Origin of the sequence: Citrobacter sp. Cf088, from assembly GCF_030334295.1 — a bacterium.
Classification (GTDB): Bacteria; Pseudomonadota; Gammaproteobacteria; order Enterobacterales; family Enterobacteriaceae; genus Citrobacter; species Citrobacter freundii.
The window spans coordinates 115,343-230,685 of sequence record NZ_JAOWEE010000040.1; the positions used below are offsets into that span (position 1 = coordinate 115,343).

Genomic DNA, 115,343 nt, shown 5'->3' on the forward strand with positions numbered 1-115,343 from the left:
CCGATAAATTTATTTTTTCGCCCGGAGGTAAAGGATGCAATCAGGCATTAGCTGCAAGCTATGCCGATTCTGATGTGCATTTTATTACTAAAGTAGGGTCAGACCATTTCAGTGATTACGCCATTAATTTTATAAACTCATCAAAAATCCATAAAAGCGTTATCTATCAGACCAAAGAAACACAAACAGGTACAGCTACTATTATGGTGAATGGAGATACCGGGGATAACGTCATCGCTATCTACCCCGGTGCTAACATGACAATTTCCCCTGATGAAATCACCATACAAAAAGAAGCCATCGTTCATTCAGATATTGTTCTCGTACAACTGGAGACAAATTACGAAGCGCTTCACCAAACCATTCGTCTCGCACAGAAAAATGATATCCCTGTCATTATAAATCCAGCACCATACAATGAAATGGTCAATACCATTATTGATAATATTGATTATATCACGCCAAATGAAACCGAAGCGGGTCTGTTGGCAAACATGTCCGTCAATGATATTGAGTCGGCAAAAAGTGCGGCAAAGATTATTCATCAGAAAGGCGTCAAAAATACCATTATCACCCTAGGGAGCAAAGGCTCCCTCGCTTATGACGGAACACAATTCATCTATTCTCCGGCATTCCCGGCAGTTGTAAAAAATACCGCAGGAGCGGGTGATGCCTTCAATGGTGCACTCGCATCTGGCCTTGCTAAAGGAAAATCACTGGCATCTGCATTGTGCTACGCCAGTGCATTCGCCTCGCTTGCTGTTGAAACACCCAATGCCTCTGACATGCCAGAAAACGAATCCGTTCTTCATCGCATTCAAGGTTCGCATTACAAACAAACTATCTCGACTCACTAAATCAAGGAGCAGACTATGAATAATACACAGAAAAAACTAAAGGTGCTCTTTATTGGAGAATCCTGGCATATTCACATGATCCATTCAAAAGGCTATGACAGTTTTACCTCCAGTAAATATGAAGAGGGTGCCACATGGTTACTGGAATGCTTAAAGAAAGGCGGAGTAGAAGTTGATTACATGCCTGCTCACACCGTGCAAATCGCATTTCCAGAAAGCATTGATGACCTAAACCGTTACGATGTCATTGTCATTAGCGATATCGGCAGCAATACGTTCCTGTTGCAAAACGAGACGTTCTATCAGCTAAAAATAAAGCCCAATGCTCTGGAATCAATTAAAGAGTATGTCAAAAATGGTGGTGGACTGCTCATGATTGGCGGCTATCTGTCATTTATGGGTATTGAGGCAAAAGCTAATTACAAGAACACCATTCTTGCCGAGGTTTTGCCAGTTATTATGCTTGACGGCGATGACCGGGTAGAAAAACCAGAGGGTATCTACGCTGAGGCTATTTCCCCTGAACATCCTGTCGTTAACGGATTCACCGACTACCCGGCATTTCTTGGATATAACCAGGTTGTCTCCAGAGAAGATGCCGATGTTGTCTTAACAATAAATAATGACCCGCTGTTAGTGTTTGGTGAATACCAACAGGGTAAAACCGCCTGCTTCATGAGCGACTGTTCGCCGCACTGGGGAACACAGCAATTTATGTCCTGGTCGTTTTATACCGACCTGTGGGTTAACACGCTTCAATTCATCGCCAGAAAATAAAAAACAATGGAGTAACGAAAGTTACTCCTTTTATAAAATATAAGGATTGATGTATGAACAAGAATAAGTACTCAACCCCCTTACTGATGCTTGCAACTATCTTAGCCGGTATGCTTTCCCCTATGCAGTCTGCCGTTAATGGGCAATTGGGACACTGGTTGCAAGATGGAAATGCTTGCGCAGTAATCTCGTTCGCCAGTGGTCTGGTCGTCATGTTTTTTATTATTATTGCGCGCAAAGAAACACGCCAGCAATTCGCGTCGATCCCAGCTCTGATAAAAACGCGGAAAATCCCTTTGTGGAATTGGTTTGCCGGATTATGCGGGGCGATGGTTGTATTTTCGGAAGGGGCATCAGCCAGCGCGTTGGGCGTTGCCACGTTTCAAACTGCATTAATTTCCGCCCTCCTCCTTTCCGGCCTGCTGTGCGACCGTTTTGGTGTCGGTGTGGACGAGAAGAAATACTTCACGCCATGGCGCGTTACTGGCGCATTGTTCGCTGTTATTGCCACGATTTTTGTCGTGTCACCACAGTGGCATTCAACCTCCTTTATCCTGCTCGCTATCCTTCCATTTTTGGCAGGATTACTCGCTGGCTGGCAGCCCGCTGGAAATGCCAAAGTTGCCGAGGCAACGGGCTCTATGCTGGTTTCCATTACCTGGAACTTCATCGTCGGCTTTTGTGTGCTGGGCGCTGCGCTGGCGATACGTGTCGCATTAGGTCATGTCACCGTCCAGTTACCCGATACGTGGTGGATGTATCTCGGTGGCCCGCTGGGTCTGCTGTCCATCGGGCTGATGGCGATTCTGGTCAGAGGCTTAGGGCTGTTGATGCTCGGTGTTGCTTCTACCGCGGGTCAATTGCTTGGCTCAGTGTTGATTGATGAACTTATCCCGTCACTGGGTAATACGGTCTATCTGGTCACGATCATTGGGACGCTGTTTGCGCTAATAGGCGCAATTGTTACCACCATCCCCGAATACAGAGCATCCAAAATGGCGCAAAAAATGGAGGTGTCAGGATGAAAGGTTTCCTGCAAACCGTAACAGGCCCCATTGCGCACACGGATATGGGGCTAACGCTCCCACATGAGCATCTGTTTAACGATCTGTCATCCGTTGTTGATGAACCACATTATGCTTTTTCACAGCAACTGGTAGGAAAAAAAGTCAGTGCTGACCTACAGTGGGGACTGAAACACGATCCCTACTGCTGCGCCGATAACATGGACAGAAAGGAGATTGATGATGTTATCTTTGAAATCAACAACTTTATGTCCTTAGGAGGCAGGACGATTGTCGACGCGACAGGTTCTGAATCTATCGGTCGAGATGTCTTGTCATTGCGAGAAGTGGCATTAAAAACCGGTTTGAACATCGTAGCTTCATCAGGACCTTATCTGGAGAAGTTTGAAAGTGCCAGGATCCACAAACCTGTCGAGTTGTTAGCCTCACTTATTGATAAGGAACTGAATCAGGGGATAGGCGAGACGGATATTCGCGCCGGCATGATAGGTGAAATTGGCGTATCACCCGCTTTTACGCAGGCGGAACGCAACAGTCTGCGAGCGGCTTCTCTGGCACAACGTAATAATCCTCATACTGCGATGAATATCCATATGCCAGGGTGGCTGCGGCTGGGTGATGAGGTGCTGGATATTGTCCTTGAAGAGATGAACGTCTCTCCGGCAAAAGTCTCGCTGGCGCATTCAGATCCTTCGGGAAAAGATGTTGCCTATCAACGAAAAATGCTCGATCGCGGCGTATGGCTTGAATTTGACATGATTGGCCTGGACATCACTTTCCCAAAAGAAGGTATCGCCCCAGGCGTTCAGGAAACCGCAGATGCGGTAGCACATCTGATTGAATTGGGTTACGCCGATCAGATAGTTTTAAGCCATGATGTTTTTCTCAAACAGATGTGGGCAAAAAATGGGGGGAACGGTTGGGGATTTGTCCCGAATGTTTTCCTCGCCTATCTGGCCGCCCGTGGAGTAGACAACGATACTCTACGCAGGCTCTGTATTGATAACCCAGCGCGGTTGCTCACGGCATAGCCAACAAAACGCCCGGTGCCTGACACCGGGCTATTAATCAAAAATCAGTATCCCGCCGTTAAATCATCCACGGAACGCGGGTCGGATGCGCCATACAGTGCGCCATCCGGTCCTACCATAATGCTCTGCGTGCTGCCCATCGCTTCCTTCAGTGCGACTTTCTGCCCTTTCTGCTCCAGCAGCTTAATGGTGTCCGGGCTAAACCCTTTCTCAACGCGCAGTTCATCGGGCAACCACTGATGATGGAAGCGCGGCGCGTTGGTCGCTTCGGCGACGTTCATTCCAAAATCAATGCTGTTGACTACCATTTGCAGCACGGTGGTGATGATTCGGCTCCCGCCAGGGCTGCCGGTAACCAGCCAGGTTTTCCCGTCTTTTACCACGATAGTCGGCGACATTGATGACAGCGGACGCTTCTTCGGCCCAACCGCGTTAGCATCGCCGCCCACCAGCCCATAAACGTTCGGCACGCCCGGCTTGGCGGAGAAATCGTCCATTTCGTTATTAAGCAGAATGCCGGTGTTACCCGCCACAATGCCGGTGCCGAAGGTGGTGTTCAGGGTATACGTCACCGCCACGGCATTACCGTCTTTATCCACCACCGAGAAATGGGTGGTCTGATTGCTTTCATACGGCGCGAGCTTGCCAGGTTTGATCTGGCTGGAAGGCTTAGCCTTGTTGATATCAATTTGATCGGCAAGCGATTTGGCATAGGCTTTGTTGGTCAGCGCCTGCCACGGTACTTTCACAAAATCCGGGTCGCCCAGATACTCCGAGCGGTCGGCGTAGGCATATTTCTCCGCTTCAGCCATTACCTGCATGGCATCAGCGCTGCCAAACCCGTACTTCTTCATATCGAAGTTTTCGAGAATATTGAGGATCTGCACAATGTGAATACCGCCAGAGGACGGCGGTGGCATGGAGAAGACCTGATATCCGCGATAGTCGCCGCTAATCGGCGTACGCTCCACGGCTTTATAGCTGGCTAAATCCTCTTTGGTCATCAACCCGCCGTTTTTCTGCATTTCCTCCGCAATCTGATCGGCAATTGCCCCTTTATAAAACGCATCCGGACCGTTCTCGGCAATCATCTCCAGGCTTTTCGCCAGGTTCGTTTGCACCAGCTTGTCACCCTTTTTCAGCGGCTCGCCGTCTTTCCAGAAAATGGCTTTGCTGTTCTCGTGATTAGGGAGCACTTCGCTGCCATAGGTTTTCAGATCGTCAGCCAGCGCGTCGTTAACCACAAAGCCTTCTTCCGCTAGCTTCATTGCTGGGCGCACGACTTTGTTCAGCGGCATCGTGCCGTATTTCTCCAGCGCCAGCGAGAAACCCGCCACGGTACCCGGCGTACCGGATGCCAGATGCGACGTTAGTGACTTTTTCGCATCGGCGTTGCCCTGTTCATCAAGGAACATATCACGGGTCGCGCCAGCGGGAGCCATTTCACGAAAATCGATCGCCGTGGTGTTACCGTCTTTGGTACGCAGCAGCATAAACCCGCCGCCGCCCAGATTGCCCGCCTGCGGATGCGTCACCGCCAGCGCGTAGCCAACGGCTACAGCGGCATCAACGGCATTCCCGCCCTGTTTCAGAATATCCACCCCAACCTGGGTGGCTAAAGCATCTACGGAAGCCACCATCCCCTGTTGCGCGCGAACGGGATGGAACACATCTTCCTCGACACCGTAGGATACCGGCGGTGGCGCAGCCGGCGCGGCAGCAACGCTAAAACAACTTCCTGAGAGCAGAGCAGCAATGGCTACCCGGCGTAAAAACGTCGGTTTTATCATCGTTATTCTCCAGATGTACGGGGGTCGGCCCCCACTAAGCCTGGTGCATAACTCTGAAATAATCATCGTAACGGCGAGAAAGGAGTAAACTTAAACGATCCCCGAGAGGAGAAAAGCGATGAAACGACTCTTACTTTTAGCCATGCTGTTGCCGTTTACAGGCTTTGCACAGCCCATCAACACCATGAATAACCCGAATCAACCCGGTTATCAGATCCCGAGTCAGCAGCGTATGCAAACCCAAATGCAATCACAGCAGATTCAGCAGAAAGGGATGCTCAACCAGCAGTTGCAAACGCAGACGCGCATGCAGCAACAGCATATGGAAAACCAAATCAACACCAACACCCAGCGCGTGCTGCAGTCTCAGCCGGGCGAGTTGAATCCTGGACAGCAGCAAATGCTGCCTAACAGCAACGGAGGGATGTTGAGTGGAACCCGTAATCCGGACAGCTCGCTGAATAAGCAACATATGCTGTCGGAGAAAAAGAACGGCGACATGCTGAAGCCCTCCAGCACGCCGCAACCTAACGTTCCGTTAAAAACGATTGGGCCTTAACTGGGCTGGAAATCCGGACCAATGGTATCAATGGCATCGGTACAGATGCTGTCTACGCCCCAGCGCAGCAGTTCTGCCGCGCGCTGGGGTCGGTTGACGGTATAAACCAGAATACGTAGCCCAGCATCGCGCAGCGCATCCACGCGCGCCTCATCCAGCAGCTTATGATTAAGATGAATAGAGACGCAGCCAAGCCGCGTGGTCAGCTCACGCCAGTCCTCGCGCCATTCATCCAGCAGCAAACCTCTCGGCAGTTCAGGCACCGCCTGCTGCGCAGCTTCTAGCGCATCAATTTCAAAGGATGACAACAGTGGTGACGTCATTCCCGCCCACAATTCACGTGCGGCCAGCGCCACGACCTTCCCGGTGAGCGCCCCCGTCCCGGTGGTGGGTTTAATCTCAATATTTGCCATCATGCCGTGCTGGCGACAGCGCTCAGCAACTTGCGAGAGCAGCGGCAACGGTTCGCCTTTAAACTCACCGCTAAACCAGCTGCCGGCGTCCACGCGCAATAGATCCTGCCAGTTCAATTCGCCAGCCACGCCCCAGCCGTTGCTGGTGCGTTCCAGGTTGTCGTCATGCAGTAAGAAGATCTCACCGTCTTTCGACAATTTAGCGTCAAACTCGATCATGGTATGCCCATATCGCGCCCCCACGTCGATCGCCGCCAGGGTGTTTTCCGGGGCTAACTTACCGCCGCCGCGATGGGCGACAATATGAGGGTAAGGCCAGTTATTCATACGCGTTGTCCTGTTTCGCCATCAAAAAGATGCAGATGATGTTCTGGCAGATGCAGCCACAGCGTGCTGCCTGCCGTCGGGCGATGCTGATGCGCCAACCGCACCACCAGCTTTTGCTCACCCCAACGTCCATGTGCCAGATTATCCGCACCCAGCATTTCCAGCGTGTCGACGACCAGCGGCACGCCGCCTTCGGCCTGCGAGCTTAGCGCAATATGCTCCGGGCGGATACCCAACGTCATGTTACGCCCAATACACTCCCTGGCGCTTCTGCCGATGGGCAACGTCATGCCGCCCTCCAGCTCAAAATGGGTACCCGTAGCGCTGATGCGCCCATCGAGCAGATTCATCGCCGGGCTGCCGATAAAGCTTGCCACAAAGCGACTGGCAGGCTTTTCATACACCTCAACCGGCGTCCCTACCTGCTCGGCAATGCCTTTGTTCATCACCATAACCCGCTGGGCGAGGGTCATCGCTTCAACCTGATCGTGCGTCACGTACAGCGAGGTGGTTTTCAGTCGGCGATGCAGATGTTGTAACTCCAGACGCATCTGTACGCGCAGCTTGGCATCAAGGTTAGAAAGCGGCTCATCGAACAGGAATACCGCCGGGTCACGTACAATCGCTCGTCCCATCGCTACGCGCTGGCGCTGGCCGCCGGAAAGTTCGCGCGGACGACGTTTGAGCAGCTCACCCAGCTCGAGAATACGCGCCGCCTCTTTCACCCGCTCAGCAATATGCTCCTTGCCCATCCCGCGGATTTTCAGCCCCCAGGCCATGTTTTCTTCCACGCTCATATGCGGGTAGAGAGCATAGTTTTGAAAGACCATCGCAATGCCGCGATCCTTCGGCTCCATCTCGGTGACGCGTTTATTATCAATCCAGATATCGCCGCCGCTTACCCGTTCAAGCCCGGCCACCATCCGCAACAGCGTAGACTTTCCGCAGCCGGATGGGCCAACCATCACGATAAATTCCCCGTCCGCGACGTCCAGCGTCAGCGGTTTAATCACCTGGGTTTTGCCGTCCCAGCTTTTGGTTACTGCCTGTAGTTTTAAACCAGCCATTTTTATTTCTCACTATCCACTAAACCACGCACAAACGCGCGCTGCATGGCTAACACGATGATTACCGGAGGGATGAGCGTCAGCAGCATGGCGGCCATTACCTGGTTCCACTGCGTGGTGCCTTCACCGGTGGCAATCATGCCTTTGATGCCCGCCACCGCAGTGCCCAAATTGACGTCGGTAATAATTAACAACGGCCACAGATACTGGTTCCAGCCGTAGATAAAGGTGATGACGAACAGCGCCGCCAGATTGGTTTTTGACAGCGGTAGTACGATATCGCGGAAAAAACGCATTGGTGACGCGCCGTCAATACGCGCCGCCTCAACCAGTTCATCCGGCAGGGTCATAAAGAACTGACGGAACAGGAAAGTCGCTGTCGCAGATGCCATCAACGGCAGCGTCAGACCCGCATAGCTGTCGAGCATCTTCAGGTTGGCGATCACTTCTACCGTCGGGAAAATACGCACCTCAACCGGCAGCATCAGGGTGATAAAAATCATCCAGAAGAACAGGTTGCGCAGCGGAAAGCGAAACCAGACGATGGCAAATGCGGAAAGCATAGAGACAGTAATTTTCCCTACCGTAATGCTGAACGCCATGATGAAACTGTTGAGCATCATCAGCCAGAACGGCGCGCTGTTGACGCCCACGCCGTTGACCCAGATGTATTTCATGTTTTCCAGCAGCTGCGAGCCGGGAACCAGCGTCATCGGCGTCTCAAACACCGCTTTGTTGTCCAGCGTCGCCGCGACAAACGCGACGTACAACGGAAACAGGATCACCATGATCCCCATAATCAACATGGCATGGCTGAATATTGTCAGCCCACGACGGTTCTCAATCATTGGTAACGCACCTTACTTTCCACATAGCGGAACTGCACCACCGTCAAAATAATGACCAGGAACATCAGCACCACCGATTGTGCAGCGGAAGAAGCCAGATCCAGCCCGACAAAACCTTCGCGATAGATCTTATAAATCAGCGTCGTGGTCGCCTGTACCGGCCCGCCTGCAGTGGCAGCATCAATCACCGGGAAGGTGTCAAAGAAGGCATACACCAGATTCACCACCAGCAGGAAGAAGCTCACCGGGGCAATGAGCGGCAGCGCCAGTTTAAAGAAGCGGCGAACCGGCCCCGCACCGTCAATCGCGGCGGCTTCGATCAGCGAGCGAGGAATAGACTGCAGTGCGGCAAAGAAGAACAGGAAGTTGTAACTAATCTGCTTCCAGACCGACGCAAACACCACCAGGAACATTGCCTGACCGCTGTTTTGCGCATGGTTCCAGTCATAGCCAAACTCACCGAGAAAATGGGTAATCAGCCCGCGCCCTGGGTTAAACAGGAAGATCCACAATACGGCGGCAACGGCGGGCGCAACGGCGTAAGGCAACAGCATTAACGTTTGGTAAAAACGGCTGCCGCGCACCACGTAATTCACCAACGCCGCAAAAAATAACGACACCAGCAGACCGCTTAGCGTGACTAACGTACTGAACTTAATGGTGGTCCAGAATGAGTCGAGGTAGTACGGGTCATGAAACAGCGCGACAAAGTTTTCCAGTCCGACAAACTGGCTGGAAAGACCAAACGGATCAACGGATTGTAGCGAGTACCACAGCGCTTCACCGGCAGGCCAGATAAAGAAAATAACGGTGATAACCAGCTGCGGAGCCACCAGTAAATAGGGAAGCCAGCGCGAACGGAACACCGGACGGGATGAGGACATGGAAGTTTGATTCCTGAACAGCGCCGGATGGCGCTACGCTTATCCGGCCTACGCGCATTTGTAGGCCGGGTAAGGCGCAGCCGCCACCCGGCATTTCACATTACGATTTGGTCGATTGCTCAAAGCGGCGCAGTAACTGATTGCCACGCTCAACGGCGGCATCCAGCGCCTGCTGCGGGTTTTTCTTCCCGGTCCAGACGCTTTCTAGCTCTTCATCCACAATGGTACGGATCTGCGGCATGTTGCCCAGACGCAGCCCTTTGGTGAACGGCAACGGCGGCTTGTTCAGCATCTGGCGGGTGGCGATATCAGCCCCAGGGTTCTTATCATAGAAGCCCTGCTCACGGGTCAGGTCGTAGGCAGCTGTGGTGATCGGCAGATAGCCGGTCTTCTGATGCCATTCGGCAGCAATTTCAGGCTTCGCCAGGAAGTTGAGGAACTTCGCCACGCCTTCGTAGGTGGCTTTGTCTTTGCCCTGCATCACCCAAAGACTGGCCCCACCGATAATTGCGTTCTGCGGCGCGCCCTTCACATCGGCATCGTACGGCATCATTCCGACGCCATAGTTGAATTTCGCGTAATGGCGGATATCAGCCAGCGAACCGGAAGAGGCGGTGGTAATGGCACAATCCCCGTTATAGAACTTCTCAGTGGATTCGTCCTTACGCCCGAAGTAGCTGAAATCGCCTTTTTTGTTCAGCTCTTCCAGCAGAGCGATATGTTTTACCTGTTCCGGTTTATTGAACTCCAGCACCGCGTCAGTACCGTCAAAACCGTTGTTTTTGGTAGCGACCGGCAGACCGTTCCAGGCACTGAAGTTTTCAATCTGAATCCACCCCTGCCAGCCGCTGGCGTAACCGCACTTCATGCCTGCCGCTTTCAGCTTCGCGGTGTACTCCGCCAGGTCCTGCCAGGTTTTCGGCGGCTGCTCAGGGTCTAAACCAGCTTTTTTAAAGGCATCTTTGTTGTAGTACAGCACCGGAGTGGAGCTGTTAAACGGTTGAGAAAGCAAATGTCCGCTTTTAGAGTCGGTGTAATAACCAGAAACCGTCGGTACGAACTGAGACTCATCGAAGTTGATGCCAGCCTCTTTGAATACTTCATAGACCGGTTTAATGGCTTTCGAAGCCATCATCGTTGCCGTACCCACTTCATAAACCTGTAGCAGCGCAGGCGCGTTTCCGGTACGGAAAGCGGCAATTCCTGCACTCAGGCTCTGCTCGTAGTTGCCTTTGTACTGCGGAACAATTTTGTAGTCGGGATTGGCGGCATTAAAACGTTGCGCCAGAGAATCAACTTCTTTACCCAGTTCGCCTTCCATTGAGTGCCAGAATGGGATGGTGGTGACCGCCAGTGCCTGACCTGCAAACGCCAGGCTAAGTGCCAGTCCTAAAGCTGTATGTCGTAACGATATCATCGGTTATCTCTCTTGTTGTGCCGGATGCGCGATATCACGCGTTTTATGCTCGCGGGGGTAACATGACATGCTCGAATGACAGAAAAATAACTTTTTTATTACAAAAAAAAGATAGTAAGGCGACAAACAGATGGCAAGGCGGTGAAAGCGTAGTGACAGGAAAATGCGGAGTGGTGCACAACAAAGCCGGGTAGCGGTATGCCTTACCCGGCCAGGATGGCGTTATCTGTTGCTGCAGGAGAAAGATTAATCTCTGCGCCAGCGTCGTTCGTACTCATTCTGTAAACGCTGCTGCTCTCGTCGCTCACGTTCACGTTGGATATCTGATTTATCATCTTCCCAGCCCGGGCATACCGAGCTGGTAAACACTTCGCAGGGCGAGTCGGATTGCGCTAACGGGTTGTCCGATTTCTCTTCCCAGATTGCGGGATCGCGCGGGTCAAACGCTGGCGGTGTCGAGGCCAGGGTAGTTAAAGAAAGCGTCAAAAACAAACTGCCAATCATCATGCAGGTACCTGAACGAATCATCCTTTCTCCATGTTCATTTTTTATTATTGATAACTATTCTCAATAATAACATAGCGCAATAAAAAGGGGCCACAGCGGGCCCCTTGTCTATTCAGAGAATGATTAACCGCCCAGATACGCACTGCGCACCGCTTCGTTAGCCAGTAGCGCATCGCCAGTGTCTTCCAGCACCACATGACCGTTTTCCAGCACGTAGCCGCGATCGGCGAGCTTCAGCGCCTGGTTAGCGTTCTGTTCGACAAGGAAGATGGTCATCCCCTGCTCGCGCAGTTGCTCAATGGTGTTAAAGATCTGCTGGATGATAATCGGCGCCAGACCCAGCGATGGTTCATCAAGCAGTAGCAGCCTCGGCTGGCTCATCAGCGCACGGCCTATCGCCAGCATCTGCTGTTCACCGCCGGACATCGTTCCCGCACGTTGAATACGACGCTCATGCAGGCGAGGAAACAGGTCATACACCCACTTGATGCGTTCCTGAAACTGGTCTTTCTCGGCAAAGAAACCGCCCATCGCCAGGTTCTCTTCCACCGTCATACGGGAAAACACGCGACGCCCTTCCGGCACAATCGCTACCGCTTCGCGCATGATTTTCGCCGTCTGCCAGTCGGTAATGTCTTTACCATCAAAGACGATTCGCCCGCTGGTCGCTCGCGGGTCACCACACAATGTGCCGAGCAGCGTGGTTTTTCCCGCGCCGTTGGCACCAATCAGAGTAACGATTTCACCCTGGTTGATATACAAGCTGACGTCATGCAGCGCCTGTATCTTGCCGTAGTGGGCGTTGACTTTGTCGAACGATAACATCGCCTTATCCATATTAATCCTCGCCCCCATTATGCTTCACCTAAATAGGCGCGGATAACATCCGGGTTATTACGAATCTGTTCCGGCGTCCCATTCGCCAGCGGCGTGCCCTGGTTCACCACGTAAATACGATCGGAAATCCCCATCACCAGCTTCATGTCGTGCTCAATCAACAAAATGGTGGTGTTGTGATGGTTACGCAGTTCAGCAATCAGCTCGTCCAGCTCTTTGGTCTCTTTCGGGTTGAGTCCCGCAGCGGGTTCGTCGAGCATCAGAATTTCCGGCTGGGTCACCATGCAACGGGCAATCTCCAGACGACGTTGATCGCCATAGGCCAGGTTACTCGCTTGACGGTTGGCGTGCTCCAGCAAACCAATACGCTCCAGCCAGGTGGCGGCGCGATCCAACGCTTCACTCTGCGCGCGACGGAACGACGGAGTTTTCAACAGGCCGGAGAAGACGCCGGTTTTCAGTTGCTGATGTTGCGCCACCAGCAGGTTTTCAATCACTGTCATTTCGCGAAACAGACGTACGTGCTGGAAAGTACGCACCACGCCCATACGCGCGATTTGCTGACCCGGTAGTCCTTCCAGGTGCTGGTCGCGCAGCTTAATCGTCCCGCCGGTCGGCTTATAAAAACCGGTCAGGCAGTTAAAGACCGTGGTTTTTCCCGCACCGTTTGGCCCGATTAACGAGACAATTTCCTGCGGTCTCAGTTCCAGTTCGACGTTGTTTACCGCCAGCAGACCGCCGAAGCGCATCATCAGGCCGTTAACGGATAATAATGGCTGACTCATGCCTGCTCTCCTTTTGCTTCCCCGTTTTTCAGCTTCAACTGTGGACGGGTCATCGGCAACAAGCCCTGCGGACGCCAGATCATCATCAGCACCATCAAACCACCCAGCATTAACATGCTGTATTCATTGAAATCACGCATCAGCTCGCGTGACACTACCAGCAGGATGGCCGCGAGGATCACCGCAAACTGTGAGCCCATTCCGCCCAATACCACAATTGCCAGCACAAAGGCCGACTCGGCAAAGGTGAAGGATTCCGGGCTGACAAACCCCTGGCGCGCGGCAAACAGCGTACCGGCAAAACCGGCAAACGCGGCGCTGATGGTAAAAGCGGTCAGTTTGATGCGCGTAGGGTTTAAGCCCAGCGAGCGACAGGCAATTTCATCTTCACGTAGCGCTTCCCACGCACGGCCCAACGGCATACGCAGCAGACGGTTAATCACAAACAGCGAGAAGACCACCAGCAGCAGCGCCACCAGATAGAGGAAAATGACGCGGTCAGAGGGATCGTACTTGACGTTAAAGAAGTTGCTGAAGGTATCCCAGCCGCCTTCACGGGCGGTACGGCTAAACTCCAGACCGAAAAAGGTCGGTTTCGGGATCTGGCTGATACCGTTCGGGCCACCGGTCACTTCGGTGTTGTTGAGCAGCAGGATACGGACGATTTCACCGAAGCCTAAGGTCACAATAGCCAGATAATCACCGCGCAGGCGCAGTACCGGGAAGCCGAGCAGGAAGCCCGCAGCAGCGGAAACCAGCCCCGCCAGCGGCAGACAGGTCCAGAAGCCGAGTCCGTAATAGTGGTTCAGCAGCGCGAAGGTGTAAGCGCCAATGGCATAAAAGCCGCCGTAGCCCAGCACCAGCAGGCCGGAAAGCCCCACCACCACGTTTAAGCCGAGGCCGAGGATGATATAAATCATCGTCAGCGTGGCGATATCCACCGTACCGCGCGAGACCATAAACGGCCACGCCACGGCAATCACCAGCAACGCCACCAGGAACAGCTTCTGTTTAACGGTGGAGCCGTCAATCGCTGGCAGAATAAACTTCGGTCCGGAGACGCTCTTCAGGCCCTTCTGGAAAGCTGGACGCAGCAACTGAAAGAGGAAGACCACGCCAGTACCAATAAACACCCACTGCCAGCGAATATCCGCCGCGGAATCCACCACCAGTTTGGTGCCGTCAAGCTCTAACTGAACGCCCATAAAGACGCCCGCCAGGACGAAGAACATGGCGGCAGAGAGCAGCGCCATTGCAAAATGCATCGGTTTCATACTTTCTCTACCTCCGGGCGACCCAGAATACCGGTCGGCATCACCAGCAGCACCAGAATCAGCAGCGCGAATGAAACGACGTCTTTGTATTCAGTACTCAGATAAGCAGAGGAGAGCGCTTCCGCGACGCCCAGAATCAGGCCGCCGATCATCGCCCCAGGAATGCTGCCGATGCCGCCAAGCACCGCTGCGGTAAAGGCCTTCATCCCGGCCATAAAGCCGATGTACGGGTTAATTACGCCATAGAATTGACCAAGCAGCACGCCCGCGACCGCCGCCATTGCCGCGCCAATCACAAAGGTCAGCGCAATCACGCGATCGGTGTTGATGCCGAGCAGGCTGGCCATTTTCAGGTCTTCCGCGCAGGCACGGCAGGCGCGCCCCATACGGGAGTAACGGATAAACAGCGTCAGCGCCAGCATCGCCAGGAAGGTTACAATCCAGATAACCAACTGCATGGTGGTGATGGAAGCAGAGAAGTTTTCGCTACTGCCAACGGTCCACTGCCCATTAAACAGGCTGGGCAGTGCCACATCGCGCGAACCTTCCGTCAGGCTGACGTAGTTTTGCAGGAAGATGGACATCCCGATAGCGGAAATCAGCGCGATCAGGCGCTTAGAGCTGCGCACGGGTCGATACGCCACGCGTTCAATGCTCCAGCCGTAGGCGCTGGCAATCACAATCGCGCCAACGAAGCCCGCCGCGACCAGTAGCCAACTGGAATCAATGCCCATCATCATTAGCGCAGCGATGATCATAAAGGAGACATAGCTGCCGATCATATACACCTCGCCATGGGCGAAGTTGATCATGCCGATAATGCCGTACACCATCGTGTAACCGATGGCGATCAGCGCGTAGGTGCTTCCCAGCGTGACGCCGTTAAACATCTGCTGCAAGAAATAGAGGAACTGCTCGGACATAAGGTAACCTTTTTATACCCGCCCATTTTACACGGGCGGTGGGATAACTCGTCTTCAGGTATTACTTCGCGACGGTCGATGAACCGTCCGCATGCCACTGGAAGACACCAAACTCAAATCCCTTCAAATCGCCTTTTTCGTCCCATTTCAGCGGCCCAATCACGGTATCAGCCCCGTGTGCTTTCAGATCTTTCACCAGGTCCAGCGGCTCTTTGCTACCGCTGCGATCCATTGCTGTCGCCAATGACTGGACGGCTGCATAAGTGATCCACACGTACGGTCCAGTTGGATCTTTCTTGTCAGCTTTGAGCGCATCGACGATAGCTTTATTCGCCGGATCCTGGTCATAGCGTTTTGGCATGGTCACCAGCATGCCCTCAGCGGCATCACCAGCAATGTTAGACAGCGACGCATTGCCGACGCCCTCTGGTCCCATAAACTGGGTTTTCAGCCCGACAGAACGTGCCTGGCGCAGCATTTGCCCCATTTCCGGGTAGTAGCCGCCGTAATAAACAAAGTCGATATTTTCTTTTTTCAGGCGAGCGATCAGCGCAGAAAAATCTTTTTCCCCGGCGGTGATACCGTCAAAGAAAACGATGTTGGCTTTGCCCGCTTTCAGGCTGTCCTGCACTGAACGCGCCAGGCCTTCACCGTATTGCTGTTTATCGTGAATGATGGCAATGCGCTGCGGCTTCACCTTCTCCAGAATGTATTTCGCGGCGGTCGGCCCTTGAGAGGAGTCCAGGCCCGCTGTACGCATAATGTGAGCGTAACCGCGCTGGGTCAGTTCCGGGTTTGTGGCGCCCGGAGAAATCATCAGAATGCCTTCATCTTCATAGATATCTGATGCGGGCTGCGTGGAAGATGAGCACAGATGTCCAATAACATACTGAATGCCGTCATTGACGATTTTGTTCGCTACCGCAACGGCCTGTTTCGGATCGCAGGCGTCGTCATATTCCACAGCGACCAGTTTGTCGCCTTTGACCCCGCCTTTGGCATTGATATCTTTAATGGCCTGACGTGCGCCATTAAATTCCATATCACCCCACTGCGCGACCGGACCTGACATCGCGCCGACAACAGCGACCTTGATATCTTCCGCCATGACCGCGTGTGACATTGCCAGTGCTATCACCCCTGCGATGATTGTTTTCGCATTCCGTTTCATTACCTGAATCCCCATTCGTGACGTAATTAATATTTTGTATTTATGTGGTTAAAAAGCAGTCTGTGCTTTTTTTGAACTGCACTATTTTTACCAGTCTCATTAATGGTTTAGCGCAGTCATTTAAGCAAAATCAGGCTAAAATCTCTATTTTTCAGTCGATTAAGAAAAGATAATATTCTGCTTTTCACTATAGATAAACAAAAAAAAGCACGTTTGTCAGCATAAAATAACGGTACAAAGAGCCGAATAAAATGCTGCATTCCAGGGTATTATTCTGCCTGTTTTTCAATCTCTACGGTTTCAAACTGTCATTACTGTTGTTACAAAATTATTAATCTGGTTATTCACATAAAAAAGAGAAAGCATCCGGGCGAATTATTTCGGTACACTCATTCCATCTTTTGTGATTTGGACATGCTGTTAATGAAGCTGACCATCGTTCGTTTAGATAACTTTAGCGACCAGGACCAGATTGATCTGGGCAAAATCTGGCCGGAATATTCCGCCTCATCATTAAGCGTAGATGAAACGCACCGGATCTACGCCGCGCGCTTTAACGAGCGTCTGTTAGGCGCAGTTCGCGTAACCCTGAGCGGCACGCAAGGCGCATTGGATTCCTTGCGCGTACGCGATATCACCCGCCGCCGCGGCGTCGGGCAGTATTTGATCGAAGAAGTGATCCGGGAAAACTCTGACGTGAGTTCATGGTGGATGGCCGACGTCGGCGTTGAAGACCGCAGCGTGATGGCCGCGTTTATGCAGGCGTTAGGGTTTACGGCCCAGGAAAATGGCTGGGAAAAAAGATAAAAAAGCCGGATGGCGCTGACGCTTATCCGGCCTACATGCTGGGAGAAAAAATAAAAAACCACCTCGCAATTTTCCAAGAATTTCGCGCTGCAGGAAGGCGGCAAGTTATGAAGTCCCCGGGAGCTTACAGAAGTAAGTGACCGGGGTTGAATAACGTAGCCAACGCACCTGCAGCGCGAAAGGCGCCAGGAAAATTACTTAGCGTCTGTCGCCGTACCATTCGCATGCCAGTCAAACACGCCGAATTCGAAGCCCTTCAGATCGCCCTTCGCATCCCATGACAGCGGCCCCATTACGGTTTCCACTGAGTTTGCTTTCAGGTATTTGGCAATTTCAGCCGGGTCGTCAGACTGGTTCAGACCGGCCTGCAAGGATTGCAGCGCGGCGTAGGTGGTCCATACGAATGCACCGCTCGGATCCTGTTTCTTGGCTTTGATCGCGTCCACAATCGGTTTGTTCGCCGGAACCTGATCGTAGTTCTTCGGTTTCGTTACCAGTAAGCCTTCTGCAGACTCACCCGCGATGTTAGACAACGACACGTTCGCTACCCCTTCTGGTCCCATAAACTGGGTTTTCAGACCCGCAGCGCGTGCCTGGCGCAGAATCTGCCCCATTTCCGGGTGGTAACCACCGTAGTAAACGAAATCGATATTCTCTTTCTTCAGACGCGCCACCAGAGTAGAGAAATCTTTCTCGCCAGCGGTGATCCCATCGAAGAACACCACGTCAGCGTTGGCTTTCTTGAGGTTGTCCTGCACGGAACGCGCCAGGCCTTCACCATACTGTTGTTTGTCGTGAACGATCGCAATGCGCTTCGGCTTCACTTTTTCAACGATATATTTGGCAGCAGTCGGGCCCTGATCGGAATCCAGACCGGTGGTACGTAACACCAGGTTATAGCCGCGCGCGGTCAGCTCCGGCGCCGTTGCCGCTGGGGTAATCATCAGAATGCCTTCGTCTTCATAGATATCTGACGCAGGCTGAGTGGAAGATGAGCACAGGTGGCCGATAACATATTTAATCCCGTCGTTGACCACTTTGTTAGCTACCGCTACCGCTTGTTTCGGGTCACAGGCATCGTCATATTTCACCATGACCAGTTTGTCGCCTTTCACGCCGCCTTTGGCATTGATATCTGCAATCGCCTGCTCTGCGCCAGTAAATTCCTGATCGCCATACTGCGCTACCGGACCGGACATCGCGCCGACGACAGCAACTTTAATATCCTTAGCAAACGCCATATTGCTCAAAGACAGGGCGATACATCCTGCCAATAACGCTTTACCCTTCATATTCATCCTGACAATCCCCATTATTGTGGTTATTACGTGTGTTGTGATGTTGTTGTTCAGCACTTTATTTCGATTATTGGATAGCCACCCGTGCTTTAGCAGCATACTCTGCTAAAACATACCCGATTTTTATTATTTTGGAATAGCTAAATTTGACATGCAGATAACAACTTGATGACAAAAAGCATAAACGTCAGGAGAGAGGGGGAGAGATAAAAACAAAAAACCCCGGATTTTCATCCAGGGTTTATCAGCATTTCCAGATCGGCTGAAGATTATGCTTCGATCGCCGCGCGCAATTTTTTCATGGCGTTCTTTTCAAGCTGACGAACACGTTCAGCGGAAACGCCGTAGCGATCGGCCAGTTCCTGCAACGTCGACTTGTTGTCTTCGTCCAGCCAACGAGCACGAATGATGTCCTGGCTACGCTCGTCCAGACCTTCCATTGCGTGGGTCAGTTTGTTCGCGGCCTGATCTTCCCAGTTATCTTCTTCAATGCCGTCGGCAAAGTTAGAAGATTTATCCTGCAGATACAGCACCGGGGCCATCGGCTGGCTGTCAGACTCATCGTCTGAAGACATGTCAAACGTCATGTCCTGCGCCGCCATACGGGATTCCATTTCGCGCACGTCTTTGCTGGAAACACCCAGCTCGCGAGCAACCATTTCAACTTCATCCTGGTTAAACCAGCCCAGACGCTGCTTGGTTTTACGCAGGTTAAAGAACAGCTTACGCTGCGCTTTAGTGGTCGCGACTTTAACGATACGCCAGTTACGCAGAACGTATTCGTGGATCTCAGCTTTGATCCAATGCACAGCGAAGGAAACCAGGCGCACACCCACTTCCGGGTTGAAACGGCGCACGGCTTTCATCAGGCCGATATTACCTTCCTGAATCAAATCCGCCTGCGGCAGGCCATAGCCCGCATAATTACGAGCAACATGAACAACAAAGCGCAGGTGAGACAGGATCAGCGTTTTAGCTGCTTCCAGATCGCCCTGGTAATGCAGCTTTTCAGCCAGTGCCCGCTCCTCGTCAGCCGACAACATCGGCCACGCGTTCGCAGCCCGGATGTAAGACTCCAGGTTACCAACAGGGGCTAAAGCTAAATTTTGCATTTCTTTGGTCATTCAAATCCTCTCAATCTTTTCATCTGGCGCATTGGCTAAAACCAATAGCAACAACCATGCCAGAGCTTATGAGCAACGAGAATATCATTCAATCTTTTATCAGACAGTGATTTTATCCACAAGTTCCATGTCGTAATGTGTATAGATTACGCACAAAATGTGACATCACAATGAATACGCCGGGAAGAGATCACAGGGACTCTTTCCCTGCAGAGCGAACTACTCAGTGCAGGGAAAGATTATACCAGAGATTTTTTAATCGGGGGTAAAGTGGCGTAAATGTTGAACCGTGGCAAGCCAGGCTGCCACCCAGCCAATCATCGAGCACACCAGCAGCAATAACAGACATTCATCGAATGATAAACCATTGATATCAAACTTGGTTCCAAATACCTGTGCCACTTCAGTTACCGCTGACGACAGACGCATCACCAAAATTTCTGACAAAATCAGTGAAAGAAATGCACCGGAAAAACCGAGCAGTGCCCCGCCGTAGAGGAACGGACGCAGGATAAATCCATCCGTCGCGCCAATCAGTTTTTGCACGTTAATGGTATCGCGACGCGCAAAAATACTCAGACGCACGCTGTTACCGATGACGAGGAAGACCGCCGCCACCATCAGCACGCCAATCATCGCGGAAACGCGTCCGACAAGGCCCGTCAGCGCCGCCAGGCGAGCGAACCAGCTGTCATCCATCCGCACTTCATCAATACCGTTGATTTGTGCGATGCGGTCACGCAACGTGTTTAGCGACTCCGTACCCTGGAAGTCCAGTTTCGGGATCACCACCGCCACGGCCGGCAGCGGGTTCTCTTCCAGCATATCCAGCGCACCGCCAAATCCAGACCAGTTACGGAATTCGCCCAGCGCGTCGTCACGGGAAAGATAATTCACTTTCTCCACGCCCTGCTCGGCCTGCAACTGACCAACCACCCGCGCCGCCGCATCATCATCCAACGTTTTTTGCAGGTAAACGGTGATCTGCGGGGACGGATAATACTGACTTGCTGCATGGTTTACGTTCTTATAAACCATGTAGCACACGCTTGGCAGCGTCAGGGAGATGGCAATAACCATCACCGTCAGGAACGTCGCCAGCGGCTTGCTTTTCAGGTCCTGTAACGCGCCCTGGAACGCATAACGTACCTGCTCATTAAAGACATTGGTTTTACGCGAGTTCGGCTTTGGCGCGGCCTTCGCACGCTTAGGCGCGTTGCGACCGCCATCACCCGGCGCACCGCCCGATTTACGAAAGCGATCCAGTCGGCCACCGAACTGTTTGATTTGGTTAATAGCGTCACGTCTATTCATGCGCCAGGCCTCCATGCAGATGTCCATCGCTCAGAACCATTTGGCGATAGGAGCGACGGGAGATCAGGCCAATATCGTGCGTGGCCATTAATACCGTGACCCCGACGCGGTTAAACTCTTCGAACAGGCGCAGGATCCCTTCCGACAGCGCGTCATCCAGGTTCCCCGTTGGTTCATCCGCCAGCAACACCGCTGGTTTATTCACCACCGCACGGGCAATGCCGACGCGCTGTTGTTCACCGCCGGAGAGCTGAATCGGGAAGTTTTTCGCTTTGTCCAACAGCCCGACCTTATCCAGCGCCGCTGACACGCGACGACGAATATCGTCCCCGCTGGCGCCCGCGATGATCAGCGGGATTGCCACGTTATCAAACACGGTTCTATCCATTAGCAGGTGGTGATCCTGAAAAATCATGCCAATCTGACGACGCAGAAACGGCACTTCGCGGTTTTTCAAACGGCTGATGTCATGCCCGCTAAAGTAGATTTTCCCGGCGCTGGGCCGTTCAATTCCACAAATCAGCTTCAGCAGGGTACTTTTCCCCGCGCCGGAGTGGCCGGTCAGAAACGCCATCTCGCCAGGCTGCATATGGAAGGTCACTCCCTGCAGCGCTTGTCTCCCACCGAGATAGGCCTTGCTGACATGTTCAAAGCGAATCATTGTTAATCCTCTCGGGCAAAAAGTGCCTCTATAAAATCGTCCGCTTTAAACGGACGTAAATCCTCGATACGTTCGCCCACACCGATATAGCGGATAGGGATGCCAAACTGATCGGCAACCGAGAAGATAACCCCGCCCTTCGCCGTACCATCCAGCTTGGTCAGAGTGATACCGGTTAAGCCCACCGCTTCATGGAACAGTTTGGCCTGGCTTATCGCATTCTGCCCGGTGCTGGCGTCGATAGTCAGCATAACTTCATGCGGCGCATCTTCGTCCAGCTTCTTCATGACGCGAACGATTTTTTTCAATTCTTCCATCAGGTGCGATTTATTCTGCAAACGCCCTGCGGTATCAGCGATCAGCACGTCTACGTTACGCGCCTTCGCCGCCTGGATGGCATCAAAGATAACGGACGCGGAATCCGCACCGGTATGCTGAGCAATCACCGGGATATTATTACGCTGACCCCAGACCTGCAGCTGTTCTACCGCCGCCGCACGGAAAGTATCGCCCGCCGCCAGCATTACTGATTTACCCTGCTGCTCAAACTGACGCGCCAGCTTACCAATAGTGGTGGTTTTGCCCACACCGTTGACGCCAACCATTAAGATAACAAATGGTGTTTTGCCCTCAACATTCAGCGGTTCGTCAACCTTCGCCAGAATCTCGCCCATCTCTTCTTTCAGCAGGCCGTACAGCGCTTCCGCATCTTTAAGCTGCTTGCGGCTGGCACCTTCTGTCAGATTCGCAATGATCTTACGGGTCGTTTCTACGCCCACATCGGCGATCAGCAGCTGCTCTTCCAGCTCTTCAAACAGATCATCGTCGATCTTTTTACCACGGAACAGACTGATAAATCCGGAACCGAGGTTTTCTTTTGTTTTCAGCAGGCTGCGTTTCAGACGCGCAAAGAAACCTTCTTTGGTTGGTTTTTCCTGCTCCTGGACCACCTCTTCTTCTACCGGTTCTTCTACAGCAGGTTCTTCTACCGGCGCCACCATAACCGCTTCTTCAGCAGCCTCAGCGGCCAGCGCCTGGGCTTCCAGCTCTTCGTCGGTCAGTTGCGGCTCGTTTTCAGCTTCTTCTTCAGCCGCCTCAACGATTTCCACGGTTTCCGCTTCGGCCTGCCACTCTTCGGCAGAAACTTCTTCGGTTTTCACCTCTTCCGGCAGCGGCAATTCTTCGCGTTCGATAACCACCGCCGCTGGCGTTTCCACTACAGTTTCAGCAACGGGTTCAGCAACCGGCTCAATTTCCGGCTGCGCTTGTTTGGCGACAGGTTCTTCTTCCGGCTGCAGTTTCTCAATTTCCGCAACCTGTTCAGTTACTTCAACGACTTCAGCAGCAAAGGCTTGCGTTTCCGCCTCGCTACGGGTTTCCTCGGCGCGCGGCTGTTCGTCAACGACGGTAGTTTCTTCAGCAACCGGTTGTTGTTCTTCGTTTTTTACTTCTGTCTCGTTTTCCGGTGCCTGCTCTTTTTGACCAAAGCCCAGCCAGGAAAAAAAGCCACGTTTTTTCTCTTTCGCCATTTGCGACTACACTCCCCCGCTGTTGCTTCATGGCACAGCGTCAACGCTATGTACATAGCAGCTAAAAAAATGATGAAATAGTCTATCACTTATACCCAATGAATTTCGAGTTACGTCAAGGCGGCAAGCGCACGAATCCCGATGAGCTTACTTTTAGTAAGTGATTCGGGTGAGTAAGTGCAGCCAACGAAGAGGTAACTTGAAAAGCGACGGGTTAACTTAACTCACATCACCGCCTGGAATGACATGCTATAGGCGGATTGAGCAATAATAGAAATGAAAAAACCGAATCACTCTGGTAGCGGCCAGATCCGCATTATTGGCGGGCAATGGCGTGGCCGTAAACTCCCGGTTCCGGACAGCCCCGGCCTGCGTCCGACCACCGACCGTGTGCGCGAAACGTTGTTTAACTGGCTGGCCCCGGTAATGGTCGATGCTCACTGTCTGGACTGCTTCGCCGGCAGCGGCGCGCTGGGGCTGGAAGCCCTCTCTCGCTATGCGGCAAATGCGACGCTTCTGGAGATGGATCGCGCGGTATCTCAGCAGCTACAAAAGAATCTCGCCACGCTGAAAGCCTCCCATGCCCGCGTCGTCAATACCAATACGCTGACATTTTTGGCTCAGACGGGTACGCCGCATAACGTGGTATTTGTGGATCCGCCGTTTCGCAAAGGGTTACTGGAAGAAACATTAACACTTCTGGAAACTCATGGCTGGCTGGCAAATGAAGCGTATATTTACGTTGAAAGCGAAGTAGAAAACGGTTTGCCGCCGGTTCCGGTGAACTGGTCGCTATACCGTGAGAAAGTTGCCGGACAGGTCGCCTATCGCCTGTACCAACGTGAAGCACGAGGAGAACACGATGTTGATTAACCTGGGACGCCTGCTGATGCTGTGCGTCTGGGCATTTTTACTACTGAATATTTTCCAACCCTTTCCACGCCCGCTTAACATCTTCGTTAACGTCGCACTGATATTTATGGTGCTGATGCATGGCATGCAGCTGGCGCTGCTAAAAAGCACCATGCCTAAAGATGGCCCGCAGATGACCAACGGAGAGAAAATCCGTATTTTTCTGTTCGGCGTCTTTGAGCTACTGGTGTGGCAGAAAAAGATTAAAGATCAGTTGAAGAAGTAACTGCGATCTTTTCGCCCGGCGGCACGTTGCGAGCCGGGGCGAAAAAATCTGTAGGCCGGATAAGGCGTAAGCCGCCATCCGGCATCAGTCAGATGACACCTTAGCGTTCAAGCGTAAAATCAACAAAACGCGAACCTTTGTAACTTAGCGTGCCTTTATCCCCGACCGTTAGCGCATGGTACTGCTGAGCATCCAGACGAAACGTCTGCTCCAGGCCGCCGTTTTGTGGCTTAAAGCTGGCTTCATAGCGCATGCTGGTTCCCGCCGGGCTCACTTCCTGTTGACGGGATCGTCGATCGTTAAGCGGTTTTTCCCGTTTGTTACTCACCACCACCTGCTTTTGCACCAGCGGCGCCGCATCATTATCGGCTTTTTCACGCCGCTGCTGAACAAAGCGAAACGACGCGGCGACAACAATTAAGATAATGATAACAATGAAAAAAAGTGGTGGTTTGCTCATAGTATTAACCCATCAGAAAATGCGGAAATAAGCATACATTGCCCGTTATGGTGTTGTCATCTGGCAGTGTCGACCTCTACACTGGACAGTAGAGCCGTAAGCACCCCGCTTACGAAAAAATAACGAATTCAAGGAACTAAGATGCTTTGGTCGTTTATCGCTGTCTGCCTTTCCGCATGGTTGTTCGTGGATGCTTCCTATCGTGGGCCCGCCTGGCAACGCTGGGTCTTTAAACCCCTGACGTTACTCCTGCTGGCGCTGCTGGCCTGGCAGGCGCCAATGTTTAACGCTATCAGTTACCTGGTGCTGGCTGGTCTGCTGGCCTCGCTGCTGGGCGATGCGCTGACGCTATTGCCGCGCCAACGCCTGCTGTACGCAGTGGGGGCATTCTTCCTGTCGCATCTGCTGTATACCATTTACTTCGCCAGCCAAATGACGCTGTCGTTCTTCTGGCCTTTGCCGTTGGTGCTGGTAGTACTGGGGGCGTTGCTGATCGCCGTGATCTGGACGCGTCTGGAAGAGTTGCGTGTCGCTATCTGCACCTTTATTGGCATCACGCTGATGATGGTCTGGATGGCTGGCGAACTGTGGTTCTTCCGCCCGACCGCTCCGGCGCTGTCGGCATTTATGGGCGCATCGCTCCTGTTCATTGGCAATATTGTTTGGCTGGGTAGCCATTACCGTCGTCGCTTTCGCGCCGATAACGCCATTGCCGCCGCCTGCTACTTCGCCGGACATTTCCTGATTGTTCGTTCGTTGTATCTTTAAAACGCTTGACTCTGGAGTCGACTCCAGAGTGTATCCTCCGGTTAATACGAAATGATTATCAACCGGAGGATGCCATGTCGACACCTGATACCAGTGGCAAAAAGGCCCCACAATTTTCTTCTTTCAAACCAGCGCCTGCGCCACAAAAGGCGGATGACTGCTGCTGCGAAGGAAGCTGCTCCACTACACCGCCCGTATCCGATACCGTACTAGGTACCCGCTATTCCTGGAAAGTGGCAGGCATGGACTGCGCAGCCTGCGCCCGCAAAGTAGAGAATGCGGTCCGCCAGGTCAGCGGCGTCAACCAGGTCCAGGTTCTGTTCGCCACTGAAAAACTGGTGGTCGATGCCGGTTCCGATATCCGCCAGCAAGTTGAAAACGCGGTGCAAAAAGCAGGCTATACCCTGCGCGATGAGCACGCGACGGACGCCGCCCCCGAGTCACGTTTTAAAGAAAACCTACCGCTGATTTCGCTGATTATCATGATGGCGATTAGCTGGGGGCTGGAGCAGTTCAATCATCCCTTCGGTCAGATAGCGTTTATCGCCACCACGCTGGTCGGTCTGTATCCCATTGCCCGTCAGGCCCTGCGTCTAATGAAAACCGGCAGCTACTTTGCCATTGAAACATTGATGAGCGTGGCCGCCATTGGTGCACTGTTTATCGGCGCGACGGCGGAAGCCGCCATGGTGCTGCTGCTGTTTTTAATTGGCGAACGCCTGGAAGGATGGGCCGCCAGCCGTGCCCGTAAAGGGGTCAGCGCACTGATGGCGCTCAAACCGGAAACCGCCACGCGCCTGCGTAACGGCGAGCGCGAAGAGGTGGCTATCAATACCCTCCGGCCTGGCGATGTTATTGAAGTTGCCGCGGGTGGGCGTTTACCTGCCGACGGCAAACTGGTTTCCGGTTTTGCCAGCTTTGATGAAAGCGCCCTGACCGGCGAATCGATCCCGGTTGAACGCGCCACCGGCGAGAAAGTCCCGGCAGGTGCCACCAGCGTGGACCGTCTGGTTACGCTGGAAGTGCTCTCCGAACCGGGCGCCAGCGCCATTGATCGTATTCTGAAGCTGATTGAAGAAGCGGAAGAACGTCGCGCCCCCATTGAGCGCTTTATTGACCGTTTCAGTCGAATTTACACTCCAGCCATTATGGCGGTTGCGCTGCTGGTCACCCTCGTACCGCCGCTGCTGTTTGCCGCATCCTGGCAGGAGTGGATTTATAAAGGACTGACGCTGCTGTTGATTGGCTGTCCTTGCGCACTGGTGATTTCAACCCCCGCAGCCATTACCTCTGGCCTTGCCGCCGCGGCGCGTCGTGGAGCGTTAATCAAAGGCGGTGCCGCGCTGGAACAGTTGGGTAGAGTCACACAGGTGGCGTTTGATAAAACCGGCACCCTGACCATCGGTAAACCGCGCGTCACAGCGATTCATCCGGCAAGCGGTATTGGTGAAGCTGAACTGCTGGCACTGGCGGCAGCAGTAGAGCAAGGTGCGACACACCCGCTGGCACAAGCGATTGTCCGGGAAGCACAAACACGCGAACTGACTATTCCTGTCGCAAGAGAGCAACGGGCTCTGGTTGGCTCTGGAATTGAAGCGCTGGTCGACGGCGAGCGCGTGCTGATTTGCGCCGCCGGTAAGCAGCCTGCTGATGCCTTTGCCGGGCAGATAAGCGAGCTGGAAAGCGCGGGCCAAACGGTGGTGCTGGTGCTGCGTAACGATACTGTACTCGGCGTGCTGGCCCTACAGGACACGCTGCGCGACGACGCTCGCAACGCTATCGCCGAGCTTGATCAGATTGGCGTGAAAGGCGTGATCCTGACCGGTGATAACCCGCGTGCAGCGGCCGCCATTGCCGGTGAACTGGGTCTCGAATTTAAAGCAGGACTCTTGCCGGAAGATAAGGTGCAGGCCGTTACCCATCTCAACCGACAATCGCCGCTGGCGATGGTTGGCGACGGTATCAACGATGCTCCGGCAATGAAAGCGGCTACCATCGGCATTGCGATGGGAAGCGGTACCGACGTCGCGCTGGAAACCGCCGATGCCGCCCTGACCCACAACCGCCTGCGCGGTCTGGTGCAAATGATTCAACTGGCGCGGGCCACCCACGCCAATATTCGCCAGAACATTGCGATTGCGTTGGGCCTGAAGGGGATTTTCCTCGTCACCACGCTGCTCGGGATAACCGGATTGTGGCTGGCAGTGCTGGCCGATACGGGGGCAACGGTACTGGTGACCGCTAACGCGCTGCGGTTGTTACGTAAAGGATAGTTTTTTGCCGGATGACGGCGTGGCCTTATCCGGCCTACGGGTTACACATTCTTTGTAGGCCGGATAAGCGTTAGCGCCATCCAGCAAACAAAACTAGTGACCTTTACGCAGCAGATAGCGGTACGGCAGCGAGTCGGTCTCTTTGGCCACCAGCTCATGCTCCATAAAGGTACAGAAGCCAGGAATATCGCGGGTTGTTGCCGGATCGTCGGCGACAATCAGCAGTGTTTCACCGGCCTGCATGCCACGTACGGTTTTACGCACCATCATCACCGGTTCCGGGCAGCGCAGTCCCTGGGCATCAAGAGTATGGTCGGGGGAAGTAAACAGGTCGCTCATCGTCGTCTCATTCATACAAAAACGGCGTTATTTTACGCTCTGTTGTGGCGTAAGCCAATCAGGTTAACGATTGCGTGAAAAACAACCATTGCAATGTGCTCTTAAAGCAGTATCATGCGACGGTTTTTTATTGGGTTCCCTCACCCCATCCAACAAAAAGGTCACAATATGACTCCGTTTACACAAACTCAGCGCCTAAAAGCGTTGTTCTGGCTATCGCTATTTCATCTGCTGGTGATCACCTCCAGCAACTATCTGGTGCAGCTTCCAATCTCCATTTTTGGTTTCCATACCACATGGGGCGCGTTTAGCTTTCCGTTTATTTTCCTCGCGACCGACCTGACCGTGCGTATTTTTGGCGCGCCGCTGGCTCGACGTATCATCTTTGCGGTGATGATCCCCGCGTTGCTGATCTCCTATGTCGTTTCGTCCCTGTTTTATATGGGATCGTGGCAGGGATTTGGCGCACTGCTGCACTTTAACCTGTTTGTTGCCCGTATCGCCGCCGCCAGCTTTATGGCTTACGCGCTGGGACAAATTCTGGATGTGCATGTCTTTAACCGCCTGCGCCAGAACCGTCGTTGGTGGCTGGCACCGACAGCGTCCACGCTATTTGGCAATATCAGCGATACGTTGGCCTTCTTCTTTATCGCTTTCTGGCGTAGCCCGGATGCCTTCATGGCCGAGCACTGGATGGAAATCGCGCTGGTCGATTACTGTTTCAAGGTGCTGATCAGCATTATTTTCTTCCTGCCGATGTACGGCGTGCTGCTGAATATGTTGCTGAAAAGGCTGGCAGATAAATCCGAAATCGCTGCATTGCAGACGAGTTAAAGGTTCATTTTCCGAGTTGTGATAAGATGGACGAATGAGCCGTTATGGCCGTTTATCGAAAGGAAGAAGTCAATGCGCAATCTGGTTAAATATGTCGGTATTGGCCTGCTGGTTATGGGGCTTGCAGCCTGTGATAATAGCGATACAAAAGCGCCAGCCGAGGGTGCTGCCGCAGAAAGTAGCGCCAGCGGACAACCGGTCAGCCTGCTGGACGGCAAACTCAGTTTTTCCCTGCCAGCGGATATGACCGATCAGAGCGGCAAGCTGGGCACCCAGGCGAACAATATGCACGTCTATTCTGACGCAACCGGCCAGAAAGCGGTGATTGTGATTGTTGGCGACAACACCAACGAAGACCTGGCTGTGCTGGCAAAACGTCTGGAAGATCAGCAGCGTAGCCGCGACCCACAGCTGCAGGTCGTCACCAATAAATCTATTGAGCTGAAAGGCCACACGTTGCAGCAGTTAGACAGCATCATCTCAGCCAAAGGCCAGACCGCTTACTCTTCCGTAGTGCTGGGTAAAGTGGACAATCAACTGCTGACCCTGCAAATCACGCTGCCTGCTGACGATCAGCAAAAAGCGCAGACTACCGCAGAAAACATCATTAACACGCTGGTTATCCAGTAACGGTTAAGACGATGACGCGGCCTCCGGTGACACCACCTGAGGCCGTTTTTTTAACCGCCAGGTCAGCAATAACGCCACCGCCACCAGCCCTGCCGCCGCCAGATAGATAACCGGCACGCCCGCCCACGTCATTACCAACCCAGCCAGCGGCCCGGTAACCCCCAACGATAAATCCATAAACACCGTATAGGTCGCCAGCGCAGCGCCCTGATTTTGCTGCGGGACGGCTTTTACCGCTACCACGCCCAGCGCCGGGAAAACCAGTGAGAACCCAGCCCCAGCCAGCAGAACGCCGATTTTCGCCATCCACGGCATGGAAGCCATCCCGACCAGCAGCAGCCCGACAATCTCGACGCTAAAGCAAATCATCGCCACATTCAGCCCGCCTAAACGGTTGATACCATTTGGGAACAACAGTCGAGTGCCGACAAATGTGCAGCTAAAAAGCGTCAGCGCGAAAGCTGCGCCGTCCCAGCCTTTGGCATCATAAAACAGGGTAATAAACGTGGCGATCACCCCAAATCCAGCGGAGGCCAGGGCCAGCGCCATACCGTACAACCAGACGCGCCCGAGCACCGCGCGAAACGGCAACGGTTTGCCTTTGCTGGCCTTCACCGCAGGACGAGGGAGCGCCAGCAGTATCGCCACCAGCGCCACGCCCATCACGGTCAGCGCCAGCCCCTGTAAGCCCCCCCAGGCATAAAACAGAACGCCCAGCGGCGCACCTATCGCCATCGCGCCATAGGTCACGATGCCATTCCAGGAAATCACCCGTCCGATGTGCATTGAGCCAACCACCCCCACGCCCCACAGCGTAGAGCCAGTTCCGGCAAAGCTCTGCCCAATCCCGAGAATCACCCGCCCCAGACACAGCAGCAGCAGACTAGCCAACGGCCAGCCGTTCGTTGATCCTGCCAGCAAATAGCCCAGACCACTTAAAAAGCAGCCACACAGCCCGAATACCACAATCTTCTTTGGCCCCAGCAGATCGGCATAGCGACCGGCATGCGGACGGCTCAGCAGCGTAGCGAAATATTGCAGGCTGATAACCAACCCAGCCCAGAAGGCGCTGAACCCCATCACATCGTGGACGTAGCCCGGCAATACCGCGAGCGGCAGGCCGATGGTCAGATAGCTGGCGAAGTTGAACATCACCACAGAGACAATGCGCAGGTTAAGGCGTAAACCGTTCAGCGTCGGTTCAGCGACGGGTTCGGGCATGGAGGGTCACCACGTTTTCACAACAGTGTTTCATTTCTACCATGTTGCAGACTATAAATCAGCAGCCAGTTTAGGAATATCAGTCACAAGCCAGCCGCTACACTTAGAGCCAACCCCATTAGGGCTATTTTGCTTGCCATTTCGAACCTGGGCAGTGCTCAGAATCCTCACGTACTGCGTGTACGCTCCGGTTCTTCCGCGCTGACCGTGTTCAAACTGTCTGCGCCAATAACGCCTACTGGGATGAGCTCTTAATGCAAAAACGCAAACAGGAAGAAAATATGACAACCGCTCAGCCCGATAAAACGGGTTTGCACATTTTACTCAAACTGGCTGCTTTGGTGGTGATCCTCGCCGGTGTTCATGCCGCGGCGGATATCATTGTGCAACTGCTGCTGGCCCTCTTTTTTGCCATTGTATTGAATCCGCTGGTCGCCTGGTTTATTCGCCGGGGAGTACGTCGCCCGGTTGCCATTACGCTCGTAGTGGTGGTGATGCTGTTCGTCCTCACGGCACTGATCGGCGTCCTCGCGTCTTCGATTACGGAATTCATGGCCATGCTACCCAAATACAACAAGGAGCTGACACGTAAGGTCCTGCATTTACAAGAGATGGTTCCCTTTTTAAATCTGCATATGTCCCCGGAGCGCATGCTACAACGCATGGACTCCGACAAAATAATGACCTTCACCACCACGCTGATGACAAGTCTTTCCGGCGCCATGGCCAGCGTCGTTCTGCTGGTGATGACGGTCGTCTTTATGCTGTTTGAGGTACGTCATGTTCCTTATAAGCTGCGCTTTTCGCTGAACAACCCACAAATCCATATTGCGGGGCTGCATCGGGCGCTCAAGGGCGTATCTCACTATCTGGCACTGAAAACGTTGCTCAGCTTATGGACCGGTGCCATCATCTGGCTGGGTCTGGCACTGATGGGGATTCAGTTTGCTCTGATGTGGGGCGTGCTGGCCTTCCTGCTAAACTACGTGCCCAACATTGGCTCGGTCATTTCCGCCGTCCCGCCCATGATCCAGGCGCTGCTGTTCAACGGCATTTACGAATGCGTACTGGTTGGTGCGCTGTTCCTGGTGGTGCATATGGTTATTGGCAATATCCTCGAACCCCGCATGATGGGGCATCGGCTGGGATTATCGACGCTTATCGTCTTCCTCTCTTTGCTGGTATGGGGATGGCTGCTCGGCCCGGTAGGCATGCTGCTCTCTGTGCCGCTAACCAGCGTGTGTAAAATCTGGATGGAAACGACCACCGGCGGCAGCAAACTGGCAATTTTGCTGGGACCCGGCAGGCCCAAAAGCCGATTACCGGGATAAACTTGCAAACAGCATATGAAGAGTGGTACACAACCCCATTATTACTAAAGGTTAGCCCTGATATGTACCGGATCGTTCTTGGGAAAGTTTCTGTTTTAAGCACTGACGCGCTGCCCGACGCACTGAGTGAACAGGCTCCACAAGGAGCCCACCGTGCGCGCTGGATTGCAGGCCGGGTGCTGCTTTCCCATGTTCTTTCGCCATTACCGGACATTATCTACGGTGAGCAAGGAAAACCCGCCTTTTCTGCCGACACGCCGCTGTGGTTCAATCTCAGCCATAGCGGCGATGACATCGTCCTGCTGCTCAGCGACGAAGGGGAAGTCGGCTGCGATATTGAAGTCGTTCGCCCGCGCGATAACTGGCAAACGCTGGCAAATACGGTATTCAGTCTTGGGGAACACGCTGAAGTTGAAGCCGAACACCCGGAGCAACAGCTGGCGGCGTTCTGGCGCATCTGGACGCGTAAAGAAGCTATCGTGAAACAGCGCGGCGGCAGTGCCTGGCAAATCGTCAGCGTCGACAGTACCGCGCTGACCTCCTCACTCTCCGTCAGCCAGTGCCAGATCGATACCCTGAGCCTGGCGGTGTGCACCCCCACGCCGTTTACCCTGACCGCCGACGCCGTACAGCGTCTGTAATGCCCTCATTCCCGTGCGCCACCGCGCCATATCGTAAGGTTGAAATCGGATGCAACGTATCACCATTACCCTCGATGATGATTTACTGGAAACGCTCGACGGCCTGAGTCAGCGCCGTGGCTACAACAACCGTTCCGAAGCGATCCGCGATATTCTGCGCGGCGCACTGGCGCAGGAAACCACTCAGGAACACGGCACTCAGGGCTTCGCGGTGCTCTCGTATGTTTATGAGCATGAGAAGCGTGACCTGGCGAGCCGCATTGTTTCTACCCAACACCACCACCACGATTTATCGGTCGCCACGCTGCACGTGCACATCAACCATGACGACTGCCTGGAAATCGCCGTGCTTAAAGGCGACATGGGCGATGTGCAGCATTTTGCCGATGACGTGATTTCCCAGCGCGGCGTGCGCCACGGTCATTTGCAGTGCCTGCCAAAAGAAGAGTAATTGCCTGTTTCGTTGCCGGATGGCGGCTACGCCTTATCCGGCCTACTCCGTTACCGTCTGTAGGCCAGGCAAGCGAAGCGCCCCTGGCAATAATGAGCAAACCAACTAGCAACTATGCCTGTTTGAGACTTTTGCTGAGCGTTTCGATGATCCATGTATTGACTGATACCTGTTCTTCCGCTGCCGCAAAACTTAAACGTTCTCCGAAAGACTCTGGATAGCGCAGAGTAAACGTCTTCAGCTTTTCCGGGTTTGCGTAAGGTTCTATCCCTGCGGCAGAGCAATCATCAAGATACTCTCGTAAGGAGATCTCCCCCTCTTTTTGCAGCCCCTGAATGCTGTCAGAGACAAAATCACAATAGCCTGACAATCCCAGGAACTTACCGCGAAACGCATTAAGCTCAGGGACATAATTAATCACCGCAGGTTGACCGGCGATTTCCATTGAGTTTGGCGTTTTGGGTTTGATCATGGTTTTACCCCTATACTTGTTAACCAGTCACGTACGTTTTCGACCGCGCCTTTATCTGTATCCGGAGAAGGATGTGGTCTATGAAAACTCGCAATGCTCTTATTTAAAAGAAATTTACATCGCGAGCCTCGTCCTTCTTTGATTTCGCCACCTAACGCCTTGATCAGTGACTCAATTTCCGACCACTTGATTCCCTGCGGCGTCGGTGCTTTAAAAAGCTGATCCAGCGTGTTCTTTTGCTTTTTGCGTAAAGACAACACTTTTTCCTTCATCGCATGTCCTTATGACTTCATCCTTTGAAGTCATATTATAACAGCATACAATGCAGTCAAGATATGAAGCCAACCAATTACGCCATCGTGCCAATCGTCTTTCTAAAGCGCAGCAGCGCTATCAGGAAGAACGCGCTGCCAATCGCCAACAGCGTCAGGAACTGCGGCCAGACGATGCCAAACCCTGCGCCGCGGTAAAGTATCGCCTGCGCGAGGCTGACAAAATGGGTAGTTGGCATAGTCAGCATTATGTCCTGCACCGCCTGCGGCATGCTTTCACGCGGTGTAGAACCACCAGAGAGCATCTGTAGCGGCAGCAGTACCAGAATCATCAGTAACCCCAGTTGCGGCATAGAGCGCGCCAGCGTGCCCATAAAAATACCGATCGAGGTGGTGGCGAACAGGCTCAGCGCCACGCCCAGCATAAACAGCGGTATCGAACCTTCAATCGGTACGCCGAGCACGCCTTTTACCATCAGCATCAGCGATAAACCGGAAACCACCAGCACCACCAGACCCATCGACCAGATTTTTGCCATCATGATCTCAAACGGCGTCACCGGCATCACCAGCAGATGCTCAATGGTCCCGTGCTCGCGCTCGCGAATTAGCGCCGACCCGGTAAGCACGATCGCCAGCATGGTGATGTTGTTGATAATCGCCATCACCGCGCCAAAGCGGGCAGGCTCCAGATTAGGGTTAAAGCGCATACGCATTTCCAACGCCACCGGCGGCTCACTATTGTCACGGTAACGCGCCACAAAGCTGTTCACCTCGCCGCTGATGATATTCTGGATATAGCTGTTGCCGGTAAAGGCCTGGCTCATCCGCGTGGCATCGACGTTAACCTGAATATCCGGCTGCCGCCCGGCCAGCACATCACGCTGAAAATCAGGTGGAATGTTCACGGCGAAGGTGTAGCGCCCGGCGTCCAGTCCGGCATCCATCTCATCAGCGGTGATCATCTCCGGCGGTAAAAACCATGGGCGATAAAAGCTGTTCACAATCCGGTTCGACAACTGCGACTGGTCCATATCGGCAATAGCAATCGGCGCCAGATGCAGCGAACCCGGCAGGACGGTCGCGGAAGAATAAACCGAAATCGTGAAGGCAAAGACGATCAGCGTCAGCATCGCTTTGTCACCCAGCAGGCTGCGCAACTCTTTGATGCCGAGGTTATAAATATTGCGTAATCGGCGCATCACCCCTCCTGTTTTTTCAGCAGTAATACGCTCAGACCAATCACCACCGGAATGGCTACCATCAGCGGAATAAACAGCTGCCAGAGTTCGGTCAGATCCAACGCTTTAGAGAACGTCCCACGCGCGATGGTCAGAAAATGGCTGGTCGGGTAAATTTCACCAATCCAGCGTCCAGGCCCTTCGAGCGAGGCGACCGGATCGATCATCCCAGAAAACTGCGTCGCCGGGATCAGCGTAATAATCGCCGTACCAAAAATGGCCGCGATCTGGCTTTTCATAAACGTGGAAATTAACAGACCCAGCCCGGTGGCAATGGTGACGTACAACAGCGCGGCCAGCGTCAGGGTTAAAAAACTCCCCTTATGCGGCACGCCGAACACAAACACCGACAGCGCGCACAGCAGCAGGAAGTTCAGCATCCCCAGCACGATGTACGGCAACTGTTTGCCGAGTAAAAACTCGCTGCGGGTCGTGGGCGTAACGTACAGGTTGATAATCGACCCCAGCTCTTTCTCACGCACTACGCTGAGGGCGCTGAGCATCGAGGGGATCATCATCAGCAGCAGCGGGATCACCGCCGGAACAATCGCCGGCAGACTCTTTACATCCGGGTTGTAACGATAGCGAGTTTCAATGGTCATCAGCCCGTTTTGCCCACTGGAATTGGGTTGACGCGCCATCACATCCTGCAGCCAGGTCTGATGCATCGCCTGTACGTAGCCTCTGACCGTTTCAGCGCGGCTCGGCATTGCGCCATCGACCCAGACGCCAATCTTCACCGGCGTGCCACGCGCGATATCGCGGCCAAAGTTTGGCGGGATCTCTATTGCTACCGCCACTTCGCCCGAACGCATCCGTTTGTCCAGCTCGTCATAACTGGTGAGCGGCGGCTGTTCGATAAAATAGCGCGATCCCGCCAGATTCAGCGTCCACGCCTGGCTGCTGACGGTCTGATCACGATCGAGCACCGAAAAACGCAGGTTCTCCACATCCATGCTGATGCCGTAGCCCATGATCAGCATCAGGATCACTGTGCCCATCAGCGCCAGCGTTGAACGTACCGGATCGCGTCGTAGTTCCAGCGCTTCACGGCGGCTGTAGCTGAACAACCGCTGCAGGCTAAAGCCCTGCCGCGGCGGCTGACTATTTTCATGCGCTATCGGAACATTGGCTGGCGGTAACTGAGCTTCCGGTGCCGGGCCTGCCGCTTCCTGTAACCAGGAGATAAACGCCTCTTCCAGACTGGCGGCGCCACGCTGTTTCACCAGTTCCTGCGGCGTGCCGCTGGCCAGTACTTTTCCGGCGTGCATCAGCGACATCCGGTCGCAGCGCTCCGCTTCGTTCATAAAGTGGGTGGAGATAAAAATGGTCACTTTGTCCTGCCGCGACAGATCGACCATCAGTTGCCAGAACATGTCCCTCGCCACCGGATCGACCCCGGAGGTCGGCTCATCAAGAATGAGCATTTCCGGGCGATGGATCACCGCCACCGCCAGCGACAGACGTTGACGGATCCCCAACGGCAGCGCGCCGGGCAACGCGTCTTCGACATCGGTCAGCGAAAAGCGCTCGCTCATCTCTTGTACCCGCCCGGGGATTTCTGCTTCGGGGATATGGAACAACCGCGCATGTAGTTCGAGGTTTTGCCGGACAGTTAGCTCGCTGTAGAGCGAAAACGCCTGCGACATATAGCCCACCCGGCGGCGGGTATCGATATTCTTCGGGTCAACCGCTTGCCCAAACAACCACGCCTCACCTTCGCTTGCGGGTAGCAGACCGGTGAGCATCTTCATGGTGGTGGATTTACCGCAGCCATTGGAGCCGAGAAAACCGAAGATTTCCCCGCGCGGAATACGAAAGTTAACGTGGTCAACGGCGACAAACTTACCGAAGCGCATAGTCAGGTCTTTCGCCTCGATGGCAATCTCTTCCTGCTCAGCGTGATACGGCGGGATCACCACCGGCTTATGCGCCTGGCGCTGGGCTTCAGGTAGCAGCGCGATAAACGCCTGCTCCAGCGTGTTGCTGTTGGTTTGTTCGCGTAACTGCTGGGCGCTCCCGGTGGCTAACACCTCCCCGGCGTTCATCGCTACCAGCCAGTCAAAGCGCTCGGCTTCTTCCATGTAAGCGGTCGCAACCAGCACGCTCATGTTGGTCTGCCGCTGGCGAATGCTGTTAATTAGATCCCAGAACTGGGCACGGGACAGCGGATCGACACCGGTGGTGGGTTCATCGAGAATTAACAGTTCCGGGTCGTGGATTAACGCGCAGCACAATCCCAGTTTTTGCTTCATCCCGCCCGAGAGTTTCCCGGCGGGACGGTCGCGAAACGGTGCCAGGCCGGTGCTGTTCAGCAGCTCGGTAATCCGCGCTTCGCGTTCCGCTTTATCATGACCAAACAGCCGGGCAAAGAAATCGACGTTCTCATACACCGACAGCGTATGGTACAGGTTTTTCCCTAACCCCTGCGGCATCCAGGCAATGCGCGGGCAGACATCCCGTCGATGTTTTGGGTCGCGCATATCGCCGCCCAGCACCATCACGTTGCCGTGTTCAATGACCCGCGCGCCGGAGATGAGCGACAGCAGACTCGATTTTCCGACGCCATCCGGGCCAATAAGCCCCACCATACAGCGGGCAGGGATATCCAGCGTGATGTTGTTCAGCGCGACCGTTTTCCCGTAATGCTGACTCACGCCGTCAAGGTTCGCCACGGGAGGAACGGGAACCAGCGCCAGATGCGTCATTGCGGCAACCTCACCACCAGGTCGTCAGGCCAGGGGCGATTTTCATCAACACGCACCCACGCCATGCCCGGCAGACCGGTTTTCACGTACTCCAGATGCTGCTGCAACAGCTCTGGCGGGATACGCGCTTTAACGCGGAACATTAGCTTCAGCCGTTCATCACTGGTTTCGACCGTTTTCGGTGTGAACTGCGCGACACTAGCCACAAAGCTAATGGTCGCCGGAATACGCAGATCCGGCGCGGCGTCCAGCACCAGGCGAGCTTCACCGCCAATCTTCAATAAACCAGCCTGTTCGGTAGGTAAGAAGAACGTCATGTAGACATCGCTGAGATCGACCATGTTCAGTACGCGACCGCCCGCGGAAAGCACCTCGCCCGGTTCGGCGACACGGTACTGCACGCGACCATCGCGCGGGGCTTTCAGCTCGCTGTCATCAATATCAGCGGCAATACGACGTTCGGTGGCCTGCGCGGCTTCTACGCGGGTTTGCGCCTGAATGATGCTGGTACGGGCGGCTTCAATTGCGGCTTTTGCCGCAGAGACCTGCGCCTTGGCGGATTCCAGTGCCGCGCGAGCACTTTCAGCCGCGGCCCTGTCGTCATCCAGCTGTTGCTCGGATACAGCCCCACGCAGGGATAGAGAACGGGAGCGAACGTGACGTTTAGAGACCGACTGCAGTTCCGCCTCGCGCTGTTTTACCACCGACTGCGCGGCGCGCATTTCACTTTGCCGCTGTTCCAGCAGCGCTCGTGCCGCAGCCACCGCGCTTTCGGCTTCTTTGATTTGCGCGACAGCTTCCAGCCGCTGCTCCTGCAGCACGCGGGTATCCATTTTCGCCAGCACCTCGCCCTGACGAACGAACTGCCCTTCCGATACGAGGATTGTGTCAATTCGTCCGGCAATCTTGGTGGCAATATCCACTTCGGTAGCTTCTATTCTGCCGTTGCTGGCCGCGAAACCTTCCGGAATCCCCGCAGGACGCAACATCCACCATGCTATTGCAGCAACCACCACCACAATACCCGCGCCCCACCACACCAGATGACGCTTAATCTTTTCCATATCCGACCCGCCGTAATCCCTGTTATCAAACGATGCGTGTCACAAAGCCCACTGAACAGCTATTCAGCAGGAGATTCCATCCGGGATGAGAAGGAATGAGAAATAATGGCCAGAGTGCGGACAGGCGTTATAGCAACGCACACCGCGAAGGAAGTGAGTGACGAAAATGCTGCGAAATCGGGTAGTAATGTTGTCATCATCAGCGTTCCTGGCCGGAAATGAAACACGCATACTCATAACTGCTGTCTATTGAATACTAACACCTGGATTCAATATGTCTATTCGGTTGTCGTTTCCAGTTCAGCCCTGGCACAAGAAATATTTCGTATATCAACGATTGATAAACAATCGCAACTATAAACATAATCAATGATTAGGCATCCTTATAATAGCGGCTCATTTACCGATCTCGTTATGGCGAGGCTCCTGTACAAATACAAGTTATCGCCCTGCTGGTATCGAGAGAGACCACTCAGGGAAATACAGGCATCCATCGAATCAAGGTGTTGCCAAGGTAACTTCTGACGATTTCACCATCGGGCAGATACGTTGTTCAGTGCTAAAACCAGGACGTAGGGATCTGCCTGCGCTAACCCTGTCTTGTTCGCCCCTATGAGAGATTTTTATAGGGAATTACACCATGTCATCTATGCCACTCTGCGCCGCTCATCATCCTATGCCGGATTTCAACGGCGACGCTATCGCCCAATATATGCGCACCGATTTTATTACTCTGCCGGACCATCTCAGCGTGAACGGCGCTCGCGAGTACTTTGTCTCCCAACTCACAACGGATGACATCCCAGGCCAGGTCTTTGTTGTGGCCGGAAAAGCGCTGCGCGGGGTGTTATCCATCAAGCGCTTATTGCAGGAAAAAGATACGTCGCTGAACATCAACCATCTTACGGACAGCTGTTTATTTCATGTAAAGCCTGATGATGAACGGGCGCAGGTCGTTGCCGAGTTAGCCGAACGCGAAGTCGATCTGGTTGCTGTCGTTGAGAGAGGTGAGCTGGTCGGTTGTCTGATGGAAAAAGAGATCGCTCATCTACAGGAAGATGATGTTACTGAAGACGTTCAGCTTCAGGGCGCCACGCTACCGCTGGAAAAACCCTATCTGGAAATTAGTCCGTGGACATTGTGGAAAAAACGTTCGGTCTGGCTCCTGCTGCTGTTTGTCGCAGAAGCCTATACCAGCAGCGTGCTTCAGCATTTTGAAGAGGCGCTGGAATCCGCAATTGCCCTGGCCTTTTTTATTCCGCTATTAATTGGTACTGGCGGCAACAGCGGTACGCAGATCACTTCGACGCTGGTACGTTCAATGGCGCTGGGAGAAGTGCGGCTGCGCGATATGGGCCGGGTGATCCGCAAAGAAGTTTCAACTTCGCTGCTGATCGCTCTGACGCTGGGCCTGGCAGGGTGCTTACGCGCGTGGATGATGGGCATCGGCATGGAAATCACGCTGATCGTCAGCCTGACGCTGGTTTGCATTACGCTGTGGAGCGCCGTGGTGTCATCAGTGATCCCCATGGTGCTCAAGCGTATCGGCATTGATCCCGCCGTGGTTTCGGCCCCGTTTATCGCCACGCTTATCGACGGTACCGGGTTAATTATCTACTTTAAAATCGCCCAGCACTTTCTTGGTCTGAACTAATGATAACGCCCGGCAGCTCAGGTTGTCGGGCGTCACAGTCAGGCTGGCGCTAAATCTTGCGCACACGCCCAGGCACTCGACCATGCCCACTGGAAGTTATAGCCTCCCAACCAGCCGGTAACGTCCATCACTTCGCCGATAAAATAGAGTCCCGGCACTTTACGTGCTTCCATCGTGCGCGATGAAAGCTCATTGGTATCAACGCCGCCCAGCGTGACTTCAGCGGTACGATACCCTTCCGTACCGTTCGGCTGCACCCGCCAATCGGTCAGCGTCTCAACCAGCGTTTGTTGATCGCGCACGTTAAGCTGTTTCAGCGAGACGTCCGGGATTTGCCCTAACTGCTGTAAACATTCCACCAGACGTTTTGGCAACTGCATAGCAAGCGTATTCTTTAAGCTCTGATTAGGGTGGGCGCTGCGTTGGTCATCGAGGAAGCTCGCAAGGTCAACATCCGGCAACAAATTAATGCTGACAAATTCGCCTGGCTGCCAAAAACTGGAAATCTGCAGTACGGCCGGACCAGAAAGCCCGCGGTGTGTAAAGAGCAGATTTTCACGAAAGACGGTGCCGTCCTCGGCGGTGATAACAGAGGAGACCGACACGCCAGAGAGCACCTGAAGCTGCTCCAGCAGTGGCTTATGCAACGTAAAGGGCACCAGCCCTGCGCGCGTTGGCAATACGTTCAGACCGAACTGTTCGGCAATTTTATAACCAAACGGCGTTGCCCCCAGACCCGGCATAGAGAGACCACCGGAGGCAATAACCAGCTTTTTCGTGCCCACGGTCATCCCGTTCAATTCGAGAATGAAATCATCACCCTCTCGCTCGACGCTCAGGACTTCGCTACGTAACCGCATAGTTACGTTACCTTTTTCACACTCGGCCACCAGCATATCGACAATTTGTTGGGCGGAATCATCGCAGAACAGCTGACCCAACGTTTTTTCGTGCCAGGCAATACCGTGTTTGCCCACCAGGTCGATAAAATCCCACTGCGTGTAACGCGCCAGCGCCGATTTGCAAAAATGGGGGTTTTGGCTCAAATAGGCGGCAGGCTCGACATAAAGATTGGTAAAGTTGCAGCGTCCCCCGCCAGACATGAGAATCTTACGCCCTGGCTTTTTACCATTATCAATCAGCAGTACGCGACTACCTGCTTGTCCTGCCTGCGCGGCACAAAACATACCCGCTGCGCCAGCGCCTATAATAACGGTATCAAACCTTTCCACGTTGCGATCCTCTCTAAAAAGCGGGTGTGAATTGTAAAGATTCCTCAGTGGTCGCACCAGCACCAAACTACCGATAAAGGGTATTTATCTGAAATATATAGGATAATTCTTTAGTGGTGTAAAACAAAGCAGGAGACAAATCAAAAAAACTCTATATTTCACTTTGCCCGCGCCGCCAAAGTCACTGATAATGCGCCGCGTTCATGTCCTCAAAATGGCGTAACGTCCTATGCTACATTTGTTTGCTGGCCTGGATTTACATACCGGGCTTTTACTATTGCTTGCTCTGGCTTTTGTGCTGTTCTACGAAGCGATTAACGGCTTTCATGATACAGCCAATGCTGTCGCAACCGTGATCTATACCCGTGCAATGCGTTCGCAATTGGCGGTGGTCATGGCTGCGGTGTTCAACTTCTTTGGTGTTTTGCTGGGCGGTCTCAGCGTGGCGTATGCCATCGTGCATATGCTGCCAACGGATCTGCTGCTCAATATGGGATCGTCACATGGCCTCGCCATGGTGTTCTCCATGCTGCTGGCGGCAATTATCTGGAACCTGGGTACCTGGTACTTTGGTTTGCCTGCATCCAGCTCCCACACGCTGATTGGCGCCATTATCGGTATTGGTTTAACCAATGCGCTGATGACCGGCACTTCTGTGGTAGATGCACTTAACATTCCGAAAGTAATGGGTATTTTTGCCTCGCTTATCATCTCGCCGATTGTCGGCCTGGTGGTTGCAGGTGGTCTTATTTTCATTCTGCGTCGCTACTGGAGCGGTACGAAAAAACGTGCCCGTATCCACCTGACGCCAGCAGAACGTGAAAAGAAAGATGGCAAGAAAAAGCCGCCGTTCTGGACGCGTATTGCCCTAATCCTCTCCGCTATCGGCGTGGCGTTCTCTCATGGCGCTAACGACGGGCAGAAAGGCATTGGTCTGGTGATGCTGGTGCTGATTGGCGTAGCGCCTGCGGGCTTCGTGGTGAATATGAATGCTTCCGGTTACGAGATTACCCGTACCCGTGATGCCATCAATAACGTCGAAGTCTTCTTCCAGCAGCGTCCTGACCTGCTTAAACAGGCCACAGGCGTAGACCAGTTGATTCCGTCCCCGACGGACGCGGCTCCAGCGACGACGACAGAGTTCCATTGCCACCCGGCGAATACCATCAACGCGCTGGAACGTGCGAAAGGTATGCTGGCGAACCTGGAAACCTACGACAAGTTAAGCGTCGAACAGCGTGGTCAGCTGCGCCGTATTATGCTGTGCATTTCTGATACCACGGATAAAGTGGTTAAGCTGCCTGGCGTAAGCACTGACGATCAGCGTCTGCTGAAAAAACTGAAAGCTGACATGCTGAGCACCATTGAGTATGCGCCTATCTGGATCATTATGGCCGTCGCACTGGCGCTGGGCATTGGTACCATGATCGGCTGGCGTCGCGTAGCCACCACCATTGGTGAGAAAATCGGTAAGAAAGGCATGACCTATGCCCAGGGGATGTCGGCACAGATGACTGCCGCAGTCTCTATCGGTCTCGCCAGTTACACCGGTATGCCCGTTTCCACCACCCACGTTCTCTCTTCTTCCGTTGCGGGGACGATGGTTGTTGATGGCGGCGGTTTACAGCGTAAAACAGTGACCAGCATTCTGATGGCCTGGGTCTTCACCCTGCCAGCCGCAATTCTTCTTTCCGGCGGGCTTTACTGGCTCTCTCTGAAGCTTATCTAAGCGAATGCACGGTAAAAAAGCGGGTCAGTTTTCTGACCCGCTTTTTTTGTATCTGTCGTTGGCATCAGTGCCAGATAATCAGCGCAACCATGCTGATTAGCACCAGGCCACATAGCGCGCTGGTGAGGATGAACTGACCGCGAACCCGCTCACAGCGGCGAATAAACTCATCATCATGATGATCGCGGTAACGCTGAGCGTAGATATACCACACCAGACGCATCTGCTTGTTCGGTTGCCCATGCGAGGTAAAAAAGCCCCCACCATCTACATACTGGTAAAGCAATGGATCGCAACCACGAAGTACCACTAACAGTGCGCGTAACGAAGAAAAATAGCGCGCCATATTAACAATGCAAACGACACATAAAGCCCAGAACAATGCAATGGTGCTTATCATACCTCCTCCCCGGCGACCCGCCCACGGAACTCCTTTCCGGGACTACCGCTCCCCGATACCCTGCCAAACCATTCAGTGAAGAGTACAGCCGAACCGTTCGTATTAGTATCACGCATCCGAACGCCTCTCTAGATAGTGTAGGAGATTAGTTAATTTTTTTGCCAGAAGGTTAATCGCTATCAATGCAATTAACTAAAAAATTTGTTTAACTGCTTGGCAAGCAAGGCGGATTGACGGATTATCCTGGTCGCTATAATGTAAGGATAGTCCTTATATGGTACGTTTTTACGACTGGGCTAGCCCCGCGCGCAAGGTTCGCAGGATGCGGATGACGCGGCGGCAGGTAAACGCCAGCAGGCTAGTCATCGACAACTTATGGAAGGAGTAACACTATGGCTTATAAACACATTCTTATCGCGGTTGATCTTTCTCCGGAAAGCAAAGTTCTGGTTGAAAAAGCGGTCTCTATGGCGCGGCCTTACAATGCTAAAGTCTCCCTTATCCACGTTGACGTAAACTATTCCGACCTGTACACCGGGCTTATCGACGTGAATCTGGGCGACATGCAGAAACGCATTTCTGAAGAAACCCACCACGCGCTAACCGAGCTTTCCACCAACGCAGGCTACCCTATCACCGAAACCCTGAGCGGTAGCGGCGACCTGGGTCAGGTTCTGGTTGATGCCATCAAAAAATACGACATGGATCTGGTCGTTTGTGGTCATCACCAGGATTTCTGGAGCAAGCTAATGTCCTCCGCGCGCCAACTGATCAACACTGTCCACGTCGACATGTTGATTGTTCCGCTGCGTGACGACGAAGAAGCATAAAACGCTGGCCGTCGGGAGATTACCCGACGCGCTACAAGTCGTTAAGCCTGTAAACGCCCGCCTTTGCGGGCGTTTTTGTTTTTATCATTCAGACACAATTAGTACATCAATCCAACAAATAAATCATAATTAGTGTGATCAACTAATTGGATCGAAAACCATCTCTATAATACTCTACTCCTGCGGCCAATAACCGCAGTCTATAACAAAATAAGACTTTTTCGGCGCGTTTAAGCATACGCGTTCATACTTTTCGGGATGGCTTTGAAAGGCGATGGAATATGAATAAAACTGCACCTACGGGCTTGCTGCAGCAACCTCGTCCGTTCTTCATGATCTTCTTTGTGGAATTATGGGAACGATTTGGCTATTACGGCGTTCAGGGCATCCTGGCGGTATTTTTTGTTAAGCAGCTCGGTTTTTCGCAGGAACAGGCATTTGTCACCTTTGGTGCATTTGCCGCGCTGGTCTACGGCCTGATCTCGATCGGCGGCTACGTCGGCGACCATCTGTTAGGCACTAAGCGTACGCTGGTACTCGGCGCCATTGTGCTGGCGATCGGCTACTTCATGACCGGGATGTCACTGCTTAAGCCCGACCTGATTTTTATTGCTTTGGGTACCATTGCCGTCGGTAACGGGCTGTTTAAAGCCAACCCGGCAAGCCTGCTGTCAAAATGCTATCCACCGAAAGACGCCCGTCTGGACGGTGCTTTCACCCTGTTTTATATGTCGATTAACATCGGTTCACTGCTGTCGTTGTCGCTGGCACCGGTGATTGCCGATAAGTTTGGCTATGCGGTGACCTATAATCTGTGCGGGGCCGGGCTTATTGTCGCGCTGTTGGTCTACTTTGCCTGCCGTGGAATGGTGAAGAATATCGGTTCAGAGCCAGACCATAAGCCGCTGAATTTCCGTAATCTATTCTGCGTGCTGGCCGGAACGGTAGTGATGGTATTTATCTGCGCCTGGCTAATGCACAACGTGCAGATTGCCAACCTGGTGCTGATCGTCCTGTCGATTGCCGTGACGATCATCTTCTTCCGTCAGGCCTTCAAACTGGATAAAACCGGGCGCAACAAAATGTTTGTGGCCTTTATCCTGATGCTGGAAGCGGTGGTGTTCTACGTGCTGTACGCGCAGATGCCAACTTCGCTGAACTTCTTTGCTATCAATAACGTGCACCATGAAATTCTTGGTTTCGCCATCAACCCGGTAAGCTTCCAGGCGCTGAACCCGTTCTGGGTGGTACTGGCGAGTCCGGTACTAGCTGCAATCTATACCCGTCTGGGCAACAAAGGTAAAGACCTGACCATGCCGATGAAGTTTACGCTCGGTATGTTCCTGTGCTCGCTGGGTTTCCTGACCGCCGCTGCAGCCGGAATGTGGTTTGCCGATGCGCAGGGGCTGACGTCGCCGTGGTTTATCGTGCTGGTGTATCTGTTCCAGAGCCTGGGTGAACTGCTGATTAGCGCCCTGGGGCTGGCTATGGTCGCCGCTCTCGTGCCACAACACCTGATGGGCTTTATTCTCGGGATGTGGTTCCTGACCCAGGCAGCAGCCTTCCTGATGGGGGGTTATGTCGCGACGTTCACCGCCGTACCAGAGAACATCACCGACCCGCTGCAAACGCTGCCTATCTATACCAACGTCTTCAGTAAGATTGGTCTGGTGACCCTGGCCGTAACGGTTGTGATGGCGATTATGGTGCCATGGCTGAACCGCATGATTAATACGCCGAGCACCGAGCAATAACCTTCAGTGCCGGATGGCGGCTATTGCCCTATCCGGCATTTTCACTCACTATCCTTTACGCGCGTCTATCCACTCCTGCACTTCCACCACAAAGGTGTCCGGCGCTTTGCGGTACATTTTGCGCGCCAGGTCCAGAATCGTATGCTGACCGAGCGCTTCTTCCATCCGCTGCTGGGCCATGTCCATTACCGAACGCACACCACAAATGCCTTCACAGGCCCACTCTGGTGGATGCTCCTCAAATACCGCCAACCGCTGGCGAATTTCACGACATTCAAAGATGCGCTTATCACCATCAATAGCATTCACCACATCCAGCACAGTGATGTGTTCAGCAGGTTTAGCTAACTGGAAACCACCGCCCTTGCCTTCAATGCTGCGCACCAGACCCGCTTTGGACAGACGGGTGAAAATTTTTGCCAGATAGTCATATGGCACACTTTGCAGTTCGGCAATTTCCCGCACGCTCATATCCCGCGCGTCGCCCTTACTGTCGACCATACACATCAGGCTATGAATGCCGTACTCAACCCCAGAACTGTAGAATGCCATTCTCTTATCTCAGTCAAAATTAATCTGAGTTTATTGTAGCTTTTTCGTTTCACTCATTCCAGACAGCAAAGTAACCCCTCTTCACAATAAAAATTTAAATACATATTTATCAAATAGATAATAAAAAATCCTCACCCTTTGAGGCAAAAAGGATCTCAATCGCATTGCAATTCATAACTACGACAAATAAAATCCGAGTAAATAATTCGTAGTCACCAGTGAGAAAACTCCAATGCGTAAACAAATTCTGATCGTGGGCGCCGGCTTTGCCGGTATGTGGGCAGCATTAAGCGCCGCACGACTGGCGGATAAACATCAGCAGGCCATTGATATTACAGTAATTGCGCCACAGCCAGAGCTGCGTGTCCGCCCACGTTTTTATGAAAGCGCCGTTCATACGCTGGTCGCACCACTGCAACCGCTGTTTGACGTTACCGGCGTCAACTTCCTGCAAGGTCACGTCGAGCAAATCCTCCCGGACTCTAAAGAGGTGAGCTGGAAAGATGCCAACGGTGACATTCATCTGCGCCGCTACGACCGCCTGGTGCTTGCCAGCGGAAGTCACGTAAACCGCGACGCCGTCACCGGTGCCGCCGAGCACGCGTTTGACCTCGACTAACTTGAGAGCGCCGCCGTACTGGAGCAGCACATTAACGATCTGGCATTACAACCGGAAAGTGAGGCTCGCAATACGGTAGTGGTCTGCGGCGGCGGCTTTACCGGCATTGAAATGGCGCTGGAATTACCAGGTCGTTTGCGCGAAATATTGGGCGCTGATGCTAAGACCAGAGTTGTCGTAGTTGAACGCGGCGCTCAGCCGGGCGGACGCTGGAGCGAGGAATTACGTGACGTGATTATCGAAGCCTCTGCTGAACTGGGTGTCGAGTGGCTGGTCAATGCGGAAGTAGAGTGCGTGGATGCCTCTGGCGTCACGCTGAAAGATGGACAGGTGATTTCTTCCCAGACAGTTATCTGGACCGTCGGCGTACAGGCTAATAGCCTGACAGCACAGATTAACGCCCCGCGCGATCGCCAGGGCCGTCTGCATGTAAATGCCAATCTGCAGGTTGTGGGTCACGATGATATCTACGCCACTGGCGATGTAGCCTATGCCGCCACCGACGACAAAGGCAATCATGCGCTGATGACCTGCCAGCACGCCATCTTGCTGGGTAAATTCGCCGGTAATAATGCCGCGGCAGACCTGTTAAACATAACACCACTGCCATATCGTCAGGAAAACTACGTCACCTGCCTGGATCTCGGTGCCTGGGGTGCGGTGTATAGCGAAGGATGGGATCAGCAGGTGAAACTGACGCGTGCAGAAGCGAAGAAGCTGAAGGTGTCGATTGTCAGCGAGCTGATTTACCCGCCGAAGGCGGACCGCGCGGTAGCGTTTGAGATTGCCGATCCGCTGGCACCGTTTGTTTAACCCGTGATGCCGGATGCGGCTACCGCCTTATCCGGCCTACTAACGGCACTGAGCTGTAGACCCGATAAGCGTAGCGCCATCGGGCACTATTGCTAACCATCTGGCCTATGCCGTTCCCGCATAAATATCGAATCGATGCCCTTTAGTAACTACCGCGTTTGGCGTAGCGACATCCGCCAGCGGCGGCGCGTAGTCCGGACGCTTCACCACCACACGTTTGGTGGCTAACTGACGAGCAGGCTCCAGCAACCCATCCGCATCCAGATCCGGCCCCACCAGCGACTGAAACACGCGCATCTCTTTTTTCACCAGCGCGCTTTTCTGCTTATGTGGGAACATCGGGTCGAGGTACACCACCTGCGGGCGCGGCGTGATATCGGTTAACGCCGTCAGGCTCGACGCGTGAATCAACTGCAAACGCTCCTGCAGCCACGGACCGATTTCCGGGTCGGCATACCCGCGCGCCAGGCCATCGTCAAGCAGCGCAGCAACCACCGGATTACGTTCCAGCATTCGTACGCGACAGCCTACCGAGGCCAGTACAAACGCATCGCGCCCCAGCCCTGCGGTTGCATCGACCACATCCGGCAGGTAATCGCCTTTAATGCCGACCGCCTTCGCCACCGCTTCACCGCGGCCACCGCCAAACTTGCGCCGATGGGCCATCGCACCGCCGACAAAATCCACGAAGATACCGCCGAGCTTAGGTTCATCGCGTTTGCGCAGTTCCAGATGTGCTGTCGTCATCACCAGCGCCATCAGGTTATCTTCATCGTGTTCCAGTCCCCAGCGGGCGGCCAGAACAGATAAGGCGCCGTCTCCGGCGCCTGTTTCATCGACTAAGCAGATTTTCACGTGAATAATCAGCCTTTAATCCCGTAATGCTCCAGCATTGCATCCAGCTGTGGCTCGCGGCCACGGAAGCGCTTGAACAGTTCCATAGGCTCTTCAGAACCGCCACGGGTGAGGATATTATCGAGGAACGATTGTCCGGTTTGACGGTTGAAAATCCCTTCATCTTCGAAGCGAGAGAAGGCATCCGCCGCCAGTACGTCGGCCCACAGATAGCTGTAGTAACCCGCCGCGTAGCCACCAGCAAAAATGTGGCTGAAGGCATGCGGGAAGCGGCCCCAGGTTGGGCCCGGCACCACTGCGACCTGTTTTTTAATTTCCGCCAGCGTGTCGAGGATTTTAGCCCCTTGCTGCGGGTTAAATTCCGCGTGCAGACGGAAATCAAACAGACCGAACTCCAGTTGACGCAGAATAAACAGCGCCGCCTGGTAGTTTTTCGCCGCCAGCATTTTATCCAGCAGTTCCTTCGGCAGCGGTTCGCCAGTTTCATAATGGCCGGAGATAAACGCCAACGCTTCCGGCTCCCAACACCAGTTTTCCATAAACTGGCTCGGCAGTTCGACCGCATCCCATGGCACACCGTTGATACCGGAAACGCCCGCGGTTTCGATACGGGTCAGCATATGGTGCAGACCGTGGCCGAACTCGTGGAACAGGGTAATCACTTCATCGTGGGTAAACAGCGCGGGTTTGCCGTTCACCGGACGGTTAAAGTTACAGGTCAGGTAGGCAACCGGTTTTTGCAACGTGCCGTCACTTTTACGCATCTGGCCGACGCAGTCGTCCATCCACGCCCCGCCGCGTTTATGTTCACGGGCGTATAGATCGAGGTAGAAGCTGCCGCGCAGCTCGTTATTTTCGTCATACAGCTCGAAGAAACGAACTTCCGGATGCCAGACGTCAACATCGGTGCGCTCTTTGGCAATGATGCCATAAATACGTTTAACCACTTCAAACAGACCGTTAACGGCTTTGTTCTCCGGGAAATAAGGACGCAGTTGCTCGTCGCTGATACTGTAGAGATGCTGTTTTTGTTTCTCGCTGTAGTAAGCGATATCCCACGGCTGCAACTCATCAACACCAAATTCCGCTTTCGCGAAGGCGCGCAGTTGAGCCAGCTCTTTCTCCCCCTGCGGACGGGCGCGTTTCGCCAGATCGGTCAGGAAGTCGAGGACCTGCTGCGGGTTTTCCGCCATTTTGGTGGCCAGAGATTTAAAGGCGTAGCTTTCAAAGCCCAGCAGCTGTGCCAGTTCGTGGCGCAGCGCGAGGATCTCTTCCATTATCGGGCTGTTATCCCATTTGCCAGCGTTCGGCCCCTGGTCAGACGCGCGGGTGGAGTAAGCGCGATACATCTCTTCACGCAGTCCCTGGTTGTCACAGTAGGTCATCACCGGCAAGTAGCTTGGGATATCCAGCGTTAACAGATAGCCTTCCTGCTCTTTGGCTTCCGCCTGGGCCTTCGCCGCAGCCAGCGCGCTTTCCGGCATACCAGCCAGCTCGGCTTCATCGGTGACTAACTTCGTCCAGCCCATCGTGGCATCAAGGACGTTATTGCTGTACAAGTTGCCGAGTTCAGACAGACGGGTGGCGATTTCACCATAGCGCTGCTGTTTTTCCTTCGGCAGACCAATACCAGAAAGCTCAAAATCGCGCAGCGCGTTATCGACCGCTTTTTTCTGCGCGGTACTCAGGGTGGCGTAATGATCGCCATCACGCAGGTCGCGGTACGCTTTGTACAGGCCTTCATGTTGTCCAACCCAGGTGCTGTATTCAGACAGCAGCGGTAGCGTTTGTTCGTAGGCTTCGCGCAGTTCCGGGCTGTTTTTCACCGAGTTCAGGTGGCTAACAGGAGAGAAAATACGCCCCAGCACATCGTCAACTTCCGCCAACGGCTGGCAGAGATTTTCCCAGGTGTACGGCGCGCCCTGCGCAACCACGCGTTCAACGTTTTCGCGGCAATCGTTCAGCGCCTTAGTGACGGCAGGCACGACATGCTCAGGCTGAATTTTAGAAAACGGCGGCAGTTCGAAGGGAGTCAGCAATGGATTGGTCATTAGCGCGGTCCTGTTGAAAAGAGTGAATGAAGCGCGTATCCGGCGCTGTGCATATTAATTTGTACAATGGGGTTAAGTGTAGAGGATTTCAATGCTAACCGTGACGGAAAGACGCCCGGTGGTGCTGCGCTTACCGGGCCTACGGGTAATCTGTGCCGATCTGCTGTAAACTGTGGCAAATCGTCATTTCAGCGGAATTTCATTACCCATGCTCAGTTATCGCCACAGTTATCACGCAGGCAACCACGCCGACGTCCTGAAACACACCGTCCAGAGCCTGATCATTGAATCGCTCAAAGAGAAAGAAAAACCGTTTCTCTATCTGGACACCCATGCTGGTGCTGGCCGTTATCAGCTGAGCAGTGAGCATGCCGAACGTACCGGTGAATATCTGGAAGGGATCGCCCGTATCTGGCAGCAGGACGATTTGCCTGCCGAACTGGAACCCTACATTGGCGTGGTGCAACACTTCAACCGTAGCGGTCAGTTGCGCTACTACCCGGGCTCTCCGTTAATTGCTCGCCAGCTGCTGCGCGAACAGGATAGCCTGCAATTAACTGAACTGCACCCGAGTGATTTTCCTCTGCTGCGCGGCGAATTCCAGAAAGATGAGCGCGCACGCGTGGCCAAAGCCGATGGTTATCAGCAGCTGAAAGCAAAATTGCCACCGGTTTCACGTCGTGGGCTGATCCTTATCGATCCACCCTACGAAATCAAAAGCGACTACCAGGCGGTGGTCACCGGTATTAACGAAGGCTACAAGCGTTTCGCGACCGGCACCTATGCGCTGTGGTATCCGGTGGTTCTGCGCCAACAAATCAAGCGCATGATCCACGATCTCGAAGACACCGGCATCCGCAAAATTCTGCAAATTGAACTGGCAGTGCGCCCGGACAGCGATCAGCGCGGTATGACAGCGTCTGGCATGATTGTGATTAACCCGCCGTGGAAGCTGGAGCAGCAGATGAACAACGTTCTGCCGTGGTTGCACAGCAAACTGGTTCCGGCAGGAACCGGTCATACCTCGGTAAGCTGGATCGTGCCGGAGTAATCGCAGCCATCGGTGGAACCTTTTAATATCAGGTATACAATCGCGAATATTTTGGCGGATGGCGTAACGCTTCTCCGCCCTACAATGAACATGAAGGAGCGGTCATGACCAAGCACTATGATTACATCGCTATTGGCGGCGGCAGCGGCGGTATTGCCTCCATTAACCGTGCAGCAATGTACGGCCAGAAATGCGCACTCATTGAAGCCAAAGAGTTAGGCGGAACCTGCGTTAACGTGGGCTGCGTACCAAAGAAAGTGATGTGGCATGCCGCCCAGGTTCGTGAAGCGATCCACATGTACGGGCCGGATTACGGTTTCGACACCACCATCAATAAGTTCGACTGGGATAAACTGATCGCCACGCGTACCGCTTATATCGATCGTATTCATACCTCGTACGACAATGTGCTGGGCAAAAATAATGTCGATGTGATTAAAGGCTTTGCCCGCTTTGTGGATGCCAAAACCATTGAAGTGAACGGTGAAACCATTACTGCCGATCATATTTTGATTGCTACCGGTGGTCGCCCGAGCCATCCGAACATTCCGGGTGTGGAATACGGGATCGACTCCGATGGCTTCTTTGAGCTGCCCGCGCTGCCGAAGCGCGTTGCGGTCGTCGGCGCAGGTTACATCGCCGTTGAGCTGGCAGGCGTGATTAACGGCCTGGGTGCCCAAACGCATCTGTTCGTGCGTAAACACGCGCCGCTACGCAGCTTCGACCCGATGATCGTCGACACGCTGGTCGAGGTAATGAACGCCGAAGGCCCGACTCTGCATACTCACGCGATTCCGAAAGCGGTCGTTAAAAACGCTGACGGCAGCCTGACCCTGCAACTGGAAGATGGTCGTAGCGAAACGGTAGATTGCCTGATTTGGGCAATTGGTCGTGAACCAGCCACCGATAACTTCAACCTGGCAGTTACTGGCGTGAAAACCAACGAAAAAGGCTACATCGTCGTTGATAAATATCAGAACACCAGCGTGCCGGGAATTTATGCCGTCGGCGATAACACCGGTGCCGTTGAGCTGACGCCGGTTGCCGTTGCCGCGGGCCGTCGCCTGTCTGAGCGTCTGTTTAACAACAAACCGGACGAACATCTGGACTACAGCAATATCCCGACCGTGGTCTTCAGCCATCCGCCAATTGGCACCGTGGGCCTGACCGAGCAGCAGGCTCGTGAACAGCACGGCGATGACCAGGTGAAAGTGTATAAATCATCATTTACCGCGATGTATACCGCTGTCACTTCACATCGTCAGCCGTGCCGCATGAAGCTGGTTTGCGTCGGTCCGGAAGAGAAGATTGTCGGTATTCACGGTATTGGTTTTGGAATGGATGAAATGCTGCAAGGCTTCGCGGTCGCACTGAAAATGGGCGCAACCAAGAAAGACTTTGATAACACCGTTGCGATTCACCCAACGGCAGCAGAAGAGTTCGTTACCATGCGTTAATCAATAAAATACCGGATGGCGCTTTGCCATCCGGTTTTCTCTTATTTACCCTGCATATACGGCGTATACACCCCGTTCAGACTCTCAAGAAACGCCACGATATCGTCGATATCTTCCTGCGGCAGTTCTTTACCCACCTGATAGCGCAGCATCAGTTTGACCGCGCCATCAAGCGTTGGCACATCACCGCGATGGAAATAAGGTGCCGTCAGCGCAACATTACGCAAGCCAGGGACTTTTTGACGCAGCTTGTCACGTAGTTCATTAGTGACGTTCATGCGGCCAATATCTGCGGCAGTGACCTCGCCGAAATTAAAGTCCTTTTTCAAACCCAATGGCTCAAATGAACGCCCGCCTAAAATAATACCGCCATGACAGGTCGCGCACTTATTATCTTTAAACAACTGATAGCCATGTTTCTGCTGGGCGGTTAACGCCGCTTCATCACCGCGTAGCCATTTATCAAACGGCGAATTTGGCGTAATTAGCGTTTTCTCAAACTCAGCAATCGCATCGGTAATATTATCTCCGCTGAATCCCTGCGGATAAACCGCGATAAACTCTTGTTTGAGTTGCGGATCCTTATCCAGTTTCTGGATAATTTCATCCCAGGATTTAGACGCCATCTCGATAGGGTTCAACGGCGGGCCGCCTGCCTGCGCCTGCAATGTTGGTGCTCGACCATCCCAGAATTGTTCCACGTTGAAGACAGAGTTAAATACCGTCGGCGCGTTGATAGGACCAACCGCGCCGCCTACGCCGATTGACGTTTTGCGACCATCTACGCCCCCCGCATTCAGGGCATGGCAGTGCGCGCAAGAAATCGTGCTGTCACCGGAAATACGCGGGTCGTGGTAAAGCGTAAAGCCCAGCGCCACTTTACGGGCATCGGTCGGAATGCTTTCCGGTATCGGCTGCACAGGCTCGTTACGATGCTGCGCGGCGGTATCGTTACTGGCATAATACTGCTCGCGCTGTTTCGCAATCCAGCCCAGGATCTCTGCTCGCTCTGTATCGCTTACCTTGCCAGCCCAGTGCAGTGCGGTATAACGCGTCGGCGGCATGGTGTCGTACTGCATCACCCATTCAATTTTATTCAGATCGCTTTGCGAAACGGGTTTATTTGCGACCAGCGCCGCACGAACGGCCTCAAGATTGAATGATTTGTATCCCAGTTGAATATCGTAATTCATCAACTGCTTAGCGACAGGAAAAGAAGAATAGAAAGGTAATTCAGCTGAAGGCGTGTGACAATAATCGCATCCTTTTTCGCGTAAAAAACCTAATACTTTATTATTTTCTTCCAGCGTAGAGGCCCGAACATCTGCCTGTTTACTACGTTGATTATCGTGATACCACACATAACCGGATAATCCAAAATAACAAATCACGACGCCAGCTATGGCTATCGCGGTAAGACGGGTAATGATTTTCATTATTTTACCCTCACCGTTGTGAGTTATTGTGACCCAGAAAAATTAGAATAATGAGTGCATAGTCTTTATCAGACTTAACCATCATAGAAAGTAAGGGATTTATTATTTTGATAAGTATCAAGCAATTACATGGGGGATAACTATCGATAGAATAGCCTGTGCCTATTACGGAGATAAGCCGTTATGGTTTTCCGTTCACAACTCGTTGCAATCGAATGTTCTGAAAATGAAATATCTTCAGGTCACGCAGAATTATGAATTCTTCATTATATTCATTGGGATAGTCTTATTTTCTAAATAATATGCAGCACTAAAATGTGATCAACCGCACGCTTTACTCACCAGACACCGAAGCGAATGTCTACGCTTAACTGACGACCGGGCAATAGCCTTAATCTTTCAACGTCCATCGGAGGTCTTTCTCATTATGCTCAACCAGAAACTACCCCACGCCCCTTCAGAAGAAATGACGATCGATATCGATCTGCTTTATGAAATGGATCCGTGCGAGTTAAAGCTGGATGAAATGATTGAGGCAGAGCCAGAGCCGGAGATGATTGCAGGGTTACCCGCGTCAGATGCGTTAACCCCCGCCGATCGTTACCTCGAGCTGTTTGAACACGTCCAGTCATCCAAACTATTTGCTGATAGCAAAACCTTCCCTGATTGTGCGCCCAAAATGGACCCACTGGACATTTTGATCCGCTATCGCAAAGTTAAACGCCACCGCGACTTTGATCTGCGACGTTTCGTCGAGAACCATTTCTGGCTACCGGAAACGCCCTCCAGTGAATATGTGTCCGATCCGGCAAGCTCGCTGAAAGAGCATATCGATCAACTGTGGCCTGTGCTGACGCGCGAGCCGCAGGATCATATTCCCTGGTCCTCGCTGCTGGCGTTACCGCAATCATATATTGTGCCCGGCGGACGTTTTAGCGAAACCTACTACTGGGATTCCTACTTTACCATGCTGGGTCTGGCAGAGAGCGGTCGCGAAGATCTGCTGAAATGTATGGCGGATAACTTTGCCTGGATGATTGAAAACTATGGTCATATCCCCAACGGTAACCGTACCTACTACCTGAGCCGTTCGCAGCCACCGGTCTTTGCGCTGATGGTGGAACTGTTTGAAGAGGATGGCGTGCGCGGCGCGCGTCGCTACCTTGAACATCTAAAAATGGAATACGCATTCTGGATGGATGGCGCCGATTCCCTGGTGCTCAACCAGGCCTACCGTCACGTGATCAGAATGTCGGACGGCTCTCTGCTCAACCGCTATTGGGACGATCGTGATACGCCGCGCGATGAGTCATGGCTTGAAGACGTTGAGACCGCCAAGCATTCAGGTCGCCCGCCCAATGAGGTGTATCGGGATTTGCGCGCGGGTGCAGCCTCTGGTTGGGATTATTCCTCGCGCTGGCTACGCGATGCAGGCCGCCTTGCCAGCATACGCACCACGCAGTTCATCCCGATTGATCTGAATGCCTTCCTCTACAAGCTGGAAAGCACTATCGCCAATATTTCCGCGCTGAAAGGCGACAAAGAAACGGAAGCGCTGTTTCGCCAGAAAGCCAGTGACCGTCGCGATGCGGTAAACCGCTATCTGTGGGACGATGAAAACGGCTGCTATCGCGATTACGACTGGCGGCGCGAACAAATGGCCCTGTTCTCTGCCGCCAGTATTGTGCCGCTGTATGTCGGTATGGCAACACATGAACAAGCCGACCGGCTTGCTAACGCGGTTCGCAGTCGCCTGCTCACGCCCGGTGGGATTTTAGCAACCGAGCATGAAACTGGGGAACAGTGGGATAAACCCAACGGCTGGGCGCCGCTGCAGTGGATGGCGATTCAGGGCTTCAAACTGTACGGTGACGACCATCTCGGGGATGAAATCGCCCGTAACTGGTTGAAAACGGTGAATCTCTTTTATCAGGAACACCACAAACTGATCGAAAAATACCATATAGCCGACGCAGCGCCGCGCGAAGGCGGCGGCGGGGAATATCCGTTGCAGGACGGCTTTGGCTGGACCAATGGCGTGGTGCGCCGACTCATCGGTTTGTATGGCGAACCCTAGCGGTTAACAGTCTGAATCATCAGGTTGTCAGTTAATCGCATCGTACAGCTCGGCGTGAATTTTCTGCCATTTCTTGTTCTCAGGGCTTGGCTGGGCGCGAACACGCAGCTCGGCCTGCTCAAGATCATATTGCTGACGCGCAACGACCGCAGGCACCGAACAAAAACTTTGCAGATAACTTTTATGTAGCGATGTGAGCGACGCTCCATTTGACATCGCATGGCTGAGCGTAGTCATAAACTGTCGGCATGGTTTGCTTTCATCCATCTGCGAAGGGTAACGCAGCAGCAGTCTCAACACCTCGGTATTGCCCGCTGAGAACGCCTGCTCCGTCCACGCCAGCTTCCAGTCCATCCCACCCTGCAGGAACAGTGACGTCACGCGGGTGTCATTGCGATCGATAGCCGCCCGCATGTTAAAGGCATCCCAGGTGATACCCATTCGGGTCACCGCCTCCCGTGCGCTGGGGGCGTCACGTCGCGGATCCTCTTGCACAATTTCAACGGATTGTCCGGATGACGCCTGTGGCGCTGGCGAAGTGAATAACCAGAACGCACCCAGCGAAATCGCCAGCACCATCACGCCGACCGCTACCCACAACATGCCGGAAATCAGCTGTTCACGTTCTTCCGCCGAGCGTTTGGCCCGCTTCTCCGGCGGATCAATACTGTCTGCAATTTCATGCTTATCGCCTCCCGCTTGCTCGTCTTTTTGCTTTGCCGTTTCCCAAAACTGGCGGACCATGGACTCATCAGATTCCAGATACGACGCAGGATTAATGCGCGTACGCCGTTCTTCAAATGCCCGTTGCACAGGATGAGTTATCTGCCGGTACTGGTAGTCCAGCAACAGCAATTGTACTGACGTCAGCGGCTGCTGCGCGATAACGCAGTTACGAGCCAGGCGGCAATCATCCAAAAACATGCGTAGCGTGATGCGCGGCTCAACAAACGACATCAGCACCGAGGTATCGTTAAAAATCTGCGTAAAGTGGCGAACGAATAATTTCTTATCGACGACCATCAGTGCCAGCTCGCTAAACATCATACCGTCCAGCGCATCTCGTCCTTCGCCTAACTTTAGCCAGCGACGCAGACGTTCACCGCCAAAGTGCTGTTTCAGGAAGCTGTTGAGAGGATGCTGATCCGGCCATACCCGCGCAATCAGGGATTTGAGGGTTAATTCTATTGCGCGAAGTTGACGCTGCGCCCGCATCTGAGCATCCGGCTCTACAGGTGCAATTTCGGTTTGATACTTCAGGATGGGCTGTTGCTGGCGCAATTGTTCCAGAGAGGCCACAAAGCGCAGCGCTGAAATCAGCTGGTTTTCACTGACATCCTGGCCATTTTCATATTGGGGTACACTCTGTTGAAGATGGCGTAGCCGCAGAGTGAACTGGCTCAATTGCGCATCATTCATCTGCAACCGTCTGGCGACAGCCCCCCAGCCGCCCAGATTCAGTCGTGCCTGATCCAGTTGTTCGAGAAACCACCGAGGGTCTTTGCCTTCTGTGACATGTACGCCTAACAGCAGTAATATTTCTGTCGACGCCTGACGGATAATCCCCAGACAATGTTCAAAGGGTGTACACGTCGCTTGTAACGCGCTATTGGTCATCATCTTCCCTAAAAGGACCCAAAACGTGCGGCCTCATCATGGTATGTAATTATCTTTTTTAAACGCAACGTTGTGCCGATGTAGACTAAAACACATTCATATAGCAAATAAATAAGTTTTACAGTGACTTCCGCACAATCATTGAAAATTATTCTGGAGATAAGCCTGTGCCTGTATTGCAAACATCACGTCTACTCTGCCGCCCACTGACAGAAAATGACTGGACGTTCTTCTTAACGCTACAGCAGAATCCAGATGTGATGCGCTTTGTCACTGACGCGCGTACTGAAGAGGAGATACGGACAGCCTTCAACTCCCGCCTGCCTGAATGGTCTCCCGGCAGCCCGCACTGGCTATGTCTGGTCCTGTGCGATAAGGCATCGGGAGCACCGCTTGGGGTGACTGGGTATATTCATGAAAACAATGAATGTGCCGAGGTCGGTTTTCTGCTCGCCCCTGAAGCGCAGGGGAAAGGTTATGGTACTGAATCCCTGCATGCAGTTTGCGATTTTGCATTTACCACCGGAGGGCTACGCCGGCTTACGGCCCGCGTCACCGCAGGAAACGACGCTTCGCGGCGTCTACTGGAAAAGGTCGGGTTCATTCACGAAGGCACTCTACGGGAAAGCTACTGGCTGCATCAAACCTGGAATGATGACTGGATTTTCGGCCTGTTAAAACACGACTATCAGCCACCCGCAGCATAAGACGTTTTGCTGAAAAAACTGGCTGTATGGCAACTGGCGTAACGAGGGTGGTTTCTTAAAATAGGTCTCTTTGTACAGAGATGAATATGCCACTCCATTCAACGTATTTCACGCCCGCCTGTGTTGCATTTATTAAACAATGGCAAGGCCTGTCACTGGAAAAGTATCAGGACAAAAATGGTGTCTGGGTGATTGGCTACGGGCACGAAATCACATCCGATGAAAGCTTTCCTGCGCCTGTTTCGGTAACGCAGGCAGAAACACTACTGCTCGCGGATCTGGAAATCTGCGAGGAATTCATACACCAAAAAATGCCGCAAATAAAAGAAAGGTTTCAACAGGAAGTGTTAATTGCGTGGATGCTCAGCGTGGGGATAAGCCGGTTTTGTGCTGCAGAATTCTGCTCGGGGGTTATTTCACAGCCAGAAACGTTCTGACTGTGAAATATTCGCCCGTTAAATAGCGTCGTTTAACATCATTGCCGCCTGCGTACGGTTTTTTACCTCGAGGCGCTGATACAGCGATTCAAGATGGGCTTTGACCGTTCCGGTGCTGATATTTAACAATCGACCAATTTGTTTATTTGATTCTCCGGCGGCAAGCATAGTCAGAATCTCTCGCTGACGCGCACTAAGCGATCTGATATTTTGCCCGCTGTACTCGGGGGTTGCCATGCAATCTCTGGGGATAAATACCATTCCCATCGCAATGCTATTGAGAGCCAGCGTGAAGGTTTCCGCGTCAGAGTCGCGTGGAACAATGGCCAGCACATTCAATTGCGTAACCTCCTGCAGCCATTTTTTACGGCAGTCCGTTGCTGTTACCAGCACTTTTACTGTCGAAAAGCGTTGCGCTATCTGCTGTAGCAAGTTACGGCAGAACTCAGCGTCCTGGTCGCCATCCAGCATTATCAGTGCATCAGGGGTGTCTTCCAGTTTCTGCCAAAGGTCATCTGCCTGACTGACACCCTGAACATCCACTCCTGGAATACGCTCTTGTAAACTTACATTCATTCCATGAATAAATATCGACTGCCTGTCAAACATTATTACCTGCATTACTTATCTCCGTCTGAATAAGATACTAGCCTTAACACGCGGAAGGGTATTACCCGAGGGGTAAAATAAGAAGTCACCATTTGGCAGGGGCCATTTTACCGATAGACGGAGAAGAAAAAAGTAGAAATCGAAAATAGTTACAGCTCAAACCAAATAATCACACAAAGGGACAAAAGTGGCGCTAAACATTAAGGAAATCCTTAATATCCAATACTCAAAATCAGCTTATTAATATTAATTTTTTGGAGTCTATATTTTCTAATAAAAATAAGGAACTCACAGTAACAGACAAATATGTTACAAAATAAAATGTCGCATCAATTGATCATCACCTGTGGTTTCCCCAGGCAGTATTGCTGTATCAATCGACACTAAAGGTTGCGGGCGATTGCATCACTCCGATCAGATCTTCAAGTGGAACGGGTCTACATAAATAATACCCTTGTAAAAAATCACAGCGTTTCATGCGCAGATAATCGGCCTGAGCCTGAGTCTCAACGCCCTCGGCAATCATTCGCAGACCCATCTTCTGCGCCAGCTCAATAAGCGTATCGACAATGCGGGTATCGCCCCCCTCACCAATCTGGCTGACAAACAGTTTATCTATCTTAATAAACTCCGGTTCCAGCGCGTGGAGGTAACACAGATTCGAGTATCCCGTCCCGAAATCATCTAACGCTACGGCGATATTGGATTTTCTCAACGCGGCAAACCACTCGCTTAGCTGAGGGGTAAAGTGCAGAGGGCGTCTTTCGGTAATTTCGATAACCAGTTGAACCTGAACCGGGGCAAGCTTTTGCATGAGCGCCACGGCGTCCGACTTAAAACGCGGATCGAGGCAGTTTTCGGGGCTCAGATTTAGGTTAAGATAAAGTCCATTAGGGAAAAGGGGGAGCCGCGACTGCAGGTCGGCAATGACTTGCTGAATAAGTTGATGCGTCAGCGAGGCGATAAGACCATGCTCTTCCGCAAGGGGAATAAATATATCAGGGGGAATAGCGCCATACTGGGGATGCGTCCATCTGGCAAGCACCTCAATACCTGCAATTTCACCCGTCTGGCTGTTAAAAATGGGTTGATACACCGGTCTGAACTGGCGCTGAATAATGGCTGCATTCAGCGTTTTTACCGGTGCACAGGTGAGGAAACGGGCCAGTAATTCGCTGGCGTCAGAGAATAATATCGGGAGTTGCCTGGTTGTGGTAATCATCACGAGCCTCAAGCGTGCGGTGGCCTATTGAGGACAACCGCACAGCAATCATCAGAACCTGACCCAATCGCCCTGGCCGTTATTGGTATCTATTGAACAATAACGCTATTTAGCGAACATTCATTGAAAATAGAAAGCAAAGATAACGATAAAAAAAGCCCCTCGCGCTGCATGCTCGGGGCAAATACCTGGGTTGACATCACTCACTCAGGTTATCTATTTTCTCCCTTTTTTTGACAGCATGAGTTGGGAGTTCGCTCACTTTGTAATAAACGGGAATGACATCAGGATAATTGATGACATAACCCTGACCTCTTATATTAAGGATAAAATCCCTGGGTAACCCCAGCAGGCCAAGTTTATTATTAAGATTGTGCAGGACTTGCCATAATCTTTGTGCAGAGGGGCTCAGATTATGCGCTTCCCAGATTTTCTCAAATAACTCTTCTTTCGGTACCGGCTGGCTCCTGGCATTTATTAATAAATACAGGAAAAGCCTGAGCATTGTTTCATTAAAGTAAATTGACGCAAAAACGATGTTTTTCTCGGTATGGCTACCCGTAAGCCGATACAGTCGGCGATTAGAAATGTCAAAATGAATTTCAGCACCAATCATAAATCCATATAGACGATAGCCCATATCTTATACCCACGTTAAATGAAGACGAACATGCACCTCTACATATAAGCGTTGAGATAATCCATACCGTTTGTATGGTGGATTATATGACTGCTATAAATGCTTTCCAATCTTCATCCCAATCTACTATGAGGAAGCGGTCGTTTAGTATTCGTTTATGGTAGATTTGAGGTTATAAATGAAATTCACGATTTATTATTCTTCCTATGCGAAATTTTTAGCACATAGGCCATGTTTTCACATACGCGATCGAACGCTCAATTTTTAATGTCGAATTTTTAACATTTCAAAGAATTAAATTCTGAATCTGTGGAGGATGGGGAAGTGATCATGGTTTCTTCTGAGACAAATCCGCTGTCGAAGAAAAATGAGTTATTCAGAAAGTTTATCCCGGATTTCTTTCGGCACCGCGATCGCTGAATTAGATTGCAGATAATACCGGTAAACGCCACCAGCTATATTTTTACCTGGAGTGGCGCACCGGTTTTCTATTGCTCAAAAGCTGCATAAGATACGAGCGATTTACAGAAACATTCCGCCCGATACTTCGATACGCTGCGCTGTCATCCAGGCCAGCTCATCGCTGAGCAACGCGGCAATCGCGTCGCCAATATCATCCGGCAAGCCCGCGCGTCCCAGCGCCGTTTGCGATGCCACATATGCATTCAGCTCTTTATTATCCCGCAGTCGACCGCCGCCAAAATCGGTTTCAATCGCCCCAGGCGCGATGATATTTACTGAAATACCCCGCTCTCCCAGTTCTTTCGCCTGATAACGCGTCAGTACTTCCATCGCCCCTTTCATTGAGGCATAGGCGGCATACCCTGGCAGTGCAAAGCGCGCCAGTCCCGATGAAACATTCAGGATCCTGCCGCCATTCTGGATCAACGGCAACAGACGTTGGGTCAGGAAGAAGGGGCCCTTAAAGTGAATGTTCACTAATTGATCAAACATCGCTTCGGAGGTATCGGCAAAAGCGCCATACAGACCAATTCCGGCATTGTTCACTAAATAATCAAACGCCTCACGATTCCACATGCTTTTCAGTTGCGCTTGTAACTCATGGGTAAAGGACTCAAAGCCAGCCACATCGCTGACATTCAGTTGTATTGCCGCAGCTTTTCTGCCTTTTTGCTCAATTTCAGCAACCACATCCAGCGCCGCCTGCTGCTGGCTGTTGTAGGTAAAGATAATGTCCGTTCCTCTGTCAGCCAGCTTAAGTGCGGCGTTTTTACCGAGCCCACGACTACCACCAGTCACTAATGCGATACGTTGCGTCATAAGAAACCTCATTTCCGACGTTGTGATGATTGAGATAAAGCTTATTAGGTGATAGAAAAACAATAAATGTCGTCTGTTGCGCATTACTGTTTCATTTGGAACAACAATAGGGCATGAGAATGGATAAAATTCACGCAATGCAGTTGTTCATCCGCGTCGCAGAACTGGAGAGCTTTTCGCGTGCGGCAGACACCCTTGGTCTTCCTAAAGGTAGCGTATCGCGCCAAATCCAGGCCCTGGAAAATCATCTGGGCACGCAGTTGTTGCACCGCACTACCCGCCGCGTTCAGCTCACACAAGACGGTATGATCTATTACGAACGCGCAAAAGATTTGTTGAGCAATCTGGATGAACTGGATGGGCTATTTCATCACGATCCATCCAGCATCAGCGGCAAGCTGCGCGTCGATATGCCGGTTGGCGTGGCGAGAAACCTAGTGATGCCCCGCTTACCCACTTTCTTGCATCAGTATCCAGGCCTTGAGCTCGAACTCAGCAGCAGCGACCGCCTGGTGGATCTGGTCCGCGAAGGTTTCGACTGTGTGGTACGCGTAGGTACGCTGAAAGATTCAGGGCTGATTGCGCGCCCAGTGGGGAAACTCACGCAGATTAACTGCGCCAGCCCACAGTACCTCGCCCGCTTTGGTTATCCGGAAAGCCTGGAGGATTTAGCTTCACATGCAGTGGTGCACTACTCGGTCAATTTGGGAACGCGTGCGCAAGGTTTCGAAGTGGCGACAGAAAACGGCACGCAATGGGTTAAAACCGGCGGTATGCTAACGGTAAACAGTACCGAAACCTATCACGCGGCATGCCTTGCCGGTCTGGGCATTATTCAGGTGCCGCGCGTTGGCGTGCGTGATGCCCTGCGCGCCGGCACGCTGGTCGAAGTGTTGCCGCAATATCGCGCCGAGCCAATGCCGGTCTCTTTGTTATATCCGCATCGACGCAACCTCTCTCGCCGGGTACATCTGTTTATGGAATGGCTGACTGGCGTGATGAAAGACTATGTGGATTAGTCCATTTTTCAGGATGCGCTCCTGAGCAGGCTATAATGTCATGAGTGAACAAAATAAGGACAACCGATCGGATGACGCAGGAACAAGACGCAAAACACCCTACGCCAGAACATAAACCAGCCTCCGCCGCGCCGGAGAAAAACGCTAAAGCGAACCAGGCGCTGAAAACGGCTCTGACCTTCGCCGATAAAATTCAACGTCAGCCCATCATCGCCCATCTTATTCGTGCCGCAGAGCGGTTTAACGATCGTATGGGAAATCAGTTTGGCGCCGCCATTACCTACTTCTCGTTTCTCTCGATGATCCCGATCCTGATGGTGTCGTTTGCCGCCGCGGGTTTTATTCTCGCTTCGCACCCTACACTGTTGCAGGATATCTTCAGCAAGATTTTGTTGAACGTCAGCGATCCGACGCTCGCCTCTACGCTGAAAAACACCATTAATACCGCCGTACAGCAACGTACCACTGTAGGTCTGGTAGGGCTTGGCATCGCGCTCTATTCCGGCATTAACTGGATGGGAAACCTGCGCGAAGCGATTCGTGCTCAGTCGCGGGATGTCTGGGAGCGTACCCCACAGGATCAGGAAAAAATTTGGGTCAAATATCTGCGTGATTTTATCTCATTGATTGGCTTACTGATTGCGCTGATTGTTACCCTGTCCATTACCTCCATTGCCGGCTCCGCCCAGCAGATGATTATCTCTGCGTTGTATCTCGACGGTATCGAATGGCTGAAGCCCGCCTGGCGGCTGATCGGCCTGACCATCTCTATTTTCGCCAACTACTTGCTGTTCTTCTGGATTTTCTGGCGGCTACCGCGTCACCGACCGCGTAAGAAAGCGCTCATACGTGGCACATTTATCGCGGCTCTGGGGTTTGAAGTCATCAAAATGATCATGACATATACCCTGCCGTCACTGGTGCAATCGCCGTCAGGCGCGGCGTTTGGTTCCGTGCTTGGATTGATGGCGTTCTTCTACTTCTTCGCTCGTCTGACTCTGTTTTGCGCTGCCTGGATTGCCACCGCAGAATACAAAGACGACCCGCGTATGCCGGGGAAAACGCAGTAGCCACCGCCGGATTAGTTGTGAATTACCGGATGGCGTCGCACGCGTCTTATCCGGCCTACGGGTGAGTTTTGTAGGCCGGATAAGCGCAGCGCCATCCGGCAATTATAATGCCGCCCGATCTCACCGATTTAGTGAATAAATCCAACCCGTAACTTTTATTTAACCAAAAACTAGTTTTATCATCTAAGTTTTAAATTATGTGAAGCATTTCATGGAAGTGAAATCTCAAGCCTAAAAATTATCCCCTTTTTGCTCCATTTTTGACCGATCTCAAAGTTTGTTACAGATTGAAATGTCTCTTTTGCTGTGCGTAATATGGCCTTTCGTTCGGCCAAAAATAAGAAAATATTATGCAAGCAACAGCCACAACACTCGACAACGAACAGGAACACACCCCGGTCAACTCGCGCAATAAAGTCGTCGTCGCCTCGCTCATTGGCACCGCCATTGAGTTCTTCGACTTCTATATTTACGCCACCGCCGCAGTGATCGTGTTCCCGCATATCTTCTTCCCGCAGGGGGATCCGACTGCCGCGACGCTACAGTCCCTGGCGACTTTTGCTATCGCCTTTGTGGCACGACCGATCGGTTCTGCGGTATTCGGGCATTTCGGCGATCGCGTCGGCCGTAAAGTCACGCTGGTTGCCTCACTGCTCACCATGGGGATCTCGACGGTTGTGATTGGCCTGCTGCCGGGCTATGAAACTATCGGCATTTTCGCCCCACTGCTGCTGGCGCTGGCGCGTTTTGGCCAGGGGTTAGGTCTGGGCGGTGAATGGGGCGGTGCTGCGCTGCTGGCGACGGAAAACGCGCCACCGCGCAAACGCGCGCTGTACGGATCATTTCCGCAGTTGGGCGCACCTATCGGCTTCTTCTTCGCCAATGGTACCTTTCTGCTGCTCTCCTGGCTGCTGACCGACGAGCAGTTCATGAACTGGGGTTGGCGCGTACCGTTCATCTTCTCTGCGGTACTGGTGATTATCGGGCTGTACGTTCGCGTTTCGCTGCATGAATCCCCGGTCTTCGCCAAAGTAGCCGCGGCGAAAAAGCAGGTGAAAATCCCGCTGGGTACCCTGCTGACCAAACATGTTCGCGTGACGATCCTCGGCACGTTCATCATGCTGGCAACCTATACGCTGTTCTATATCATGACCGTCTATTCGATGACGTTCAGCACCGCAGCCGCGCCTGTAGGACTTGGCCTGCCGCGTAATGAAGTGTTGTGGATGCTGATGATGGCGGTGATTGGCTTTGGCGTCATGGTGCCGGTGGCGGGCCTGCTGGCCGACGCATTTGGTCGTCGCAAGAGCATGCTCATCATCACCACGCTTATCATTCTGTTTGCGCTGTTTGCCTTTAAACCACTGCTCGGCTCTGGCAATCCGGTGCTGGTTTTCGCCTTCCTGTTGCTGGGCTTAAGCCTGATGGGGCTGACATTTGGTCCGATGGGCGCGCTGCTGCCGGAGCTGTTCCCGACCGAAGTGCGCTACACAGGGGCGTCGTTCTCGTACAACGTTTCGTCGATTCTTGGTGCTTCCGTTGCCCCATACATCGCTGCATGGTTGCAGGCGAACTATGGTCTGGCGGCAGTCGGTACGTATCTGGCATCAATGGCGGCGTTAACGCTGATTGCGCTGCTGTTAACCCATGAGACACGGCATCAATCGCTGTAATTTGATTGCCTGATGGCGCTATGCTTATCAGGCCTACAAACTGCAATCCCCCGTAGGCCGGATAAGGTGTTTACACCTCATCCGGCGCTCTCATCACTTCTTCATCTGCGACAGGATTGTCCGGCACTGATTAGCATCCCCTTCAGAAGGTGAAATCAGCGCCAGCAGGGCCGCCGCTGGCGTCACCAGCGTTGCCAGCGCAGCAGCAACCGCACCGCGCGCAATCAGCGGTCCGGCCTTCACGCCTGCCTGCGGATTCTTAAAGGTGCCGCGAACATACAACGGCGAACGCAGAGTAATAATACGAATCCCTTTGCTCTCCGGATCGATGGTTAAATCCAGTTGCTCCGACGCAAAGCTTGCCGTACCGGTGACATTAATGACTGCGTTTTCCGTATCAAAAGCAAAAATCTGCGGACGCGCCACGCCGTTAACAATATCCAGATTCGCCGCCGCGCAGTTCACCCGCACTTCGTCATCGCCAAATATCTGCCCGACAAGATAGTTCCCCAGATTCAAGCCCACAATTTCCATCAGATTCCGGCTGATCAAACCGTCATTCATCAGCAGTTTCAGGTTGCCATTGCTGTTACCCAACAGCGCCGCCACCGAGTTTCCGCTCCCACTAAACCTGGCGTCACCGTTCATTTCACCAAGCGTTTTTTGCATCAGTTCCACATCCGGCATCAGTGCTTTAAGCTTCAGGCGGCGAGCCTGGATATCCGCCTGCCCCCGCATCGGCTTTTTATCCCCTTCCAGATGGATGCTGGAAACAATGCTGCCTCCCGCAAGACCAAATTTCAGCGGTTGCAGGCGCAGGTCGGCATTTTTCAGGATGATATGAGTGGAGAGATCGCTGATCGGTAGGCTACTGCCATGCTCAATACGCCGTCCTTTGAAACGCACGTCAGCGTCCATTACGTTCCATTTGTCAGTTTCAAAACGGTCATACGGCAACACCTTGTCCGCAGGCTGAACGCTCTTCTCACCTTTGCGCTGTTCAGATTGTTTTGCCCGTTCCGCGCCTTTGCCTGAATCCACCCCGATCAGCGGCCCCAAATCGGCCAGCCTCAGCTGGCGTGATTCCACATCGCCCTTCAGCATGGGTCGCGGCTTGCCGGTGGTGTAGGCTAGCGTTCCGTGAATATCGCTGTCGCCAATGCGACCATTGAAATCGCGATAATCAAAAACAGAGGATTTTTCCGGGTCAATTTTCGCTACCAGACGTCCGTCGGTTTCAAACGGCGGCGTATCCGGGAGCAGCACGCCGGTCAAATCGTATAAATCCCCTAGCGAATCTCCCGAGAATTTAAGTCGTAGATCCGCCCCACCCATGTTCATCGGATCGTTTATCGTGCCGATAAACGCTACGCGCGTATTGCCCGAACGGAAATCAGCCTGAATCGGGAAAGGCGTATCTTCACCACGCAGCGCCAGCATTCCGCCAATTTTTCCGCTACCGTTTAGCGGTTCGCCGTTATATCGCCCTTGCGCTTTCAGACCAAACACGTAGTCCTCGACGTGGGCGTTGCTCTCTTTACCTTTTGCGCCGGTCACTTCGCTAAAGGGCAACGGTTTACCCAGCGGATCGACCAGGATCTCAATCTCCGAATTCGTCACCTTATCGTTAATGGCGATGCGTCCCTGGTCAAACAGAATGTTATCCAGCCGGAACGACCACGCGGATGGCGGCGCATTAGGATCGCGGTTTTCGTCCCCAGCTAAGTTAAAGGTCCAGTTATTGTTTTTCTCCGACAGGCGGATCAGCCGCGCATCGGGTTTGACCAGCTTGACCCACGGGAGCCAGACGGTTTTTGTCAGCAGTGCCAGTGGGGCGAGCGTAGCTTCAACACGCGGGAGATGCACCATGGTAACGTCAGGAATGTCTGGCGGGTTGCCGAGGATGATATCTTCAGCATGAACATGCGGCCACGGAACCCAGCTACGCCAGCCGCTTTCCTGCTTCTGGCGTTCCCAAACCACGCCCAGGTCACCCCGTATAGCAAAGGGCCGGTTGAGTTCTGTAGAGACTTTCTGGTTGATGGTCGGTTTGAGCCGGTTCCAGTCAAATGTCGCAATCACAATGATGAGTACGACGATCAACAACAAGAAAACCCCTATTACTGAAGTGGTTATTTTACCTGTTTTCGTCATGTCTAACCTCTCTACTTCCTTCCTTGCCTGTCCTAAAGATAGTCCAGCAGGATGAAAAGGAGGTGTTCTACGTCCTCATCAAAGCGACAGAATCACCTCTTCAAGCGTGTCCAGAGGTACTGGACGAGAGAGAAAATAGCCTTGCGCGGCAAAAGCTGGTGAGTTTTGCACATCACGCCACTCTTCCAGCGTTTCAACGCCTTCGACAATCACGCCGCGGCAATAGCGGTTCATCAGCTGTAATAGTAGTGTGAAGAGATTACGTCCCTCCGGCGTCTTACGCAGCATGACGAACAGGTCTCGCGCCACTTTGATATAGTCATAATTCACTTCACTAAGCGCCGAGAAGTTCGCCATTCCGGTACCAAAATCATCCAGCCAGAGCGGGCCAAACTCGCACATTGAGGCGAAGGACGACCCCTTCGGTAAGCGGATATGTTCCACTAACTCAAAACGCAGCCACGGCAGGCCTTCAATGATTTTCAGGATTTCGGGATCCTGGCGCATCGCAATGAGCGTTGGTCCGTCGACGTTCACGGAAGCCAGCAGGTTGTTGGCTCTGAAAAAGTCCCCTTTCAGCTCAAGTTGAAGAAGTTGCTCTATCACCACATCAACACGATGTCGGACGGTTACTTCGGCAAAATAGCGGTCTGGCGCAATACGTTGGGATGGATTATCAGGATGGCTCACGACAGTCAGCAGTTCAACGGCCATCAGTCGTCCGTTGGTCTGGTAAATTGGCTGGTAGGTGTAAGCACGCTCGCACTGCAGCCAATAGCGTCTCTCCTGCAAGTTTTCAATACTCGCATCGAGCGTAATGAGCTGCTGGGTAACCTGCTTTATCATCTGAGATGTCCTGTAAATAAGAGTGTGACTGACCGGACTCGTCAAAGGTTATCGGCGCTCAGACGCAGAACTTTACGTTCAGCTGTGCGCAAAAATAAAAACTAAGCGGCAAAAACAACGCAGAACACGTGCTGGCTCAAAAAAATAATGGAACGATGTTTTAATATAGTTGACCGCTTAACACCCACAGCGCACACTAACGCTAATTTTTTTCAGAGCAGGTTACGACTATGTCCAGAAAGATTGCCGTGATTGGCGAATGCATGATTGAGCTGTCACAGAAAGGCGCTGACGTTCAGCGCGGATTCGGTGGCGACACGTTGAATACATCCGTTTATATCGCCCGTCAGGTCGATGCTACGGCACTTTCCGTACACTATGTGACTGCACTGGGTACCGACAGTTTTAGCCAACAAATGCTGGAGTCCTGGCAGGGTGAAAACGTGGATACCTCATTAACCCAGCGCATGGAAAACCGCCTGCCGGGTCTCTACTACATTGAGACCGACAGCACTGGCGAGCGCACCTTTTATTACTGGCGTAATGAAGCCGCCGCAAAATTCTGGCTGGAGAGCGAGCAGTCTGCCGCGATTTGCGAAGAGCTGGCGACATTTGATTACTTGTATCTGAGCGGAATCAGCCTGGCGATTTTAAGCCCGGCAAGTCGTGACAAGCTGCTGTCGTTGCTGCGTGAATGCCGTGCCAACGGTGGAAAGGTCATTTTTGATAATAACTACCGCCCGCGTCTGTGGAGCAGCAAAGAAGAAACCCAGCAGGTGTATCAGCAGATGCTGGAATGCACCAATATCGCATTCCTGACGCTGGACGATGAAGACGCGCTGTGGGGTGAAAAACCCGTTGCTGAGGTGATTGCCCGTACTCACGCAGCTGGTGTACAGGAAGTGGTTGTGAAGCGTGGCGCAGACTCTTGCCTGGTTTCCATCGCGGGCGAAGCGCTCATCGATGTTCCGGCCGTTAAATTGCCGAAAGAGAAGGTGATCGATACCACTGCGGCCGGAGACTCCTTCAGCGCCGGATATCTGGCGGTACGTCTGACCGGTGGCAATGCCGCTGATGCCGCAAAACGCGGCCACCTGACGGCAAGCACCGTGATTCAGCACCGCGGGGCGATTATCCCACGCGACGCTATGCCGCAATAACGTCGATTATCCGGTCTGCATACCGTAGGCCGGGCAAGCGAAGCGCCCCCGGCATCTCCAATGCCGGATGGCGGCGTAACCGTCTTATCCGGCTTACAGGTTATTGTACCGGCGGGATATCTGTCACTTCAGGGTGTGATTCATCCGTTTCAACAGATGTTGCCGCTGCGGTAACGGGCGCCATAATGCTATCCCACGTCGCCTGCAGATCCTTCATATTGAATTCAGGTTCACCCTTCGGCTGCAGCAGAATTAACGCCATATCTTGCGACAGCTGCTGTCGCAGGTCCTGATTCAGCATCTCAACACTCAGGCTGTTGAGGAAGCTCTGGCGTAAACGCTGATACTGTTCAGGCGCAATATCCACCACCTGATTTTGCAGCGAGCGCAAACGCTGGCTGATCAAAATATCGGTATCGGTACGACCATAGGTGGCAAACAGCTTCTGCAGTTCCAGATTCTTTTGCGCGACCAGCGCATTGAACTCTTCTTCCGGAAGTCCTTTATCACGCACTTTCGCCAGCTCACGCGCAACCGTACCCAGATTGGCGTTCAGTTTATCGTTTGGCGACTCAACGTTAATCGCACACTGCGCGCGCAGGAACAGCACCCGGCAGTCAAATCCGAGGCCAATATCTTTGGCATTGTTTTTGGTTAGCTCTTGCTGAATGTGCCAGAATAGCGCCTCACGAGCTAAATCAGCGCGCCAGTAACGTAACAACGCGGCAGATTCACGGATCGGTTGCCACGGCATATCCCACATAATAGACAGGCGATCCTGGCGTACCGCATCAGTCATAATGCTTACGGCTTCTGCTCGCAGCGGAGAGAGCGTGGGTACCGGTGCAGGCGTTTCGCGTTTTCCTTTTAACTCGCCAAAGGTTTTATTGATTTGCTCAGCTACGCTGCGTGCATCAACGTTACCGACGATGATCAGCGTCATCGCGTCCGGGGTATACCATTTCTGGTAGAAAGACTGAATTTTCGCCGCATCTATAGGCGTCTTCAGCGGATCGGCTGGATCGTGGCCCAGCAACGTTGATCCCTTCAGGCGATAGCGCCACCATCCCTCTTTGGTATCTGACGGCCAGGTTGCAACCATATCTTCGCTGCTCAGCGCATGATTGACCGTTTCAGAGGTGATGCTCAGATTGCCGGAGATATTCGCCAGGTAAGAAAGTGACTCTTTCAGTAGATCGTTACGGCTGTTTGGCAGACTGAGGTTGTACAACGTGGAATCATAGGAAACGATAACCGGCGGCATGGGACGTTTGGGATCGAACCCCTGCTGCCACAATGAACGGGCTTGCGTGGCATCGAGGCCACCGCTTTGCGTCAGCGCGATACGTGGGATCGCATGGCTGAAACCACTCTGTTGCGTACTTTCGGTGAGTGAACCGGTATTAACCAGCAGGCGGACCTCAATACGGTCGCTGGGGCGCTGGGGAGTGGCTAACACTTGCCACTGTAGACCATTTGCCAGCGTGCCCTGTTGCCACGCCGGGTCAGGCTGGAGCGCATCTGCCTGCACATAGCCGGCAGTGGCCATCATCAGCAAGCCGCCCGCTAAAAGTCGAATTTTTGTGCCCTGCATGTGAACCCCTGATCAACTATCCTGGAAATAAAAAGACAGCCCTCGAAAGGACTCTCTGAATATGACGTTAAAAACACTTCGTGTTAGACCGCGAGAACATAAAAATGTCACGGAAGAAGTGAAAAAATCCCGAGCCGCCGAATCGACGGTTTCAGGCACAGGGGGTAATTATGCGCAAACGCCCGCAGTCCTGGAAGGGACTACGGGCATAAGTGACGAGATTAAGAGGATAAATCGTGCGTTTTGCCATCCGGCGCACGATTATTCAGCACATCGTCCAGCTTTTTATGGTCCAGTTCTTTGACCCATTTAGCGACGACGACAGTTGCCACACCATTACCGACCAGGTTAGTCAGCGCACGTGCTTCAGACATAAAGCGGTCAATACCAAGAATCAGTGCCAGACCCGCAACCGGCAAGTGACCCACCGCAGAGATCGTCGCGGCCAGAACAATGAAGCCACTCCCGGTCACACCCGCTGCACCTTTTGAGGAGAGCAGGAGCACCACCAACAGGGTTATCTGATGGAAGATATCCATATGGCTGTTGGTTGCCTGAGCGATAAACACCGCCGCCATCGTCAGATAGATTGATGTCCCATCAAGGTTAAACGAGTAGCCCGTGGGTATAACCAACCCGACAACCGACTTCCGGCAGCCCAGTTTTTCCATCTTATCGAGCATACGCGGCAGCGCGGATTCAGAAGAAGACGTACCCAGTACGATCAGCAGTTCTTCACGGATATAGCGGATGAATTTGAAAATGCTGAAGCCGGTTGCGCGAGCAATGGAGCCCAGAACCACAACCACAAACAGAATACAGGTGATGTAGAAGCAGATTATCAGCTGACCCAGTTGCACCAGCGTTCCGACGCCATATTTACCGATGGTAAAGGCCATGGCCCCGAAAGCACCGATCGGCGCCAGGCGCATGATCATATTGATGATGCCGAAAATAACCTGCGAGAAGCTTTCAATCACGTTGAAAATCATCTGGCCTTTGCTGCCCAAACGGTGCAGCGCAAAACCAAACATTACCGCAAACAGTAATACCTGCAGGATGTTACCGCTGGCGAACGCGCCAATCACGCTACCCGGGATAATATCCATCAGGAAGCCTACGATCCCCTGGTCTTTTGCCTGTTCAGCGTAAATGGCAACCGCTTTAGCGTCCAGCGTCGCCGGATCGACGTTCATTCCGGCACCGGGTTGCACCACGTTGACGATGATAAGGCCGATGATCAGCGCAATCGTACTGACAATTTCAAAATAGAGCAGTGCAACCGCACCGGTGCGGCCTACTGCTTTCATACTTTCCATGCCTGCAATGCCGGTCACGACAGTACAGAAGATGACAGGTGCGATGACCATCTTGATGAGCTTAACGAAAGCATCACCAAGCGGCTTCATTTGGGCGCCTAATTCAGGGTAGTAATGGCCAAGGAGAATACCAATGGCAATTGCTGTCAGGACCTGAAAGTAAAGGCTTTTGAATATAGAGGTCTTCATAGGGTGTCCTTAAAGTAAAAACCACAGGTCTTGTAAGGTTTTGTTTAACCTGCGGCCTTAAAGTAACACCCACTCAACATGACAGAAATGCACCTGGATCATAATTGATACAAAAATGTTAAAAATTTTGAGCTGGCTCGCACAAGCGAGACCTTTTTTAACTTTTGTAATCAGCGCTTTCCGGTGCCAGATAACGTTCTTCAAAGATATTTGCCGGAACGGGTCGGGCAAACAGGAATCCTTGCGCCACTTCCACCCCGGCTTTTGATAACCATTCGCGTTGCGCTTCGGTTTCAACGCCTTCGGCGATCATCTGCAAGTTGAGGCTATGTGCCAGCTGAATGATGGCGGAGATCATGCTGCAATCTTCGGGCACGCCATCGACAAACATCTTATCGATTTTGAGTACATCCACCGGCAGCGACTTCATATGCTGTAGCTGTCGCAGGCCCGCATACCCCATGCCAAAGTCGTCCAGGGCGATGCGCACGCCCGCGTTGCGCAGCGGTCGCAAAATGGCCACTGCGGCGTGGGGATCGTCAATATGCCGGCTTTCAGTCACTTCCAGAATTAATGTGCCTGGCTTAATGCGATAGCGCGTCAACAGCTCCAGCAGATCAGACACCATACTTGGGTGCATCAACTGGAGAGCGGATAAATTCACCGAGAGCGGCAGCATGAGACCGCGTTCTTGCCAGGCTGACAGCTGGCGGCATGTTTCTTCCAGCACCCAATAACCGACGGTCACCATCAGACCACAAGACTCAATTCTGTCGATTAACCCTTCCGGCAGCTCCCAGCTACCGTCCGGCTGCTGCATCCGCAATAATGCTTCTGCGCTCAATACCTTGCCGCTGGACATCTCTACCTGGGGCTGCATCCAGAGCGCAAATTGCTGGTTATCCATGGCGGTTAAAATATCGTTCTCTTGGGTTAAACGCTGCTGCGCCTCTTCCATCTGCAACGGATCAAAGAACTGAATTTGGTTTTTACCTTTATGACGCGACGTTAACACGGCTGACAGGGCGCGGCGGTAGAGCTGCTCTGCGGTTAAATCACCATAAAACATCGCCACCCCAATGTTGCAGGTAGGACGTAGTTGAATACCCTGAATCGGTAACCGCTCATTAACGATAGTGAGTACTTGCTGACCTAGCGTAATAGCGTGCCAGGGTTCTTTTACACCATGGGCGATAATGGCAAAGTCATAGCCACTCACCTGGGTAAGCACCATCCTGGGAGCCAATACCGACTTCAGTTTTTCGACCAGCGTAAGTAACAGGATTTCTCGCTGGGTTTCGGTTAACACCCCCGCGGTGTCACGTAGGGTTTCGCAAGTGACAATCATCAGCGCCGTCGTCTGTTGGCGGGTAACAACCTGCTCCAGCAGCCCCATTAAAAACGACTTATTGGGCAGTTCGGAAACCGGGAAACGCATTGCAAAGTCGCTTTGCTCTTCGCTATGTCGCTGAATCAACTGCTGATTAAGATTGTAGCTACGTACCAACATACCAATCTCATCATCCTGATGTAGACGCGGCAATGCCAGTTGATAACCAATCAGGTCCTGCTGCTGAATGTCGTTCAGCTCACGGGCAATTTTACGTAAGGGGTGCACAATCAAGCGGTTAATGCACCAGGAGATGGCGACGGTCAGTATTAGCGACAAAAGTAAGTAAATGGTCACTAACGTCGAGAGCGTACTCATCACGAATTTGTACATGCGGTACGAATCCGCCTGCAGCACCAGATACGCCAGCGGTTGTGGGTTAGCGGAACGTTCAAGAGAATAGATCGGCAGCGAAATTTGTACCGGAAGCTCAAACAGGCGGGTCACCGTAACCGGAACCGGACGTTCGGGTATAAAGCTCATCCGCAGCGCCTGAAACTGATTAGGCAGCACCACATCGGCGCGACTTACCACGCCTGCTGGCCGAATACTTCTTAAAATAGCTTCCGCTTCGGGAATATCCCCTTTCAGGATAGTGTTCGACAGAGGTTCACGAACAGAGCGAGCGATACTTTCCAGTTGCGTAGCCGTGTTATAGCGGTTTTGCTGGACCAGATGGAACAACAAAACGGTGCAAAAAATAAAAACGAACACCATAACAACGGCCGCAACCATTGCCATCTGCTTAATTGTTAACGAGCGACTGACACGCAAACTGACTCTCCACGGATAGACGAAACTGCCGTCAGAGTATACCCGATCGTAGCGGTATTAAGAGAGGCGGTATCTGAAAACTTCCCAGCGTGCATTATCGCGACAGGATAGGCACCTGGCGACGAGATTTATCTGCATTTAAGCCGAAAAAGGCCGCAAGGTTAGTCCCTGCGGCCTGGTTCGGGCGCATGTTGCCAATACGGCAGGCAGACGCCCGCAAAGTGCATTACTTCCTGTTACGCAGCCAGTTCACAATCAAGCTGGCAATAATGCCAGCGATAATTGGAGCCGCTAAATCGTGCCAGAAAGCCACGCCTAACTGTGCGAGCGTCATATAGCCGCCTGTGTTGCAATGGCAACTGTTCGCGGCTATTCTTAACTTGTCTGGAGTCAAGTTAGCCCCCGTTTAGTTGCCTGGTTTATACCGAACAACGTGCGGGGGTTTTCTCTTTCCAGCAACCGATGCCGCCGGGGATCAAGCCCCCGCAACATTGCGCCTCACCGGGAACTCCCGGCTTGCCGCTGATTCTACGGTAGCCCACTCGCCATATCACTGCGCAATATTGCGCTCTGCGTAGCGCTTCGCATTTCACCGGTTTTCTCGCCAGTACGCTGGAAAGATTCTTGCCAGCTGGCAACATTCCTGCCGACAATTAATGCCAGCAGATACATAACCTATTGATATCTATCAGTTCACTTTCTGGCACAGCGATTGCTATTTGACTGTGAGCTGTTCTGTTCCGAATCAAAGGAGATATCATGTCTGACTGTCGTACTTACGGATTCAACACCCAGATCGTTCACGCGGGGCAACAACCCGACCCTTCAACTGGCGCGCTCAGTACGCCTATTTTCCAGACTTCAACGTTTGTTTTTGACAGCGCCGAACAAGGTGCCGCCCGCTTTGCGCTCGAAGAGTCCGGGTACATTTACACCCGCTTGGGTAACCCTACCACTGATGCGCTGGAGAAAAAGCTGGCGGTACTGGAACGAGGTGAAGCCGGGCTGGCAACCGCGTCCGGTATTTCTGCTATCACCACAACGCTGTTGACGCTTTGTCAGCAGGGTGACCATATCGTTTCCGCCAGCGCGATTTACGGTTGTACCCACGCGTTTTTGTCGCACAGCATGCCGAAGTTTGGGATTAACGTCAGCTTTGTCGACGCGGCAAAGCCTGAAGAAATCCGCGCCGCCATGCGCCCGGAAACCAAAGTTGTATATATCGAAACGCCCGCTAACCCGACGTTGTCGCTGGTCGACATTGAAACGGTAGCCGGTATCGCCCATCAGCAAGGCGCATTGCTGGTGGTGGATAACACCTTTATGTCGCCGTACTGTCAGCAGCCTTTGCAACTGGGCGCGGATATTGTGGTGCACAGCGTCACCAAATATATCAACGGTCACGGGGATGTGATTGGCGGCATCATTGTTGGTAAGCAGGAGTTTATCGACCAGGCGCGGTTTGTTGGCCTGAAAGATATCACCGGCGGCTGCATGAGTCCTTTCAATGCGTGGTTGACGCTGCGCGGCGTTAAAACGCTGGGCATTCGTATGGAGCGTCACTGTGAAAATGCGCTGAAAATCGCCCGCTTCCTCGAAGGGCATCCGTCCATTACCCGGGTGTATTATCCAGGCCTGTCATCGCATCCGCAGTATGAGCTGGGCCAGCGACAAATGAGCCTGCCAGGTGGAATTATCAGCTTCGAAATCGCCGGCGGCCTCGAGGCTGGCAGACGGATGATCAATTCTGTAGAATTATGCCTCCTCGCGGTCAGTCTCGGTGATACCGAAACCCTCATTCAGCACCCAGCGTCTATGACACATTCGCCCGTTGCGCCAGAGGAACGGCTTAAAGCAGGTATTACCGACGGGCTTATCCGTCTTTCTGTGGGTCTTGAAGATCCAGAAGATATTATTAACGACCTTGAACACGCCATCAGAAAGGCAACATTCTGACCAATATGGCCTGAACCGACGCCGTTCGGTTCAGGTTGTTGAGAATCAAGGCACAACAGTCTGGCAATACGCGCAATCCTCTTTCGGGGAGAACGTGTATTTTGGGCAGGGGGTTCTATGCAGGACAACACATTACAATTAAGCAACAATACAGCAACCGCCGTACCATTCTCAAAAAAAATACCATTTACGAAATACGATTTTGGCTGGGTATTACTGTGCATAGGCATGGCCATTGGTGCCGGAACGGTACTGATGCCGGTACAAATTGGCTTAACCGGCATTTGGGTATTTATCGTCGCCTTTATTATTGCTTATCCGGCAACTTATATTGTGCAGGATATTTATTTAAAAACATTATCAGAAAGTGAAACCTGTAATGACTACACGGATATTATCAGTCATTATCTGGGAAAAAACTGGGGCGTATTTCTTGGCGTCATCTATTTTCTGATGATTATTCACGGCATATTTATTTATTCCTTATCCGTGGTTTTTGACAGCGCCTCATATATCAAAACCTTCGGCTTGACCGAGTCCGATCTTTCACAGTCGATAATCTACAAAGTGGCCATTTTTGCCGTGCTGGTCGCCATTGCTTCCGGGGGAGAAAAACTGCTATTCAAAATCTCCGGCCCGATGGTAGTGGTCAAAGTGGGTATCATCATCGTATTTGGTTTTGCGATGGTTCCGCACTGGAACTTCGCTAATATCAGCGCCTTCCCTGAAGCCTCGGTGTTCTTTCGCGATGTGCTGCTGACTATCCCGTTCTGCTTCTTCTCCGCGGTGTTTATTCAGGTGTTGAACCATATGAACATCGCCTACCGCAAACGGGTGGCGGACCGGGTACTGGCCACGCGTATGGCTATACGCACGCATCGGATCAGTTACATTACGCTGATAGCGGTCATCCTGTTTTTCTCTTTTTCTTTTACCTTTTCCATTAGCCATGAAGAAGCCGTTTCGGCCTTCGAACAAAATATTTCCGCACTGGCGCTGGCGGCACAGGTCATTCCGGGACAGATTATTCATATCACCTCAACGGTATTAAATATCTTCGCCGTATTAACCGCGTTCTTTGGTATTTATTTGGGATTCCACGAGGCGATCAAAGGAATTATTCTTAACGTACTGAGCCGCGTTATTGACGTGGAAAAAATTAATCCTCTGGTGCTTACGCTGGGTATTTGTACCTTTATTGTTATCACCCTGGTGATTTGGGTATCATTTCGCGTGTCAGTACTGGTGTTCTTCCAGTTAGGCAGCCCGCTGTACGGGATTGTGTCGTGTATTATTCCGTTTTTCCTGATCTATAAAGTCACACAGCTGGAAAAACTACGCGGGCTGAAAACCTGGCTAATCCTGTTGTACGGGATCCTGCTGTGCCTGTCGCCATTACTGAAGCTGATTGAATAACCCGCGTAAACTGCGCCGTCAGCTCCTGGCGGCGCTTAGCTCACACTCTCCAGTTGATAGCTGCGAATTTTATTCAGTACCGTGGTATGTGATACCCCCAGCGCTTTGGCGATATGCCGCGACGACACATTCTCTTCCATCATCTGTTCAATAAGCTGGCGTTCCGCATACAAAACCTGCTCTTTAAAAGGACGTTCTGTCGGGCCTTGCTCAGCGGCGGGCAAATTCACCATCCCTAATTCTTCGGGCGTAATGACATCGGATTCCGCCATTAGCATCAGACGAATAATGGTATTTTCCAGTTCGCGCACATTTCCCGGCCAGCTGTGATGGTGCAAGGCATCAAAACAAGCTTTATCCAGAATGATCCGCCGCTGGAATTCCTTTGCGTATTTCTGCACAAAGTGGCGAATCAACAGACTGATATCCTGAGGACGCTCCCGCAAGGGCGGAATAGTCAGGGAAAGTACATTGATGCGGTAATAGAGATCGGCGCGCAGCAGACGTTGTTCCACCATATCTTCCAGATTGGCGTTGGTTGCCACAATAATGCGTACATTAACCGGAATAATTTGCGCCCCGCCAACGCGACGGATCCCGCCATCCTGCAGGACGCGCAATAATTTAGCCTGTAAGCCCAGCGACATTTCACCAAATTCATCGAGAAAAAGGGTGCCTTTATCGGCCATTTCAAACAGCCCTTTTTTGCCTTTACAATCCGCGCCGCTAAAAGCCCCTTTCTCATAACCAAAGAATTCACTCTCCATAAGCGACTCAGGTAGTGCAGAGCAGTTGACCGGAATAAACGGATAAAAACGTCGCTGCCCGGAATTATGGATAGCCCGGGCCAGCAGCTCTTTGCCGGTACCCGTATCGCCACGGATCAGAACGGTATATTTGCTGTCAGCAATTTTTATCGCCTTTTCGATAAGCGCGTGCATGCTCTGGCTGCTGCAAATAATGTCAGAGAAATAACGCGGGCGTTCCGGCTCCGGCGTTGACAGCTCGCTTATCTCTTCACAGAGGTAGGCGACATTAATAATATCGGCGCGCTGGCTTAAACAGGATTGCACACAGGAAATATCCTGTAGCTGGCGGCACCAGGATTTAATCAGGATCCGTCCAGGTGTGACTTTCATGGAGATGATATTGATATCGCAGCAGGAAAATTCCTTCAGGACATCCTCAACCATCGACAGACGATCAATTGTTTTAATATCCCAGCGTATCGTGACCACATTTGCTCCTGATAGTTAGCAACTGCGAAATAGATATTTCTGTGACGAGAGGAAACCTGACTACATTTTAGACGCTGTGGAATAATGTTCTGCCAGAGGACTCACATTGTGGACGGAAAAACAAAATATAAAAAAACCGGAGCACAAGGCTCCGGTTATCGGGTCATAACCCACGTTTATTGCTGTGGGTTTTCGTCCTGGTCAACGGCGAAACAGGCCACCAACTGACCGCCATAGTCTTTTAACTGTGGCTGAAGCTGAGTACACGGACCAAAGCGACGGCGGCAACGGGCGTTGAATGCGCAGCCTGGTGGTGGATTCAGCGGGCTTGGCAGCTCACCGGTCAGCTTGATACGCTCGCGGCGATCGTCCGGGTTCAGGCGCGGCGTTGCGGAGAGCAGCGCCTGAGTGTACGGATGCCGTGGATTATTGAAGATCTGATCCTTGGTTCCTTTTTCCACACAGCGGCCTAAATACATCACCATCACTTCATCGGCAATGTGCTCTACCACCGACAGGTCGTGCGAGATAAAGACGTATGACAGCCCCAGTTCCTGTTGCAAGTCCATCATCAGGTTCAGCACCTGCGCACGTACGGAAACGTCCAGCGCCGAGACAGGTTCGTCGGCAATCACCACATCCGGGTCAAGCATCAGACCGCGGGCAATGGCGATACGCTGACGCTGGCCGCCGGAGAACATATGCGGATAGCGGTCGTAGTGCTCGGTTTTCAGCCCCACTTTCGCCATCATCGCCAGCGCTTTTTCACGACGCTCCTCTTTGCTAAGCGTGGAGTTGATCAGCAACGGCTCTTCCAGAATCTGCCCTACTTTTTTACGCGGGTTCAGGGAACCATAGGGGTTCTGGAACACTATCTGGATTTTCTGCCGACGCAGCTTCTGCGCCTGCGGGTCATGCTTGAGTAAATCCTGACCCTGGTAATACAGCTCACCGCCAGTCGGGATTTCAATCATCGTCAGCAGACGGCCAAGGGTGGATTTCCCACAGCCCGACTCACCTACTACCGCCAGCGTTTTACCGCGCTCCAGAGTAAAGGAAACGCCATCCAGCGCTTTCACCAGGCGTTCCGGGGCGAACATGCCCTTCTTCACCGGGTAGTGTTTTTTCAGGTCAATTGCCTGCAACAGCGGCTGTTGCGCGGCGGCCTTTTGCGTACTCATAGCCCAGGCCTCCCGGCATCATCAAGTGGGTAGTGGCATTTTGACTGACGACCGCCTTCCAGCAGGTTCAGTTCAGGTTCTTCAGCGCGGCATTTGTCGGTCGCATAGGGGCAGCGTGGATTCAGCAAACAGCCGCTCGGGCGGTCATATTTACCGGGAACCACGCCCGGCAGTGAGGCCAGACGCGCTTTGTCCTGAGCAAACTCCGGCAGCGCGCGCAGCAGCGCCTGGGTGTAAGGATGACGCGGCGCGCGGAAGATATCCTGCGCGGCCCCGGTTTCCACTACCTGCCCAGCATACATCACGATGATTTTGTGTGCCGCTTCAGCCACCAGCGCCAGATCGTGCGTGATTAAGACCAGCGCCATGTTCTCTTTTTGCTGCAATTCCAGCAGTAGCTCGATGATCTGCGCCTGAATGGTCACATCCAGCGCCGTTGTCGGTTCATCGGCAATCAGCAGCTTCGGACGACAGGCAATCGCCATCGCGATCATCACGCGCTGACTCATCCCACCGGACAACTGGTGCGGATAGACATCCAGACGCGAGGCCGGATCGGGGATCCCCACCAGCGTCAGCAGGTCAATTGCCCGCTGAATACGCGTTTTTTTGTTGCCGCCCTGGTGCACCTTGATGGCTTCCATAATCTGGTAGCCGACGGTGTAGCAGGGGTTAAGACTGGTCATCGGGTCCTGGAAGATCATTGCCACTTCCGCACCCACCAGTTGGCGACGCTCTTTCTCAGAGATGCGCTTCAAGTCGCGACCATTAAACTCCAGATTTTCGGCCATAACGCGGCCAGGGTAGTCAATCAGTCCCATAATCGCCAGCGAGCTGACGGACTTACCAGAACCAGACTCCCCAACAATGCCAACCACTTCACCCTGATTCACACTGTAGCTAATGCGGTCTACGGCGCGGAATTCGGAACCTACGTCGCCGAAATGCACCGATAATTTATCTACATTTAATAACGCCATCTCGAACCTCTTACTGCTTCAGTTTGGGATCGAGCGCGTCACGCAGACCGTCACCCATCAGGTTAAATGCCAGCACCGTCAACAGGATCGCCAGCCCCGGGAAGGTCACAACCCACCAGGCGCTTTGGGCAAACTGCAGAACGTCAGAGAGCATGGTGCCCCATTCCGGCGTAGGCGGCTGTGCGCCCATCCCCAGGAAGCCGAGGGCAGCCATATCGAGAATGGCGTTAGAGAAGCCAAGCGACGCCTGAACAATCAGCGGCGCAAGACAGTTAGGCAGAATATTGACGAACATTTGGCGCATCGCGCCGGCTCCCGCCACGCGGGATGCGGTGACGTAGTCGCGGTTAACTTCCACCAGCACAGCGGCGCGCGTCAGACGCACATAGTGCGGCAATGCTACAAACGTCAGCGCCAGCGCAGCGTTGCCTATCGAGGGACCAAATACTGCCACCAGCACCAGCGCCAGTAACAGGCTCGGCAATGCCAGCATGATATCGACCACACGCATGATGACGTTATCGACAATTCCACCAAAGTAGCCAGCGATCAGCCCAAGAACCACGCCCATCAGCAGGGAGAGTACAACCACCAGACAGCCAACCAACAGCGACAGACGCGCACCGTACATCAGGCGGGACAGCACGTCGCGGCCCACATCATCAGTACCAAACAGATGCGCCATGGTACCGCCTTCCTGCCACGCAGGCGGAGCTAGTAGCGTATCGCGGAACTGGTCTGCCGGGTTGTAGGGTGCAAGGACGTTGGCAAAGACCGCAATCAGGATCATCACCACAACGTACACCAGCCCAACAACCGCACCTTTGTTGCGTTTAAAATAGTGCCAGAACTCCTGCAGCGGCGTCATCGGCACCGGTGCGGCAATAACTTTATTTTCAGTAACCTGTGACATGATGGCCCCTTACTTCTTATGCCGAATACGCGGGTTCACCACGCCGTACAGCAGGTCTACCAGCAGGTTGACGAGGATAATCATCGTCGCGACCAGCAGTACCCCCCCCTGCACTACCGGATAATCACGGCGTTGTAGCGCATCGATCAGCCAACGTCCCAGCCCCGGCCACGAGAAGATAGTCTCGGTCAGGATTGCCCCTGCCAGCAACGTACCAACCTGCAGGCCGATAACGGTGACAACGGGCAGCATCGCGTTACGCAGAGCGTGAATGATGATGACGCGCATACGGGTCAAACCTTTAGCGCGCGCGGTGCGGATGTAATCCTCACCCAGCACTTCCAGCATCGATGAACGGGTCATACGCACAATGACCGCCAGAGGTATAGTGCCCAGCACCATTGCTGGTAGGACCATATGCGCCAACGCATCGATAAAGTTGCCCTCTTCACCCCAGATGGCGGTGTCGATCAGCATAAAACCGGTCAGCGGATTGGAATCATCAAGGAACACCATGTCGCTCACCCGCCCAGAAACTGGCGTCAGGTTCCACTGCACGGAAACCAGCATGATCAGCATCATGCCCCACCAGAAAATCGGCATGGAGTAACCGGTCAGCGCCAGGCCAACGGCGGTATGATCGAAAATGGAGCCGCGCTTAACGGCAGCAAGTACACCCACCGGGATACCCACTGAGACGGCGAAAATCATCGCGCAGACGCCGAGTTCCAGCGTGGCTTTGAATCGAGGTACGAACTCTTCCCACACCGGTAAGCGGCTTTTCAGTGAGATACCTAAATCGCCATGCATAACCCCCCAGATATAGTGGAGGTACTGCTGCCACATCGGCTTATCCAGACCGAGTTCAGCCAACAGTTGAGCATGACGCTCAGGGGAGATCCCACGTTCACCTGCCATGATCATAACCGGATCGCCGGGGATCATATGGACGAAGGCAAAGGTGAGAAGAGTGATACCGATAAACGTGGGGATGACGAGTCCCAAACGTCGGAGAATGAACTGCAACATAACCCGGATTCTCTCTAATGACGCACGGCCTGGAACCGTGAGTCTGTATTGCTCACAAATCTTATCCCACGCAAACTGCATCGCGGGTAAAGCATTACGCCGGAGGGCGCTGCGCTTATCCGGCCTACACAATACCGGGGCGCAGCGCTTCCTTAATTGCTTTTAATTATTCGACAGAGACGTTTTCGAAGTGGTGTTTGCCTAATGGATCAACCACATAGCCTTTCACTTCTTTACGCACTGGTTCGTACACGGTGGAGTGAGCAACAATCAGAGCCGGGGCCTGATCGTGCATAACAACCTGAGCTTGCTTGTACAGTTCAATACGTTTGTTGTGATCGTCGGTCGCACGCGCCGGTTGGATCAGGTCTTCAAACGGTTTGTAGCACCAGCGAGAGTAGTTGGAGCCGTCTTTCGCTGCCGCACAACTGAACAGGGTGGCGAAGAAGTTGTCCGGATCCCCGTTGTCACCGGTCCAACCCATCATCACCGCCTGATGTTCACCCGCTTTGGCGCGTTTCAGATACTCGCCCCACTCGTAGGTCACAATCTTGGCCTGAACGCCAATTTTCGCCCAGTCAGCCTGAACCATTTCTGCCATACGACGTGCATTCGGGTTATATGGACGCTGTACCGGCATAGCCCACAGCTCAACGGTAAAGCCTTTGTCCTGACCGGCTTCCTTCAACAGCGCTTTGGCTTTCTCAGGATCGTAGGTGTAGTCTTTAACGTCGTCGTTATAGCCCCACATGGTCGGTGGGATCAGGTTTTTCGCGGCAACGCCAGCACCCTGATAAACCGCTTTGATGATCGCTTCTTTGTTTACCGCGTAGGTCAGCGCCTGACGGACTTTCACATCATCAAACGGTTTCTTCTCGGTGTTGAAAGAGAGGTAGCCAACGTTCAGACCGGCCTGCTCCATCAGGTTGATATTTTTATCCTGCTTCATGCGCGCGATGTCAGCCGGGTTCGGGTACGGCATCACCTGGCACTCGTTCTTCTGCAGTTTGGCGTAACGCACAGAAGCGTCTGGCGTAATGGAGAAGACCAGACGGTCGATCTGCGGCTTAGTGCCCCAGTAACCTTCGAATGCTTTATACAAAATACGAGAGTCTTTCTGGTACTGCTGCAGCTGGAACGGACCGGTACCGATTGGGTTCAGATCCACTTTCTCCGGGGAACCGGCTTTCAGCATGTTGTCCGCATATTCTTTGGAAAGAATAGAAGCGAAGTCCATCGCCAGGTCAGCCAGGAACGGTGCTTCCGGGCGAGTCAGCACGAACTGAACGGTTTTATCATCCACTTTTTTCACTTCGGAGATCAGGTCTGGCAGACCCATCCCTTCGAAGTATTCATAGCTGCCGCCAGAAACTTTATGGTACGGGTTCTGGGCATTTTTCTGACGATCGAAAGAGAACACCACGTCATCGGCGTTTAAATCGCGCGTCGGTTTGAAATCTTTGTTGTCCTGCCACTTCACGCCCTGACGCAGGTGGAAGGTATAGGTTTTACCGTCTTCGCTGATTTCCCACTTCTCAGCAAGTCCCGGGATCACTTCAGTTGTGCCGGTTTTGAACTCGACCAGGCGGTTATAGATCGGCACGGAGCTGGCATCATAGGTGGTACCAGAGGTGAAAAGCTGCGGGTTAAAGCCTTCAGGAGATCCTTCTGAACAATAAACCAGAGTTTTAGCCTGTACGCTTGCTGCGACGGTCATAGCCACCAGGCTCAGACCAAGCTTCAGCATCCCTGACTTCTTCAAGGAAATACTCATTCTTCTGCTCCAAATGTGATGTTTGTTGTTTTACCCATTTGCGATGGGTTTGCACCGCCTGGCCTTTTTTGTTTTTTACCCGGCCGGGTCAGCGTTAAGAGGATGGGGATTCCGTTCACATAAGCGACTGAGTTGCAGTGCGGATTCTCCATGAAATGCCCCTCATACCCTACAATCTGTCAACAGAATGTGAAAACGTCAATACAGGTAACCGCGATTTACACCAACGGTGAGAATTGGCAAACAAAGATTAAAAAAAGTGCAAGCGGGTATTTTCAGCAGGGAAATTTGTGCTACGCGCACTATGCCAGAATAAACATCTTCATACTTCGCAACATTTGGAGATTAACATTTATGCAATTTATTCAAATTTTCCCAATGAATGCTGCATATCTGAGCGATTAATGCCATGAACGTTAAAACGCACAGCGGAAAATGCCAGCGCCAGCCATAAGTAGCGCAAAAAAAGTTTCAAGCAAACATAAAAAAAGGCAATGGAATATGTCACAGAATCGTTAACTGTCAGTGGGAAGTGATGCACAATTTTTGCAGATAAAAGGAAGGTCAAAGGTGGGGTTGGAATAACGCCATACACGCCGGGATGAAACTGAGTCTGTAGGCCGGATAAGGCAAAAAACCCTGCTCGTTGAGCAGGATTTAAATTTGGTCGGTGATAGAGGATTACTCGCCACTACGTGGCTCGCCCTGCGGGCCGTTGCTGACGCAACGTTCTCTCGCTACGCTCGAGTCGAACCTCTTACCCCCGGAGGTTCTCATCCTCCTGGGCTATAAAGCAAAAAACCCTGCTCGTTGAGCAGGGTTTTAAATTTGGTCGGTGATAGAGGATTCGAACCTCCGACCCCTTCGTCCCGAACGAAGTGCGCTACCAGGCTGCGCCAATCACCGAATGCGGGGCGCATCTTACTGCTCAGCCGCGCGCCCGTCAATCCCTTAGTATCAAAATGCCATTTGATCGGCGAGAAAGTCAGCAGCTCTGTTACTGGGCTGTAACCTTCTTCGCGTCCGGGATACGACACCAGTTGTTATTCTCGTTAATCCCCCCATTTGGCGAGGTATAACCAAGGCAACCCAGAACGGTATCGTACAATTCCACATGACGACGCGGCACCTTCATATCCGCCTCCTGCTTCAGGTGCGCAAACGCCTTCGCATGGTCAGGGTCTTCCAGATATTTGTCAGACATCCACACCATCATAGGAACGCGGAACTGCTCAGGCGGCGCCATTTTACGCGGCGTTCCGTGCAGGTGCTCACGTTCGTTAATTGACTCACCGTGATCGGCGGCGTAGAACACAATCGCTTTCTTATCGCGCAATTGATCAAACACTTTGGTAATAAAGTGATCAACGTAGGTTACCGAATTATCAAATGAATTAATCATCTCAGCTTTCGAGCAGCCACTATCCACGTTGACACACTCCGGCTTCCACTGTGCATATTCGCGGGTGTAGCGCTGGGTGTAGTTAAAATGCGAGCCCTTGGTGTGCAGAATAATCAGACGCTTTTCGCCATCATCAGTCTTCTGTAAAGATTGCTGCATCTCATTAATCAGCAGCATATCGTCAACGTTTTTGCCACGGTTACGCGGCTCAGCGCCAATCTGCTCACGATAGGCAATGTTCTCTGCCATAGTATTGCTGTAGAACCACATCTCGCTTTGCATCGCGTAAAGATCGGTCTTGAACCCTAACTGGCCGAGCACGGAAAAGACGTTTTGTTCTTTCAGAGTACGCTGCGGGTTTTCTTCCGCCCCGCCCTCGCGCACAAACATACAGCGCAGCGAAAGTTTAGTTGCCGTATCACAGGAATATCCTCGGAACGCGGCCAGATTTTTCTCCTGGGCGAGCCTTGGCGTGGTATTGCGCTCATAGCCAAAAATCCCCATATGATCCCAGCGGGTCGTTTCGCCGATAATAAAGACCACGTAGGTGTCGTCGAGGTTTTTGGGCGCAACATAGGTAAACTTCTTCGCCGGGTTCATCAGCGATTTGTTGTCTGAGGATTCATCCACCTGTGCCCAGGCGTACAAACCCAGCGCAGAGAGCCAGTTTGACGGCAGATAGGAATTCGCCACAACCCCACCATAGCTGGGTAAATCGATTCCTGTTTCTCGCTCAACGCTTCTCTGTTGCATGCTCAGCAAGCGAATCGGCGCCCATACCATCAGGCCAGCCAACAATACCACCGCCACGCTACGCCATCTCATGCCAGGCGTGCGGATCTGTTTCATCAGGGTATAGCGGCAGCGATTACTCCAAATCAGAACCAACGGTAAAATGCTGACCGAAACCAGCCACACGATAAAATGCCAGCCAACAACTTCTTTCGATAAATCAATATCCGTTGTCATTACGGAGGCAATAATACCGTAGCCAATGACCACGTTCAGGAAGGTCATGTAATAGCTGGCGCCGGCAGAGCAGAGCACCACAAACGTTGCCAGTACACGCCAGGCGCGTCGGCCAAATAAAGAGAGAATACGGAGTAAAAAGAAGGTCACCAGCACAGTGCCAGCTAATTCAACAACCGCAGAGAGTCCTTTCCAGACGGTAAACTCGTGCGCATATCCGCTAAAACGACGGAAAAACACAGCGCAATTCATAAAAAGACCGATATAGATCGCCAGCAAGAAACTCAGCTTCTGCTGCGTCATCGATTTGATATATCTCATGCAAACAAACCCTGGAGGAAGGGATAAAAACACCCTGCGCAAAAGCCTGTCAGGCCATACAGGGGAAAAGTGCGACAAATGCAGATAATAAGACAATTCTACAGCGCAGGTAAGTAGACCACAGGAGGGAAGAAAAGTGCTTATAGAGAATGCAAACGGCGCATATATTTTTGTAAATATATGCGCCGGGCATTAATCAGACCACTAATAGATCAGGCGTGTGCCTCGGTATAGACGCTACGCTGCGGCTGACGAATAGTGGTAGAAAGCGCCAGCGAGATAATTAACAGCGCAAAGATAACGCAGAAGGTCACATAGAATCCGCCGAACAGCGAGGCGATAATGGAACCACAAATGCTGCCGATACCGAAACCTAAGTAAATGACACCGTAGTTTTTAGCCAGGTTGTTCAAACCGAAGAACTCACTCACCAGTGACGGGAACACGGTGATGGTGCCGCCAAAGTTAAATGCCACACAGGCAATCGCCGTAAAGAAGGTCACATCATTCAACGGCGCGAACAGCAGTGCCGCCATACCCACCAGCGAAACGACCTGCCCAATGGTGATAACGCGAATACGAGAGATTTTGTCGGACAGAATCCCCAGAACCAGACGACCGGACAGGTTAGCGATAGAAATCACGGTCACCGCGTTTGCCGCCGTTGCCACATCCATATGTGCCAGACTTTGTGCGATATCTTTCGCCACGCCAATTACGTACAGCCCGCTCATACACGCCGTCAGGAACATGACCGCCAGCATCCAGTACTGCGGTTTACGCATGGACTGCGCCAGGGTGTAGTCATTCTCAACCACGCCATTTTTCGTTTTCACTTCCTGATTCGGGGCGTCTTTCATCAGCGTGGAGCCAAAGACGATCATTACCAGCACAATCGCGCCCCAGATCATGAAGGTTTTTTCCAGACCCACGGTGCTCAACAGTTGGCTGTCGATGAATTTAAAACCGAGGCTGCCAAGACCGTAAGAACCGATAGCGAAGGCGGAAATCAGCCCTTTACGCTCCGGGAACCATTTTACACAGTTGGAAAGTGTTAACAGGTAGCCTGCGCCATCCGCCAGACCAACCAACACACCAGCGCTCAGCCACAGCATAATCAGGCTGTCAGAGTGGGCGGTTAAGAAGAAGCCAACACCGAGTAAAATACCGGAGGCCATGGTGACGCGTTTCACGCCAAAACGTTCCTGCAGTTTCCCGGCGACGGAAGAAGAAATTGCCAGCCCGAGGCTCAGCAGGCCAAAGGAAAAGGCAACCTGACTCACCGGCGCATCAAGCTTAGAAGAAAGCGCACCGTTAAACAGGCTCCAGGTATAAACAGAACCTAAAGCAAATTGGGTAATGATGGTGCCGATCAGTGTCAGCCAGCGGGTACGCTGATAATCAGAAGTTTTCATGGCAGTCTTCCTGCATAAACAAAATGGGAAATTCTCTGCCAACAACCATACCGAAGCGTTTTTATGAGCAGGGGAAAACGGCATGAAATGCCGCCAGGACGGAATGAAATGCCTGGAATGCGGAATGAATGACGAGACAAAAAGTCGGGTTACTGAATTTTATCGCATGAGTTAGTACACGCTATCGCTGGAGTGCGTGTGATTGTTGATCTCAACATGTAATCAAGATGTTTATGTGATGATTGTTTACGTTAAAATTTGGCGCTCACTCCCATGGTGTACATATAGTCGCTGTTGTTGGTGCTATTTTCCGCCTGCGACAGCGCCGCGTAAGCCGCCATGTGCGGGTTCAACAGCATATCCGCACCGACGGTAACATCTACCCAGTTACCATCCTGACCCGCCGCCGTCATGCGACTGAGACCCGACTGCGCCTTCCAGATATTTTCGCCAAACTGCTGGTTATAGCTGATTTGCGCCCACGGTCGCACATCACCGAACTGCGAATTGACTCGCCAGCCCAACGAGCTCACGCTGGCATGCCACAGCGGATCGTTCTGCGTTGCCGACGTCGCGCTATCGCCAAATTCGTTGTAAGTAGATGTGGTGGAACCGTCATAATGCAGCGCGGCAACCGGACCGGTTGTCACCTGCCTTGAAAGCGGGAAGTTCCAGCCCATACTCATGCCACTGGTGGCATCCATTGGCGTCTCATCCGCCAGATTCACCACGGGCCCCGCCACGTTCTGAGTGGAACGAATACGTTCTTCCAGAATGTCGTTATAACGTGGTTGGTGATCGCTGTCCCATGTATAACGTTCAGCCGTATGCCCTGACAGCGCATCAACGATATATTCTTGTTGCCAGCCATATGCTGTATTGATGGACAGCGCACAAACTATGACGCTCGCCAGAGTTAACCTTTGGCGACCACTACTGTTTCTTATAAGCATCAACGCGACTCCAGAAAAGAGCCGAATTCGGCGATATTATTGTCATTGTGTGAAGTATTTGGGCCAGCAGGCCTTGTATTAAATATTGTCTTTTTAGCTGGCGCGTCAAGGCGGGCCGAATGAAATTTTTACGCCAGTAAAAACAGCGAGGAAGAATATGCAGCGTTGCGGATGGGTCAGTCAGGATCCACTTTACATTGCCTACCACGACAAGGAATGGGGCGTCCCCGAAACCGATGGCAAAAAGCTGTTCGAAATGATCTGCCTCGAAGGCCAGCAGGCCGGGTTATCGTGGATTACCGTACTCAAGAAACGGGAAAATTATCGCCACGCTTTCCACCATTTTGACCCGGAAAAAGTGGCAGCCATGACCGAAGAGGATGTGGAAAGGCTGGTACTGGATGCCGGCATAATTCGCCATCGAGGAAAAATTCAGGCCATTATCGGCAACGCTCGCGCCTTTCTGACGATGGCACAAAACGGAGAGTCGTTTAGCGAGTTCGTCTGGTCATTTGTTGATAACCAACCGCAAGTGACCCGCGCCGCCAACCTGAGCGATATTCCCACCTCCACGCCTGCGTCAGACGCGCTGTCTAAGGCGTTAAAAAAACGCGGATTTAAGTTTGTCGGCACCACCATTTGTTACTCCTTTATGCAGGCATGCGGCCTGGTCAACGATCATGTCACCAGCTGCATCTGTTATCCGGGAGAACAACATGATTCGTGAATCAAAGGCTGAAGATCTACCGGCGATTCTAACGCTGTGGATGGAAAGCACAATCCATGCCCATCCGTTTATCGAAGAGCGCTACTGGCGCGAAAGTGAATCCGTGGTGCGGGATGTTTATCTGCCAGCCGCGCAAACCTGGGTGTGGGAAGAAGAAGGCGAGCTCAAAGGTTTTGTCAGCGTCATTGATGACCGCTTCCTCGGCGCGCTGTTTGTCGCGCCTGCCGCCATCAGAAGCGGGATCGGCAAAGCGCTGGTGCAGCATGTGCAGCAGCGCTTTTCGTTACTCAGCCTGGAGGTCTACCAGAAGAATCAATCAGCGGTGAACTTCTACCATGCGCTGGGTTTTCGCATTGAAGACGGCGCATGGCAGGAAGAGACTCACCATCCCACATGGATTATGGGCTGGCAGGCGGATCAAACGCCGTAAGCGTCAACGTGGGTCCGTTGTATTTTTCAAGCCACGCCAGCGCGGTGTTGCCTGCGCAGCCATTCCCCAGCTTCGAGCTGGGGAGATCTTTGGTCAGCACGTTGACGGCGCCATTTTTACAAATACCGTCAGCTGTCGGCTCCAAATCCGGCCAGGCGCCTTCATGAATACAGATGACGCCAGGTTTGATGCCCTCCGTCACCACAGCCCCCGCCAGAACGTGTCCACGCTGATTCCACACCCTGACCGTATCGCCATCCGCAATGCCGCGCGCGTGGGCATCCTGCGGATGAATCGTTACCGGCTCACGATCCGCTACCGCATACTGCTCACGCAACGCGCTGTAGTTAAGCTGACTGTGCAAACGGTGCGCCGGATGGGCGGAAAGCAGCTGTAGCTGGCCCGGTTCGGCGTTACCGAACCACTCATCCGGCTCCAGCCACATCGGGTGCCCCGCACAGTCCGCGTAGCCGTAACCAGCAATCCTCGCGGAGTAGATTTCAATTTTTCCGCTGTCCGTTTTCAGCGGATGAGCCTGCGGGTCGCGGCGAAAATCCGCAAAACGGATAAACTGCGCGCTGGCGGCATTTTCCAGCATTTCGATCAGGGCGTTGCGCTGCCAAAACTCGGCGAAAGGCGGCAATGTCACCTGCTGACTGGCCCCACGTTGCCCGGCAATATTGTAAAACGTCTCCAGCCATTCCAGCTCGCTTTTGCCTTCGGTGAATCGCTCGTAACCGCCCTCTTCCCAGCGTTCACTCAGCTCGGCAAAAACATCATAATCATTTCGCGCTTCGTCCTGCGGCGGCACAACCTGCTTCATCGGCACCAGGTGCTGGTTGCTGTAGTCGCCGGTCATGGTCAAATCATTGCGCTCAAAGGAGGTGGTCGCTGGCAGTACGATATCGGCATGCTTCGCTGCGGCGGTCCAGAAACACTCCGAGATAACCACCAGCTGCGGTTTTTGCCAGGCGCGAATTAAACGGTTAGTGTCCTGATGATGGGTGAAGTTAGCACCACCAGCCCACCACAACATGCGGATGTCCGGGAAATGGCGGTCCATGCCGTTGTGCTGGTAAAAACCACCGGGATTTTCCAGCGCTTCAACAATTCGCGCCACCGGGATTTTATCTACCGCGTCGGTACCGCCTTTAACGCTGCCCTGCATTGAAGCCAGCACCGCAGCCCGGCGCGTTGGATTGCCGCCGTTGGCAAAATGGTACGACAGCCCAAAACCGCCGCCTGGCGTCCCGATTTGCCCGAGCATGGCGGCCAGGGTGACGATCATCCAGTGTTTCTGCTCACCATACTGTTGGCGCTGCATCCCCCATCCGGCCATCAGCATAGTGGTATTTTGGTGAAATATCGCCGCAAGTTCGCGTATTTTTGTTGCGGGTATACCGCAAATCTCCGCAGCCCACTCTGCCGTTTTCACAACATCATCAGATTTACCCAGCAGATAGTTTGCAAAACGGTCATAGCCGGTGGTACACCGGGCGAGAAAATCCTCGTCATGCCAGCCGTTTTCCACCAGCGTATGCGCGATGCCCAGCATCAGCGCCACGTCGGTCCCCATATGCGGGGCAATCCATTCCATCTTATCGCCAAAGAAATCGACGCTTTCCGATCGCATCGGATCGATACAGATCAACCGTTTACCGCTGTCGCGCAAAGCCTCAAAGTAAGCGAGCCCCTGCTCATCGGACGCGTTCCAGGCAATCTTCAGTGTATTCAGCGGATTAGCGCTCCATAACACCACCACCTCGCTGTTCTCAAGCACCACAGGCCAGCTGGTTTGCTGCTGGTAAACCTCGTTACCGCCCACCACGTACGGCATGATCGCCTGCGCAGCCCCCGTCGAATAATCCCCCAGATGCCCGGTATAACCGCCTGCCAGCGCCATATAACGCTGTAGCAGAGTTGCCGCTTTGTGTAACACGCCGTTAGAGCGCCAGCCGTAGGAACCGGCAAAAATCGAGGCCGGGCCGTAGCTGTCACGGATACGTTTATGCTGCGTATGGATAAGATTCAGCGCGTCGTCCCAACTGACGCGAACAAATTCATCCTGCCCACGCACGCCCTGGGGATTCTCCGGCGAGGCGAGAAAGCCTTTACGCACCATTGGAAAACGTACCCGCGTTTTACTGTGAACCTGGTCGCGCACCACGGTTTGCAAAGAGTTGGGATGGGAAGTGGGCAACGCGCCACGCGAGGAGAAAACCGTCTCACCATCGGTGTCGACGAGAATTGGTCCCCAGTGGGCGGCGGTTAACACCGAGTAATGTGCGGGTGAATTAGCCAAGATGGCGCTCCTGAATGCGATGTGACGGCTTTTTTATTATGCCGTTCAATGTTACTTACAAATTTCAGAGTCTTCCCTGGAATTTTCTTCATGTTCACACGTCATAATCAACCGCCACGGTCGCTGTGGCAAAGAAGAAAAAGTCATTAAGGAATTAAGATGAAGAAACGTGTTTTTGTTATTGCTGCCATCGTGAGCGGCGCCCTGGCGGTTTCTGGCTGCACAACAAACCCTTACACCGGCGAACGCGAAGCGGGTAAATCCGGCATTGGCGCGGGTATTGGCTCTCTGGTCGGCGCGGGCATTGGCGCACTCTCTTCTTCGAAGAAAGATCGCGGTAAAGGCGCACTGATTGGCGCGGCGGCGGGTGCGGCCGTTGGTGGTGGTATCGGCTATTACATGGATGTGCAGGAAGCAAAACTGCGCGAAAAAATGCAGGGAACGGGCGTCAGCGTGACGCGTAGTGGCGATAACATCATTCTGAATATGCCGAATAACGTCACCTTCGACAGCAGCAGCGCCAACCTGAAACCTGCTGGTGCCAACACCCTGACCGGCGTGGCAATGGTACTGAAAGAGTACAATAAAACCGCCGTCAACGTGCTGGGCTTCACCGACAGCACCGGCAGCCAGGATCTGAATATGCGTCTGTCTCAACAACGCGCGGACTCCGTGGCCAGCGCCTTGATCACGCAAGGGGTTGCCGCTAATCGTATCCGCACTCAGGGCATGGGTCCGTCAAATCCGATCGCCAGCAACAGCACGGCGGAAGGTAAAGCGCAGAACCGTCGCGTAGAGATTACGTTGAGTCCTGTGCAGTAATCGTTGAGCTGGGTGGCGGCTTCGCCTTACCCGGCCTACGTTCGACATGTAGGCCCGGTAAGCGCAGCGCCACCGGGCAAATTACTTGCTTCGTCAGATTTTCCCGCTAAGGTATTCACACGAAATTCAGGGAAATCAGCGATGAGCAAATCAACACGGGCAACCATCAGCGATGTGGCGAAAGCCGCAAAAACCGGCAAGACCAGCATTTCACGCTATCTCAACGGTGAAAAGCACCTGCTTTCCGACGCGCTACTGGCCCGCATTGAACAAGCCATTGCCGATCTCGACTACCGTCCCAGCCTGATGGCAAGAGGCCTTAAACACGGTCGTACCCGCCTGATTGGCCTGATCATCGCCGATATTACCAATCCCTACTCCGTCAACGTGTTAAGCGGCATTGAAGCCGCCTGCCGCGATAAAGGCTTTACCCCGCTGGTGTGTAACACCAACAACGAAGTGGATCAGGAACTGCATTATCTCGACCTGCTGCGCAGCTACCAGGTCGAAGGGATTGTGGTCAACGCCGTCGGGATGCGCGAAGAGGGGCTGAACCGCCTGCAGCAGTCTGCGCTGCCGATGGTGCTGATTGACCGTAAAATCCCCGATTTCGCCTGTGATATGGTCGGGCTGGATAACACCCAGGCGGCAACGGTTGCCACGGAACATCTGGTCGAACAAGGTTTTGAAGCCATCCTGTTCCTCAGCGAACCGCTCGGCATGGTGAATACCCGCCGCGAACGCCTGAGCGCTTTTCGCGCCACCCTCGCACAGTACCCCGGCGTTATCGCGCAAAATGCCGAAGTCCCGCTCACGGACAATACGCAACTGGACGACACCCTGCGCCAGTTCCACCAGCAGCACCGGGGAATGCGCAAAGCCGTTATCTCAGCCAATGGCGCTCTCACACTGCAGGTTGCCCGCGCCCTGAAACGCATTGGCCTTAACTGGGGCAGCGATATCGGCCTGCTCGGTTTTGACGAACTGGAATGGGCCGAACTGGCGGGCGTTGGTATTACCACGTTGAAACAACCTACCTGGCAGATTGGCTACACCGCCGTTGAGCAGGTTGTACGCCGGATCGATGGCGGCTCTGCTGCCATTCAGGAACAGGTCTTCTCCGGCGAACTAATCGTTCGCGGCTCTACCGCCCGTTAAATTTCCTTCGTGATGGTGATCATAAATTCAACATCATAAGCTTTTCTTTGGAACCGGTTCCATCTAGCGTTATAGCAAGAACGCTAGTCTGGAGTTTCCATGAAAAGAAAAATTATGGTAGTCACCGCCGCTTACGGCCACGACCAGGTACGGGCCGCTGGCGGGCAAACGGCAATGCTGCCCATTATCGCTGAAGCCGGTGCTGACGGCGTCGAAATCCGCCGCGAATTGCTGACCGACGCCGAGCTGCACACGCTGTCTACGGTGGCATCTGCTATCGAAATCTTCGGCCTGCTGGCCTGTTACTCAGCGCCTGAGCCGTTGTTCCTTGAGGACGGTAGCCTCAATCCCCGACTTCCTGCGCTACTTGAAGAAGCACAGGCCCTGCAGGCGCTGTGGCTAAAAGTCTCCCTCGGTCATTTCTCCCATACCGAACAGTTCAACGTGTTACGTGAATGGCTGGACAACAGCGGAATGGAACTGGTTGTCGAAAACGATCAGACCGCCTGCGGACGCCTGAAGCCGATGCAGCGCTTTAACGAAGCCTGCCAGACGCAAAATCTGCCGATATCTCTGACCTTCGATATGGGCAACTGGCTGTGGGTGGGCGACTCCCCGGAACAGGCGGCGCAGAAACTGGCGTCAACCGTTGGGTATATCCATGTCAAAGCCGCCGTTGCACATCGCGACAGCTACCGTGCCGTACCGCCTGATGCAGCCGATCCGCGCTGGCTGACGCTGTTGAAAACGCTGCCGGGCGATGTTCCACGCGGCATTGAGTTTCCCCTGGAAGGGCTGGATTTGGCGGCGGTTACCCGCCGTTACGTCGAGTTGTTACGCGAGGAGTAACGCATGAAAAATTCACTGGATGTGGTAACGATTGGTGAAGCGATGGCGATGTTTGTCGCCACGCAAACCGGCGAACTGGCGGATGTGGAGCAGTTTATCAAGCGCGTTGCTGGCGCTGAACTCAATGTGGCGACCGGTCTTGCCCGGCTGGGCCTGAAGGTCGGTTGGGTAAGCCGTGTAGGCAACGACAGTTTTGGCCGTTTTATCGTTAAGTCGCTGGAAAAAGAAGGGATTGATGCGCAGGGAGTCACCCAGGACGGGCGTTACGCTACTGGCTTTCAGCTTAAATCTAAGGTCGAAAATGGAACCGATCCCATTGTGGAATACTTCCGCAAAGGTTCCGCTGCCAGCCACCTCAGCATTGAGGATTATCACGAAGCCTACTTCACCAGCGCGCGCCACCTACACCTGAGCGGCGTAGCGGCGGCACTTTCTGCCAGCTCTTATGAACTGTTAGCCCATACCGCCCGCACACTGAAAGCACAAGGGAAGACCATCTCGTTCGACCCGAATTTACGCCCTGTGCTGTGGAAAAGCGAAGCCGAGATGGTGGAAAAACTGAACCGTTTGGCATTCCAGGCCGACTGGGTTTTGCCTGGATTAAAAGAGGGCATGATTTTAACCGGTCAGGAGACGCCTGAAGCCATCGCCAACTTTTATCTGCGCCACGGGGTGAAGGCCGTGATCATCAAAACCGGGGCTGATGGCGCCTGGTACAAAACCGCCGGCGGTGAACAAGGCTGCGTTGCACCGGTAAAAGTCGACAACGTGGTTGATACGGTCGGCGCAGGTGATGGTTTTGCCGTGGGCGTTATTAGCGCCCTGCTGGAAGGCCGCTCGCTGCATCAGGCTGTGACCCGCGGCAATAAAATTGGCGCACTGGCCATTCAGGTTCAGGGCGACAGCGAAGGATTACCCACACGTGAACAATTAGGGGAATAAATTCCCGGCCAACTCTGTCTCTGTACCCTACATTCAGAGGCGGCGTATCAGTATAACCAGAGGGCAGTCTATGAATAGCTCAACTAATGCAGCAAAACGCTGGTGGTACATCATGCCAATCGTGTTTATCACGTATAGCCTGGCGTACCTTGACCGCGCGAACTTCAGCTTCGCCTCCGCCGCAGGTATCAACGAGGACCTCGGCATTACCAAAGGGATCTCTTCCCTGCTGGGCGCGCTGTTTTTCCTCGGCTACTTCTTCTTTCAGATCCCGGGCGCAATTTACGCCGAACGCCGCAGCGTACGAAAACTGATTTTTGTCTGTCTGATCCTCTGGGGTGCCTGTGCGTCGTTAACCGGCATGGTCAGCAATATTCCAATGCTTGCCGCCATCCGCTTTATTCTTGGCGTCGTTGAAGCCGCGGTCATGCCCGCAATGCTGATTTATATCAGTAACTGGTTTACGAAGTCCGAGCGTTCGCGCGCAAACACTTTCCTGATCCTCGGTAACCCGGTTACCGTCCTGTGGATGTCCGTGGTTTCCGGGTATCTGATCCAGGCGCTGGGCTGGCGGGAAATGTTCATCATCGAGGGCTTCCCGGCCATCATCTGGGCGTTCTGCTGGTGGGTGCTGGTAAAAGACAAACCGTCTCAGGTCGGTTGGCTGTCAGAATCTGAAAAAGCCGCCCTTCAGGCACAACTGGAAAAAGAGCAGCAAGGCATCAAAGCCGTACGGAACTATAGCGAGGCTTTCCGCTCACGTAACGTCATCCTGCTGTGTATGCAGTATTTCACCTGGAGTATTGGCGTCTATGGTTTTGTCCTGTGGCTGCCGTCGATTATCCGCAACGGCGGTGCAAATCTGGGGATGGTTGAGGTTGGCTGGCTGTCATCCGTACCTTATCTGGCGGCGACGGCGGCGATGATCCTCGTTTCCTGGGCCTCCGATAAACTGCAAAATCGTAAGCTGTTTGTCTGGCCACTGTTACTGATAGCTGCTTTCGCTTTTATCGGCTCCTGGGCCGTGGGCGCAGACCACTTCTGGATTTCTTACACGCTGTTGGTTATTGCGGGTGCGGCAATGTATGCCCCTTATGGTCCTTTCTTTGCCATCATTCCTGAAATGCTGCCGCGTAACGTTGCCGGGGGTGCAATGGCGCTGATTAACAGTATGGGCGCGCTAGGCTCATTCTTTGGTTCATGGTTTGTCGGCTACCTCAATGGCGCTACCGGCAGCCCGTCCGCCTCGTACATTTTTATGGGGGTAGCGCTTTTTGTCTCAGTATGGCTAACTCTCATTGTGAGGCCGAGTCCTGCCATTGAACACACCGTCGACACTGTGGCAGAACCGCGTAATCAAGGCGGAGGGCGCTGGGCATAGTGAACTATGCCCAAGCCAGACAACGAAGAGTTCGTGGTTCTGACGCGTGTCCCGAAGGGCTGGGGCTATTTTTGCCCATTGCGGCGTTACTCCCAGCTCGTTTGGTTCACCAAACTTCTCTGCTCGTGCCTTGCACTGGGCAAAAATAACCGCCAGCGACGTGCGTGTGCAACGGCAGGACTCGGCCTGAGCCTGCTAATAATCAACAGCTACCTATTGGCGCACGCCACGCTTAAATTTTAACTTACGGAGATTTGCATGAAGCCGTCCATTATTCTCTATAAAGCGTTACCTGACGATTTACTGCATCGCCTGGAAGAGCATTTTACTGTGACTCAGGTGCCTAACCTGCGCCCGGAAACGGTCGCACAGCACGCTGAGGCTTTTGCCAATGCGGAAGGTCTGCTGGGCTCCAGTGAAGCCGTCAATACCGCTCTACTGGAGAAAATGCCGAAACTGCGTGCGACCTCCACGATTTCCGTCGGCTATGACAACTTCGACGTCGATGCCCTTAACGCGCGTAAGGTGCTGTTGATGCACACGCCAACCGTACTGACAGAAACCGTCGCCGATACGGTGATGGCGCTGGTGTTAAGTACCGCTCGCCGCATGGTAGAAGTGGCTGAACGCGTGAAGGTCGGTGAATGGACCAAAAGTATCGGGCCGGACTGGTTCGGTACGGATGTGCACCACAAAACGCTGGGGATTGTCGGCATGGGCCGCATTGGGCTGGCGCTGGCACAACGTGCGCATTTCGGCTTTAGCATGCCGATTCTCTATAATGCGCGCCGTCATCATCAGGTAGCAGAAGAACGCTTCAATGCGCGCTACTGCGACCTCGATACGCTGTTACAAGAATCCGATTTTGTCTGCCTGATCCTGCCGTTAACCGACGAAACGCATCATCTGTTCAGCACCGAACAGTTTGCCAAAATGAAGTCTTCCGCCATTTTCATTAACGCCGGACGTGGGCCGGTGGTCGATGAAAAAGCACTGATTGCCGCCCTGCAAAACGGCGAAATTCATGCCGCTGGCCTGGATGTGTTTGAGCAGGAGCCATTACCGGCAGACTCACCGCTGCTGTCGCTGCCAAACGTGGTTGCTGTGCCGCACATTGGTTCAGCCACGCATGAAACGCGCTATAACATGGCGGCCTGTGCGGTGGATAACTTAATCGATGCGCTGCAAGGACGCGTTGAGAAGAACTGCGTAAACCCGCAGGTCGCGCGATAAACAAAAGGCCGGGTAGCGCTTACACTCACCCGGCCCTTCATATCTTACAGCGGCTTAATTACTGAGCGGCATTCACCGCAGCAGTCCAGGCCTGGTTAAATGCTTGATGTTGAGCAGCCAACGGGCCAATCAGCGTGTTGTACTGACTTGCCTGCTGTGACGTTGGGAACTGGATACCGTTGGCGACAAAGCTCACCTGCGTATCCTGCTGCGCCACAAAATCACCAACCTGCACTAACTGCTGCGTGAAGATTTGCGCTGCAGGGATCAGCGGCTGTAACGCCTCTGCAGGTACAGTAACGACTTTATTGTAAACCTGGTCAAAGACCGGCTTCAGATCTTCGCCCTGCTTCAGCGCGCCATGCGCAGCATCTGCCTGTAGTTTCGCATTCTGCAACTGTTGCCCTAATACACCTAGCGCACCATTTGCCTGACGCAGCGGCTCACGCTGAGTCACATAATCCTGAGGAACACGAATCGCATTTACGCTATCAACCACCGGACGCAGACCGGAGTCCATCGCCTGATTAACCTGCTGCGAATAGCCATACAGAATCGCGTAATCGGACACAAACGGGCCAAACTGTTTTTTCTGATCGGCGGTCAGCGTTGGTAAACGCTCTCCGCTACGCATTGCAGTATTCTGCAGAAAATCGATAAACGCTTTGCGTTGATCGCCTTCTTTATCAAAACACCCACTCAGGCCAACTACCATTAAGAGCGCCAAAACAGGCGCAAACCAGCGAGAGCAGGACTTACCTGTCGCCATTTTAATACTCCTTTCACCCAAAAATGCGCACAACGACACCCGCGTGCCTGACGTTAACAAGGATAGTCCAGGTCAGCCCCGCAAGATACCCTTTCCGCATAATCTTGTGGGGGAAAATAACCGTTCCCACCACCGTTCGTTTTGCTAAACAATGCTGCATTTACTACTCGGCGTCATATTTTAGTCATCTTTACAATCGGAATCGATCGTTCGGAGATCCCGACCTTTATCAGTTTGTTAGCCAGTAACAGATTGTCACCTGCGATCTGCTGAAACGAATCCATCTCTCAAACCCCGAATCCGACTTCATTTTTTGCGACTACTCTTAATGAGCTTCGAAGAAATTCACGATCCCGCTGTGTGATTTGTAGGAGTTCTCAATGGAATACAAAGATCCTATGTTTGAACTGCTGAGCAGTCTGGAGCAGATTGTTTTTAAAGATGTATCGCAGACGGTCACTCTGACGCAAAAAACCAACCCTTTCACCGAATTTGAACAGTTACGACGAGGGACAGGTTTAAAAACAGATGATTTTGCCCGAGTAATGGGCGTGACAGTCGCGATGGTTCATGAATGGGAGTCTAAACGCGTAAAGCCTTCCACTACCGAATTGAAGTTAATGCGCCTGATCCAAGCAGATCCAAGATTAAGTAAGCAACTGATGGATTGAACTATTTTTCAATTTTGCTTAAAAACGGTCCTGTAACGGGGCCGTTCCCTTACGAAGGTTATCCACAAAAAAGAAAATAGTAGTTGCATCCACATGCGTAAAATGAGTTAATGCCCTCAACGGTTTGACGTACAGACCATTACAGCAGTTAGTAAGGCAAGTCCCTTCAAGAGTTATCGTTGATACCCTTCGTAGTGAGCATTTCCTTTACTGTTAAAAAATCTGTAAAGCACGCCATATCGCCGAAAGGCACACTTATTTTTTAAAAGGTAATACACTATGTCCGGTAAAATGACTGGTATCGTAAAATGGTTCAACGCTGACAAAGGTTTCGGCTTCATCACTCCTGACGATGGCTCTAAAGACGTGTTCGTACACTTCTCTGCTATCCAGAACGATGGCTACAAATCTCTGGACGAAGGTCAGAAAGTTTCCTTCACCATCGAAAGCGGCGCTAAAGGCCCGGCAGCTGGCAACGTAACCAGCCTGTAAGCTTAAAAAGCTCAAGATTCTGAATCCCTGCCAAACGGCGGGGATTTTTTTTATCTGTACTTCTTAAAACGCCTCGCCCACACGCGTCTTTGCATTACTTTACCCGCCGCCCCTTTGACCTTTCCCTAAGGGCAAGCTTTATAGTGAGCCAGTCTGTATTCCACAACGTTCACAAGGAATTGAAGCTATGTCGAAATCCTCATTACTGCTGGTTTTAGGTTTACTCACCACCGGTAGCGCGTTCGCCGCAACCCCTGAAGCCACTTTTTTGGCGGAACACGGGCTCAGCGGAAAATCCGTCGAGCAAATCGTCGAGGCCATTGACCAGTCTCCACAGAGCCGCCCACTGCCCTACTCGGCATCCGTCACCAGTACTGAACTGAAGCTCTCTTCAGGCGATCAGATCTATACCCTGCCGCTCGGTGACAAGTTCTATCTGTCATTTGCCCCTTATGAATGGCAAACACATCCTTGCTTCAACCACAGCCTTTCCGGTTGCCAGGGCGAAATGCCGGAGAAGACATTCAATGTCAAAGTGACGGATAACAAGGGTGATGTAGTGCTACAAAAAGAGATGAAGAGCGGTCGAAATGGCTTCGTCGGGGTTTGGCTACCGCGCAATATGGCAGGCACCATCGCAGTAAGCTACAACGGCAAAAAAGCGGAGTATCCCATTAAGACCATGGAAGACAGCCAGACCTGTCTGACTAAATTACAGCTGCGCTAACAACATAAAAAAATGCCGGATGGCGCAATGCTTATCCGGCCTACTGGTGTTTATCTCGTAGGCCGGATAAGGCGAAGCCGCCATCCGGCATTTTCTAAGTCAGCTCAGGACCGTTACTGTAGCAGCGAAATATCCGCCACGCGCAGGAACAGTTCGCGCAGTTTTTCGAGCATGGAGAGACGGTTGATACGCAGATCTTTATCTTCTACGTTGACCATCACTTTCTCGAAGAACGCATCAACCGGCTCACGCAGTTCCGCTAACTCAACCAGCGCTTCCTGGTAATGGCCAGCGGCGAAAACTGGCTCCAGCTTATCGCGCAGCACCACAACCTGCATCGCCAGCGCAATTTCTTCCGGCTCTTTCAGCGTTGCCGCATTCACACGGTCATTCAGCGTTTCTTCAGACTTCGCCAGGATGTTCGATACACGTTTGTTCGCGGCAGCCAGCGCGGACGCGGCCTCCAGTGTACGGAAGTGCGAAACCGCCTTCATACGTGCGTCGAAATCAGCCGGACGAGTCGGACGACGCGCCAGCACGGCCTGAATGGTATCGACGGTATAACCTTCGTCCTGATACCAGGCGCGGAAGCGACCAAGCATAAAGTCGATAACGTCATCCACCACGTTGGCGTTGGTCAGCTTGTCGCCATACAGACGAACAGCCTCTTCCGTCAGCGTTTGCAGATCCAGATTCAGGTTCTTCTCAACGATGATACGCAGCACGCCCAGCGCAGCACGACGCAGCGCAAACGGGTCTTTATCGCCTTTCGGATGCTGACCAATACCGAAGATACCCGCCAGGGTGTCCATCTTGTCAGCAATCGCCACGGCACAAGCAACCGGATTAGACGGCAAGTCATCACCGGCAAAACGCGGCTGATACTGCTCGTTCAGCGCCACAGCAACATCTTCCGCTTCGCCATCGTGACGCGCGTAGTGCATTCCCATCACGCCCTGGGTGTCGGTGAACTCGAAGACCATGTTGGTCATCAGATCGCACTTGGACAGCAGGCCAGCACGCGTTGCGTGGTTAACGTCAGCGCCAATTTGACCAGCAATCCAGCCCGCCAGCGCCTGGATACGGTCAGTCTTGTCGCGCAGCGTACCCAGTTGCTGTTGGAACAGCACGGTTTGCAGACGCGGCAGATGGTCTTCAAGGCGTTTTTTACGGTCGGTATTGAAGAAGAACTCGGCATCAGCCAGACGCGGACGAACAACCTTCTCGTTACCGGAGATAATCTGGGTCGGATCTTTCGATTCGATGTTGGCAACGAAGATAAAGTTCGGCAGCAATTTGCCGTCGTTCGCATAAACCGGGAAGTACTTCTGGTCACCTTTCATGGTGTGTACCAGCGCTTCAGACGGAACAGCGAGGAATTTCTCTTCGAATTTCGCGGTAAGCACTACCGGCCATTCTACCAGCGAGGTGACTTCTTCCAGCAGGCTTTCGCTCAGGTCAGCGTTACCGCCAATCTTACGCGCCGCTTCTTCAGCATCGGCTTTGATTTTCGCTTTACGCTCAGCGTAATCCGCAATGACTTTGCCTCGCTCACGCAGGATTTCCGGATACTGATCGGCAGAATCGATAGTGAATTCCGGCTCGCCCATAAAGCGGTGTCCACGGATCACACGATCGGACTGAATGCCCAGAATCGTTGCCGGAATCACTTTGTCGCCCAGCAGCAGAGTCACGGTGTGAACCGGACGCACGAAGTGAACGTCAGACGCGCCCCAGCGCATCAGTTTCGGGATCGGCAGCTTCGCCAGCGAAGTGGCAATCATGTTTGGCAGCAGCGTTTCAGCGCTTTCGCCTTTCACATGCGCGCGATACAGCAGCCATTCGCCTTTGTCGGTAGTCAGACGCTCAGCCTGATCAACCGTGATGCCGCAGCCACGTGCCCAACCTTCTGCCGCTTTGCTCGGTTTGCCTTCAGCGTCAAACGCCTGGGCAATGGCCGGACCGCGTTTTTCAACTTCACGATCGGGTTGAGATTCCGCCAGATTCGCGACTTTCAGCGCCAGGCGACGCGGTGCAGCAAACCACTCAACGTTGCCGTGCGCGATGCCAGCGTTGTCCAGCTCCGCGGTAAAGTTTGCAGCAAAGGACTCAGCCAGGCTGCGCAGTGCTTTTGGTGGCAGCTCTTCAGTGCCGATTTCCACCAGAAAAGTTTTCTCAGACATGGCCGCCTCTTATTTGTCTTTGTTGCACATCGGGAAGCCAAGGGCTTCACGGGAAGCGTAGTAAGCTTCTGCCACTGCTTTGGTCAGGGTGCGAATGCGCAGGATATAGCGCTGACGCTCGGTGACGGAGATGGCTTTACGCGCATCCAGCAGGTTGAAGCTATGGGCGGCTTTCAGAATACGTTCATACGCAGGCAGCGGCAGCGGATTTTCCAGCGCCAGCAGTTGCTGCGCTTCTTTCTCGTACTGCTCGAAGCAGGTGAACAGGAAGTCCACGTCGGCGTATTCAAAGTTGTAGGTGGATTGCTCCACTTCGTTCTGATGGAACACGTCACCGTAAGTGGTTTTACCCAGCGGGCCGTCGCTCCAGACCAGGTCGTAAACACTGTCTACGCCCTGAATGTACATGGCCAGACGTTCCAGACCGTAGGTAATTTCCCCGGTTACTGGTTTACATTCCAGACCACCAACCTGCTGGAAGTAGGTGAACTGAGTCACTTCCATGCCGTTCAGCCACACTTCCCAACCCAGACCCCAGGCACCCAGCGTCGGGTTTTCCCAGTTATCTTCCACGAAACGAATATCGTGAATGGTCGGGTCCATACCCAGCTCTTTCAGAGAACCCAGGTACAGCTCCTGAATGTTGTCCGGTGACGGCTTAATCACTACCTGGAACTGATAGTAGTGCTGTAAGCGGTTCGGGTTTTCGCCATAGCGGCCATCGGTCGGACGACGGGAAGGCTGCACATAAGCAGTCGCCATCGGTTCCGGCCCCAGCGCACGCAGGCAGGTCATTGGGTGAGATGTTCCCGCGCCGACTTCCATGTCCAATGGTTGAACAATGGTGCAGCCCTGGCGAGCCCAGTAATCCTGTAAGGTCAGGATCAAGCCCTGGAAGGTCCTGGTATCAAACTTTTGCATATTATTTCGTGCTGGATACGTGTGGATTTAAAGGAAGCGATCAGTATACCCGCTGGCTGCAAGATATACAGTACGAAACGGGAAAAAGGGGGAACTTAGCGCATGGAAAGGTGCAAAAACTGCCCGTCTGCATCAAAAGAACAGACAAAACTCTCTTTACGGAAGGTAGAACCACGCATCTCATAGCTGCCCTGGAATTGCTCCAGGCCGGAGATATCAATTTTCTGCGCGCCAGTGTTGTAGCGTTGCGCCGCCTCATTTTTGCACAATGACTCCATATCCAGCGAACGTGTGGCACTGACCTTAACCTTTTGCGCTTTCTGCGCGGGTGCAGACGGTTGTGTGTCAGCGCACGCTACCAGCAAAAGGGTAGCGATTGTGGGAAAGAAATACTTCATCATCATTTTATTACCGCCTGGTTTGCTGGTCAGTCTTATTATTAGTGTCTGGAAACAGATCCTATTTTGAGAATCTCATCAGACCATCTCAAGCTTTAGCGTAAGAACTCGGATTATTCCAGTGAGCTACGTTCGCAAAATATCGGTCAGACTTTTTTTAATGGACACAGAGGAACTGATGCAGCCCAAAATTTTCTGGATTGATAACCTGCGCGGGATAGCCTGTTTAATGGTCGTGATGATCCACACCACGACCTGGTACATCACCAATGCGCAAAGCGTCAGCCCGTTGAATTGGGATCTGGCTAACGTGCTCAATTCAGCCTCTCGCGTCAGCGTCCCGCTGTTCTTTATGATTTCGGGTTATCTGTTTTTTGGCGAGCGTAGCGCCAAACCGCGCCATTTCCTGCGCATCACGCTCTGCATTCTGTTTTACAGCAGCGTGGCGCTGGCCTATATCCTGCTGTTTACCTCGATCAACGCTGAGCTGTCGCTGAAGAACCTGCTGCAAAAGCCGGTGTTCTATCATCTGTGGTTTTTCTTCGCGATCGCCGTCATCTACCTGGTTTCTCCGCTGATACAGGTGAAAAATATCAGCGGCAAGATGCTGCTGGCGTTGATGGTGGTGATAGGCGTGATTGCCAATCCCAATACCGTCTCGCAAAAAATTGGCGGTTTTGAATGGCTACCCATTAACCTGTACATCAGCGGCGACACCTTCTATTACATCCTGTACGGCATGCTGGGCCGGGCGATTGGCATGATGGATACGCAAAAGCGCGCGCTCAGCTGGCTCTGTGCGGCGTTATTCATTACCGCAGTATTTATTATTTCTCGTGGCACATTGCATGAACTGCGCTGGCGAGGCAATTTTGCCGACACCTGGTACCTCTACTGCGGCCCTGCGGTATTTATTTGCGCCGTCTCACTCCTGACGCTGGTCAAAAATACGCTCAGCACACGTACTCTGCCGCTACTGGGCCTTATTTCTCGCCATTCATTGGGCATTTATGGTTTTCATGCGCTGATCATTCACGCACTACGAACCAACGGAATTGAACTCAAAAACTGGCCACCGCTGGATATGCTGTGGATTTTCAGCGCCACGCTGGCAGGCAGTTTACTGTTGTCCATACTGTTGCAGCGCATCGATACGCGCGGGCTGGTGAGTTAATCCCCCATATTTTGCAGACGTAGCAACAAAACTTGCCCCAGTAAACATATGATGAATGCCACCGGATACAGCCCTTTTTCGAGGGGCGATAACGGGGCGTTCCAGACGCCCACCAGCAGCAACCCTATCGTGATGAGTGCGACCATTTGACATACAGAGGCGAAGCGATCGTCGCTCTGATCGAGATTTTCAGCACGCTGATAAACATATGTCACAAACATTCCCGTCATCAGCACGCCGAAAAAATAGCCTTTGCCACTCAATAACGGGCATGCCCGCCATAAGCCAATACTGTAAGTCAGTATGCCTGAGAGAAATAACATCCATGGCAACAGCCTTGTCGTCTTCATTGGGATCTCCTTATCCATCATGGATACAATATGAATAACCCGCTAAAGACAACACAGAAAAATGGCACTACGCCGGACTTTCAGAATAAATCCATGCGTACTAACTATTTATTGGATTGAAATATACATTTGATAAATCCCCTCTGTTTACCAGAGGGGAACGAGGATCAGGACATCAGCGGTTGCAACTGCTGGTAGATTCGGCGGAAGGTTTCCCGACGTTGTTGGTAAAGCGCGTGGCGCCCGGCGTCAGGATAATGCGCTTGTTCCAGCGTAAGCTGAGGCAGAAGGTCTGATAAAGGCCGCTGCGGATTCATGGCAATTTGCGCCAGTCGCGCCGCACCAAGTGCAGGGCCGACATCACCGCCGGTACGATAATCCAGCTGCAATCCGCTGATGTCAGATAGCATCTGACGCCAGTATTCACTGCGCGCCCCGCCGCCAATCAACGTAATGCTGGCGGGCTGCACGCCGCAGGCATGTACCACGTCCATACCGTCAGCCAGCGCAAACCCCACACCTTCCAGCACCGCCTGCGCCAGTTCTGCCGGACCATGCTGATGCGTCAGACCGAAAAATACGCCCTTGGCCTGCGGATTGTTATGCGGCGTACGTTCACCGGAAAGATAAGGTAAAAACCAGACCGGCTCCGCGAGTTCATCAGCCTGTTGCGCAGCGTCAATCAATGCAGGAACGCTCGCCAGTCCGGTTAATTTTGCCGCCCAGTCCAGACACGATGCCGCACTTAACATCACAGACATCAGATGCCATCGCTCAGGCAAAGCATGGCAAAAACTGTGAACCGCACTTTCCGGTTTGCTAAGGAAACCATCACTCACCGCAAAATAGACACCGGACGTCCCCAGCGAAAGCATCGCCTGACCGGCATTCATCATGCCTACGCCAACCGCCCCCGCCGCGTTATCACCACCTCCGGCAACAACCGCAACCTCCTGCATTCCCCAGGCTTTAGCGACGTCTGGCAACAAGGTTCCGGTAATCTCGCTGCCTTCATAGAGCGCAGGCATATGTGCGCGAGTCAGTTTACAGGCAGCCAGCATGACATCGCTCCAGTCACGCTCCGCGACATCCAGCCACATTGTCCCTGCCGCATCAGACATATCGCTGGCAAAATCACCGGTCATGCGCAAACGCAGGTAATCTTTCGGCAGCAGGACTTTATCAATCTGGTTGAAAATCTCCGGCTCGTGGCGTTGCACCCACAGCAGTTTTGGCGCGGTAAAGCCAGGCATCATCAGGTTGCCGGTGATCGCACGAGACTGCGGAACCTGATTCTCCAGCATCACGCACTCTTCACCACAGCGACCATCGTTCCACAGAATAGCCGGACGCAATACCTTCTGTTGCTCATCCAGTAGCGTCGCGCCGTGCATCTGTCCGGCAATCCCCAACGCTTTCACCTCGCGAAGCGAATGCTGCTGGCCCAATGCTTTCACAGCCCGATCCGTTGCCGACCACCACTGCTCAGGGTCTTGTTCAGACCATAACGGATGCGGGCGCGAGACGGTGAGTTTCTCCGTGTGCGAAGCGACCACATCCCCCTGCTCGTTGAGCAGGATGGCCTTTACGCCCGATGTGCCAAGATCTATCCCGATATACATAAGGCATCGTTCCTTAAAGAAAGGCCCGGTAGCGCGAGCTGACCGGGCTTACGGACGTTCTCAGAAACCCGTTATTTGTCGAACAAATAATGGTTCACCAGATTTTCCAGCAATTCCTGATGACCGCTCTGGTGCACCGGCGCCAGGTTATGTTGTTCAGCGTACTGCGCAATTTCCGTCAGCGTCATCTGCCCTTTCAGAATTTGCTGGCCCAGCTCACCATTCCAACCGGCATAACGTTTTGCCACGCGCTGATCCAGACCACCGTCTTCAATCATACGGGCCGCAATTTTCAACGACAGTGCCATGGTATCCATCGCGCCAATATGACCATAGAACAGATCATATTTATCGGTACTCTGACGACGCACTTTGGCATCGAAGTTCAGACCACCGGTGGTGAAACCGCCCGCTTTCAGGATTTCGTACATCACCAGCGCGTTCTCTTCTACGCTGTTCGGGAACTGATCCGTGTCCCAGCCCAGCTGCGCGTCACCACGGTTGGCATCGACAGAGCCAAACAGACCCAGCGCGATAGCGGTGGCGATTTCGTGATGGAACGAGTGGCCAGCCAGCGTGGCATGGTTAGCTTCAATATTCAGTTTGATCTCTTTTTCCAGACCGAACTGCTTGAGGAAGCCGTAGACGGTCGCCGCATCGTAGTCGTACTGGTGCTTGGTCGGTTCCTGCGGTTTCGGCTCGATAAGCAAAGTGCCCTGGAAACCGGTTTTGTGTTTGTGTTCCACCACCAACTGCATGAAGCGACCAATTTGCTCACGTTCCTGACGCAGATCGGTATTCAGCAGCGTCTCATAGCCTTCACGACCACCCCACAGAACGTAGTTTTCACCGCCTAACTTGTGCGTGGCATCCATGGCCGTAACCACCTGCGTGGCGGCCCAGCTGAACACTTCTGGATCCGGGTTTGTTGCCGCACCCGCGCCGTAGCGTGGGTTGGTAAAGCAGTTTGCTGTTCCCCACAGCAGCTTCACGCCGCTCTGTTCCTGTTTTGCCGCCAGCACATCAACCATCTGCGCAAAGTTGTTTTTGTACTCTTTCAGTGAAGCCCCTTCAGGCGAGACATCCACATCATGGAAGCAGTAGTAAGGCACGTTCAGCTTGTGGAAGAACTCAAATGCCACGTCCGCTTTGCGTTTCGCCAGCGCCAGTGCTTCACCAGGCTGCTGCCACGGACGATCGAAAGCGCCCATACCGAACATATCCGCACCGTTCCAGCAGAAGGTATGCCAGTAGCAGGCAGCAAAACGCAGATGATCTTCCATACGTTTGCCCAACACGATTTCGTCAGGATTGTAATGGCGAAATGCGAGCGGGTTGGTGGATTGAGTACCTTCAAAACGAACACGATCAAGTTGGTCAAAATAAGCCGGCATAATAAGCTCCATAATCAGGTAATACGGTAAGTAAACTGCGATATGGCTATACTGGAATTTCCTGATTTATTGCTCAATTACGTTATTTCACACCGCTATTAAGAGAATACCCAAACGTGCGCTGGCTCCCAAAAAAACGCGCTGAAAAACGAAATAAAAAAGCGATCGCGATCGAAGGTTAGCCATTAAACAAAAAACCGTAATGCGCAGATGAAAAATGACAATTGTCATCCCGCTGACAGTATGTAAATTTTGCCTGGCCTCAGGCAATCAGGAAATTTGTCACGCTTCATCAAGCAGTCGTACCGGCGGTTTTGCTAGTATCGACAGGCCCACGTTAACCTTTCCAGGACAGGTTCTTATGTTTGATAAACGTCACCGCATCACTCTGTTATTTAATGCCAATAAAGCCTATGACCGTCAGGTGGTAGAAGGAGTGGGTGAATATTTACAGGCATCGCAATCCGAGTGGGATATATTCATTGAGGAAGATTTCCGCGCCCGTATCGATAATATTAAAGACTGGTTAGGCGATGGCGTTATTGCCGATTATGACGATGATGACATTGCGCAATTACTTGCCGATGTCGATGTTCCGATCATCGGCGTTGGGGGTTCCTACCATCGGGAGCAAGATTACCCCCCGGTACATTACATTGCTACCGACAACCACGCGCTGGTAGAAAGCGCTTTTCTGCATCTGAAAGAGAAAGGGGTTAACCGTTTTGCGTTTTACGGCCTGCCTTCCTCAAGCGGTAAACGCTGGGCCGCAGAACGTGAATATGCCTTTTGCCAGTTGGTGGCTAAAGAAAAGTACCGCGGCGTCGTCTACCAGGGGCTGGAAACTGCGCCGGAAAACTGGCAGCACGCGCAAAATCGTCTGGCAGACTGGCTCCAAACGTTGCCGCCGCAAACCGGCATTATCGCGGTCACCGACGCGCGGGCACGACACGTCCTGCAAGTCTGCGAGCACCTACATATTCCGGTACCGGAAAAGCTATGCGTGATAGGAATAGATAACGAAGAACTGACCCGTTACTTATCACGGGTAGCGCTGTCATCCGTGGCTCAGGGAGCCCGGCAGATGGGCTACCAGGCCGCAAAACTCCTGCACCGCTTGCTGGCGAATGAGGCGCTGCCGCTGCAACGCATTCTGGTTCCTCCGGTGCGCGTGGTTGAGCGGCGCTCAACCGATTACCGCTCCTTGACCGATCCTGCCGTCATTCAGGCGATGCACTTTATCCGCAATCATGCCTGCAAAGGGATTAAGGTTGAGCAAGTTCTTGATTCAGTAGGGATTTCACGTTCAAATCTGGAGAAGCGTTTTAAAGAAGAGGTCGGAGAGACTATCCACGCCGTGATTCATGCCGAAAAGCTGGAAAAAGCGCGCAGTCTGTTGATTTCTACCACGCTTTCAATCAACGAAATTTCACAGATGTGTGGCTATCCGTCTCTGCAGTATTTCTATTCGGTCTTCAAGAAAGAGTACGACACGACGCCAAAAGAGTATCGCGATGTGAACAGCGAAGTGTTGCTGTGAGGATTATTGCCGGATACGGCGAAGCCGCCATCCGGCACACAGAATTACATATGCGCGGCGATTAAACGCTGGTTATCCTGATACATTGCGAACAGATAGTTGTTGTAGCTCTGTCCTTTAGTGGAATAACCCTTCAGCTTATGGATCATCGCGGTAGCGGTGACTTCCTGATCGGCTTTACGCAACTGCGCACGTGATTTACGGAAAGAAGAGTAAGCCGGGTGCGTGTTCAGGTTGATGACGTAAGCATTCACCGACTCTTTCACCGATTCAAACTGTGAGTAGCCTTTCACCTTACCTGGGGCATTGTTACAGCGACCTTTGCCACATTTCATGCCAAACAGGTTGTTATTGCTACGCGCCAGCTTCGACGTACCCCAGCCGCTTTCGGCCGCAGCCATGGTTGCCACCATACTGGTCGGGATAATGTCT

At 52.8% G+C, this 115,343-nt stretch carries 104 protein-coding genes, 1 tRNA gene, 1 other RNA gene, 2 pseudogenes and 1 riboswitch (2 of these 109 running past the window's edge); of the genes and pseudogenes, 45 read left to right on the top strand and 63 right to left on the bottom strand.

Translation table 11 applies throughout. The features are described 5' to 3' along the window. The 4 genes in view from OGV71_RS05855 to OGV71_RS05870 are tightly spaced (at most 53 nt apart) and all read left to right on the top strand, a layout consistent with a single transcriptional unit that may run on beyond the window. On the top strand, nt 1-857 hold the 3' portion of the coding sequence (locus OGV71_RS05855) for a PfkB family carbohydrate kinase (protein ID WP_003023466.1). The gene continues 358 nt to the left of window position 1, outside the view; 857 of the gene's 1,215 nt are visible here — the last part of the coding sequence; the start codon falls outside the window, past its left edge; the stop codon is at nt 855-857. Between the two features lie 15 nt (nt 858-872). Next, the gene (locus OGV71_RS05860) at nt 873-1,634 is read left to right on the top strand and encodes a glutamine amidotransferase (RefSeq protein ID WP_046671270.1); all 762 of its coding nucleotides are present in this window, start codon (nt 873-875) and stop codon (nt 1,632-1,634) included. 53 nt (nt 1,635-1,687) lie between these two features. Next, a complete protein-coding gene (locus OGV71_RS05865) occupies nt 1,688-2,659 on the top strand; it encodes a DMT family transporter (RefSeq protein WP_003023463.1) in 972 nt (323 codons plus the stop codon). Continuing rightward, on the top strand, nt 2,656-3,690 hold the full coding sequence (locus OGV71_RS05870; RefSeq protein ID WP_204583207.1) for a phosphotriesterase family protein: 1,035 nt from the start codon (nt 2,656-2,658) through the stop codon (nt 3,688-3,690). Before OGV71_RS05865 ends, OGV71_RS05870 begins: the two co-directional genes overlap by 4 nt. Before the next feature lie 44 nt (nt 3,691-3,734). On the opposite strand, the gene ggt is transcribed toward OGV71_RS05870, so the two are convergent. Next, on the bottom strand, nt 3,735-5,480 hold the full coding sequence (gene ggt, locus OGV71_RS05875; protein ID WP_048218792.1) for a gamma-glutamyltransferase: 1,746 nt from the start codon (nt 5,478-5,480) through the stop codon (nt 3,735-3,737). Nucleotides 5,481-5,598: 118 nt separating this feature from the next. Here ggt and OGV71_RS05880 point away from each other — a divergent pair, with 118 nt between their 5' ends. Then, entirely contained in the window at nt 5,599-6,039 is a 441-nt protein-coding gene (locus OGV71_RS05880) for a DUF2756 family protein (protein WP_071687975.1), read from the top strand. Here the strand turns inward: OGV71_RS05880 and ugpQ are convergent. The 11 genes from ugpQ to livK all read right to left on the bottom strand — a co-directional run bounded on the left by ugpQ (nt 6,036) and on the right by livK (nt 16,492). After that, complete coding sequence (gene ugpQ / locus OGV71_RS05885; RefSeq protein WP_204583206.1) at nt 6,036-6,779, bottom strand: glycerophosphodiester phosphodiesterase; 744 nt, start codon at nt 6,777-6,779, stop codon at nt 6,036-6,038. The two genes, OGV71_RS05880 and ugpQ, sit on opposite strands and share 4 nt — an antisense overlap. Further along, entirely contained in the window at nt 6,776-7,846 is a 1,071-nt protein-coding gene (locus tag OGV71_RS05890; RefSeq protein ID WP_204583205.1) for a sn-glycerol-3-phosphate import ATP-binding protein UgpC, read from the bottom strand. The genes ugpQ and OGV71_RS05890 overlap by 4 nt, the downstream gene beginning before the upstream one ends. Nucleotides 7,847-7,848: 2 nt before the next feature. Next, complete coding sequence (ugpE, locus tag OGV71_RS05895) at nt 7,849-8,694, bottom strand: sn-glycerol-3-phosphate ABC transporter permease UgpE (RefSeq protein WP_003837843.1); 846 nt, start codon at nt 8,692-8,694, stop codon at nt 7,849-7,851. Further along, nucleotides 8,691-9,578 (bottom strand): sn-glycerol-3-phosphate ABC transporter permease UgpA, encoded by an 888-nt coding sequence (gene ugpA, locus OGV71_RS05900; RefSeq protein WP_032937238.1) that lies wholly within the window; start codon nt 9,576-9,578, stop codon nt 8,691-8,693. Before ugpA ends, ugpE begins: the two co-directional genes overlap by 4 nt. Nucleotides 9,579-9,678: 100 nt before the next feature. Beyond that, nucleotides 9,679-10,995 carry a sn-glycerol-3-phosphate ABC transporter substrate-binding protein UgpB gene (gene ugpB, locus OGV71_RS05905; RefSeq protein WP_003023445.1) on the bottom strand — a complete coding sequence of 439 codons (1,317 nt, stop codon included), beginning with the start codon at nt 10,993-10,995 and terminating at the stop codon, nt 9,679-9,681. A gap of 246 nt (nt 10,996-11,241) precedes the next feature. Further along, nucleotides 11,242-11,523 (bottom strand): hypothetical protein, encoded by a 282-nt coding sequence (locus OGV71_RS05910; RefSeq protein ID WP_003023442.1) that lies wholly within the window; start codon nt 11,521-11,523, stop codon nt 11,242-11,244. 102 nt (nt 11,524-11,625) lie between these two features. After that, nucleotides 11,626-12,339, bottom strand: coding sequence for a high-affinity branched-chain amino acid ABC transporter ATP-binding protein LivF (livF, locus tag OGV71_RS05915; protein ID WP_003827581.1), 714 nt, complete (start codon nt 12,337-12,339; stop codon nt 11,626-11,628). A gap of 17 nt (nt 12,340-12,356) precedes the next feature. Then, nucleotides 12,357-13,124, bottom strand: a complete 768-nt coding sequence (gene livG / locus OGV71_RS05920; RefSeq protein WP_003023438.1) for a high-affinity branched-chain amino acid ABC transporter ATP-binding protein LivG — start codon at nt 13,122-13,124, stop codon at nt 12,357-12,359. Beyond that, nucleotides 13,121-14,398, bottom strand: coding sequence for a branched chain amino acid ABC transporter permease LivM (gene livM, locus OGV71_RS05925; RefSeq protein WP_003023436.1), 1,278 nt, complete (start codon nt 14,396-14,398; stop codon nt 13,121-13,123). Before livM ends, livG begins: the two co-directional genes overlap by 4 nt. Continuing rightward, on the bottom strand, nt 14,395-15,321 hold the full coding sequence (gene livH / locus OGV71_RS05930; RefSeq protein WP_003023435.1) for a high-affinity branched-chain amino acid ABC transporter permease LivH: 927 nt from the start codon (nt 15,319-15,321) through the stop codon (nt 14,395-14,397). The genes livM and livH overlap by 4 nt, the downstream gene beginning before the upstream one ends. A gap of 61 nt (nt 15,322-15,382) precedes the next feature. Next, nucleotides 15,383-16,492 carry a high-affinity branched-chain amino acid ABC transporter substrate-binding protein LivK gene (gene livK, locus OGV71_RS05935; protein ID WP_003023433.1) on the bottom strand — a complete coding sequence of 370 codons (1,110 nt, stop codon included), beginning with the start codon at nt 16,490-16,492 and terminating at the stop codon, nt 15,383-15,385. A gap of 423 nt (nt 16,493-16,915) precedes the next feature. Here livK and panM point away from each other — a divergent pair, with 423 nt between their 5' ends. Both panM and OGV71_RS05945 read left to right on the top strand, forming a co-directional pair. Further along, nucleotides 16,916-17,299, top strand: a complete 384-nt coding sequence (gene panM, locus OGV71_RS05940; protein WP_003023430.1) for an aspartate 1-decarboxylase autocleavage activator PanM — start codon at nt 16,916-16,918, stop codon at nt 17,297-17,299. Then, a pseudogene (locus OGV71_RS05945) lies at nt 17,284-17,410 on the top strand (hypothetical protein). Before panM ends, OGV71_RS05945 begins: the two are co-directional and overlap by 16 nt. Nucleotides 17,411-17,493: 83 nt before the next feature. On the opposite strand, the gene livJ reads toward OGV71_RS05945, so the two are convergent. The 5 genes from livJ to ftsY form a co-directional block, all read right to left on the bottom strand. Beyond that, on the bottom strand, nt 17,494-18,597 hold the full coding sequence (gene livJ, locus OGV71_RS05950) for a branched chain amino acid ABC transporter substrate-binding protein LivJ (protein ID WP_003023428.1): 1,104 nt from the start codon (nt 18,595-18,597) through the stop codon (nt 17,494-17,496). Between the two features lie 269 nt (nt 18,598-18,866). Continuing rightward, nucleotides 18,867-19,721 (bottom strand): RNA polymerase sigma factor RpoH, encoded by an 855-nt coding sequence (gene rpoH, locus OGV71_RS05955; protein WP_003023425.1) that lies wholly within the window; start codon nt 19,719-19,721, stop codon nt 18,867-18,869. A 255-nt stretch (nt 19,722-19,976) separates the two neighbouring features. Continuing rightward, complete coding sequence (gene ftsX, locus OGV71_RS05960; protein WP_003837835.1) at nt 19,977-21,035, bottom strand: permease-like cell division protein FtsX; 1,059 nt, start codon at nt 21,033-21,035, stop codon at nt 19,977-19,979. Next, nucleotides 21,028-21,696 (bottom strand): cell division ATP-binding protein FtsE, encoded by a 669-nt coding sequence (gene ftsE, locus OGV71_RS05965; RefSeq protein WP_003023420.1) that lies wholly within the window; start codon nt 21,694-21,696, stop codon nt 21,028-21,030. The genes ftsX and ftsE overlap by 8 nt, the downstream gene beginning before the upstream one ends. Before the next feature lie 2 nt (nt 21,697-21,698). Further along, nucleotides 21,699-23,225 carry a signal recognition particle-docking protein FtsY gene (gene ftsY, locus OGV71_RS05970; RefSeq protein ID WP_071696364.1) on the bottom strand — a complete coding sequence of 509 codons (1,527 nt, stop codon included), beginning with the start codon at nt 23,223-23,225 and terminating at the stop codon, nt 21,699-21,701. A gap of 276 nt (nt 23,226-23,501) precedes the next feature. Here ftsY and rsmD point away from each other — a divergent pair, with 276 nt between their 5' ends. After that, a complete protein-coding gene (gene rsmD / locus OGV71_RS05975) occupies nt 23,502-24,098 on the top strand; it encodes a 16S rRNA (guanine(966)-N(2))-methyltransferase (protein WP_003837832.1) in 597 nt (198 codons plus the stop codon). Continuing rightward, nucleotides 24,088-24,363 carry a DUF1145 family protein gene (locus OGV71_RS05980; RefSeq protein ID WP_003023415.1) on the top strand — a complete coding sequence of 92 codons (276 nt, stop codon included), beginning with the start codon at nt 24,088-24,090 and terminating at the stop codon, nt 24,361-24,363. The genes rsmD and OGV71_RS05980 overlap by 11 nt, the downstream gene beginning before the upstream one ends. Nucleotides 24,364-24,463: 100 nt before the next feature. On the opposite strand, the gene OGV71_RS05985 is transcribed toward OGV71_RS05980, so the two are convergent. Beyond that, the gene (locus OGV71_RS05985) at nt 24,464-24,823 is read right to left on the bottom strand and encodes a DUF2500 domain-containing protein (RefSeq protein WP_003023413.1); all 360 of its coding nucleotides are present in this window, start codon (nt 24,821-24,823) and stop codon (nt 24,464-24,466) included. Nucleotides 24,824-24,964: 141 nt separating this feature from the next. On the opposite strand from OGV71_RS05985, the gene OGV71_RS05990 reads away from it, so the two are divergent. Both OGV71_RS05990 and zntA read left to right on the top strand, forming a co-directional pair. After that, nucleotides 24,965-25,591: a lysoplasmalogenase gene (locus OGV71_RS05990; protein ID WP_003827558.1), complete on the top strand. Its 627-nt coding sequence runs from the start codon at nt 24,965-24,967 to the stop codon at nt 25,589-25,591. A 74-nt stretch (nt 25,592-25,665) separates the two neighbouring features. Further along, nucleotides 25,666-27,864, top strand: coding sequence for a Zn(II)/Cd(II)/Pb(II) translocating P-type ATPase ZntA (gene zntA / locus OGV71_RS05995; RefSeq protein ID WP_003837820.1), 2,199 nt, complete (start codon nt 25,666-25,668; stop codon nt 27,862-27,864). Nucleotides 27,865-27,957: 93 nt separating this feature from the next. Here zntA and tusA read toward each other — a convergent pair whose 3' ends face one another. Then, the gene (gene tusA, locus OGV71_RS06000; RefSeq protein WP_003023404.1) at nt 27,958-28,203 is read right to left on the bottom strand and encodes a sulfurtransferase TusA; all 246 of its coding nucleotides are present in this window, start codon (nt 28,201-28,203) and stop codon (nt 27,958-27,960) included. 168 nt (nt 28,204-28,371) lie between these two features. Here tusA and OGV71_RS06005 point away from each other — a divergent pair, with 168 nt between their 5' ends. Both OGV71_RS06005 and OGV71_RS06010 read left to right on the top strand, forming a co-directional pair. Beyond that, entirely contained in the window at nt 28,372-29,037 is a 666-nt protein-coding gene (locus OGV71_RS06005; protein WP_003023401.1) for a 7-cyano-7-deazaguanine/7-aminomethyl-7-deazaguanine transporter, read from the top strand. A 72-nt stretch (nt 29,038-29,109) separates the two neighbouring features. Next, nucleotides 29,110-29,667: a DcrB family lipoprotein gene (locus OGV71_RS06010; protein WP_003837816.1), complete on the top strand. Its 558-nt coding sequence runs from the start codon at nt 29,110-29,112 to the stop codon at nt 29,665-29,667. Between the two features lie 3 nt (nt 29,668-29,670). Here the strand turns inward: OGV71_RS06010 and OGV71_RS06015 are convergent, their stop codons facing one another. Then, nucleotides 29,671-30,888, bottom strand: coding sequence for an MFS transporter (locus OGV71_RS06015; RefSeq protein WP_204583204.1), 1,218 nt, complete (start codon nt 30,886-30,888; stop codon nt 29,671-29,673). A gap of 281 nt (nt 30,889-31,169) precedes the next feature. On the opposite strand from OGV71_RS06015, the gene OGV71_RS06020 reads away from it, so the two are divergent. The 3 genes from OGV71_RS06020 to nikR all read left to right on the top strand — a co-directional run bounded on the left by OGV71_RS06020 (nt 31,170) and on the right by nikR (nt 33,311). Then, the gene (locus OGV71_RS06020) at nt 31,170-32,219 is read left to right on the top strand and encodes an AI-2E family transporter (RefSeq protein WP_204583203.1); all 1,050 of its coding nucleotides are present in this window, start codon (nt 31,170-31,172) and stop codon (nt 32,217-32,219) included. A 62-nt stretch (nt 32,220-32,281) separates the two neighbouring features. Continuing rightward, the gene (gene acpT, locus OGV71_RS06025) at nt 32,282-32,860 is read left to right on the top strand and encodes a 4'-phosphopantetheinyl transferase AcpT (protein WP_286532848.1); all 579 of its coding nucleotides are present in this window, start codon (nt 32,282-32,284) and stop codon (nt 32,858-32,860) included. A 49-nt stretch (nt 32,861-32,909) separates the two neighbouring features. After that, nucleotides 32,910-33,311: a nickel-responsive transcriptional regulator NikR gene (nikR, locus tag OGV71_RS06030; protein WP_003023387.1), complete on the top strand. Its 402-nt coding sequence runs from the start codon at nt 32,910-32,912 to the stop codon at nt 33,309-33,311. A 112-nt stretch (nt 33,312-33,423) separates the two neighbouring features. On the opposite strand, the gene OGV71_RS06035 is transcribed toward nikR, so the two are convergent. The 5 genes from OGV71_RS06035 to OGV71_RS06055 all read right to left on the bottom strand — a co-directional run bounded on the left by OGV71_RS06035 (nt 33,424) and on the right by OGV71_RS06055 (nt 39,068). Then, complete coding sequence (locus OGV71_RS06035) at nt 33,424-33,783, bottom strand: type II toxin-antitoxin system HicB family antitoxin (RefSeq protein WP_003837808.1); 360 nt, start codon at nt 33,781-33,783, stop codon at nt 33,424-33,426. Next, nucleotides 33,780-34,055, bottom strand: a complete 276-nt coding sequence (locus OGV71_RS06040) for a type II toxin-antitoxin system HicA family toxin (protein WP_003837806.1) — start codon at nt 34,053-34,055, stop codon at nt 33,780-33,782. Before OGV71_RS06040 ends, OGV71_RS06035 begins: the two co-directional genes overlap by 4 nt. A gap of 77 nt (nt 34,056-34,132) precedes the next feature. After that, entirely contained in the window at nt 34,133-35,257 is a 1,125-nt protein-coding gene (locus tag OGV71_RS06045; protein ID WP_048213609.1) for an ABC transporter permease, read from the bottom strand. Then, nucleotides 35,257-38,004 carry a ribosome-associated ATPase/putative transporter RbbA gene (gene rbbA, locus OGV71_RS06050; protein ID WP_204583202.1) on the bottom strand — a complete coding sequence of 916 codons (2,748 nt, stop codon included), beginning with the start codon at nt 38,002-38,004 and terminating at the stop codon, nt 35,257-35,259. Before rbbA ends, OGV71_RS06045 begins: the two co-directional genes overlap by 1 nt. Then, nucleotides 38,001-39,068, bottom strand: coding sequence for an HlyD family secretion protein (locus OGV71_RS06055; protein WP_003023381.1), 1,068 nt, complete (start codon nt 39,066-39,068; stop codon nt 38,001-38,003). The genes rbbA and OGV71_RS06055 overlap by 4 nt, the downstream gene beginning before the upstream one ends. Nucleotides 39,069-39,469: 401 nt before the next feature. After that, a riboswitch (M-box (ykoK) riboswitch) is annotated at nt 39,470-39,653 on the top strand. A 55-nt stretch (nt 39,654-39,708) separates the two neighbouring features. On the opposite strand from OGV71_RS06055, the gene OGV71_RS06060 reads away from it, so the two are divergent. Then, a complete protein-coding gene (locus tag OGV71_RS06060) occupies nt 39,709-40,722 on the top strand; it encodes a magnesium transporter (protein WP_003837796.1) in 1,014 nt (337 codons plus the stop codon). 38 nt (nt 40,723-40,760) lie between these two features. Here the strand turns inward: OGV71_RS06060 and OGV71_RS06065 are convergent, their stop codons facing one another. Next, nucleotides 40,761-41,954: a BaiN/RdsA family NAD(P)/FAD-dependent oxidoreductase gene (locus OGV71_RS06065; protein WP_057101814.1), complete on the bottom strand. Its 1,194-nt coding sequence runs from the start codon at nt 41,952-41,954 to the stop codon at nt 40,761-40,763. A 229-nt stretch (nt 41,955-42,183) separates the two neighbouring features. Here OGV71_RS06065 and pitA point away from each other — a divergent pair, with 229 nt between their 5' ends. Next, nucleotides 42,184-43,683, top strand: coding sequence for an inorganic phosphate transporter PitA (gene pitA, locus OGV71_RS06070; RefSeq protein WP_061547455.1), 1,500 nt, complete (start codon nt 42,184-42,186; stop codon nt 43,681-43,683). 64 nt (nt 43,684-43,747) lie between these two features. On the opposite strand, the gene uspB is transcribed toward pitA, so the two are convergent. Beyond that, a complete protein-coding gene (uspB, locus tag OGV71_RS06075; protein ID WP_003023371.1) occupies nt 43,748-44,083 on the bottom strand; it encodes a universal stress protein UspB in 336 nt (111 codons plus the stop codon). A gap of 392 nt (nt 44,084-44,475) precedes the next feature. Between uspB and uspA the strand changes: the two genes are divergently transcribed. Both uspA and dtpB read left to right on the top strand, forming a co-directional pair. Then, entirely contained in the window at nt 44,476-44,913 is a 438-nt protein-coding gene (gene uspA / locus OGV71_RS06080) for a universal stress protein UspA (protein WP_003023368.1), read from the top strand. A 281-nt stretch (nt 44,914-45,194) separates the two neighbouring features. Continuing rightward, entirely contained in the window at nt 45,195-46,667 is a 1,473-nt protein-coding gene (gene dtpB / locus OGV71_RS06085; RefSeq protein WP_003023364.1) for a dipeptide/tripeptide permease DtpB, read from the top strand. A gap of 48 nt (nt 46,668-46,715) precedes the next feature. On the opposite strand, the gene OGV71_RS06090 is transcribed toward dtpB, so the two are convergent. Next, nucleotides 46,716-47,219 (bottom strand): RrF2 family transcriptional regulator, encoded by a 504-nt coding sequence (locus OGV71_RS06090; RefSeq protein WP_003023361.1) that lies wholly within the window; start codon nt 47,217-47,219, stop codon nt 46,716-46,718. Nucleotides 47,220-47,451: 232 nt separating this feature from the next. On the opposite strand from OGV71_RS06090, the pseudogene OGV71_RS06095 reads away from it, so the two are divergent. Continuing rightward, nucleotides 47,452-48,651 (top strand): annotated as a pseudogene (locus OGV71_RS06095) (NAD(P)/FAD-dependent oxidoreductase). Between the two features lie 105 nt (nt 48,652-48,756). On the opposite strand, the gene rsmJ reads toward OGV71_RS06095, so the two are convergent. Both rsmJ and prlC read right to left on the bottom strand, forming a co-directional pair. Next, nucleotides 48,757-49,506: a 16S rRNA (guanine(1516)-N(2))-methyltransferase RsmJ gene (gene rsmJ / locus OGV71_RS06100; protein ID WP_003023353.1), complete on the bottom strand. Its 750-nt coding sequence runs from the start codon at nt 49,504-49,506 to the stop codon at nt 48,757-48,759. A gap of 8 nt (nt 49,507-49,514) precedes the next feature. Then, nucleotides 49,515-51,557 carry an oligopeptidase A gene (prlC, locus tag OGV71_RS06105; protein ID WP_204583200.1) on the bottom strand — a complete coding sequence of 681 codons (2,043 nt, stop codon included), beginning with the start codon at nt 51,555-51,557 and terminating at the stop codon, nt 49,515-49,517. A gap of 208 nt (nt 51,558-51,765) precedes the next feature. Between prlC and OGV71_RS06110 the strand changes: the two genes are divergently transcribed. Beyond that, nucleotides 51,766-52,608 carry a 23S rRNA (adenine(2030)-N(6))-methyltransferase RlmJ gene (locus OGV71_RS06110; protein WP_003023347.1) on the top strand — a complete coding sequence of 281 codons (843 nt, stop codon included), beginning with the start codon at nt 51,766-51,768 and terminating at the stop codon, nt 52,606-52,608. Between the two features lie 104 nt (nt 52,609-52,712). Next, on the top strand, nt 52,713-54,065 hold the full coding sequence (gene gorA, locus OGV71_RS06115) for a glutathione-disulfide reductase (RefSeq protein ID WP_003837777.1): 1,353 nt from the start codon (nt 52,713-52,715) through the stop codon (nt 54,063-54,065). Between the two features lie 41 nt (nt 54,066-54,106). Here the strand turns inward: gorA and OGV71_RS06120 are convergent, their stop codons facing one another. After that, nucleotides 54,107-55,501, bottom strand: coding sequence for a cytochrome-c peroxidase (locus OGV71_RS06120; RefSeq protein WP_204583199.1), 1,395 nt, complete (start codon nt 55,499-55,501; stop codon nt 54,107-54,109). Nucleotides 55,502-55,928: 427 nt separating this feature from the next. On the opposite strand from OGV71_RS06120, the gene OGV71_RS06125 reads away from it, so the two are divergent. Then, nucleotides 55,929-57,578, top strand: coding sequence for an alpha,alpha-trehalase (locus tag OGV71_RS06125; protein ID WP_003023337.1), 1,650 nt, complete (start codon nt 55,929-55,931; stop codon nt 57,576-57,578). Between the two features lie 27 nt (nt 57,579-57,605). Here the strand turns inward: OGV71_RS06125 and OGV71_RS06130 are convergent, their stop codons facing one another. Continuing rightward, entirely contained in the window at nt 57,606-59,195 is a 1,590-nt protein-coding gene (locus OGV71_RS06130) for an STY4199 family HEPN domain-containing protein (RefSeq protein WP_204584367.1), read from the bottom strand. Nucleotides 59,196-59,362: 167 nt separating this feature from the next. Between OGV71_RS06130 and OGV71_RS06135 the strand changes: the two genes are divergently transcribed. Both OGV71_RS06135 and OGV71_RS06140 read left to right on the top strand, forming a co-directional pair. Further along, complete coding sequence (locus OGV71_RS06135) at nt 59,363-59,902, top strand: GNAT family N-acetyltransferase (protein ID WP_204583198.1); 540 nt, start codon at nt 59,363-59,365, stop codon at nt 59,900-59,902. A gap of 86 nt (nt 59,903-59,988) precedes the next feature. Next, on the top strand, nt 59,989-60,339 hold the full coding sequence (locus tag OGV71_RS06140) for a glycoside hydrolase family protein (RefSeq protein WP_071687963.1): 351 nt from the start codon (nt 59,989-59,991) through the stop codon (nt 60,337-60,339). An 18-nt stretch (nt 60,340-60,357) separates the two neighbouring features. On the opposite strand, the gene OGV71_RS06145 is transcribed toward OGV71_RS06140, so the two are convergent. The 4 genes from OGV71_RS06145 to OGV71_RS06160 form a co-directional block, all read right to left on the bottom strand. After that, the gene (locus tag OGV71_RS06145; protein ID WP_071687962.1) at nt 60,358-60,960 is read right to left on the bottom strand and encodes a response regulator transcription factor; all 603 of its coding nucleotides are present in this window, start codon (nt 60,958-60,960) and stop codon (nt 60,358-60,360) included. 361 nt (nt 60,961-61,321) lie between these two features. Further along, the gene (locus OGV71_RS06150) at nt 61,322-62,170 is read right to left on the bottom strand and encodes an EAL domain-containing protein (protein ID WP_204583197.1); all 849 of its coding nucleotides are present in this window, start codon (nt 62,168-62,170) and stop codon (nt 61,322-61,324) included. Between the two features lie 199 nt (nt 62,171-62,369). After that, the gene (locus OGV71_RS06155; RefSeq protein WP_032937221.1) at nt 62,370-62,810 is read right to left on the bottom strand and encodes a winged helix-turn-helix domain-containing protein; all 441 of its coding nucleotides are present in this window, start codon (nt 62,808-62,810) and stop codon (nt 62,370-62,372) included. Between the two features lie 522 nt (nt 62,811-63,332). Further along, on the bottom strand, nt 63,333-64,091 hold the full coding sequence (locus OGV71_RS06160) for an SDR family NAD(P)-dependent oxidoreductase (protein ID WP_204583196.1): 759 nt from the start codon (nt 64,089-64,091) through the stop codon (nt 63,333-63,335). 119 nt (nt 64,092-64,210) lie between these two features. Here OGV71_RS06160 and OGV71_RS06165 point away from each other — a divergent pair, with 119 nt between their 5' ends. From OGV71_RS06165 to OGV71_RS06175, 3 genes are all read left to right on the top strand, one after another. Beyond that, nucleotides 64,211-65,110, top strand: coding sequence for a LysR family transcriptional regulator (locus tag OGV71_RS06165; protein WP_048218807.1), 900 nt, complete (start codon nt 64,211-64,213; stop codon nt 65,108-65,110). A 71-nt stretch (nt 65,111-65,181) separates the two neighbouring features. Beyond that, nucleotides 65,182-66,180, top strand: coding sequence for an inner membrane protein YhjD (gene yhjD / locus OGV71_RS06170; protein ID WP_192474476.1), 999 nt, complete (start codon nt 65,182-65,184; stop codon nt 66,178-66,180). 350 nt (nt 66,181-66,530) lie between these two features. Then, on the top strand, nt 66,531-67,853 hold the full coding sequence (locus tag OGV71_RS06175) for an MFS transporter (RefSeq protein ID WP_049014502.1): 1,323 nt from the start codon (nt 66,531-66,533) through the stop codon (nt 67,851-67,853). 93 nt (nt 67,854-67,946) lie between these two features. Here OGV71_RS06175 and OGV71_RS06180 read toward each other — a convergent pair whose 3' ends face one another. Then, entirely contained in the window at nt 67,947-70,007 is a 2,061-nt protein-coding gene (locus tag OGV71_RS06180; protein ID WP_204583194.1) for an AsmA family protein, read from the bottom strand. Nucleotides 70,008-70,085: 78 nt separating this feature from the next. Then, nucleotides 70,086-70,853, bottom strand: coding sequence for a cyclic-guanylate-specific phosphodiesterase (gene pdeH / locus OGV71_RS06185; RefSeq protein WP_003023308.1), 768 nt, complete (start codon nt 70,851-70,853; stop codon nt 70,086-70,088). A gap of 230 nt (nt 70,854-71,083) precedes the next feature. On the opposite strand from pdeH, the gene kdgK reads away from it, so the two are divergent. Further along, the gene (gene kdgK, locus OGV71_RS06190; protein ID WP_071696349.1) at nt 71,084-72,013 is read left to right on the top strand and encodes a 2-dehydro-3-deoxygluconokinase; all 930 of its coding nucleotides are present in this window, start codon (nt 71,084-71,086) and stop codon (nt 72,011-72,013) included. Between the two features lie 100 nt (nt 72,014-72,113). Here kdgK and OGV71_RS06195 read toward each other — a convergent pair whose 3' ends face one another. The 4 genes from OGV71_RS06195 to OGV71_RS06210 form a co-directional block, all read right to left on the bottom strand. Continuing rightward, nucleotides 72,114-73,607, bottom strand: coding sequence for a M16 family metallopeptidase (locus OGV71_RS06195; protein ID WP_200055023.1), 1,494 nt, complete (start codon nt 73,605-73,607; stop codon nt 72,114-72,116). A gap of 221 nt (nt 73,608-73,828) precedes the next feature. Next, nucleotides 73,829-75,115, bottom strand: coding sequence for a C4-dicarboxylate transporter DctC (gene dctA, locus OGV71_RS06200; RefSeq protein ID WP_003837746.1), 1,287 nt, complete (start codon nt 75,113-75,115; stop codon nt 73,829-73,831). A gap of 157 nt (nt 75,116-75,272) precedes the next feature. Next, nucleotides 75,273-77,279 (bottom strand): biofilm formation regulator HmsP, encoded by a 2,007-nt coding sequence (gene hmsP / locus OGV71_RS06205; RefSeq protein WP_071687011.1) that lies wholly within the window; start codon nt 77,277-77,279, stop codon nt 75,273-75,275. Nucleotides 77,280-77,505: 226 nt separating this feature from the next. After that, nucleotides 77,506-77,613, bottom strand: a complete 108-nt coding sequence (locus OGV71_RS06210; protein WP_003023297.1) for a type I toxin-antitoxin system toxin Ldr family protein — start codon at nt 77,611-77,613, stop codon at nt 77,506-77,508. A gap of 425 nt (nt 77,614-78,038) precedes the next feature. On the opposite strand from OGV71_RS06210, the gene megL reads away from it, so the two are divergent. Then, a complete protein-coding gene (gene megL / locus OGV71_RS06215) occupies nt 78,039-79,235 on the top strand; it encodes a methionine gamma-lyase (RefSeq protein ID WP_003023295.1) in 1,197 nt (398 codons plus the stop codon). Between the two features lie 117 nt (nt 79,236-79,352). Continuing rightward, a complete protein-coding gene (locus OGV71_RS06220; RefSeq protein WP_286532865.1) occupies nt 79,353-80,651 on the top strand; it encodes an aromatic amino acid transport family protein in 1,299 nt (432 codons plus the stop codon). Nucleotides 80,652-80,686: 35 nt separating this feature from the next. Here the strand turns inward: OGV71_RS06220 and OGV71_RS06225 are convergent, their stop codons facing one another. The 12 genes from OGV71_RS06225 to OGV71_RS06280 all read right to left on the bottom strand — a co-directional run bounded on the left by OGV71_RS06225 (nt 80,687) and on the right by OGV71_RS06280 (nt 92,826). After that, nucleotides 80,687-81,889: a sigma-54 interaction domain-containing protein gene (locus OGV71_RS06225; RefSeq protein WP_003024321.1), complete on the bottom strand. Its 1,203-nt coding sequence runs from the start codon at nt 81,887-81,889 to the stop codon at nt 80,687-80,689. Between the two features lie 176 nt (nt 81,890-82,065). Next, complete coding sequence (gene dppF / locus OGV71_RS06230; protein WP_003024319.1) at nt 82,066-83,070, bottom strand: dipeptide ABC transporter ATP-binding subunit DppF; 1,005 nt, start codon at nt 83,068-83,070, stop codon at nt 82,066-82,068. Beyond that, the gene (dppD, locus tag OGV71_RS06235) at nt 83,067-84,050 is read right to left on the bottom strand and encodes a dipeptide ABC transporter ATP-binding protein (protein WP_003024317.1); all 984 of its coding nucleotides are present in this window, start codon (nt 84,048-84,050) and stop codon (nt 83,067-83,069) included. Before dppD ends, dppF begins: the two co-directional genes overlap by 4 nt. 10 nt (nt 84,051-84,060) lie before the next feature. Next, on the bottom strand, nt 84,061-84,963 hold the full coding sequence (dppC, locus tag OGV71_RS06240; protein ID WP_003024315.1) for a dipeptide ABC transporter permease DppC: 903 nt from the start codon (nt 84,961-84,963) through the stop codon (nt 84,061-84,063). Nucleotides 84,964-84,972: 9 nt separating this feature from the next. Next, the gene (gene dppB, locus OGV71_RS06245; protein ID WP_003024312.1) at nt 84,973-85,992 is read right to left on the bottom strand and encodes a dipeptide ABC transporter permease DppB; all 1,020 of its coding nucleotides are present in this window, start codon (nt 85,990-85,992) and stop codon (nt 84,973-84,975) included. A 166-nt stretch (nt 85,993-86,158) separates the two neighbouring features. Further along, nucleotides 86,159-87,766 carry a dipeptide ABC transporter periplasmic-binding protein DppA gene (dppA, locus tag OGV71_RS06250; RefSeq protein WP_003837731.1) on the bottom strand — a complete coding sequence of 536 codons (1,608 nt, stop codon included), beginning with the start codon at nt 87,764-87,766 and terminating at the stop codon, nt 86,159-86,161. Then, nucleotides 87,763-87,918, bottom strand: a complete 156-nt coding sequence (locus OGV71_RS06255) for a hypothetical protein (RefSeq protein ID WP_257651332.1) — start codon at nt 87,916-87,918, stop codon at nt 87,763-87,765. Before OGV71_RS06255 ends, dppA begins: the two co-directional genes overlap by 4 nt. Before the next feature lie 512 nt (nt 87,919-88,430). Continuing rightward, a non-coding RNA gene (locus tag OGV71_RS06260) (RtT sRNA) lies at nt 88,431-88,564 on the bottom strand. A gap of 31 nt (nt 88,565-88,595) precedes the next feature. Then, nucleotides 88,596-88,672, bottom strand: a tRNA-Pro gene (locus tag OGV71_RS06265). 91 nt (nt 88,673-88,763) lie between these two features. After that, a complete protein-coding gene (eptB, locus tag OGV71_RS06270; RefSeq protein ID WP_204583191.1) occupies nt 88,764-90,458 on the bottom strand; it encodes a kdo(2)-lipid A phosphoethanolamine 7''-transferase in 1,695 nt (564 codons plus the stop codon). Between the two features lie 212 nt (nt 90,459-90,670). Continuing rightward, nucleotides 90,671-91,873: an L-lactate MFS transporter gene (locus OGV71_RS06275; protein WP_003024301.1), complete on the bottom strand. Its 1,203-nt coding sequence runs from the start codon at nt 91,871-91,873 to the stop codon at nt 90,671-90,673. A 251-nt stretch (nt 91,874-92,124) separates the two neighbouring features. After that, nucleotides 92,125-92,826 carry an autotransporter outer membrane beta-barrel domain-containing protein gene (locus OGV71_RS06280; protein WP_003024299.1) on the bottom strand — a complete coding sequence of 234 codons (702 nt, stop codon included), beginning with the start codon at nt 92,824-92,826 and terminating at the stop codon, nt 92,125-92,127. Nucleotides 92,827-92,983: 157 nt separating this feature from the next. Between OGV71_RS06280 and tag the strand changes: the two genes are divergently transcribed. Both tag and OGV71_RS06290 read left to right on the top strand, forming a co-directional pair. Further along, nucleotides 92,984-93,553 (top strand): DNA-3-methyladenine glycosylase I, encoded by a 570-nt coding sequence (gene tag, locus OGV71_RS06285; protein ID WP_003846107.1) that lies wholly within the window; start codon nt 92,984-92,986, stop codon nt 93,551-93,553. Continuing rightward, nucleotides 93,543-93,983 (top strand): N-acetyltransferase, encoded by a 441-nt coding sequence (locus OGV71_RS06290; RefSeq protein ID WP_016151144.1) that lies wholly within the window; start codon nt 93,543-93,545, stop codon nt 93,981-93,983. The genes tag and OGV71_RS06290 overlap by 11 nt, the downstream gene beginning before the upstream one ends. Here the strand turns inward: OGV71_RS06290 and OGV71_RS06295 are convergent. Further along, nucleotides 93,952-96,285 carry a molybdopterin guanine dinucleotide-containing S/N-oxide reductase gene (locus OGV71_RS06295; protein ID WP_204583190.1) on the bottom strand — a complete coding sequence of 778 codons (2,334 nt, stop codon included), beginning with the start codon at nt 96,283-96,285 and terminating at the stop codon, nt 93,952-93,954. The genes OGV71_RS06290 and OGV71_RS06295 overlap by 32 nt on opposite strands. Before the next feature lie 159 nt (nt 96,286-96,444). On the opposite strand from OGV71_RS06295, the gene OGV71_RS06300 reads away from it, so the two are divergent. The 6 genes from OGV71_RS06300 to ghrB all read left to right on the top strand — a co-directional run bounded on the left by OGV71_RS06300 (nt 96,445) and on the right by ghrB (nt 102,670). Then, a complete protein-coding gene (locus OGV71_RS06300) occupies nt 96,445-97,107 on the top strand; it encodes an OmpA family lipoprotein (RefSeq protein ID WP_003024287.1) in 663 nt (220 codons plus the stop codon). Nucleotides 97,108-97,248: 141 nt separating this feature from the next. Then, nucleotides 97,249-98,265, top strand: a complete 1,017-nt coding sequence (locus OGV71_RS06305; RefSeq protein ID WP_005133828.1) for a LacI family DNA-binding transcriptional regulator — start codon at nt 97,249-97,251, stop codon at nt 98,263-98,265. 99 nt (nt 98,266-98,364) lie between these two features. Further along, the gene (locus OGV71_RS06310; protein ID WP_171858342.1) at nt 98,365-99,114 is read left to right on the top strand and encodes a sugar phosphate isomerase/epimerase family protein; all 750 of its coding nucleotides are present in this window, start codon (nt 98,365-98,367) and stop codon (nt 99,112-99,114) included. A 3-nt stretch (nt 99,115-99,117) separates the two neighbouring features. Next, nucleotides 99,118-100,056 (top strand): sugar kinase, encoded by a 939-nt coding sequence (locus tag OGV71_RS06315; protein ID WP_204583189.1) that lies wholly within the window; start codon nt 99,118-99,120, stop codon nt 100,054-100,056. 70 nt (nt 100,057-100,126) lie between these two features. Beyond that, the gene (locus OGV71_RS06320; RefSeq protein WP_032939182.1) at nt 100,127-101,437 is read left to right on the top strand and encodes an MFS transporter; all 1,311 of its coding nucleotides are present in this window, start codon (nt 100,127-100,129) and stop codon (nt 101,435-101,437) included. Between the two features lie 258 nt (nt 101,438-101,695). Next, nucleotides 101,696-102,670, top strand: a complete 975-nt coding sequence (gene ghrB, locus OGV71_RS06325; protein ID WP_204583188.1) for a glyoxylate/hydroxypyruvate reductase GhrB — start codon at nt 101,696-101,698, stop codon at nt 102,668-102,670. A gap of 58 nt (nt 102,671-102,728) precedes the next feature. On the opposite strand, the gene OGV71_RS06330 is transcribed toward ghrB, so the two are convergent. Beyond that, complete coding sequence (locus OGV71_RS06330) at nt 102,729-103,439, bottom strand: DUF3053 domain-containing protein (RefSeq protein ID WP_003024276.1); 711 nt, start codon at nt 103,437-103,439, stop codon at nt 102,729-102,731. Between the two features lie 380 nt (nt 103,440-103,819). Between OGV71_RS06330 and OGV71_RS06335 the strand changes: the two genes are divergently transcribed. The 3 genes from OGV71_RS06335 (at nt 103,820) to cueP (ending at nt 105,329) form a co-directional block, all read left to right on the top strand. Further along, entirely contained in the window at nt 103,820-104,110 is a 291-nt protein-coding gene (locus OGV71_RS06335) for an HTH-type transcriptional regulator (RefSeq protein ID WP_003024273.1), read from the top strand. 279 nt (nt 104,111-104,389) lie between these two features. Continuing rightward, a complete protein-coding gene (cspE, locus tag OGV71_RS06340) occupies nt 104,390-104,602 on the top strand; it encodes a transcription antiterminator/RNA stability regulator CspE (RefSeq protein ID WP_000014594.1) in 213 nt (70 codons plus the stop codon). Nucleotides 104,603-104,789: 187 nt separating this feature from the next. Then, nucleotides 104,790-105,329 (top strand): copper-binding periplasmic metallochaperone CueP, encoded by a 540-nt coding sequence (cueP, locus tag OGV71_RS06345; protein ID WP_003024269.1) that lies wholly within the window; start codon nt 104,790-104,792, stop codon nt 105,327-105,329. Between the two features lie 113 nt (nt 105,330-105,442). Here cueP and glyS read toward each other — a convergent pair whose 3' ends face one another. From glyS to OGV71_RS06360, 3 genes are all read right to left on the bottom strand, one after another. After that, nucleotides 105,443-107,512, bottom strand: a complete 2,070-nt coding sequence (gene glyS, locus OGV71_RS06350; RefSeq protein WP_003837705.1) for a glycine--tRNA ligase subunit beta — start codon at nt 107,510-107,512, stop codon at nt 105,443-105,445. 9 nt (nt 107,513-107,521) lie between these two features. Continuing rightward, the gene (glyQ, locus tag OGV71_RS06355) at nt 107,522-108,433 is read right to left on the bottom strand and encodes a glycine--tRNA ligase subunit alpha (RefSeq protein ID WP_001168551.1); all 912 of its coding nucleotides are present in this window, start codon (nt 108,431-108,433) and stop codon (nt 107,522-107,524) included. 95 nt (nt 108,434-108,528) lie between these two features. Beyond that, nucleotides 108,529-108,837: a YsaB family lipoprotein gene (locus OGV71_RS06360; RefSeq protein WP_003024259.1), complete on the bottom strand. Its 309-nt coding sequence runs from the start codon at nt 108,835-108,837 to the stop codon at nt 108,529-108,531. Nucleotides 108,838-109,009: 172 nt separating this feature from the next. On the opposite strand from OGV71_RS06360, the gene OGV71_RS06365 reads away from it, so the two are divergent. Then, nucleotides 109,010-110,005, top strand: coding sequence for an acyltransferase (locus tag OGV71_RS06365; protein WP_071696676.1), 996 nt, complete (start codon nt 109,010-109,012; stop codon nt 110,003-110,005). Here OGV71_RS06365 and yiaB read toward each other — a convergent pair. From yiaB to xylA, 3 genes are all read right to left on the bottom strand, one after another. Continuing rightward, nucleotides 110,002-110,355 carry an inner membrane protein YiaB gene (yiaB, locus tag OGV71_RS06370; protein WP_204583187.1) on the bottom strand — a complete coding sequence of 118 codons (354 nt, stop codon included), beginning with the start codon at nt 110,353-110,355 and terminating at the stop codon, nt 110,002-110,004. The two genes, OGV71_RS06365 and yiaB, sit on opposite strands and share 4 nt — an antisense overlap. Before the next feature lie 167 nt (nt 110,356-110,522). After that, nucleotides 110,523-111,977 carry a xylulokinase gene (gene xylB, locus OGV71_RS06375; protein ID WP_115489330.1) on the bottom strand — a complete coding sequence of 485 codons (1,455 nt, stop codon included), beginning with the start codon at nt 111,975-111,977 and terminating at the stop codon, nt 110,523-110,525. 71 nt (nt 111,978-112,048) lie between these two features. After that, complete coding sequence (gene xylA, locus OGV71_RS06380; RefSeq protein WP_003024252.1) at nt 112,049-113,371, bottom strand: xylose isomerase; 1,323 nt, start codon at nt 113,369-113,371, stop codon at nt 112,049-112,051. Between the two features lie 361 nt (nt 113,372-113,732). On the opposite strand from xylA, the gene xylR reads away from it, so the two are divergent. Further along, nucleotides 113,733-114,911, top strand: coding sequence for a D-xylose utilization transcriptional activator XylR (xylR, locus tag OGV71_RS06385; protein ID WP_003024250.1), 1,179 nt, complete (start codon nt 113,733-113,735; stop codon nt 114,909-114,911). A 44-nt stretch (nt 114,912-114,955) separates the two neighbouring features. On the opposite strand, the gene OGV71_RS06390 is transcribed toward xylR, so the two are convergent. Then, nucleotides 114,956-115,343, bottom strand: partial view of a protein bax gene (locus tag OGV71_RS06390; RefSeq protein WP_003024247.1) — the 3' end only. Its footprint extends 437 nt past the window's final position; only the last 388 of its 825 coding nucleotides appear in the window; its start codon lies beyond the right edge, outside the window; it ends in the stop codon at nt 114,956-114,958.

What these genes read in the sequence shown, in the direction of transcription:
- OGV71_RS06045 (WP_048213609.1), bottom strand. Translation starts at nt 35,257, where the DNA reads ATGCGCCGATTACGCAATATTTATAACCTCGGCATCAAAGAGTTGCGC.
- kdgK (WP_071696349.1), top strand. Translation starts at nt 71,084, where the DNA reads ATGTCCAGAAAGATTGCCGTGATTGGCGAATGCATGATTGAGCTGTCA.
- OGV71_RS06060 (WP_003837796.1), top strand. Translation starts at nt 39,709, where the DNA reads ATGTCATCTATGCCACTCTGCGCCGCTCATCATCCTATGCCGGATTTC.
- OGV71_RS06335 (WP_003024273.1), top strand. Translation starts at nt 103,820, where the DNA reads ATGGAATACAAAGATCCTATGTTTGAACTGCTGAGCAGTCTGGAGCAG.
- dppF (WP_003024319.1), bottom strand. Translation starts at nt 83,070, where the DNA reads ATGAGTACGCAAAAGGCCGCCGCGCAACAGCCGCTGTTGCAGGCAATT.
- ugpA (WP_032937238.1), bottom strand. Translation starts at nt 9,578, where the DNA reads ATGTCCTCATCCCGTCCGGTGTTCCGTTCGCGCTGGCTTCCCTATTTA.
- glyQ (WP_001168551.1), bottom strand. Translation starts at nt 108,433, where the DNA reads ATGCAAAAGTTTGATACCAGGACCTTCCAGGGCTTGATCCTGACCTTA.
- OGV71_RS06195 (WP_200055023.1), bottom strand. Translation starts at nt 73,607, where the DNA reads ATGCAGGGCACAAAAATTCGACTTTTAGCGGGCGGCTTGCTGATGATG.
- OGV71_RS06005 (WP_003023401.1), top strand. Translation starts at nt 28,372, where the DNA reads ATGACTCCGTTTACACAAACTCAGCGCCTAAAAGCGTTGTTCTGGCTA.
- OGV71_RS06305 (WP_005133828.1), top strand. Translation starts at nt 97,249, where the DNA reads ATGAGCAAATCAACACGGGCAACCATCAGCGATGTGGCGAAAGCCGCA.
- OGV71_RS05910 (WP_003023442.1), bottom strand. Translation starts at nt 11,523, where the DNA reads ATGATTCGTTCAGGTACCTGCATGATGATTGGCAGTTTGTTTTTGACG.
- rbbA (WP_204583202.1), bottom strand. Translation starts at nt 38,004, where the DNA reads ATGACGCATCTGGCGCTGGTTCCCGTTCCTCCCGTGGCGAACCTTGAC.
- gorA (WP_003837777.1), top strand. Translation starts at nt 52,713, where the DNA reads ATGACCAAGCACTATGATTACATCGCTATTGGCGGCGGCAGCGGCGGT.
- ugpE (WP_003837843.1), bottom strand. Translation starts at nt 8,694, where the DNA reads ATGATTGAGAACCGTCGTGGGCTGACAATATTCAGCCATGCCATGTTG.
- nikR (WP_003023387.1), top strand. Translation starts at nt 32,910, where the DNA reads ATGCAACGTATCACCATTACCCTCGATGATGATTTACTGGAAACGCTC.
- ftsX (WP_003837835.1), bottom strand. Translation starts at nt 21,035, where the DNA reads ATGAATAGACGTGACGCTATTAACCAAATCAAACAGTTCGGTGGCCGA.
- OGV71_RS06365 (WP_071696676.1), top strand. Translation starts at nt 109,010, where the DNA reads ATGCAGCCCAAAATTTTCTGGATTGATAACCTGCGCGGGATAGCCTGT.
- OGV71_RS06210 (WP_003023297.1), bottom strand. Translation starts at nt 77,613, where the DNA reads ATGACGCTCGCACAGTTAGGCGTGGCTTTCTGGCACGATTTAGCGGCT.
- OGV71_RS06280 (WP_003024299.1), bottom strand. Translation starts at nt 92,826, where the DNA reads ATGCTTATAAGAAACAGTAGTGGTCGCCAAAGGTTAACTCTGGCGAGC.
- OGV71_RS06315 (WP_204583189.1), top strand. Translation starts at nt 99,118, where the DNA reads ATGAAAAATTCACTGGATGTGGTAACGATTGGTGAAGCGATGGCGATG.
- ugpB (WP_003023445.1), bottom strand. Translation starts at nt 10,995, where the DNA reads ATGATATCGTTACGACATACAGCTTTAGGACTGGCACTTAGCCTGGCG.
- OGV71_RS06110 (WP_003023347.1), top strand. Translation starts at nt 51,766, where the DNA reads ATGCTCAGTTATCGCCACAGTTATCACGCAGGCAACCACGCCGACGTC.
- rpoH (WP_003023425.1), bottom strand. Translation starts at nt 19,721, where the DNA reads ATGACCAAAGAAATGCAAAATTTAGCTTTAGCCCCTGTTGGTAACCTG.
- ggt (WP_048218792.1), bottom strand. Translation starts at nt 5,480, where the DNA reads ATGATAAAACCGACGTTTTTACGCCGGGTAGCCATTGCTGCTCTGCTC.
- OGV71_RS06360 (WP_003024259.1), bottom strand. Translation starts at nt 108,837, where the DNA reads ATGATGATGAAGTATTTCTTTCCCACAATCGCTACCCTTTTGCTGGTA.
- OGV71_RS06320 (WP_032939182.1), top strand. Translation starts at nt 100,127, where the DNA reads ATGAATAGCTCAACTAATGCAGCAAAACGCTGGTGGTACATCATGCCA.
- dctA (WP_003837746.1), bottom strand. Translation starts at nt 75,115, where the DNA reads ATGAAGACCTCTATATTCAAAAGCCTTTACTTTCAGGTCCTGACAGCA.
- tusA (WP_003023404.1), bottom strand. Translation starts at nt 28,203, where the DNA reads ATGAGCGACCTGTTTACTTCCCCCGACCATACTCTTGATGCCCAGGGA.
- glyS (WP_003837705.1), bottom strand. Translation starts at nt 107,512, where the DNA reads ATGTCTGAGAAAACTTTTCTGGTGGAAATCGGCACTGAAGAGCTGCCA.
- livK (WP_003023433.1), bottom strand. Translation starts at nt 16,492, where the DNA reads ATGAAACGGAATGCGAAAACAATCATCGCAGGGGTGATAGCACTGGCA.
- megL (WP_003023295.1), top strand. Translation starts at nt 78,039, where the DNA reads ATGTCTGACTGTCGTACTTACGGATTCAACACCCAGATCGTTCACGCG.
- tag (WP_003846107.1), top strand. Translation starts at nt 92,984, where the DNA reads ATGCAGCGTTGCGGATGGGTCAGTCAGGATCCACTTTACATTGCCTAC.
- OGV71_RS06220 (WP_286532865.1), top strand. Translation starts at nt 79,353, where the DNA reads ATGCAGGACAACACATTACAATTAAGCAACAATACAGCAACCGCCGTA.
- OGV71_RS06155 (WP_032937221.1), bottom strand. Translation starts at nt 62,810, where the DNA reads ATGGGCTATCGTCTATATGGATTTATGATTGGTGCTGAAATTCATTTT.
- OGV71_RS06150 (WP_204583197.1), bottom strand. Translation starts at nt 62,170, where the DNA reads ATGATTACCACAACCAGGCAACTCCCGATATTATTCTCTGACGCCAGC.
- OGV71_RS06035 (WP_003837808.1), bottom strand. Translation starts at nt 33,783, where the DNA reads ATGATCAAACCCAAAACGCCAAACTCAATGGAAATCGCCGGTCAACCT.
- OGV71_RS06010 (WP_003837816.1), top strand. Translation starts at nt 29,110, where the DNA reads ATGCGCAATCTGGTTAAATATGTCGGTATTGGCCTGCTGGTTATGGGG.
- OGV71_RS06020 (WP_204583203.1), top strand. Translation starts at nt 31,170, where the DNA reads ATGACAACCGCTCAGCCCGATAAAACGGGTTTGCACATTTTACTCAAA.
- prlC (WP_204583200.1), bottom strand. Translation starts at nt 51,557, where the DNA reads ATGACCAATCCATTGCTGACTCCCTTCGAACTGCCGCCGTTTTCTAAA.
- pitA (WP_061547455.1), top strand. Translation starts at nt 42,184, where the DNA reads ATGCTACATTTGTTTGCTGGCCTGGATTTACATACCGGGCTTTTACTA.
- OGV71_RS05990 (WP_003827558.1), top strand. Translation starts at nt 24,965, where the DNA reads ATGCTTTGGTCGTTTATCGCTGTCTGCCTTTCCGCATGGTTGTTCGTG.
- livG (WP_003023438.1), bottom strand. Translation starts at nt 13,124, where the DNA reads ATGAGTCAGCCATTATTATCCGTTAACGGCCTGATGATGCGCTTCGGC.
- livM (WP_003023436.1), bottom strand. Translation starts at nt 14,398, where the DNA reads ATGAAACCGATGCATTTTGCAATGGCGCTGCTCTCTGCCGCCATGTTC.
- OGV71_RS06015 (WP_204583204.1), bottom strand. Translation starts at nt 30,888, where the DNA reads ATGCCCGAACCCGTCGCTGAACCGACGCTGAACGGTTTACGCCTTAAC.
- OGV71_RS06130 (WP_204584367.1), bottom strand. Translation starts at nt 59,195, where the DNA reads ATGACCAATAGCGCGTTACAAGCGACGTGTACACCCTTTGAACATTGT.
- OGV71_RS05985 (WP_003023413.1), bottom strand. Translation starts at nt 24,823, where the DNA reads ATGAGCAAACCACCACTTTTTTTCATTGTTATCATTATCTTAATTGTT.
- OGV71_RS06310 (WP_171858342.1), top strand. Translation starts at nt 98,365, where the DNA reads ATGAAAAGAAAAATTATGGTAGTCACCGCCGCTTACGGCCACGACCAG.
- livJ (WP_003023428.1), bottom strand. Translation starts at nt 18,597, where the DNA reads ATGAATATGAAGGGTAAAGCGTTATTGGCAGGATGTATCGCCCTGTCT.
- acpT (WP_286532848.1), top strand. Translation starts at nt 32,282, where the DNA reads ATGTACCGGATCGTTCTTGGGAAAGTTTCTGTTTTAAGCACTGACGCG.
- uspA (WP_003023368.1), top strand. Translation starts at nt 44,476, where the DNA reads ATGGCTTATAAACACATTCTTATCGCGGTTGATCTTTCTCCGGAAAGC.
- dppD (WP_003024317.1), bottom strand. Translation starts at nt 84,050, where the DNA reads ATGGCGTTATTAAATGTAGATAAATTATCGGTGCATTTCGGCGACGTA.
- OGV71_RS06090 (WP_003023361.1), bottom strand. Translation starts at nt 47,219, where the DNA reads ATGGCATTCTACAGTTCTGGGGTTGAGTACGGCATTCATAGCCTGATG.
- ftsY (WP_071696364.1), bottom strand. Translation starts at nt 23,225, where the DNA reads ATGGCGAAAGAGAAAAAACGTGGCTTTTTTTCCTGGCTGGGCTTTGGT.
- OGV71_RS06160 (WP_204583196.1), bottom strand. Translation starts at nt 64,091, where the DNA reads ATGACGCAACGTATCGCATTAGTGACTGGTGGTAGTCGTGGGCTCGGT.
- cspE (WP_000014594.1), top strand. Translation starts at nt 104,390, where the DNA reads ATGTCCGGTAAAATGACTGGTATCGTAAAATGGTTCAACGCTGACAAA.
- dppB (WP_003024312.1), bottom strand. Translation starts at nt 85,992, where the DNA reads ATGTTGCAGTTCATTCTCCGACGTTTGGGACTCGTCATCCCCACGTTT.
- OGV71_RS05880 (WP_071687975.1), top strand. Translation starts at nt 5,599, where the DNA reads ATGAAACGACTCTTACTTTTAGCCATGCTGTTGCCGTTTACAGGCTTT.
- xylB (WP_115489330.1), bottom strand. Translation starts at nt 111,977, where the DNA reads ATGTATATCGGGATAGATCTTGGCACATCGGGCGTAAAGGCCATCCTG.
- OGV71_RS06040 (WP_003837806.1), bottom strand. Translation starts at nt 34,055, where the DNA reads ATGAAGGAAAAAGTGTTGTCTTTACGCAAAAAGCAAAAGAACACGCTG.
- OGV71_RS05980 (WP_003023415.1), top strand. Translation starts at nt 24,088, where the DNA reads ATGTTGATTAACCTGGGACGCCTGCTGATGCTGTGCGTCTGGGCATTT.
- OGV71_RS05865 (WP_003023463.1), top strand. Translation starts at nt 1,688, where the DNA reads ATGAACAAGAATAAGTACTCAACCCCCTTACTGATGCTTGCAACTATC.
- OGV71_RS05860 (WP_046671270.1), top strand. Translation starts at nt 873, where the DNA reads ATGAATAATACACAGAAAAAACTAAAGGTGCTCTTTATTGGAGAATCC.
- pdeH (WP_003023308.1), bottom strand. Translation starts at nt 70,853, where the DNA reads ATGATAAAGCAGGTTACCCAGCAGCTCATTACGCTCGATGCGAGTATT.
- xylA (WP_003024252.1), bottom strand. Translation starts at nt 113,371, where the DNA reads ATGCCGGCTTATTTTGACCAACTTGATCGTGTTCGTTTTGAAGGTACT.
- OGV71_RS05890 (WP_204583205.1), bottom strand. Translation starts at nt 7,846, where the DNA reads ATGGCTGGTTTAAAACTACAGGCAGTAACCAAAAGCTGGGACGGCAAA.
- OGV71_RS05870 (WP_204583207.1), top strand. Translation starts at nt 2,656, where the DNA reads ATGAAAGGTTTCCTGCAAACCGTAACAGGCCCCATTGCGCACACGGAT.
- OGV71_RS06125 (WP_003023337.1), top strand. Translation starts at nt 55,929, where the DNA reads ATGCTCAACCAGAAACTACCCCACGCCCCTTCAGAAGAAATGACGATC.
- OGV71_RS06165 (WP_048218807.1), top strand. Translation starts at nt 64,211, where the DNA reads ATGGATAAAATTCACGCAATGCAGTTGTTCATCCGCGTCGCAGAACTG.
- ugpQ (WP_204583206.1), bottom strand. Translation starts at nt 6,779, where the DNA reads ATGAATAACTGGCCTTACCCTCATATTGTCGCCCATCGCGGCGGCGGT.
- ftsE (WP_003023420.1), bottom strand. Translation starts at nt 21,696, where the DNA reads ATGATTCGCTTTGAACATGTCAGCAAGGCCTATCTCGGTGGGAGACAA.
- yhjD (WP_192474476.1), top strand. Translation starts at nt 65,182, where the DNA reads ATGACGCAGGAACAAGACGCAAAACACCCTACGCCAGAACATAAACCA.
- OGV71_RS06145 (WP_071687962.1), bottom strand. Translation starts at nt 60,960, where the DNA reads ATGCAGGTAATAATGTTTGACAGGCAGTCGATATTTATTCATGGAATG.
- eptB (WP_204583191.1), bottom strand. Translation starts at nt 90,458, where the DNA reads ATGAGATATATCAAATCGATGACGCAGCAGAAGCTGAGTTTCTTGCTG.
- OGV71_RS06330 (WP_003024276.1), bottom strand. Translation starts at nt 103,439, where the DNA reads ATGGCGACAGGTAAGTCCTGCTCTCGCTGGTTTGCGCCTGTTTTGGCG.
- OGV71_RS06275 (WP_003024301.1), bottom strand. Translation starts at nt 91,873, where the DNA reads ATGAAAACTTCTGATTATCAGCGTACCCGCTGGCTGACACTGATCGGC.
- OGV71_RS06255 (WP_257651332.1), bottom strand. Translation starts at nt 87,918, where the DNA reads ATGGAGAATCCGCACTGCAACTCAGTCGCTTATGTGAACGGAATCCCC.
- rsmD (WP_003837832.1), top strand. Translation starts at nt 23,502, where the DNA reads ATGAAAAAACCGAATCACTCTGGTAGCGGCCAGATCCGCATTATTGGC.
- dppC (WP_003024315.1), bottom strand. Translation starts at nt 84,963, where the DNA reads ATGTCACAGGTTACTGAAAATAAAGTTATTGCCGCACCGGTGCCGATG.
- dppA (WP_003837731.1), bottom strand. Translation starts at nt 87,766, where the DNA reads ATGAGTATTTCCTTGAAGAAGTCAGGGATGCTGAAGCTTGGTCTGAGC.
- yiaB (WP_204583187.1), bottom strand. Translation starts at nt 110,355, where the DNA reads ATGAAGACGACAAGGCTGTTGCCATGGATGTTATTTCTCTCAGGCATA.
- panM (WP_003023430.1), top strand. Translation starts at nt 16,916, where the DNA reads ATGAAGCTGACCATCGTTCGTTTAGATAACTTTAGCGACCAGGACCAG.
- OGV71_RS06300 (WP_003024287.1), top strand. Translation starts at nt 96,445, where the DNA reads ATGAAGAAACGTGTTTTTGTTATTGCTGCCATCGTGAGCGGCGCCCTG.
- OGV71_RS06140 (WP_071687963.1), top strand. Translation starts at nt 59,989, where the DNA reads ATGCCACTCCATTCAACGTATTTCACGCCCGCCTGTGTTGCATTTATT.
- zntA (WP_003837820.1), top strand. Translation starts at nt 25,666, where the DNA reads ATGTCGACACCTGATACCAGTGGCAAAAAGGCCCCACAATTTTCTTCT.
- OGV71_RS06175 (WP_049014502.1), top strand. Translation starts at nt 66,531, where the DNA reads ATGCAAGCAACAGCCACAACACTCGACAACGAACAGGAACACACCCCG.
- OGV71_RS06120 (WP_204583199.1), bottom strand. Translation starts at nt 55,501, where the DNA reads ATGAAAATCATTACCCGTCTTACCGCGATAGCCATAGCTGGCGTCGTG.
- dtpB (WP_003023364.1), top strand. Translation starts at nt 45,195, where the DNA reads ATGAATAAAACTGCACCTACGGGCTTGCTGCAGCAACCTCGTCCGTTC.
- xylR (WP_003024250.1), top strand. Translation starts at nt 113,733, where the DNA reads ATGTTTGATAAACGTCACCGCATCACTCTGTTATTTAATGCCAATAAA.
- livF (WP_003827581.1), bottom strand. Translation starts at nt 12,339, where the DNA reads ATGGATAAGGCGATGTTATCGTTCGACAAAGTCAACGCCCACTACGGC.
- uspB (WP_003023371.1), bottom strand. Translation starts at nt 44,083, where the DNA reads ATGATAAGCACCATTGCATTGTTCTGGGCTTTATGTGTCGTTTGCATT.
- OGV71_RS06180 (WP_204583194.1), bottom strand. Translation starts at nt 70,007, where the DNA reads ATGACGAAAACAGGTAAAATAACCACTTCAGTAATAGGGGTTTTCTTG.
- OGV71_RS06290 (WP_016151144.1), top strand. Translation starts at nt 93,543, where the DNA reads ATGATTCGTGAATCAAAGGCTGAAGATCTACCGGCGATTCTAACGCTG.
- ghrB (WP_204583188.1), top strand. Translation starts at nt 101,696, where the DNA reads ATGAAGCCGTCCATTATTCTCTATAAAGCGTTACCTGACGATTTACTG.
- OGV71_RS06055 (WP_003023381.1), bottom strand. Translation starts at nt 39,068, where the DNA reads ATGGAAAAGATTAAGCGTCATCTGGTGTGGTGGGGCGCGGGTATTGTG.
- cueP (WP_003024269.1), top strand. Translation starts at nt 104,790, where the DNA reads ATGTCGAAATCCTCATTACTGCTGGTTTTAGGTTTACTCACCACCGGT.
- livH (WP_003023435.1), bottom strand. Translation starts at nt 15,321, where the DNA reads ATGTCCGAGCAGTTCCTCTATTTCTTGCAGCAGATGTTTAACGGCGTC.